The organism is Enterobacter sp. JUb54, assembly GCF_014298075.1.
GTDB lineage: Bacteria > Pseudomonadota > Gammaproteobacteria > Enterobacterales > Enterobacteriaceae > Klebsiella > Klebsiella lignicola.
In genome coordinates this window covers 3,622,315-3,737,657 of record NZ_CP060418.1, presented here as the reverse complement: position 1 = coordinate 3,737,657, position 115,343 = coordinate 3,622,315, and the positions used below count along the sequence as shown (strand labels likewise).

The window sequence follows — 115,343 nt, the reverse complement described above, 5'->3', positions numbered from 1 at the left end:
TGACGAATTCGACGCCAAGATGGGTGCGGAAGCTATCCAGGCCCTGCTGAAGAGCATGGATCTGGAGCAAGAGTGTGAAACTCTGCGCGAAGAGCTGAACGAAACCAACTCAGAAACCAAGCGTAAAAAGCTGACCAAGCGCATCAAGCTGCTGGAAGCATTCGTTCAGTCTGGCAACAAGCCGGAGTGGATGATCCTGACCGTTCTGCCGGTTCTGCCGCCAGATCTGCGTCCGCTGGTTCCGCTGGATGGTGGTCGTTTCGCGACTTCTGACCTGAACGATCTGTATCGTCGCGTCATTAACCGTAACAACCGTCTGAAACGTCTGCTGGATCTGGCTGCGCCGGATATCATCGTACGCAACGAAAAACGTATGCTGCAGGAAGCGGTTGACGCCCTGCTGGATAACGGTCGTCGCGGTCGTGCGATCACCGGTTCTAACAAACGTCCTCTGAAATCTTTGGCCGATATGATCAAAGGTAAGCAGGGTCGTTTCCGTCAGAACCTGCTCGGTAAGCGTGTTGACTACTCTGGTCGTTCTGTTATCACCGTAGGTCCATACCTGCGTCTGCATCAGTGCGGTCTGCCGAAGAAAATGGCGCTGGAGCTGTTCAAACCGTTCATTTACGGCAAGCTGGAACTGCGTGGCCTGGCCACCACCATCAAAGCCGCGAAGAAAATGGTTGAGCGTGAAGAAGCTGTCGTCTGGGATATCCTGGATGAAGTTATCCGCGAACACCCGGTACTGCTGAACCGTGCACCAACTCTGCACCGTTTGGGTATCCAGGCATTTGAGCCGGTACTGATCGAAGGTAAAGCTATCCAGCTGCACCCGCTGGTTTGTGCGGCATACAACGCCGACTTCGATGGTGACCAGATGGCTGTTCACGTACCGCTGACGCTGGAAGCCCAGCTGGAAGCGCGTGCGCTGATGATGTCTACCAACAACATCCTGTCCCCGGCGAACGGCGAACCTATCATCGTTCCGTCTCAGGACGTTGTATTGGGTCTGTACTACATGACCCGTGACTGTGTTAACGCCAAAGGCGAAGGCATGGTGCTGACTGGCCCGAAAGAAGCTGAGCGTATTTATCGCGCTGGCCTGGCCTCTCTGCATGCGCGCGTTAAAGTGCGTATCACCGAATACGAAAAAGACGAAAATGGCCAGTTTGTTGCGAAAACCAGCCTGAAAGACACGACCGTTGGCCGTGCCATTCTGTGGATGATCGTACCAAAAGGTCTGCCGTTCACTATCGTGAACCAGGCGCTGGGTAAGAAAGCCATCTCTAAGATGCTGAATACCTGCTACCGTATTCTGGGCCTGAAACCGACCGTTATTTTTGCGGACCAGACGATGTACACCGGCTTTGCTTATGCAGCGCGTTCAGGTGCATCTGTTGGTATCGATGACATGGTCATCCCGGAGAAAAAACACGAGATCATCTCTGAGGCGGAAGCCGAAGTTGCTGAGATCCAGGAACAGTTCCAGTCCGGTCTGGTTACCGCTGGCGAACGCTACAACAAAGTTATCGATATCTGGGCTGCGGCGAACGATCGTGTATCCAAAGCGATGATGGATAACCTGCAAACCGAAACCGTTATTAACCGTGACGGCGTCGAAGAGCAGCAGGTTTCCTTCAACAGCATCTACATGATGGCCGACTCCGGTGCGCGTGGTTCTGCGGCACAGATTCGTCAGCTGGCTGGTATGCGTGGTCTGATGGCGAAGCCGGATGGCTCCATCATCGAAACGCCGATCACCGCGAACTTCCGTGAAGGTCTGAACGTACTCCAGTACTTCATCTCCACCCACGGTGCTCGTAAAGGTCTGGCGGATACCGCACTGAAAACAGCGAACTCCGGTTACCTGACTCGTCGTCTGGTTGACGTTGCACAGGACCTGGTTGTTACTGAAGACGACTGTGGCACCCTGGAAGGCATCACCATGACCCCGGTTATCGAGGGTGGTGATGTTAAAGAGCCGCTGCGCGATCGCGTACTGGGTCGTGTAACTGCTGAAGACGTTCTGAAGCCGGGTACTGCGGATATTCTGGTTCCACGCAACACGCTGCTGCACGAGCACTGGTGTGACCTGCTGGAAGAGAACTCCGTTGACTCCGTCAAGGTACGTTCTGTCGTATCCTGTGACACCGACTTTGGTGTATGTGCGCACTGCTACGGTCGTGACCTGGCGCGTGGCCACATCATCAACAAAGGTGAGGCTATCGGCGTTATCGCGGCACAGTCCATCGGTGAGCCGGGTACCCAGCTGACGATGCGTACGTTCCACATCGGTGGTGCGGCATCTCGTGCGGCTGCTGAATCCAGCATCCAGGTGAAAAACAAAGGTAGCATCCGCCTTAGCAATGCTAAATCGGTTGTGAACTCTGCCGGCAAGCTGGTAGTGACCTCGCGTAACACCGAACTGAAACTGATCGACGAATTCGGCCGTACCAAAGAGAGCTATAAAGTACCTTACGGTGCTGTGATGGCGAAAGGTGATGGTGAGCAGGTTGCTGGCGGGGAAACCGTTGCAAACTGGGATCCGCACACCATGCCGGTTATCTCTGAAGTCAGTGGTTTCATTCGCTTCACCGACATGATCGACGGCCAGACCATTACCCGTCAGACCGACGAATTAACCGGCCTGTCATCCCTGGTGGTTCTGGATTCTGCAGAACGTACCGCGGGTGGTAAAGATCTGCGTCCGGCGCTGAAAATCGTTGATGCTAACGGTAACGACGTTCTGATCCCAGGCACCGATATGTCTGCTCAGTACTTCCTGCCGGGTAAAGCGATTGTGCAGCTGGAAGACGGCACTCAGATTCACTCAGGTGACGCCCTGGCGCGTATTCCTCAGGAATCCAGTGGTACCAAAGATATCACCGGTGGTCTGCCACGCGTTGCTGACCTGTTCGAAGCGCGTCGTCCGAAAGAGCCTGCGATCCTTGCTGAAATCAGCGGTATCATCTCCTTCGGTAAAGAGACCAAAGGTAAACGTCGTCTGGTTATCACTCCGTTAGACGGTAGCGATCCGTACGAAGAGATGATTCCGAAGTGGCGTCAGCTGAACGTGTTCGAAGGTGAACGTGTAGAACGTGGTGATGTGGTTTCCGACGGTCCGGAAGCACCGCACGACATTCTGCGTCTTCGTGGTGTACACGCGGTAACGCGTTATATCACCAACGAAGTACAGGACGTTTACCGTCTGCAAGGCGTTAAGATTAACGATAAGCACATCGAAGTTATCGTTCGTCAGATGCTGCGTAAAGCGACCATCGAAAGTGCTGGTAGCTCCGACTTCCTGGAAGGCGAGCAGGTTGAATACTCCCGCGTCAAGATTGCGAACCGCGATCTGGAAGCGAACGGCAAAGTGGCGGCGACCTTCTCCCGCGACCTGCTGGGTATCACCAAAGCGTCTCTGGCAACCGAGTCGTTCATCTCTGCCGCATCGTTCCAGGAGACCACGCGTGTCCTGACCGAAGCAGCCGTTGCGGGTAAACGCGACGAACTGCGTGGCCTGAAAGAGAACGTTATCGTGGGTCGTCTGATCCCGGCTGGTACCGGTTATGCGTACCATCAGGATCGTATGCGCCGTCGTGCCGCGGGCGAACAGCCGGCTGCACCGCAGGTGAGCGTTGAAGAAGCTTCTGCCAACCTGGCAGAACTGCTGAACGCAGGTCTGGGCGGTTCCGACAACGATTAATCGTTGACGCTTCGCGTAAAAAGCCAGTCAGGTCTCCTGACTGGCTTTTTTATTATCTCCGGTTGGCGTCGGGCTAATCGTTATCTTATTTCCTCCATAATAAATTACATTCCATTAATGTTTTTCCCTCAATTAATCAGCAAGCAAGCCATATAAACTACGCGCCTTCTCTTTTTCTTAATACCCATACAAATTGATGGGTAAAAATTCTACACGTATCAAAAAATCGTCAAATCAAAGGCGATATAGTCAAAAAGTCCAATTAATCATGTGATTACTTTTTTGATTCTTCAGTTTCTTGAAACCGGAGAGGGCGTCTTATATCTGCAAAACAGACCTGCGACAGGGGAATGGGCTAACAGAACGGCAGCGGTCGCGACATTTTTGAGTTTAATAGACTGAGTCTGGGGGATGCATGGAATTCGCAATACAACTCGTCATTATTTTAATATGCCTGTTTTATGGTGCCAGAAAAGGCGGTATCGCACTTGGCCTGCTGGGCGGTATCGGGCTGGTGATTTTAGTCTTTGTCTTTCATCTTCAACCGGGTAAGCCGCCGGTTGATGTGATGCTGGTGATTATTGCGGTAGTGGCCGCCTCGGCAACGCTGCAGGCATCCGGTGGGTTAGATGTGATGCTGCAGATTGCGGAAAAACTTCTGCGCCGTAACCCCAAATATGTTTCGATTGTGGCACCCTTTGTCACCTGTACCCTGACCATTCTTTGCGGCACCGGGCACGTGGTTTATACGATCCTGCCGATTATTTACGACGTCGCGATCAAGAACAACATACGCCCCGAACGGCCGATGGCGGCAAGTTCGATTGGCGCACAGATGGGGATTATCGCCAGCCCGGTGTCGGTTGCGGTGGTGTCGCTGGTGGCGATGCTGGGGAATTTCACCTTCAACGGTAAACATCTCGAATTCCTCGACCTGTTAGCGATTACCATTCCGTCGACGCTGCTGGGTATTCTGGCGATCGGTATTTTTAGCTGGTTTCGTGGTAAGGATTTGGACAAGGACGAAGAGTTTCAGGCCTTTATCTCGACGCCAGAAAACCGCCACTATGTATACGGTGACACGGCCACGCTGCTCGACCGGAAACTGCCAGCCAGCAACTGGGTTGCCATGTGGATCTTCCTGGCATCCATTGCCGTGGTGGCGGTACTGGGAGCCTTCTCTGAACTGCGCCCGGCATTCAATGGTAAGCCGCTCTCGATGGTGCTGGTGATCCAGATGTTCATGCTGCTCTCTGGCGCGCTGATCATCATTATCACCAAAACCAACCCGGCTGCGATTTCTAAGAATGAGGTTTTCCGTTCGGGGATGATCGCGATTGTGGCGGTGTACGGCATTGCCTGGATGGCAGAAACCATGTTCGGCGCGCACATGAGCGAGATTAAAGGCGTGCTGGGTGAAATGGTGCAGGAGTATCCCTGGGCTTACGCCATCGTCCTGCTGCTGGTGTCCAAATTTGTGAATTCCCAGGCCGCGGCATTGGCAGCGATTGTGCCCGTGGCGCTGGCGATTGGCGTCGACCCGGCCTATATCGTGGCCTCCGCACCCGCCTGCTATGGCTATTACATTCTGCCAACCTACCCAAGCGACCTGGCGGCGATTCAGTTCGACCGTTCGGGCACCACCCATATTGGCCGTTTCGTGATTAACCATAGCTTTATTCTGCCGGGGTTAATCGGCGTCAGCGTGTCCTGTGTGTTTGGCTGGATATTTGCCGCGCTGTACGGTTTTCTGTAATAAAAAAGCAGGTGCCTTTTCAGGCACCTGCTTTTAACAGACGTGGTTTATTTACTGTGCCGTACGGCGATACAGTTCAATCATATCGGTGGCCAGATCCTGAATGACCATCGCATTCATCAGATGATCCTGGGAGTGAACCGTAATCAGGTTGACCGGGAGTTTGCCGGTGCCTTCATCGAGGCCGATGAGCTGAGTCTGGATTTTATGCGCGTGCTTCACAAACTCATGTGATTCGGCCATCGCCTGCTCGGAGGCGGCAAAATCACCTTTGCGTGCCAGCTGCAGGGCGGTTAATGCGCAGCTGCGTGCAGAACCGGCGTTGACCAACAGCTCCATGATCGTTGTTTCTAAATCTTCCATGGTTTACTCCATCAACTTCAGGGCTTTATCAAGAACGGCATCACCTTTCATCATGCCGTAATCCATCATATCGATAACCGCGACTTTCTTGCCGAGCGGGTCGGCCATCGCCTGCAGTTTCGCCTGCTCATACTTCACCTGCGGACCCAGCAGAATGATGTCCGCTGCGGCGAGGTTATCTTTAAACTCGGCGACCGGTACGGCTTTAATCGAGACTTCAATACCTTTCTTCTTCGCAGCGTCTTGCATGCGTTGAACCAGCATGCTGGTGGACATACCGGCGGCGCAACATAACACGATATTCTTCATAATGGATGGCCCTTATGTTCCCTTGATGCATCATCTTTATCGCGGGGAGAGGGGCACGACAACCGCTTTACCGCGATAGTGTGTAAGGCATCACAAAATAATGAAACCGGTTTCAATTTTTCCCGTGAATTAATAAAAAACCCACCGAAGTGGGCTTTCTGGGGTCATCGGCGTTAAACCCGTACGATGCAGTTTTTGCCCTGCTGTTTTGCTTTATACAGCGCCTCGTCCACGGCCACGACCAGTTTATCCAGCGGTTCCATGTTCCATTCTCCCAGACCGGCGCTAAAGGTCACCCTTAACCCATCTTCACGCCAGGTCCGCTGGGCAATCTTCAGGCGCCAGCTGTCGAGCAGGGCATGGGCATTGGCGAGATGTTCCTGCGTGAAAATCACGGCAAACTCTTCTCCGCCATAGCGGTAGAGCGAAATCTGTTCGGGTTGCAGGAGCTGCAGGCCTTCGCGCGCAACGTTACGCAAAACAATGTCGCCGTTGAGGTGACCCCAGGTGTCATTAATGGATTTAAAGTTATCGATATCCACCAGAGCCAGCGCGAAGGGGTGATGATCGTTCATCAGCGCGGCGACATCGCTGTCGAAGGCGCGGCGGTTTTTACAGCCGGTCAGCGCGTCAATCGTTGCCTGACGCACATAGGTAAGCTCGCGCTGCTTATTACTTTCGATGGCTTTACTCAACATGGCTTCGAGCTGTGGTGCGCGGTTAACATCCCCGGTTTTAATCGCGTTGATGATGTTCATCAGCACCGTGCGCGAAGCGTGCCGCAGATAGAGACCGAACAGCACGATCACAATGGCAGAGAGCGCAAAGCCCCAGAGAACAATCGTGGTTTCGTGGCGCGACATATCGACCAGGGTGGCGTTGGCGACGCGGTAAATGACGAACCAGTCGGGATTCGTAAAAGAGTAATAGTAATACCAGGTGTCCGAGGCTTCGTCATAGAGCTGGCCTTCGGCGCTGGTCATTTTGTCCATCAAGGCTTCGCTGGCGTAGGGTTTAAAAAGCACGCCAGGATCGGGATGGATAACGACTTTCCCGTCACGCTGCACCACAAAAAACTCCCCCTGCATCGGGGCGGCCATCTGGCGCAGGGCGTAGCCCATTGAGGTCAGATCCAGGTGAAAAGCGAGCGTGCCTTTGAGTCGGCCTTCTGGTGAGATAACGGGTCTGTAAAGCGTGATGGTCGGGTGATGGGTAAAATAATCAAGGTATGTTGAGGTATAAAGACTGAACGTACTGGCTTCGGCCTGCTTGATAAACCACGGCCTGGACTTGGGCGTAAAGGTCCGGCTCTCTTCACTCGGTAACACCTCCGGCGCCCGCAGGTAATGACCCTGGGTATCTGCCAGCGAAATAGAAGAGACGCTGGGCATCAGTTCCTGAAGCTGCATTAAGTCCCGTAATCCTCTTTGCGGATCTACATTAACGGACTGATTTAGCTGGTCATAGTTAGCAAAGAATTTCGTGGCGCGTCCAAGAATATAATCATTTCCACGCAGCAGCGATTCCGTGTAATTCACCGCCAGGTTATAGGTGAAATTACGATTAACGGAGTGATACTCCTCAATCAAATTCTTTTTTTGCGCCAGGGTGACAAACACCGCGATCAGCAAAAAACTGAGGAGAATACCCGCGAATCCAAGCAGGATTGGCATAGTGAAAGACAGTTTTCTGTTGTGACGTGCCATGTGTCGTAAATCGTTCCTGAAGGTATAACCGTGGGTTAAAGCGCAGGTTTAGCCGTAATGCCTGGCGAGCGAATCAGATAACTCCAGGTCAATTATAACCCTGGCATCGGGGATGATGTGATTTATCTTCGGCCACAACCCCTGTGCAATGACGGCCAGCGGGGCGATGAGGCAGGGCGAAAATGAGGAAGAGAAGAGGTTCGCCCTGGTCAGCGTCCGCTGCTGACCGGACAAGAATAGGAAAACGGCCGCGCGGTGACCATCATCCATTTTTCGCATTGGATAAAGCGACGTAAAACATCTCGTCGCTTTCTTTGCTTTTCATTACGGCTGTGAGGCGCGTCCCAGCCAGCTATCCCAGTCTTTCCACACCGGCTGCAATCCGCGCGACACCAGCGCGTCGGCGACCTCTTCAGGACGGCGGCCGTCGTGAGGCGCAAATTGTTCCAGCTCCGGATGGTTGTCGGCATACCCGCCGGGCTGGGTTTTGGAAAACGCGCTGACGTTGTTAATCGCCAGCGGGATCACCTGGTCACGGAATGCCGGGGATTCGCGCGTCGAGAGCGACAGTTCGATCTCCGGTGCCAGCAGGCGGAAGGCGCAAATGGTCTGCACCAGTTGACGCTCGTCCATCAGCGATGCGGGCTCAACGCCGCCGGCACAAGGGCGTAGCCGGGGGAATGAAATCGAATAGCGGCTGCGCCAGTAGTGCTGCTGCAGCCACAGCAAATGCTCCGCCACCATATAACAATCCACGCGCCAGCTGTCTGAAAGACCAATTAACGCCCCGAGGCCGATCTTATCGATCCCCGCCTGGCCGAGCCGATCCGGCGTTTCCAGACGCCAGAAAAAGTCCTGCTTGTTGCCTTTCAGATGGTGCTGCGCGTACATGCTTTCGTGGTAGGTCTCCTGATAGACCATCACGCCGTCCAGCCCGAGCGTTTTTAGCTCCGCGTACTCTTCCATGGCCAGCGGCTGCACTTCCATCTGCAGGGAGGCGAACTGGCTGCGGATCGCCGGCAGGTGGCGACGGAAATAGTCCATACCAACTTTGCTCTGGTGCTCGCCGGTCACCAACAGCAGATGCTCAAAGCCCATCGCGCGAATGGCCGTGCATTCACGGGCGATCTCGGCCTCATCTAATGTTTTACGTTTAATGCGGTTGCTCATCGAGAAACCGCAGTAGGTACAGTCATTGGCACACAGGTTAGAGAGATACAGCGGCACGTAAAAGCTGACGGTATTGCCAAAACGCTGGCGGGTCAGCCGCTGCGCTTTCTGCGCCAGCGGCTCCAGATAACCGGCGGCGGCAGGGGAGAGCAGCGCCATCATATCGTCACGGCTGAGCTGTTTCGCGGCTATCGCGCGTTCGACATCGGCCGGTGTTTTACTGTTGATGCGCAGGCGGATGTCATCCCACTCCAGCTGTTTCCAGCGTTCGGTAAAGGTGCTCATACCAGCGTCTCCAGAAAACCGGTCAGCGGGCTGGTGGCCTGCGCCTGGGCGCTACGCGAACCCGGACCCGCCTGGCGAGCCAGCACGCCAGCCTCGACCGCCAGGCGGAAAGCCCGCGCCATGGTCACCGGATCGTCGGCCACGGCAATGGCGGTATTGACCAGCACTGCGTCCGCGCCCATTTCCAGGGCCTGCGCAGCATGGCTGGGAACGCCAATCCCGGCATCCACCACCACCGGTACCGTGGCCTGCTCGATAATAATTTCCAGCATTGCCTTGGTCTCCAGCCCCTGATTCGAGCCAATCGGCGCGCCCAGCGGCATTACCGCAGCACAGCCGGCCTCCTCCAGCCGTTTACACAGAACCGGGTCGGCGCCGCAATAAGGCAGCACCACGAAACCTTCCCGTACCAGCACTTCTGCCGCCTTCAGGGTTTCAATCGGGTCCGGCAACAGCCAGCGTGCATCCGGATGGATTTCGAGCTTCAGCCAGTGAGTGCCCAGCGCTTCCCGCGCCAGTCGGGCGGCGAAGATGGCTTCCTCCGCCGTTTTTGCCCCGGAGGTATTCGGCAACAGGCTGACGCCGGCGGCCAGTAAGGGGGCGAGAATGGCGTCATTATGCTGGCGCAGATCGACGCGCTTTAGCGCCAGCGTGACCAGCTGGCTGCCCGAGGTGCGAATCGCTTCGACCATAACTTCCGGTGCAGAGAATTTCCCGGTACCGGTAAAAAGATGAGATTCAAACGTTTTGTCCGCGATACGTAACATGTCAGCCTCCGGCGATGACCTGAAAAAGCAGGACCCGATCGCCTTCCTGCAGAAGATGATGTTCCCACCGCTCGCGCGGCAGGACCTGTTGATTGAGCGCCAGCGCGATGCCCGCCTGCTGCTGTTCTAACTGAATGAGCAGGGCGGCGACGGTGATGGCTTCGATGCACTGCATCGGCCGATCGTTAAACCAGATCTGCATGCTGCCCTCCACAGACCGGGCAACTTTGCGCGCGCTGGAGCGTCAGGTTGCGCCAGTGGCTGGTGCGGGCATCGAACAAGCGCAGGGTGTTGCGCGGCGTCGCCATACCGGAAAGCAAGGTGATGGCCTCCAGCGCCTGAAGCGTGCCCATCATGCCGACTACCGGCCCGATAATCCCCGCCGTTCGGCAGTTACGTTCGGGTTCGGTGCTGTCCGGCCACAGGCAGCGGTAGCAGCCCTGATCCCATGGCGGCGTCAGTACCATCAGTTGACCGCCCAGGCCAACGGCGCTGGCGGTGATCAGCGGAGTCGCCTGCGCGACACAGGCGGCATTGATGGCCTGGCGGGTCGCCATGTTATCGGTGCAGTCCAGTACCACATCCGCTTTGGCGACCTCCTGGCGCAAGGCTTCGCCGGCCAGGCGTTGCTGCAACGTGACGATCTCAACCTGTGGATTGAGCCGGGTCAGGCGCTGCCGGGCGGCGGTGGTTTTCGGTTGGGCAATGTCATCGCTGGTGAAGAGAATTTGCCGCTGCAGATTGCTGACGTGCACCTCATCATCGTCGGCGATAACCAACGTACCAATGCCCGCACCGGCCAGATACAGGGCGGCAGGCGAACCCAGTCCGCCGAGCCCCACAATCAGCACCCGGCTGGCCAGCAGCTTCTGTTGACCTTCGATGGCGATATCTTCCAGCATCAGCTGGCGGCTGTAGCGCATAAAATCGCTGTCATTCATCGCCTGCTCCCGCCATGTCCAGCAGCTGCGCGGTGGCCTGCTGCCAGTCCGCCGCCTGGGTAATGGCGCTGACCACCGCTATGCTGCCGACGCCGGTTTCCAGTACCTGTGGCGCCCGCGCCAGGCTAATACCGCCGATCGCGACCGTCGGGTAATCGGCCAGCCGCTGGATATGGCGGGCGAGCTGCTCCAGACCCTGCGGGGCGGAAGGCATCTGCTTGGTTTGCGTGGGGAAGACGTGACCCAGGGCGATATAGGAAGGACGAGCCGCCAGTGCAACGTCGATCTCCATATCATCATGAGTCGACACGCCGAGACGCAGGCCGGCATGACGAATGGCGTTCAGGTCCGTCGTCTCCAGGTCCTCCTGCCCTAAATGCACGCCGTAAGCCTGATGTTTAACCGCCAGCTGCCAGTAGTCGTTGATAAACAGCCGGGCGTGGTATTGACGCCCGAGCGCGATCGCGGCGATGACATCGGCTTCTACCTCGCTATCGCGCTTATCTTTGATGCGCAGCTGAAGGGTACGTACACCTGCGTGCAGCAGGCGTTCGATCCAGACCACGCTATCGACGACCGGGTAGAGGCCTAAACGGAACGGGACGGACGGAAAATCGGGTTGATACATCAGGCTTGCTCCTTACGTAAATAGATCTCACCGCCGCGAGCGCGGAAGTCCTGCGACTTATCGGCCATTCCGCTTTCGATATTCTGGCGGGCGGCATAGTCCCGCACTTCCTGGGTGATTTTCATTGAACAGAATTTGGGCCCGCACATGGAGCAGAAATGGGCGACTTTGCCGGATTCCTGCGGTAGCGTTTCGTCGTGATAAGCGCGGGCGGTGAACGGATCGAGGGCGAGGTTGAACTGGTCTTCCCAGCGGAATTCAAAACGGGCTTTGGACATGGCGTTATCACGGATCTGCGCGCCGGGATGGCCTTTCGCCAGATCCGCCGCGTGGGCCGCAATTTTGTAGGTGATCAGCCCCTGTTTCACATCTTCCTTATTCGGCAGGCCGAGGTGCTCTTTCGGCGTGACGTAGCAGAGCATCGCGCAGCCAAACCAGCCGATCATCGCCGCGCCGATGCCGGAGGTGAAGTGGTCATAGCCCGGGGCGATATCGGTGGTCAGCGGCCCCAGCGTGTAGAACGGCGCTTCGTGGCAGTGCTCGAGTTCCTCGGTCATATTGCGGCGGATCATCTGCATCGGCACATGGCCCGGGCCTTCAATCATCACCTGCACATCGTACTCCCAGGCGATTTTGGTCAGCTCGCCCAGAGTGTGCAGCTCGGCAAACTGCGCTTCATCGTTGGCGTCCTGAATCGAGCCGGGACGCAGGCCGTCGCCGAGGGAGAGGGAGACATCATAGGCGGCGCAAATCTCACAGATATCGCGGAAATGCTCGTAGAGGAAGTTTTCCTGATGATGCGAGAGGCACCATTTGGCCATGATAGAGCCGCCACGGGAGACAATGCCGGTCAGGCGTCTGGCGGTCATTGGCACGTAGCGCAGCAGGACGCCGGCATGGATGGTGAAATAGTCGACGCCCTGTTCCGCCTGCTCCAGCAAGGTGTCGCGAAAAGCTTCCCAGGTGAGGTTCTCGGCGATCCCGTTGACCTTCTCCAGCGCCTGGTAAATCGGTACGGTGCCGATGGGGACCGGGCTGTTACGTAGGATCCATTCACGGGTTTCGTGGATATACCGCCCGGTGGACAAATCCATCACCGTATCGGCGCCCCAGCGCGTTGACCACACCAGCTTTTCTACCTCTTCTTCGATGGAGGAGGTGACCGCCGAGTTGCCGATGTTGGCGTTGACCTTCACCAGAAAGTTGCGGCCGATAATCATCGGCTCAGATTCCGGGTGGTTGATGTTGGCAGGGATGATGGCCCGCCCGGCGGCGACCTCATCGCGGACGAATTCCGCGGTGATATTGTCCGGCAGCCGGGCGCCGAAACTTTCCCCCGGATGCTGGTGGCGCAATACCTCTGCGCGAATGCGCTCCCGGCCCATGTTTTCGCGGATGGCGATGAACGCCATTTCAGGCGTCACGATCCCCTGACGGGCATAGTGGAGCTGGGTGACGCATTTGCCTGGCTTCGCGCGCCGCGGCGTCAGCTGGCCACGAAAGCGCAGCGTATCAAGATCGTCATCGGCGAGACGCGCCTTGGTATACAGGGAGCTACGTTCCTGCAGCGGTTCGCTGTCATCGCGTGCATTAATCCACGGCTGGCGCAGCGTTGACAGTCCCTGGCGCACATCGATCGCCACGTCGGGGTCGCCATAAGGGCCGGAGGTGTCGTACACCGGGATCGCTTCGTTTTGTTCGTACTGCGGCTGGGCTTTATCACCGCCAATTAAGGTGGGACTGAGCTGGATTTCCCGCATCGGCACGCGGATATCCGCCTGCTGGCCCTGAATGTAGATGCGTTGGGAGCGGGGAAAGGCGGTTCCTTCCAGGGTATGGATAAAATGCTGGGCGCGTTCGCGCTGTTCCCGACGGGTGAGTTTTGGTTCAGACTTTGTTGCAGACATAGCGCATTCCAGATGAAAAAGGACATGGCTTGTCAGACGACGGATGGAGTAACAGAGGCGATCGGTCCTGGAGGGACGGTCGCATAGGACAGTTTACTCTTGTTCCCTTCGCAGGTATTAGCCTGATCAGGTTCCGCGGATCCCGAATTAACGGTCTCAGCCTTTTCCGCTTCATCCTTCGTGCTGCCTTGAGGCATCACGAATGCTGTTGTGGAAAATGGGCACTCCGACAAGATACATCCCCCTCCAGCGAGGGGGAACATATGTAAACTACTCGTTAACAGCGCACAACTCAAGCCGTCGGCGCGATATTGTCGCTGATGTTGTCTTTCAGGTTGTGCGATATCGCCAGCACGATCAGCTTGTCTTCCAGCGCGAATCGCGCTTCCAGCGCTTCGCCGATATCGGACAGCGCCTGCTGAAATTCGAGATAGTTATCGTGATCGATGGCGTTTTCAAGGCAGGAGTCGTAGCAATCCATAATCAGCTGGGTGTTGGCTTCCAGCTGCGGATAGAGTTTGGTGGCAGCCAAAAGTGGCGTATTGCCTTCCATTTCGCCAAGAATACGTTCATAAATATTAAAATGGCCGGAGGAGAGGTAATCCACCAGGCTTTGGCAAAAATTATCCAGCGCCTTTTCGTTCAGTCGCATAAAGGATTCTTTGCCGGGCTTCAGGCCAACCAGCTTGTAGTAAGCCACGAGCAAATGCTTACGTACATGTAGCCAGCGATCGACCAGTTTATTACTGCCTCCAACACGTTCCGTTAGGTTTTCCAGCTGGTTTAACATGGTTGACTCCGCAAGTTTAAGAAAATAACGTTGCTCACCAAAATGTAAATATAATGTTAAAAGTGCCAGTAAAACGAAGGTAGTGCAATAGATATGGATCGTATTATTGAAAAATTAGATCGCGGCTGGTGGATCGTCAGTCACGAACAAAAATTATGGTTACCCGGCGGGGAATTACCACATGGCGAAGCGGTAAATTTTAATCTTGTCGGCCAGCACGCGCTGCATATCGGTGAATGGCAAGGTGATGCGGTGTGGATGGTGCGCCAGGATCGTCGGCAGGATATGGGATCGTTACGCCAGGTGCTGGATAGCGATCCGGGGCTGTTTCAGCTGGCGGGGCGCGGCATCCAGCTAAGCGAGTTTTATCGCTCGCATAAATTCTGCGGCTACTGCGGCCACCCGATGCACCCGAGCAAAACCGAATGGGCGATGCTGTGCGGCCACTGCCGCGAGCGCTACTACCCGCAAATTGCCCCGTGCATGATCGTGGCGATCCGTCGGGACGATACGATCCTGCTGGCGCAGCATACCCGCCATCGTAACGGCGTACACACGGTGCTGGCCGGGTTTGTCGAAGTGGGGGAGACCCTGGAACAGGCGGTGGCCCGCGAAGTGATGGAAGAGTGCGGCCTGAAGGTGAAAAACCTGCGCTATGTGACCTCCCAGCCGTGGCCGTTCCCCCAGTCGCTGATGACCGCGTTTATGGCGGAGTATGATAGCGGCGACATTGTGATCGACAAAAAAGAGCTGCTGCAGGCAGGCTGGTATCGTTACGACGATTTACCGCTGTTGCCGCCGCCGGGTACCGTGGCGCGCCGGCTGATAGAAGATACCGTGGCACTGTGTCGGGCAGAGGCGGAGTGACGTGTTACACTGGCGTAAAATGGGATCAGGATGAATAACATGACCGAACTAAAAAACGATCGTTACCTGCGAGCGCTGCTACGCCAGCCTGTGGACGTGACCCCTGTCTGGATGATGCGCCAGGCTGGCCGCTATTTACCGGAGTACAAAGCCACTCGCGCGCAAGCGGGCGACTTTATGTCGCTATGTAAAAACGCCGAACTTGCCTGTGAAGTCACGCTGCAGCCACTGCGTCGCTACGCGCTGGATGCGGCGATCCTCTTCTCGGACATCCTGACCATCCCGGATGCGATGGGGCTTGGGCTGTACTTCGAAACTGGCGAAGGTCCACGTTTCACCTCGACCATCACCTGCAAAGCCGATGTCGATAAACTGCCGGTACCCGATCCGGAAGATGAACTCGGCTACGTCATGAATGCCGTGCGTACCATTCGTCGTGCGCTCAACGGCGATGTTCCGCTGATTGGCTTCTCCGGTAGCCCGTGGACGCTGGCGACCTATATGGTGGAAGGCGGAAGCAGCAAAGCCTTCACCGTGATCAAAAAAATGATGTATGCCGATCCGCAGGCGCTGCATGCCCTGCTCGATAAGCTGGCAAAAAGCGTCACGCTGTATCTGAACGCCCAGATTAAAGCCGGCGCGCAGTCGGTGATGATTTTCGATACCTGGGGCGGGGTGCTGACCGGTCGTGATTATCAGCAGTTCTCGCTCTACTACATGCACAAAATCGTGGATGGTCTGCTGCGTGAACATGAAGGCCGCCGCGTGCCGGTCACGCTGTTCACTAAAGGTGGCGGGCAGTGGCTGGAAGCAATGGCGGAGACCGGCTGCGATGCGCTGGGCCTCGACTGGACGACCGATATTGCCGATGCCCGGCGTCGGGTCGGCCATAAAGTGGCGCTGCAGGGCAATATGGACCCTTCTATGCTCTACGCGCCTGCGGGCCGTATTGAAGAAGAAGTCGGGTCGATTCTTGCTGGCTTTGGTCAGGGCGAAGGTCATGTCTTCAACCTCGGGCACGGCATTCATCAGGATGTGGATCCTGAGCATGCCGGCGTGTTTGTCGAGGCAGTGCACCGACTCTCGGCGCAATATCACCGCTAAGGTATGGCGATGGATCTGACGTCTCTTCGTGCCAGCCAGCAGACGCTTGCCGGTTCGGTTATCCGTGAGGATCTCTGGGATCCGGATGCTTGCGGGCTGATCGGTGGCGCGGACGTCGGTTTTGAGCAAGACGGCGCAGTGACGCGGGCGGCCATGGTGCTGCTCGCCTACCCATCGCTGGAGCTGGTGGAATATCAGGTGGCGCGGGTGGCGACCACCATGCCGTACATTCCCGGTTTTCTCTCCTTTCGTGAAACCCCCGCGCTGCTGGCGGCGTGGCAACAGCTGTCACAAAAGCCGGGTCTGTTATTTGTCGACGGTCACGGCATTTCCCATCCACGGCGGCTGGGCGTCGCCAGCCATTTTGGCCTGCTGGTGGATGTACCGACTATTGGCGTGGCGAAAAAGCGTTTGTGTGGGCAGTTTACGCTGCCCGACGACGAGGTGGGGGCGCTGGCGCCGTTGATGGACAAAAGCGAACAACTGGCGTGGGTCTGGCGCAGTAAAGCGCGCTGTAATCCACTCTTTATCAGCTCCGGCCATCGCGTCTCCCTCGATAGCGCGCTGACATGGGTTCAGCGTTGTATGCAGGGCTACCGTCTGCCAGAGCCAACGCGCTGGGCGGATGCGGTTGCTTCACGGCGTCCGGCGTTTGTGCGTTGGCAAGCAAATCACGGCTGATTCAGGTACACTGCGGCTAATTTCTGACTTCGAGAATTCATCATGTTACAAAACCCGATTCATCTGCGTCTGGAGAAGCTTGAAAGCTGGCAGCACGTCACCTTTATGGCTTGCCTGTGCGAGCGCATGTACCCCAATTACGCCATGTTCTGCCAGCAAACTGAGTTTGCCGATGGTCAGCTGTATCGCCGTATTCTCGATCTGATTTGGGAAACCCTGACGGTCAAAGATGCGAAGGTGAATTTTGACAGCCAGCTCGAAAAGCTGGAGGAAGCCATTCCGGCAGCCGACGATTACGATCTGTATGGTGTTTATCCTGCCATCGACGCCTGTGTTGCATTGAGCGAACTGATCCACTCGCGCCTGAGCGGAGAAACGCTTGAGCACGCAATTGAGGTGAGCAAGAGTTCCATCACGACAGTGGCAATGCTGGAAATGACCCAGGCTGGTCGCGAAATGACCGATGAAGAGCTCAAAGAAAACCCAGCGGTAGAGCAGGAATGGGATATTCAGTGGGAGATTTTCCGTCTGCTGGCCGAGTGTGAAGAGCGCGACATTGAACTGATCAAAGGACTGCGCGCAGACCTCCGCGAGGCCGGCGAGAGCAATATTGGTATAAATTTTAAGCAGTGAGACCAGAAAACGTGATTTACCGCCTGAATTGTCGCGTCTGAAGGCTTCCATTCCGCCCCCCGTCTGGTCTACATTTGGAGGGCGAAAAAAAGTGGCTATCGGTGCGTGTATGCAGGAGAGTGCTTTTCAGGCATTTCCGTCGCACTCGGTGCTTAGCAAGCGATAAACACATTGTAAGGATAACTTATGAACAAGACTCAACTGATTGATGTAATTGCGGACAAAGCTGACCTGTCCAAAGCACAGGCAAAAGCTGCCCTGGAATCTACCCTGGCTGCAATTACTGAGTCTCTGAAAGAAGGTGATGCTGTTCAACTGGTTGGTTTCGGTACCTTCAAAGTGAACCACCGCGCTGAGCGTACTGGCCGCAACCCGCAGACCGGTAACGAAATCAAAATTGCCGCTGCTAACGTGCCGGCGTTTGTTTCTGGTAAAGCTCTGAAAGACGCAGTCAAGTAAGACCGCGTGGCAGTGTACAGTTTTAACGAAGGGGCCTTACCGCCCCTTTTGTCTATCTGGCGCCGTGTCGCGGTGCTGGTGGGTACACTGCTGCTCTCTGCTTGTAGTAGTAATTCCTCTGTGCCGCCATTTACCGCCAGTGGCTATGCGGATAACCAGGGCGCGATGCGCATCTGGCGTCTGGATTCCAACGGCGAAGTGCATCTTCTTGCCGCCTTCAGTCCGTGGCGTCACGGCAATACCTCAACCAGCGAATACCGCTGGCAGGGTGACAAACTCAGGCTGATCGAACTCAACGTTTACGGCAAACCCTCGGAACATATTCGCGCCCGCTTTGATGACCAGGGCGAGCTGAGCTTTATGCAGCGTGAAGTGGATGGGCAGAAACAGCAGCTCTCCAGCGATCAGGTTGCGCTTTACCGCTATCGGGCGACGCAGATTCGCCAGACCAGCGATGCATTACGCCAGGGGCGTGTTGTCCTGCGTCAGGGGCGTTGGCATGCCAACCGGACGGTAACGACCTGCGAAGGGCAAACCGTGAAGCCGGAGCTGGACGCGCGGGCACTGGCCTTTATTGAACGTCGCCAGAGTCATTCTTCTGTCGAAGTGAGCGTAGCGTGGCTCGAAGCCTCGGATGGTGCTCAGCTGCTGCTGGTGGCCAACGAAGACTTCTGTACCTGGCAACCGCAGGAAAAAACCTTCTGACGCTCGTCAGAACGTATGCCAGTTATACCTTCTCAGTTCCTCTCTCTGTCTTTCCCGACACCGCCTTATCCATAACCCACGGCACGATGCCGGGCTTTCGCGTCCGTTGATGATAAAAAAACGGGCGGCTTCAATGCTGAAGCCGCCCGTCGATAAGGCGATATTGAGATGACGCTCAGGCGTTAGCGCTGCTCGCGGGCGATTGCGCGCCAGCCGATATCGTCGCGGCTGAAGCTGCCGTCCCAATGAATGCCGGTGAGGAGCTCATAAGCGCGCTGCTGTGCCTGGGCAACGGTATCACCCAGCGCCGTTACGCACAGGACGCGACCGCCCTGGGTGACAACACGCTGGTCGTCGGTCAGCTTTGTGCCGGCATGGAACACTTTGCCGTCTGCCGCATCGCTCTGCGGCAGGCCAAAGATCTCATCGCCGGTGCTGTAGTTACCCGGGTAACCGCCGGCAGCAACCACCACGCCCAGTGAGGCGCGCTCGTCCCATTCGGAGGTTTTCTCGTCCAGTTTGCCATCGCAGGCCGCAAGACACAGATCCACCAGATCGGATTTCATGCGCAGCATGATCGGCTGCGTTTCCGGATCGCCGAAGCGGCAGTTGAACTCGATAACCTTAGGATTACCCTGCTTGTCGATCATCAGACCGGCGTAGAGGAAACCGGTATAGGTATTGCCTTCCGCCGCCATCCCTTTGACCGTTGGCCAGATAATACGATCCATCGTGCGCTGATGAACGTCATCCGTCACGACCGGGGCAGGTGAGTAGGCGCCCATGCCGCCGGTGTTCGGGCCGGTATCGCCGTTGCCTACGCGCTTGTGGTCCTGGCTGGTGGCCATCGGCAGGACGTGCTCGCCGTCGACCATGACGATAAAGCTGGCTTCTTCACCATCAAGAAACTCTTCGATCACGATACGGTGGCCCGCGTCGCCGAAGGCGTTACCTGCCAGCATATCCTGAACCGCGTCTTCCGCTTCTTTGAGCGTCATCGCAACGATAACGCCTTTACCGGCAGCCAGACCGTCCGCTTTGATGACGATCGGTGCGCCTTTCTCACGCAGGTAGGCCAGCGCAGGCTCGACGTCGGTGAAGTTCTGATATTCCGCGGTTGGGATGTTATGACGCGCGAGGAAATCTTTGGTGAACGCTTTAGAGCCTTCCAGCTGGGCAGCGCCTTCGGTCGGTCCGAAGATTTTCAGGCCAGCCGCACGGAAGGCATCGACCACGCCAATCACCAGCGGCGCTTCCGGGCCGACGATGGTCAGGTCGATCTTTTCGCGCTGGGCAAAGCTCAGTAATGCCGGAATATCGGTCACGCCGATATTCACGTTCTGCAGCGCAGGCTCCAGCGCGGTACCGGCGTTACCCGGCGCGACATACACGGTGTCCACCAACGGAGACTGTGCGGCTTTCCATCCCAGCGCGTGCTCGCGCCCGCCGTTACCAATCACTAATACTTTCATGTTCTGCTCCGTGAATTAATGGCGGAAGTGACGCATGTCGGTGAAGATCATCGCGATGCCGTGTTCGTCGGCAGCGGCAATGACTTCTTCGTCGCGAATGGAGCCGCCCGGTTGAATCACGCAGGTGACGCCCACTGCGGCAGCCGCATCGATACCATCACGGAACGGGAAGAAGGCATCGGAGGCCATCGCTGAGCCTTTAACTTCCAGACCTTCGTCACCGGCTTTAATGCCAGCAATTTTAGCGGAGTAGACGCGGCTCATCTGGCCCGCGCCAATGCCGATGGTCATGTTCTCTTTGGCATACACAATGGCGTTGGATTTCACGAACTTCGCCACTTTCCAGCAGAACAGCGCATCACGCAGCTCTTGTGCGTCTGGCTGACGTTTGGTGACCACGCGCAGATCATCAGCGGTGACCATGCCCAGATCGCGATCCTGTACCAGCAGCCCACCGTTAACACGTTTGAAATCGAGGCCCGGCACGCGTGCAGCCCATTCGCCGCAGATCAGCACGCGGACGTTCTGCTTCGCTGCCGTAATTTTCAGCGCAGCTTCACTGGCAGATGGGGCGATGATCACTTCGACGAACTGGCGAGAGATGATGGCCTGTGCGGTTTCGGCATCCAGCTCGCGGTTGAAGGCGATAATGCCGCCGAAGGCTGAGGTTGGGTCAGTTTTGTAGGCGCGATCGTAAGCATCCAGAACAGTGTCGCTCACTGCGACGCCGCATGGGTTGGCGTGCTTAACGATGACGCAGGCCGGTTCACTGAACTCTTTCACGCACTCCAGTGCCGCATCGGTATCGGCAATGTTGTTATAAGAGAGGGCTTTGCCCTGCACCTGCTGCGCGGTGGCGACGGAGGCTTCTTTAATGCTTTCTTCTATATAGAAGGCTGCCTGCTGGTGGCTGTTCTCACCGTAACGCATATCCTGCTTCTTAATGAAGTTCAGATTCAGCGTGCGTGGGAAACGGCCGGATGCTTCCTGCGTCTCACCATGATAGGCCGGAACCATGCTGCCAAAGTAGTTGGCGATCATGCTGTCATAGGCGGCGGTGTGTTCGAAAGCTTTAATGGCGAGGTCGAAGCGGGTAGCCAGGGTCAGGGAGCTGTCGTTGGCGTCCATCTCTTTAATAATGGCGTCGTAGTCACTGCTCTTTACCACGATAGCGACGTCTTTATGGTTCTTGGCCGCGGAGCGCACCATGGTCGGGCCGCCGATATCGATATTTTCGACCGCATCTTCCAGCGAGCAACCTTCACGTGCGACGGTTTCCGCAAACGGGTAAAGGTTAACAACCACCATATCAATAGGAGAGATGGCGTGCTGCGCCATGATCTCATCATCCTGGCCGCGACGGCCGAGGATGCCGCCATGCACTTTTGGATGCAGGGTCTTAACACGTCCATCCATCATTTCCGGGAAACCGGTGTAGTCAGAGACTTCGGTTACCGGCAGACCTTTATCAGCCAGCAGGCGTGCGGTACCACCCGTAGACAGTAGCTCAACACCACGAGCGGAAAGCGCCTGCGCGAATTCGACGATACCGGCCTTGTCAGAAACACTGAGCAGGGCGCGGCGGACTGGACGACGTTGTTGCATGGTATTAAATCCCCAGGATTTGAACATTACAGAGAGCGTTAGGTGAGTTTTTGTCTAAAAACTCACCTAACGCACCCAACCGGGCATCCGTGTTATTGCGCGGCATTGTAACGAAAACGTTTGCGCAACGCTCGCGAATTTTGATCTTTCTCTTTTACACCGCGATCTCTTCTATATAGAAAGGCATTTTGCCGACCTTTGTCAGGGGGAGATGGCCTGTGTCTGTGGATAATTCTGTGTGTAACAGGGTATAAAGCGGGGTTTTGCTGGGGAATGCAGCAGTCAGTCATTTTTCTGCAATTTTTCTATTGCGGGCGCTCGAGAACTCCCTATAATGCGCCTCCATCGACACGGAACAACGGCAAACAAGCCGCCGGGTTGAAAGAGAAAACTTCTGAAAATGAGGTTGACTCTGAAAGAGGAAAGCGTAATATACGCCACCTCGCGACAGAGCGCTAAGCGCCGTCGCACTGCTCTTTAACAATTTATCAGACAATCTGTGTGGGCACTCAAAGTGACATGGATTCTTAACGTCCTCGGACGAAAAATGAATACCAAGTCTCAGTGAGTGAACATACGTAATTCATTACGAAGTTCTTTTCTTTAGAAATAAAGAAACACGAGCGTCAAACTTAAATTGAAGAGTTTGATCATGGCTCAGATTGAACGCTGGCGGCAGGCCTAACACATGCAAGTCGAGCGGTAGCACAGAGAGCTTGCTCTCGGGTGACGAGCGGCGGACGGGTGAGTAATGTCTGGGAAACTGCCTGATGGAGGGGGATAACTACTGGAAACGGTAGCTAATACCGCATAACGTCGCAAGACCAAAGTGGGGGACCTTCGGGCCTCATGCCATCAGATGTGCCCAGATGGGATTAGCTAGTAGGTGGGGTAATGGCTCACCTAGGCGACGATCCCTAGCTGGTCTGAGAGGATGACCAGCCACACTGGAACTGAGACACGGTCCAGACTCCTACGGGAGGCAGCAGTGGGGAATATTGCACAATGGGCGCAAGCCTGATGCAGCCATGCCGCGTGTATGAAGAAGGCCTTCGGGTTGTAAAGTACTTTCAGCGAGGAGGAAGGCATTAAGGTTAATAACCTTAGTGATTGACGTTACTCGCAGAAGAAGCACCGGCTAACTCCGTGCCAGCAGCCGCGGTAATACGGAGGGTGCAAGCGTTAATCGGAATTACTGGGCGTAAAGCGCACGCAGGCGGTCTGTTAAGTCAGATGTGAAATCCCCGGGCTCAACCTGGGAACTGCATTTGAAACTGGCAGGCTTGAGTCTTGTAGAGGGGGGTAGAATTCCAGGTGTAGCGGTGAAATGCGTAGAGATCTGGAGGAATACCGGTGGCGAAGGCGGCCCCCTGGACAAAGACTGACGCTCAGGTGCGAAAGCGTGGGGAGCAAACAGGATTAGATACCCTGGTAGTCCACGCTGTAAACGATGTCGACTTGGAGGTTGTTCCCTTGAGGAGTGGCTTCCGGAGCTAACGCGTTAAGTCGACCGCCTGGGGAGTACGGCCGCAAGGTTAAAACTCAAATGAATTGACGGGGGCCCGCACAAGCGGTGGAGCATGTGGTTTAATTCGATGCAACGCGAAGAACCTTACCTACTCTTGACATCCAGAGAACTTAGCAGAGATGCTTTGGTGCCTTCGGGAACTCTGAGACAGGTGCTGCATGGCTGTCGTCAGCTCGTGTTGTGAAATGTTGGGTTAAGTCCCGCAACGAGCGCAACCCTTATCCTTTGTTGCCAGCGGTTCGGCCGGGAACTCAAAGGAGACTGCCAGTGATAAACTGGAGGAAGGTGGGGATGACGTCAAGTCATCATGGCCCTTACGAGTAGGGCTACACACGTGCTACAATGGCATATACAAAGAGAAGCGACCTCGCGAGAGCAAGCGGACCTCATAAAGTATGTCGTAGTCCGGATTGGAGTCTGCAACTCGACTCCATGAAGTCGGAATCGCTAGTAATCGTAGATCAGAATGCTACGGTGAATACGTTCCCGGGCCTTGTACACACCGCCCGTCACACCATGGGAGTGGGTTGCAAAAGAAGTAGGTAGCTTAACCTTCGGGAGGGCGCTTACCACTTTGTGATTCATGACTGGGGTGAAGTCGTAACAAGGTAACCGTAGGGGAACCTGCGGTTGGATCACCTCCTTACCTGAAGAACCTGCCTTTGTAGTGTCCACACAGATTGTCTGATGAAAAGTAAATAGCAAGGCGTCTTGCGATTGAGACTTCAGTGTCCCCTTCGTCTAGAGGCCCAGGACACCGCCCTTTCACGGCGGTAACAGGGGTTCGAATCCCCTAGGGGACGCCACTTGCTGGTTTGTGAGTGAAAGTCGCCGACCTCAATATCTCAAAACTGGTTCTCCGGAATCACGTTTGAGATATTTGCTCTTTAAAAATCTGGATCAAGCTGAAAATTGAAACGACACACTGTTTCCTTTCTCCGTAATAAGAAAGGAAAAATGGTGTGTTCGAGTCTCTCAAATTTTCGCAATGCGGACTGTTTTACGAAACAGCTTCGGGTTGTGAGGTTAAGCGACTAAGCGTACACGGTGGATGCCCTGGCAGTCAGAGGCGATGAAGGACGTGCTAATCTGCGATAAGCGTCGGTAAGGTGATATGAACCGTTATAACCGGCGATTTCCGAATGGGGAAACCCAGTGTGTTTCGACACACTATCGTTAAGTGAATACATAGCTTAACGAAGCGAACCGGGGGAACTGAAACATCTAAGTACCCCGAGGAAAAGAAATCAACCGAGATTCCCCCAGTAGCGGCGAGCGAACGGGGAGGAGCCCAGAGTCTGAATCAGCGCGTGTGTTAGTGGAACGGTCTGGAAAGTCCGGCGGTACAGGGTGATAGCCCCGTACACTAAAATGCACACGTTGTGAACTCGAAGAGTAGGGCGGGACACGTGGTATCCTGTCTGAATATGGGGGGACCATCCTCCAAGGCTAAATACTCCTGACTGACCGATAGTGAACCAGTACCGTGAGGGAAAGGCGAAAAGAACCCCGGCGAGGGGAGTGAAAAAGAACCTGAAACCGTGTACGTACAAGCAGTGGGAGCCTACTTGTTAGGTGACTGCGTACCTTTTGTATAATGGGTCAGCGACTTATATTCTGTAGCAAGGTTAACCGTATAGGGGAGCCGCAGGGAAACCGAGTCTTAACTGGGCGTTAAGTTGCAGGGTATAGACCCGAAACCCGGTGATCTAGCCATGGGCAGGTTGAAGGTTGGGTAACACTAACTGGAGGACCGAACCGACTAATGTTGAAAAATTAGCGGATGACTTGTGGCTGGGGGTGAAAGGCCAATCAAACCGGGAGATAGCTGGTTCTCCCCGAAAGCTATTTAGGTAGCGCCTCGTGAACTCATCTTCGGGGGTAGAGCACTGTTTCGGCTAGGGGGTCATCCCGACTTACCAACCCGATGCAAACTACGAATACCGAAGAATGTTATCACGGGAGACACACGGCGGGTGCTAACGTCCGTCGTGAAGAGGGAAACAACCCAGACCGCCAGCTAAGGTCCCAAAGTCACAGTTAAGTGGGAAACGATGTGGGAAGGCACAGACAGCCAGGATGTTGGCTTAGAAGCAGCCATCATTTAAAGAAAGCGTAATAGCTCACTGGTCGAGTCGGCCTGCGCGGAAGATGTAACGGGGCTAAACTGTGCACCGAAGCTGCGGCAGCGACACTATGTGTTGTTGGGTAGGGGAGCGTTCTGTAAGCCGTTGAAGGTGGCCTGTGAGGGTTGCTGGAGGTATCAGAAGTGCGAATGCTGACATAAGTAACGATAAAGCGGGTGAAAAGCCCGCTCGCCGGAAGACCAAGGGTTCCTGTCCAACGTTAATCGGGGCAGGGTGAGTCGACCCCTAAGGCGAGGCCGAAAGGCGTAGTCGATGGGAAACAGGTTAATATTCCTGTACTCGGTGTTACTGCGAAGGGGGGACGGAGAAGGCTATGTTAGCCGGGCGACGGTTGTCCCGGTTTAAGCATGTAGGCGGGAAGTTTAGGTAAATCCGGACTTCTGTTAACGCTGAGGTGTGATGACGAGGCACTACGGTGCTGAAGTAACAAATGCCCTGCTTCCAGGAAAAGCCTCTAAGCATCAGGTAACATCAAATCGTACCCCAAACCGACACAGGTGGTCAGGTAGAGAATACCAAGGCGCTTGAGAGAACTCGGGTGAAGGAACTAGGCAAAATGGTGCCGTAACTTCGGGAGAAGGCACGCTGATGGTAAGTGAAGCGACTTGCTCGTGGAGCTGAAATCAGTCGAAGATACCAGCTGGCTGCAACTGTTTATTAAAAACACAGCACTGTGCAAACACGAAAGTGGACGTATACGGTGTGACGCCTGCCCGGTGCCGGAAGGTTAATTGATGGGGTTATCCGTAAGGAGAAGCTCTTGATCGAAGCCCCGGTAAACGGCGGCCGTAACTATAACGGTCCTAAGGTAGCGAAATTCCTTGTCGGGTAAGTTCCGACCTGCACGAATGGCGTAATGATGGCCAGGCTGTCTCCACCCGAGACTCAGTGAAATTGAACTCGCTGTGAAGATGCAGTGTACCCGCGGCAAGACGGAAAGACCCCGTGAACCTTTACTATAGCTTGACACTGAACATTGAGCCTTGATGTGTAGGATAGGTGGGAGGCTTTGAAGCGTGGACGCCAGTCTGCGTGGAGCCAACCTTGAAATACCACCCTTTAATGTTTGATGTTCTAACGTAGACCCGTGATCCGGGTTGCGGACAGTGTCTGGTGGGTAGTTTGACTGGGGCGGTCTCCTCCCAAAGAGTAACGGAGGAGCACGAAGGTTAGCTAATCCTGGTCGGACATCAGGAGGTTAGTGCAATGGCATAAGCTAGCTTGACTGCGAGCGTGACGGCGCGAGCAGGTGCGAAAGCAGGTCATAGTGATCCGGTGGTTCTGAATGGAAGGGCCATCGCTCAACGGATAAAAGGTACTCCGGGGATAACAGGCTGATACCGCCCAAGAGTTCATATCGACGGCGGTGTTTGGCACCTCGATGTCGGCTCATCACATCCTGGGGCTGAAGTAGGTCCCAAGGGTACGGCTGTTCGCCGTTTAAAGTGGTACGCGAGCTGGGTTTAGAACGTCGTGAGACAGTTCGGTCCCTATCTGCCGTGGGCGCTGGAGAATTGAGGGGGGCTGCTCCTAGTACGAGAGGACCGGAGTGGACGCATCACTGGTGTTCGGGTTGTCATGCCAATGGCATTGCCCGGTAGCTAAATGCGGAAAAGATAAGTGCTGAAAGCATCTAAGCACGAAACTTGCCCCGAGATGAGTTCTCCCTGACTCCTTGAGAGTCCTGAAGGAACGTTGAAGACTACGACGTTGATAGGTCGGGTGTGTAAGCGTAGCGATACGTTGAGCTAACCGATACTAATGAACCGTGAGGCTTAACCTTACAACGCCAAAGCTGTTTTGGTGATTAGAGAGAAGATTTTCAGCCTGATACAGATTAGTCAATATGTCTTTAAGACGTGTTGATAACAGAATTTGCCTGGCGGCGATAGCGCGGTGGTCCCACCTGACCCCATGCCGAACTCAGAAGTGAAACGCCGTAGCGCCGATGGTAGTGTGGGGTCTCCCCATGTGAGAGTAGGGAACTGCCAGGCATCAAATAAAGCAAAGGGCTCAGTCGAAAGACTGGGCCTTTTGTTTTTTCTGCGTTTTATTCCCCGTCATACTGATACATTGCCGCAGCAAAACCTCTCTCTGATCAATCAATTATTCGCCAGCATTGCTCCTTAAACGCCGAATCATCACATTCGCTATGTTTCCTTGAGATTAAGCGCTGTATTCTATCCCGGACGTGGTTGAAACTTTTTCACCTTCTACTTGCAGACTCGACATTCTCCTTATTCCTGGTTATTGTTAGCTGTCTGGATGTCTAAACGTTTATACGTATGCTATGAGGTAATAAAGTTATGCCAATTCGGGTGCAGGACGAGCTACCAGCCGTCAATTTCTTGCGTGATGAGAACGTCTTTGTGATGACGGCTTCGCGTGCGACCACTCAGGAAATTCGTCCGCTGAAGGTGCTAATCCTTAACCTGATGCCGAAAAAAATCGAGACCGAGAACCAGTTTCTGCGTCTGCTCTCGAACTCTCCGCTGCAGCTTGATATCCAGCTGCTGCGCATTGACGCGCGCGAATCCCGCAATACGCCAACCGAGCACCTCAATAATTTCTACTGTAACTTCGACGACATCTGCGACCAGAACTTTGATGGACTGATCGTCACCGGTGCCCCGTTAGGGCTGGTTGAATTTAATGACGTGGCCTACTGGCCGCAGATCAAGCAGGTGCTGGAGTGGGCGAAAGATCACGTCACCTCCACGCTTTTTGTCTGTTGGGCGGTACAGGCCGCGCTCAATATTCTGTATGGCATCCCTAAACAAACCCGTTCTGAAAAAATTTCCGGCGTCTACGAGCACCATATCCTGCATCCTCACGCCTTACTGACGCGTGGTTTTGATGACTCTTTCCTGGCGCCGCACTCACGCTACGCTGATTTCCCGGCGGCATTGATTCGTGACTACACCGATTTAGAGATCCTGGCCGAAACGGAAGAGGGCGATGCCTACCTGTTTGCCAGCAAAGACAAACGCATTGCCTTCGTGACCGGACACCCTGAATACGATGCCAATACCCTGGCCAGCGAATTTTTCCGCGATGTTGAAGCCGGTCTGAGCCCGCAAATTCCCGACAACTATTTCCCACAAAACGATCCGCAAAACAAACCGCGCGCCACCTGGCGCAGTCATGGAAATCTGCTGTTTGCGAACTGGCTTAACTATTACGTTTACCAGATCACTCCATACGATCTGCGGAATATGAATCCGACTTTAGACTAATCATCCAGACAACGCGATCCTTAAGCGTTTCAGCATTTTGCCTCTGGCACCTTCGGGTGCCTTTTTTGTTTCCGAAATTCACTTCACGATTGTAATTAACTTTAATCTTAATGTTATCAATATGTTGTGATGATATTAAATTAAAAATGGAAATTGTTTTTGATTTTGGAATTTTATTGAGTAGTCTTAGTTGTGTTGAGCGAAAAGCAGACAACGATCGTTCACTCGCGCCAGCGGGATCAACCAACAGGAGCTACACCATGACGCAACAGGCGACAATGACTGATGAACTGGCCTTTAGCCGGCCATATGGCGAGCAGGAAACGCAGATTTTAACGCCTGAGGCGGTAGAATTTCTGACGGAACTGGTGAGCCGCTTTACGCCTGAGCGCAATAAACTGCTGGCGGCACGCCTGCAGCAACAGCAGGCGATTGATAACGGAACGCTGCCTGATTTTATTTCGGAAACGGCTTCCATTAGAAATGGTAACTGGACGATCCGCGGTATTCCCGCTGATTTGCAGGATCGCCGGGTGGAAATCACCGGCCCCGTTGAGCGCAAAATGGTGATTAACGCCCTCAATGCCAACGTAAAAGTCTTTATGGCGGACTTCGAAGATTCGCTGGCGCCGGACTGGGACAAAGTGATTGATGGGCAGGTTAACCTGCGCGATGCGGTGAACGGTACCATCAGCTACACCAACGAAACCGGTAAAATTTATCAGCTCAAGCCCGACCCGGCAGTGCTGGTGTGCCGCGTACGTGGCCTGCATCTGCCAGAAAAACATGTGACATGGCGCGGTGAGTCGATCCCCGGCAGCCTGTTTGATTTCGCCCTCTATTTTTTCCACAACCACCAGAACCTGCTGGCGAAAGGTAGCGGCCCTTACTTCTATCTGCCGAAAACCCAGGCCTGGCAGGAAGCGGCATGGTGGAGTGAAGTCTTTAGCTTCACTGAAGACCGGTTCAGTCTGCCGCGCGGCACCATCAAGGCCACGCTGTTAATCGAAACGCTGCCGGCGGTATTCCAGATGGATGAAATCCTGCATGCGCTGCGGGAGCACATCGTCGGTCTGAACTGTGGCCGTTGGGATTACATTTTCAGCTACATCAAAACGTTAAAAAACCATGGTGACCGCGTATTACCAGATCGCCAGGTGGTCACCATGGATAAGCCTTTCCTCAGCGCTTATTCACGTTTGCTGATTAAAACCTGCCACCGGCGTGGTGCGTTTGCGATGGGCGGCATGGCGGCATTCATCCCCAGCAAAGATGCCGACCGTAACCGCCAGGTGCTCGGCAAAGTGACCGCCGATAAAGAACTGGAAGCCAACAATGGCCACGACGGTACCTGGATCGCGCACCCAGGGCTGGCGGATACGGCGATGGCGGTTTTCAATCGCGTTCTGGGTGAACGCCCCAACCAACTGTCCGTCAGCCGGGAAGAGGATGCGCCGATCGACGCTGAACAACTGCTGGCGCCCTGTGAGGGCGAGCGCACCGAAGTGGGGATGCGCGCCAATATCCGTGTCGCGGTGCAGTACATCGAAGCCTGGATCTCCGGTAATGGCTGCGTACCGATTTACGGTCTGATGGAAGATGCGGCGACCGCCGAAATCTCGCGAACCTCCATCTGGCAATGGATCCACCACCAGAAAACCCTCAGTGACGGCACGCCGGTCACCAAAGCCCTGTTCCGCCAGTGGCTGGCTGAAGAGCTGATGGTCATTCAGGAGGAGCTGGGCGAACACCGCTACAGCAGCGGGCGCTTCGATGATGCCGCGCGCCTGATGGAACAGATCACCACCTCTGATGAGCTAATCGACTTCCTGACGCTGCCGGGCTACCGCCTGCTGGCATAAGCATCAGCTGAATGTGTTTGTCCGTGGCCACACTGCCTTCACCGATAAAGCCTGGGAAGCCAGGAATAAAATAATGGAGCATCTGCACATGAAAACCCGTACCCAACAAATCGAAGCATTAAACAAAGAATGGACACAACCGCGTTGGGAAGGCATTACCCGCCCCTATAGCGCTGAAGATGTTGTGAAATTGCGCGGTTCCGTCAATCCGGAATGCACGCTGGCGCAGTTGGGCGCGGCCAAAATGTGGCGACTGCTGCATGGCGAAGCGAAAAAAGGGTACATCAACAGCCTCGGTGCGTTAACCGGCGGGCAGGCGTTGCAGCAGGCGAAGGCCGGCATCGAGGCGATTTACCTCTCCGGCTGGCAGGTGGCGGCGGATGCCAACCTTGCCTCCAGCATGTACCCGGATCAATCACTGTACCCGGCGAACTCCGTCCCGGCGGTGGTCGATCGGATCAACAATACCTTCCGTCGCGCGGATCAGATCCAGTGGTCGACCGGTATTGAACCGGGGGATCCGCGTTACACCGATTACTTCCTGCCGATCGTTGCCGATGCCGAAGCGGGATTTGGCGGCGTACTGAACGCCTTTGAGCTGATGAAATCGATGATTGAAGCCGGTGCAGCGGCCGTTCACTTCGAAGATCAGCTGGCGTCGGTGAAGAAGTGCGGGCATATGGGCGGAAAAGTGCTGGTACCGACCCAGGAGGCGATCCAGAAGCTGGTCGCGGCACGCCTGGCGGCGGATGTCATGGGCGTCCCTACGCTGGTGATCGCCCGAACGGATGCCGATGCCGCCGATTTGATCACCTCCGACTGCGATCCGTACGATCGTGAGTTTGTCACCGGCGATCGCACCAGCGAAGGCTTTTTCCGGACACATGCCGGCATTGAGCAGGCGATCAGCCGCGGGCTGGCCTACGCGCCCTATGCCGATCTGGTGTGGTGTGAAACCTCGAAACCGGACCTTGAGCAGGCTCGTCGCTTTGCCGAGGCCATTCACGCCCGCTTCCCAGGCAAATTGCTGGCCTATAACTGCTCGCCGTCGTTCAACTGGAAGAAAAATCTGGATGACAGCACCATCGCCCGTTTCCAGCAGGCGCTGTCCGACATGGGTTACAAATACCAGTTCATCACGCTGGCGGGCATCCACAGCATGTGGTTCAACATGTTCGACCTGGCCCATGCCTATGCGCAGGGTGAGGGGATGAAGCATTACGTCGAGAAGGTGCAGCAGCCTGAATTTGCTGCTGCTTCGCAAGGCTACACCTTCGTTTCTCACCAGCAGGAGGTGGGGACCGGCTACTTCGATAAGGTCACGACCATCATCCAGGGCGGGGCCTCCTCCGTCACGGCGCTGACCGGTTCCACGGAAGAAGAGCAGTTCTGATCGTGTTCCCCCTCTCCCTGTGGGGGAGAGGGTTTGGGGTGAGGGGGAAGCTATGACGCGTGGCCTGGAATTACTGATTGCACAAACGATTTTGCAAGGTTTTGACGCGCAGTACGGGCGTTTCCTGGAAGTCACTTCTGGCGCGCAGCAGCGCTTTGAGGATGCTGACTGGCATGCGGTTCAGCAGGCCATGAAGCAACGTATTCACCTTTACGATCATCACGTTGGCCTGGTGGTGGAGCAGCTGCGCTGTATCACCGAAGGCAAAAGCACCGATGTGGATTTTTTGCTGCGGGTGAAAGAGCAGTACACCCGTTTGCTGCCGGACTACCCGCGTTTTGAAATTGCCGAAAGCTTTTTTAATTCTGTCCATTGTCGACTGTTCGACCACCGCTCGCTGACCCCCGAGCGGCTGTTTATTTTCAGTTCGCAGCCTGCGCGCAGCGGTCGGGCGCTTCCCCGTCCGCTGGCAAAAAGTTTTTCCCCCGATCGCGGCTGGGAGACGCTGCTCAACAAAGTTCTCACCGACCTGCCTCTGCGTTTACCGTGGCAAAACAAGGCGCGCGACATCGGCTACATTAGCGCGTCTTTGCAGGAGGCGCTGGGCAGTGAGATGCTCTCCCGCAGCCATCTGCAGGTGGCGAACGAGCTTTTTTATCGTAATAAAGCGGCCTGGCTGGTTGGGAAGCTGATCACCCCGGTCGCAACCTTGCCCTTTTTGTTGCCTGTCCATCGCAGCGATGAAGGTGAACTGTTTATTGATACCTGTCTGACTACCCACGCCGAAGCCAGTATTGTCTTTGGCTTCGCCCGCTCCTATTTCATGGTCTACGCCCCGCTGCCCGGAGCGCTGGTCGAGTGGTTGCGCGATATTCTGCCCGGTAAAACGACCGCTGAGCTGTATATGGCCATTGGCTGCCAGAAGCATGCGAAGACCGAAAGCTATCGGGAATATCTCTACTACATCGGCCGCAGCAATGAGCAGTTTATTGAGGCGCCGGGGATCCGTGGGATGGTGATGCTGGTGTTTACCCTGCCGGGCTTCGATCGGGTTTTTAAAGTCATTAAAGACCGCTTTGCGCCGCAAAAGGAGATGACCGCCGCCCACGTGCGCGCCTGCTATCAGTTGGTGAAAGAGCATGACCGCGTCGGACGTATGGCCGATACCCAGGAGTTTGAAAACTTCGTGCTGGAAAAACGGCAAATTGCTCCAGCGCTGATGGCGTTATTGCAGGCCGAAGCCGGGGCGAAAATCACCGATCTTGGCGACCGGATTGCCATCAGCCATCTCTATATTGAACGCCGCATGGTGCCGCTGAACATCTGGCTGGAGCAGGTGAGCGGCCAGGCGCTGCGCGATGCGGTGGAGGAGTATGGCAACGCGATCCGCCAGCTTGCCGCGGCGAATATTTTTCCCGGCGATATGCTGTTTAAAAACTTCGGCGTGACCCGCCATGGGCGGGTGGTGTTTTACGATTACGATGAAATTTGCTACATGACCGAGGTGAATTTCCGCGAAATACCGCCGCCGCGCTACCCGGAAGACGAGCTGGCGAGCGAACCGTGGTACAGCGTTTCTGCCGGGGATGTTTTTCCGGAAGAGTTTCGCCACTGGCTGTGCGCGGACCCGCGTATCGGACCGTTGCTGGAAGAAATGCACGCCGACCTGCTGCGGGCGGATTACTGGCGGGCGCTGCAGACGCGCATTCGCAACGGCCATGTGGAAGATGTCTATGCCTATCGCCGCCGTCAGCGCTTTTGCGTGCGCTACGGCGCGATGCAGCAGGCGGGATAAAAACGTTATCGGAAGCCGCGGGTTCGCGGCTCAGGACAAGCGCACGTCGGCAACCTCGATCAGCGCGAACTCTTCATAAATCAGCTCCATCTCCGGTGACCAGGTCCCTTCACGCTCGAAGAACGCCTGATGGCCCTGCTGCCAGTAGGCCAGACTCAAATCGCCTTCACCTTCCCGCGCGGCGAGCTCCGCCGTCATCTCATTAAAGCGAATGATTCGGAGGACCAGAGTACGGATGACGCAGGCCGGTTCGCCGGCTCCGTTGAGCACAATGTGGTAGGCGCCAGGGGTGACGGGCGGGTTCTCCTGACGATAGCTGGCAAGAGAGCCGCAGGTGCCGCGTTTTTTCCCGGCGATAACCAGAGCCACCAGCTCATCGGCCAGCGCGGGGGAGTCGCCGAATGACCAGCAAAATGCATCGGGATACCGCTGTTGCCAGAGGGATTTCAGATCGTTCATGTTAGCGAACCCCACCATATGCCAGCGTCACCTCTTTGGCCGCTTTAATCACCAGCGCACCCAGTTCGGTGACCCGATCGTCAGTCATACGGGAAATCGGGCCGGAGATAGAGATGGCGGCAAACGGCTCCCGGTGTTCGTCATAAATACAGGAGGCGACGCAGCGTAAACCGAGGGCATGCTCTTCATCATCAAACGAATAGCCGCGCTTGCGCGTCTGGGCCAGATCCTCTTTCAGATGGACCGGCGAAACCAGCGTCGCGTGGGTATAGGCGTGCAGGCCTTTGCGGTGTAGCAGGCCGGTGACCTGCTCTTCGCTGAGCTGGGACAAAAACGCTTTCCCCGCCCCGGAGGCGTGCATCGGTAGCTTTCCGCCAATCGGCGCGGACATTCGCATCAGCTGCGTACACTGAACCTGGTCGATAATAATCGCCTGGTGGTCGCTTTGATCCAGGACGGCCAGGTTGACCGTTTCACCGGAATCTTCCATCAGCTGGCGCAGAATCGGGTGGACGATCGCCAGCAGGTTGCGGCTTTGCAGAAAGCTGCTGCCGACGATAAAGGCATGCGCGCCCACCGACCAGTGGCCCAGGTCACCGACCTGGCGCACGAAGCCCAGCTGCTGCATGGTCGTCAACAGGCGATGGGTCGTGGAGTTGGGCAGACCGGCCTGCTGGGCCAGCTCGGTCAATGCGACGCTGCTGTGTGATTCAGCAATCCACTCGAGGAGTTTTAATCCGCGAGTAAGCGATTGAACCTGGCCGCCAGCCTGTGGGGCGGCGGGCGTCGCGGGTTTTCTGCCGCGCTTAGCGGGAACGGGAGTAGCCATCGCTGAATCCTTTTTTCTGTATCGTGGAAATAGTTTTCATTTTATTTGCGCAATTTGCAATCACAACCAGACTGATCGGATGAGTGAAGCTGAACATGTCTCATATTGCCCGTCGCTCTCTTTTCCACATTGGTGGTTTATGCCAGTATGGTTTGTTGGCCTTTTGGCCTGGGTGAGCGTTGTCGGGAGCGAGTGTGAGCAGCAAAGTTGAACAACTGCATCAGCAGTTAAAAAAACGTATTTTGGTTCTGGATGGCGGCATGGGCACCATGATCCAGGGCTATCGTCTGAGTGAAGAAGATTTCCGTGGCGCACGCTTTGCCGACTGGCCCTGCGACCTGAAAGGCAATAACGACCTGCTGGTACTCAGCAAGCCGGAGGTGATTACCGATATCCACGACGCCTACTTTGAGGCCGGGGCGGATATCATTGAAACCAACACCTTTAACTCGACCACTATCGCGATGGCGGATTACCAGATGGAATCCCTGTCGGCGGAAATCAACTTTGCCGCAGCACAGCTGGCGCGCGCCAGCGCCGATGCGTGGACGGCCCGGACGCCGGAAAAACCGCGTTACGTCGCTGGTGTCCTCGGCCCGACCAACCGCACCGCCTCCATCTCCCCGGACGTTAACGACCCGGCCTACCGCAATATCACCTTTGATGGGCTGGTAGAAGCATACCGTGAATCCACCAAAGCGCTGGTGGAAGGCGGCGTGGACCTGATCATGATTGAGACGGTGTTCGATACCCTGAACGCCAAAGCGGCGATCTTTGCGGTGAAAGAAGAGTTCGAGGCGCTGGGGGTGGATCTGCCCATTATGATCTCCGGCACCATCACCGATGCCTCCGGGCGTACGCTCTCCGGGCAAACCACCGAAGCTTTTTATAACTCGCTGCGGCACGCCGACGCGCTGACCTTTGGTCTGAACTGCGCGCTGGGGCCGGACGAACTGCGCCAGTATGTGCAGGAACTGTCGCGCATTGCCGAATGCTACGTTACCGCGCACCCGAACGCCGGGCTGCCAAACGCCTTTGGGGAATACGATCTCGACGCCGACACCATGGCGGCCCAGATCCGCGAATGGGCGGAAGCGGGCTTCCTGAACATCGTCGGCGGCTGCTGCGGCACCACGCCGGAGCATATCGCCGCCATGTCACGCGCCGTGACGGGCCTGGCGCCGCGCGCGCTGCCGGAGATCCCGGTAGCCTGTCGCCTGGCAGGCCTGGAACCGCTCAATATCGGCGATGACAGCCTGTTTGTGAACGTCGGCGAACGTACCAACGTCACCGGTTCTGCCAAGTTCAAACGCCTGATTAAAGAAGAAAAATATAACGAAGCGCTGGACGTTGCCCGCCAGCAGGTGGAAAGCGGCGCGCAGATTATCGATATCAACATGGATGAGGGGATGCTCGACGCCGAAGCGGCGATGGTGCGTTTCCTCAACCTGATTGCCGGCGAGCCTGATATTGCCCGGGTGCCGATTATGATCGACTCCTCGAAATGGGACGTCATCGAAAAGGGCCTGAAGTGTATTCAGGGGAAAGGCATCGTCAACTCTATCTCGATGAAAGAGGGGGTTGAGGCCTTCGTCGCGCATGCGAAAAAGGTCCGTCGCTACGGCGCAGCCGTCGTGGTAATGGCCTTTGACGAAGTCGGCCAGGCCGACACCCGCGCGCGCAAAATTGAAATTTGCCGCCGGGCGTACAACATTCTGACCAAAGAGGTGGGCTTCCCACCGGAAGATATTATTTTTGACCCCAATATCTTCGCCGTCGCCACCGGTATTGAAGAGCACAACAACTACGCCCAGGACTTTATCGGTGCCTGCGAAGACATTAAACGCGAGCTGCCGCACGCGCTGATTTCTGGCGGCGTCTCTAACGTCTCGTTCTCATTCCGTGGCAACGATCCGGTGCGCGAAGCGATTCACGCGGTGTTCCTCTACTACGCCATTCGCAACGGCATGGATATGGGGATTGTTAACGCCGGGCAGCTGGCGATTTATGACGATCTCCCGGCCGAGCTGCGCGATGCCGTAGAAGACGTGATCCTCAATCGTCACGCCGAGGGCACCGATCGCCTGCTGGAGCTGGCGGAAAAATACCGCGGCAGTAAAACCGATGACTCTGCCAACGCCCAACAGGCGGAATGGCGCAGCTGGGACGTGAAAAAGCGCCTTGAATACTCGCTGGTGAAAGGGATTACCGAGTTTATCGAACTGGACACCGAAGAGGCGCGTCAGCAGTCTGCTCGCCCGATTGAGGTGATTGAAGGCCCGCTGATGGACGGCATGAACGTGGTCGGCGACCTGTTCGGCGAGGGCAAAATGTTCCTGCCGCAGGTGGTGAAATCGGCCCGCGTCATGAAACAGGCGGTCGCCTATCTGGAGCCGTATATCGAAGCCAGCAAGGAAAAAGGCTCCAGCAACGGCAAGATGGTGATTGCCACCGTCAAAGGCGACGTCCATGACATCGGTAAAAATATCGTTGGCGTGGTGCTGCAGTGTAATAACTACGAAATTATCGATCTTGGCGTGATGGTGCCGGCGGATAAAATCCTCAAAACCGCCCGCGAAGTGAATGCCGACCTGATTGGCCTCTCGGGGCTGATTACCCCGTCGCTGGATGAAATGGTCAACGTGGCGAAAGAGATGGAACGCCAGGGCTTTACCATTCCACTGCTGATTGGTGGCGCCACGACCTCGAAAGCGCATACGGCGGTCAAAATCGAGCAGAACTACAGCGGCCCGACGGTGTACGTGCAGAACGCCTCGCGCACCGTGGGGGTGGTGGCTTCGCTGCTCTCGGAGACCCAACACGATGAGTTCGTCGCGCGCACCCGTAAAGAATACGACACCGTGCGTATTCAACACGCCCGTAAAAAACCGCGCACGCCGCCGGTGACGCTGGCTGTTGCCCGGGATAACGATCTGGCCTTTGACTGGGAAAACTATACGCCGCCGGTGGTTCACCGTCTGGGCGTGCAGAGCGTAGAAGCCAGCATCGAAACCCTGCGTAACTACATCGACTGGACGCCGTTCTTTATGACCTGGTCGCTGGCCGGGAAATATCCGCGCATCCTTGAAGATGACGTGGTGGGCGAAGAGGCGCAGCGGCTGTTCAACGATGCCAACGAGATGCTGGATATGCTGAGCGCCGGGAAGCAGCTTAACCCGCGTGGCGTAGTGGGACTATTCCCGGCCAACCGCGTGGGCGACGATATCGAAATCTATCGCGATGAAACCCGCACCCACGTCCTGACGGTCAGCCACCATCTGCGTCAGCAGACGGAAAAAGTGGGCTTTGCCAACTACTGCCTCGCCGACTTTGTCGCCCCGAAACTGAGCGGTAAAGCGGACTACATCGGCGCCTTTGCGGTCACCGGCGGGCTGGAAGAAGACGCGCTGGCGGAAGCGTTTGATGCGCAGCACGATGATTACAACAAGATCATGGTGAAAGCCATTGCCGACCGTCTGGCGGAAGCCTTTGCGGAATATCTGCATGAGCGGGTGCGTAAAGTCTACTGGGGCTATGCGGCGAATGAGAACCTCAGCAATGAGGAGCTGATCCGCGAAAACTACCAGGGGATTCGCCCGGCACCGGGTTATCCGGCCTGCCCGGAACACACCGAAAAAGCCGTTATCTGGGAACTGCTGGATGTTGAAGCCCAGACCGGCATGAAGCTTACCGAGTCATTTGCCATGTGGCCAGGTGCCTCGGTTTCCGGCTGGTATTTCAGTCATCCGGACAGCAAGTACTATGCGGTGGCGCAAATTCAGCGCGATCAGGTGGAGGATTATGCCCGGCGTAAAGGGATGACCCCGGCCGAAGTTGAGCGCTGGCTGGCGCCAAACCTCGGGTACGACGCGGACTAGATCGCGGCCGGTCACAAATCTGTCATCTCACCTTACAACTTACAGGGCGCGTCAATCGCGCCCTGTCTCTTTATTGCTGCTAAACCCTTATACTGGGTATTGGTTCAGCACCTGCCGTCATCAACGGTAAGCGTTCTGGACGATATAGCCCGGTTGAGTACTGCCGGGGGAATTCCTGGCGGGCTAGCGGTATTTATCCGTCGGGTAAGTAAGGAGAATAAGAATCCGTGTTAACTCTGCTGCACCTGCTGTCTGCCGTCGCCCTACTGGTTTGGGGGACGCATATCGTTCGTACCGGCGTGATGCGCGTATTTGGTGCGCGCCTGCGCTCCGTGCTGAGTAGCAGCGTCGAGAAAAAGCCGCTCGCCTTCTGTGCGGGTATTGGCGTCACGGCGCTGGTACAGAGCAGTAACGCCACCACTATGCTGGTGACCTCGTTCGTGGCCCAGGATCTGGTGGCGCTGACGCCGGCGCTGGTGATTGTCCTCGGGGCCGATGTCGGTACCGCGCTGATGGCGAGGGTGCTGACCTTCGACCTCTCCTGGCTGTCACCGCTGCTGATTTTTATCGGGGTGATTTTCTTTCTTGGCCGCAAACAAACCCGCGCCGGGCAGCTCGGGCGAGTGGGTATCGGTCTGGGGCTGATTTTATTAGCGCTGGAACTGATCGTGCAGGCGGTTCACCCCATTACGCAGGCCAACGGCGTACAGGTGATTTTCGCCTCATTGACCGGCGATATCATGCTGGATGCGCTGATCGGCGCGATGTTTGCCATTATCAGTTACTCCAGCCTGGCGGCGGTGCTGTTAACGGCTACCCTGACCTCAACCGGCGTGATTTCGTTCCCGGTGGCGCTGTGTCTGGTGATTGGCGCCAACCTCGGTTCGGGGATTCTGGCGATGATCAACAACAGCGCCGCCAATGCCTCCGCGCGGCGCGTGGCGCTCGGTAGCCTGTTGTTTAAGCTGGTGGGCAGCCTGATTATCCTGCCGTTTGTCCATGTGCTGGCCGATGTGATGCACCGGATGCCGCTGCCGGAAGCGGAGCTGGTTATCTACTTCCACGTCTTCTACAACCTGATCCGCTGCGTGGCGATGGTACCGTTTGCTGAACCGATGGCCCGGCTGTGTAAGCGCCTGATCCACGAAGACCCTGAGCTTGACCCGCATCTTAAACCGAAGCACCTGGATACCTCGGCGCTGGATACGCCGACGCTGGCGTTAGCCAATGCCGCGCGTGAGACCCTGCGTATTGGTGATGCCATGGAGCAGATGCTGGAGGGGTTGCACAAGGTGATGCACGGTGAACCGCGAGAGGAGAAGGAGCTGCGTCGTCTGGCTGATGACATCAACGTGCTCTATACCGCGATCAAGCTGTATCTGGCGCGGATGCCGAAAGATGAGCTGGCGGAAGAGGAATCCCGGCGCTGGGCGGAAATCATCGAAATGGCGCTGAACCTCGAGCAGGCCTCCGATATCGTCGAACGCATGGGCAGCGAAATCGCCGATAAATCTCTGGCGGCGCGGCGCGCTTTTTCCGTCGAAGGGCTGAAAGAGCTGGACGGCCTGTACGATCAGCTGCTCAGCAACTTACAGCTGGCGATGTCGGTCTTTTTCTCCAGCGACGTGCCGAGCGCCCGCCGTCTGCGCCGCAACAAGCACCGTTTCCGGATCCTCAACCGCCGTTACTCGCATGCGCACGTCGATCGTCTGCACCAGCAGAACGTGCAGAGCATTGAGACCAGTTCGCTGCATTTGGGCTTACTGGGCGATATGAAACGTCTGAACTCGTTGTTCTGTTCCGTGGCGTATAGCGTGATGGAACAGCCGGATGAAGACGATGAGCGGGATGAGTATTAAGCCCGGGTTAGCGGCGGGCCTGTAGCCCGGCTGACGTGCATACGCCAGCCGGGAACCGGTCTTAAAAGCGGTGACCTGCCTCGAGCGTCACCGCCTCTTCACCGGCCCTGAACACCAGCGTAGGGTTCGGGCCGCCGAGGGTGGCGTGTCCTTGCGTCACCTGAATCCAGTTGCCTTCCGGCAAGCCGATCACCGTCAGCTCCGGCGCCACGACCAGCAGCTCACGGATCCGCTGTTCACGGGTTTCACCTTTATGGCCTTCCGGCAGCGCATTGGTAAAGTGCGGGTTAATTTGCAGCGGGAACAGCCCCAGCGCAGCAAAACCTTGCGGGTCAACGATCGGCATATCGTTGGTGGTGCGGATGGTCGGACAGGCGAGATTCGCGCCGGCGCTCCAGCCGATATACAGCGCGCCGCGCGTCACCACATCAACAATAGGGGCCAGAAGCCCGCGTTCACGGCACTCCTTCAGCAGCTGAAAGGTATTGCCGCCGCCGACAATCACCAGTTCGGCAGCGTTGATGGCGGCCACCGGGTCGGCGACGCTATGAATGCCGGTGACTTTGATACCGAGCGGGGCGAGTACCGCGGCGGTTTTGGCCGTATAGTCATCCCAGGTTTGCGTCACCCCGGCGAAGGGGATAAACACCGCCGAACGGCGTCCATTGAGCTGGCCGCTAATCACGGGCAGCGCGTGTTCCAGCCATGCTTTACCAGGTAGCGACGAGTTACTTAATAACAGCAGTTCCATCTTTTCTCCATGTAGCCAGGTGATAGCATTGGCTGCGGATCCTACCACCGCTTGCCCGTTCGCTCGCTGATATGGCTCACGATGTTGCAAGGTCGCGACAGGAATTGCGCCCTCCCTGGCGCGTCGCGTTGTTACTCCGCCCGGGCGAATGCCGCGGCTTCTCTGACGAGGTCAGCATCCGGGCGCACGCCGGTATACAGCGCAAACTGCTCCACCGCCTGCAGTGCGATCACTTCCGCTCCGCTGATGATGTGTTTATCCAGCTGCTGCGCCAGGCGAATCAGCGGCGTTTCTACGGGCAGGGCCACCACATCAAACACCACGCTGGCCTGGGCGACCATCGTCCGGCTGAACGCCAGGGCGTCGCTGTGCGCCCCGCCCGCCATGCCGAGCGGCGTGACGTTGACCAGGATATCGGTGGCGATCCCTTCCGGTTGGGGCTGCCACTGAAAACCGTACTGTCTGGCGAGCGCCAGGCCGTTGTCACGGTTGCGAGCGGCGATCACCACGTTGCGAAAACCGGCATCGCGGAAGGCGGCGATCACCGCTTTCCCCATGCCGCCGCTGCCCTGAATCATCACGGCGGCGGCGTTATCCAGCTGGTGGCTGTCGATCAGGCTTTTCACCGCAATATAGTCGGTATTAAGGCCGGTCAGCCTGCCGTTGTCGTTGACGATGGTGTTCACCGAATCAATGACCGCGGCGGAAGGATCGATGGCGTCGAGAAAGGGCATGCAGCTCTCTTTAAACGGCATCGATACCGCGCAGCCGCGAATGCCCAGCGCCCGCACGCCGGCCACCGCGGCGGCAATATCCTGCGTCGTAAAGGCCTTGTAGAGATAGTTCAGACCCAGTTTTTGATACAGATAGTTGTGAAAGCGCGTGCCGAAATTACCCGGGCGACCGGCCAGCGACATACAGAGTTGGGTATCACGATTAATCATGAGCAATGTCCGGTGCGTGGGCTAACAGGTACTGTTCCGCTTCCGCAGACCAGATCCCATGGTGGCGCTCCATAATGGCCGCCAGTTGCGGATCGGCAATCTGGCCAAGGGGCGTCAGAGGCAGCGATTTTTCGGTGTACACCAGCTTTTTACCGCCGCCGACGGCGGGTAAATCGAGGGTCGTATCACCCGCTGCATTAAGCCCAAGAATATGGGTCACCACTTTGGCGGCCTGGACTTTTTTCGCCTGCATCAGGGCGACGGCGGCCCGCATATCATCGGTATTCCCGCCGGAGGTGCCGACATAATGGGTGAAGGCGTAGTGCACATCGTAAAAGTTGATCGGCGCGCTGAACTGCTTATCCTGCGGACCGGCAAAGAAGTTCAGGCAGCCGTCAGGGGCCAGCAGCGAAGAGGCCATGGTAATCAGCTGCTCGTTGGGCACGAACACGAAAATATCGTCAAAGCCATGGCCGCCGGTCAGCGCCATCAGCGTCTCACGCCCGGCATCGTGCCCGTCAAGGTAGTGGATCAGCGTTTGCGGCTCCGACGGATAGTGCTGGCGGGCATAGCTCAGCTTCGGCTTATTGGTATCGGTCACCACCAGCAGCGACGGGTTCACCGGCCCGTGCAGTGCATAGTCGATCGCCAGCAGCCCCATTGGACCGGTACCGCCGAGGATCAGCGTGCGCCCCTGCGGCCGGATCCCCATGGTGTGGTTATAGGTGCCTTCCTGCAGATGATAGTTGGCATTGAACGCGCCGATCACGCAGGAGAGCGGCTCGACCAGCGAGCCTTCAAACCAGCTATCGCCCTCCCAGGTGAGCAGGCAATCTTGCGTCATCACCTCGTCAGGGATCACCACGTGCGTGGCTTCACCACCGATCCACGGGAAAGAGTAGCCGGGGCAATCGGGGCGATCCGGCAGCTGCAGATTGGCCTGAATCACGTAGCGCTGACCGGCCTGAAACTTGTGCTGCCATTTTTTGCCGACCGCGAGAATTTCGCCGCAGAACTCATGACCGATGATGATGGGATTGACCGCCACATCGTCCGGGACTTTCTTATGGTTTTCCCCCTGATTGGCCTCTTTCCAGGAAGAAAGGCACAGGCTGTCGGTTACCACCCGGGCGAGGATTTCGTCGTCCTGCATGGCCGGGAGTTCGAAGGTTTCCAGGCGCAGGTCGCGCTTGCCGTACAGTCGAAGAGCTGTTGTTTGCATAAACCACCTCATAGTTAGCACAGTGGCCCCGCCGTGGCCGGGGCAGAAAAATCAGGACAAGAAGCCCAGCGCGTTGCCGACAATTCCCAGCCCGAACAGGGCGAAGATCAGCCATACCGGATTCACTTTTTTGTTGAGCAGGCGCACCATCAGCAGCGTCAGACCCAGCGCCAGCAGGCCAGGGCAGAGCTGATCGAGGATGTTCTGCACGGTCATGGTGACGGTGGTGCCGTCGGCGCCCGGCGTTTTCGATACCACCAACGGCACGTTGATGGTGGTCCATTTCGTGACCAGCACCCCCATGACGAACAGGCCCAGAATCGACGCCCCTTCGGTCAGTTTTTGCAGCAGGTTACCGCCCATATCGCTGACGATATTGACCCCTTTACGGAAGCCGAGCTGCAGGCCATACCATTTCATAGCCAGGCGTACTGCGTTGAAAATAAAGAAGAACAGCAAAGGTCCCAGCAGGTTGCCGGAGAGCGCCAGCGATGCGCCGAGCGCCGCGGTAATCGGGCGTAGCGTCCCCCAGACCAGCGGATCGCCGACCCCGGCCAGCGGCCCCATCAGGCCAACTTTGATGCCGTTAATGGCCCCATCGTCGATGGCCGCCCCGTTGGCGCGTGCTTCCTCCATGGCCGCCGTCACGCCCAGCACCGGGCCACAGACGGCGGGAGTGGTGTTGAAGAACACCAGATGACGTTTCAGCGCCGCCACCTGATCCTCTTTTAGCGGATACAGGCGTTTGATCGCCGGGATCATGTCGTAGCAGAACCCGAGGCCATGAATACGTTCGAAGTTGAAGGAGGCCTGCTGCAGGTTGGAGCGCAGAAATATGCTCACCAGGTCGCCTTGTGTCAGTTTTTTCGGTTCCATTGTGGGCTCCATCAATCGTCAAGTTGGTCAAGGGCGGTGGAAGAGGTGGCAGCCTGTTGCGGCTCGGCCTTGCGCCATTGCGGGTTCAGCTGGATGTAAATCAGCGCGATGATGACCCCCACGCCGCCAAAGGCCAGCAGGCTGAAGTTGAGGTAACCTCCCGCCAGGAAACCGAGGAAAAAGAAAGGCATCAGATACTTCACGCCCATCATGCGCAGGACCATGGCGTAGCCCACCACCACAATAAAACCGCCGGCGATTTGCAGACCGCGGGTGACAAATTCCGGGATGGCGTTAAGCATGTTGCTGACCATGTCGGCGCTGACAAACATCGAGACCACCAGCGCCGGGATAGCGACGCGCAGCGCCTGTACGCCCAGCGCCGAGACGTGCAACATATCAATGGTGCGAAAGCGGGCTTCTTCTGCCGCTTTGTCCGCCGCATGCTGAAAGACGACGGTGATGGTGCGGGCGAAAACGGTTAATACCTGGCCTGCCGCCGCAACCGGCAGCGCGATGGCGATACCGGTGGCAATGCTTTGATGACCGACGATAACCAGAATGGCGGAGATAATGCTGGCCAGCGCGGAGTCCGGCGATTGTGCGGCGCCGACGTTCATCCAGCCGAGGGCGATCAGCTCCAGCGTGCCGCCGAGCATAATCCCGGTTTTTAAATCACCGAGAATTAACCCGATAACGGTACAGGCAATTAACGGGCGGTGAGTCTGGAATTCATCCAGTACGCTGCCCATGCCGGCAATACAGGAAAAAATAAATATGGCGATTATTTGTAGGGTACTAATTTCCATTATATGTCACCTTGCGGGTATATTAATCCCTGCCTGTTACGGCATTAATATGGCATCGTGCGAACGATGGTATTAATACAGGCGCTTTTTTATTCTGTAATGGACTGCTCAGTTATTTTGTCGAGAATATTGACGGATGGATCCGATGCCACCACGCGTAAATCCAGTTTAACGCCCAGTTTATCCAGTTCACGAAACGCAGTAATATCACTTTGGTCTAATGATACCGCTTTGGTTAATTGTGTTTTACCCGGCCGCCAGGCCATTCCGCCAATATTCAGGGTGGCAATATTCACGCCTTGCCTGACCATCGTTAATGCATCCTGCGGATTGGTAAAGAGATAAAAAACGGTCTCGTTTTGATATTGCGGGTTGTGATAGACGGCGACCGCCTTTTCCAGGTTCACGACGTTGACCTTCATTCCCGGCGGGGCGGCCTGGCGCAGTAAAGTGCGCCGCACTTCATCGTTATACACCTCGTCGTTGCAGATAATAATGCGCTGGGCGTTAGCCACTTTAGACCAGACGGTGGTCACCTGACCGTGGATCAGGCGGTCATCGATGCGGGCGAGCGTAATATTCATCAAAAATCCTCCTCAATGGTTTCCGGCTGCCGCCAGACCACGCAGCACTGGCTGGCGATGGCGGTCAGGTGGTCGCATAATGCTTCTGCGCTCATGCTGTGCTGGTTATCCACCAGTTCCAGCGCCAGCGGTAACGAAAGGCCGCTGATGACCCGCAGTCGCGGGTTGCTCATTGCCAGTCCGGCGGCGGCATTCCACGGGCTGCCGCACTGCAAATCAACGGCAATCAGCCACTCGCTATCGTTGTGAGTGCTCACTAACTTTTCCAGCTTTGCGGCGATATCCCCGGCGTTTTCTCCCGGGACAAATTCCACGGCGCTGACCTCAACGTCGCCATAGACCATACGGACCGAATCGAGCATGGCGCCGGCCAGCTGACCATGTGCGCAGAAAATAACATTCACCATTTCGACTCCTTAACCGCGGGTTTTTCCGCCAGCAATGTTAGTGGTTACTCCGGTGATATAGCTTGCCCGCTCTGACAGCAGATAGCAGACGTAGTCGGCAACCTCGCTCAGACGACCGGAGCGGCCAATGGGAATCGCATTCTTGCTGTAGCCCGCCCGCAGTTGCTCGACGGTGATGTTGCGCGTCCAGGCCAGCGCTTCTTCGTACTCCGGCGTGCGCAGCCCGGTCTTTTCAAGGATCCCCGGCGCCACGCCGACCACGCGGATGCCGTGTTTGCCCAGCTCTTTGGACCATGAACGGGTGAAGCTATTCAGCGCCGCTTTGGTCGCGGCATAACAGCTCTGGCCCTCCGAGCCTTCCAGCCCGCTTTCCGAAGAGACGTTAACAATCACGCCTTCACGCTGCTTCACCATCTGCCGCGCCACCGCCTGCGACATCAGAAAGACCCCTTTCTGGTTGATGTTGACCATTTTCTCAAAGGCGCTTTCGTTTAACTCATAGCGGCCTTCCGGCGCTTTTTCATCGACCAGCAGGCGCGGGAAGTTCACCCCGGCATTATTCACCAGACCATCGATGCGTCCGTATTGCTGGATAATTTGCGCGACGCTGTGGTTGACTTCGCTGGCGCTGGAAATATCCGTTGGCCAGAATGTGTAACGATCGCTGTTTTGATATTTGTCACCGCCGTGAATATCGGTCATCTGGACATTGGCGCCGAGATTTAATAATTCTTCAACGATCGCCAGGCCAATGCCTGAGGCGCCACCGGTCACAATAATGATTTTATCTTTCAGATTTAGCCAGGTTTGCATAATAGTCATCTCATTTTTCAGGTAAAGGGAACCCACGCAGCGTCAGCTGCGTTAACAGAAAACGGCTTTTTATTTCAGTAATTGCTCTGCAGTTTCTCGATTAGTCACCAGACAGTTAATATAGCCACCGCGTAATGCACCAATAATACCCGTGTATTTTTCTTCTCCGATGGCAATACCTACGGAATAACGTACCTGTTTTAATCGGGCAATATCGATGGATAACGTTTTTTCATTCATCGTGGTCTCAACGGCGTTGCCGTTGATATCGTAAAAGCGCGAACAAATATCGCCGGCGACCTGGCGCGCGTTAAGGTCATCGCTCTCTTCGCTGCCGTAAAAGGCGTGCCAGTTGGCGCCATCGCGGATCGCCGGGGAACCAATCCCGACCAGGGCCACGTCGAGGTTCTCCCAGTAGGATGAAATCGTTTTAAAGTGCTGAGACTGCATAATGCCGTTGCGGATCAGGGTGTTCTCCAGCAGCGCCGGGAAGTCAGCCAGGTGCGATTCGGCTTTCAGCCGGGCGGCGGCGCCATAGGTCAGCGTGTTCACATGGTACTGGCTTTCCAGTTTTCCCGAAGGGCCGCCGATGATCGGCACGCAGATAACCTGCCGCGACTGGCTTGCCTGAGGCAAGGTTTCCACCAGCGCCCGTACCGCTCGTCCCCAGGAAAAACCGATGATATCGCCGGGTTCAAGCAGGCGATCCACCAGCTGTGCGCCGTGCTGGCCGATGGTGCTGAGCTGGTCCTCTTCCTGTAACGAGCTGCATGAGGCTACCACGGCTTCTTTAAGACCGAATTTCTGCTTCAGCTGCTGCTCTAACCACAGGTTTTCGTTGTAGTCGTAGTTGATGGCGATGGTGACAATACCCTGCTCGCGACCACGCTTCAGCAGGCGGCTGATGGTGGTGCGGTAAATCCCCAGCTCGCGGGCAATCTGCGCCTGGGTCATGTCCTGCTCGTAATAGAGTTGGGCAACTTTTACTATTAAGCGGATATCATCGCTGTTTTCGATCGCCATCTTTGGGCTCCTGCACATTTGTGCAAACGACATTCTTGCTCTCTTGATCTGATATAACCCCATCACAGGCCGACTACAAAGAAATTTTCCACCATTTCATTAGGATGAGGCGGTGGTTTGTTTTGCACATTTGATCGTCAGCCCCTAAGGAGATGGCACGTTTGTGCGTGATGCGCTAATGGATTGATTCTGCTTATATTCACCAGGCAAAGTTGCACGGTCTGTGAATGGACACTTTTGTGTAGAAAGAGGTGGGAGATCACATTTATCGCTGCCCGATGCGGACGTGACTGTTTTTGATTGTCCGCAGGTTGAGGTATATTCCACGTTTTATACCCGCCATACTTTAAGTTGCATGTGTGTTGGCTGTCCCTACGGGGCCAGCGCAAGCGTTGTGGTCCTGCAACTCGAATTATTTAGGGTATATACATCAAAGCATTCAAGTTTTATCAAGGCGGCAAGAGAGCGCACTCCGGCAGCATAGTAATCTATGTGGAATGAGTGGGCGGAGCCAACACAGTGACAACTTGAAGGATAAAGTGTCTCAGGAGACGTTATGCTGCCCGACTCATCAACCCGACTTAATAAATACATCAGTGAAAGCGGCATCTGCTCGCGCCGTGAGGCGGATCGCTACATTGAGCAAGGCAATGTTTTCATCAATGGCAAGCGAGCGACCATCGGCGATCAGGTCAATCCTGGCGACGTCGTGAAGGTCAACGGTCAACTGATCGAACCGCGCGAGGCCGAAGATCTGGTGTTCATCGCCTTAAATAAGCCGATCGGTATTGTCAGCACGACGGAAGACAGCGAGCGCGACAACATCGTCGACTTCGTCAATCACAGCAAGCGCGTCTTTCCTATCGGCCGCCTGGACAAAGACTCCCAGGGGCTGATCTTCCTCACCAACCACGGCGATCTGGTGAATAAGATCCTGCGTGCCGGTAACGATCATGAAAAAGAGTACCTGGTAACGGTCGATAAGCCGGTCACCGACGACTTTATTCGCGGCATGGGGGCCGGCGTGCCGATCCTCGGGACGGTGACGAAGAAGTGTAAAGTCAAAAAGGAAGCGCCGTTCGTGTTCCGCATTACCCTGGTGCAGGGGCTGAACCGTCAGATTCGTCGGATGTGCGAGCACTTTGGCTATGAAGTCACGAAACTTGAGCGTACGCGCATTATGAATATCGGGCTGTCGGGACTGCCGCTGGGTGAGTGGCGTGATCTGACGGATGATGAGCTGGTGGCGCTGTTTAAGCTGATTGAGAACTCATCGTCCGAGGCGCAACCAAAGGCGAAGCCGAAAGCCAAACCGAAAACGGCCGGGATCAAACGTCCGGTGGTCAAGGCGGAGAAAAGTAACGAGAAAGGGCGCCCGGCATCAAACGGTAAACGTTTTACTCAGCCGGGGCGTAAGAAGAAAGGGCGTTAACGTCTGCCGCGGGTCGGCGTGTTCGCCGACCACGAGAACGAGGCATCGCTATCGGGTTTGTAGGCCTGCTTTTTCTTCAACTGGCGGGCCTTTTTCGCTTCAGCTTCACGCAGCACCATCAGCTTATCGATGTACTCTTTTTTGACGGCGTTGGTTTCCGCGTTAGTCAGCAGGCGACCGTGCGCAATTCTCGCCCGGTCCAGCAGCGTTTTTAGCTCACGCTGCTCGCGTTCGGTCATATCTTGTTGCGTAATGCGGGGAAGTGCCATAGTAGAACCCTCAGTCAGCCGATAATTCAGTGTACGGCAATCGCGGGCCGACGGACAGCGCGTTGATCCGTCTCCCGCGTCACCGCGACTTAGCGTTTACGCTCTGATTTAGCGGTGGGTTTTCCGGACCAGTAGCCCGCCAGCAGGGAACCGGACAGATTGTGCCAGACCGAGAACAGCGCCCCAGGCAGTGCGGCAAGCGGGCCGAAGTAGATTTTGCCCAGCGCGGCAGCCAGACCGGAGTTCTGCATCCCCACTTCAATCGCCAGCGTGCGGCAGGTTGACTCGTCAAAGCCAAACAGCCGTCCACCCCAGTAGCCGCCAAGCAGGCCGATGGCGTTATGCAGGATCACCGCCACAATCACCACCAGACCGACAGAGGCGATATGGGAAGCGGAACCGGCAACCACGGCGCTGATAATCGCCAGAATGCAGACCATCGAGAAGGCGGGCAGGAAAGGCTCAACCGCACGCACCACTTTTGGCAGCGTATGGTGAATGACCAGCCCCAGCGCAATCGGGATCACCACGATTTGCAGAATGCTCAACAGCATCCCCATCACATCCACCTGAATATGGGCATCCACGTACAGCCGCGTTAACAGCGGAGTGGCAACCACCCCGACCAGCGTCGAGACGGACGAGATGGTGACCGACAGCGCCACATCACCTTTTGCCAGGTAGATCATCACGTTCGAAGCCGTCCCGCTGGCGACGCTGCCGACCAGCACCATGCCAGCAGAGAGTTCCGGCGGCATATGGAACAGCAGCGCCAGAGCCCAGGCCGCGAGCGGCATCACCAGATAATGCAGAAAGATCCCGGCGGCAACCGGCGCCGGACGTGACAGCACGCGCTTAAAGTCGTCGAGCTTCAGGTGTACCCCCATCCCGAACATAATGAGCATCAGCAGCGTCGTCACCCAGGGACCGATGGGCGTAAAGGTTGATGGGGTGTAATAGGCCAGAACGGAGAGCAGCAGCGCCCAGAGCGGGAACAGCCTCGTCAGAATAGCGAGCATGTTGTTTTCCTTGCGATTGACTCCTCATGCCAGGCGCGCGTCTGTGGTGCCTGCGTGGGCGCCACGTCGGCCAGCAGCCTGAACGATGAGGGATGTTGTGTTGATATAGTTATAAAAAAGCCGGGTGCGAGCCCGGCTATAGGTAATATTTATCGTGCTAAGGAATATTATTCAAACAAATTATGATGCAGCTTCTGCACGACTTTCTCGGCATCGGCGCCAGGGACCAGGAAGCAGAGGTTATGGCTGGATGCGCCGTAGCAAATCATACGGATATTGAACGGCTCGAGCACGCCAAAGACCTCTTTGCCCACGCCGCAGGCACGGGAAAGATCGTTGCCGATCAACGCCACCAGCGCCAGATCCTGCTCGACTTCCACCCGGCACAGGGAGGAGAGTTCGGTCAGCAGCGCCTGGGTTAACAGGGTATCGGTAGCGGACGTTGAGCCGGTGGTATCCATGGTCAGCGCAATGCTCACTTCAGACGTGGTGATCAGATCCACGGAGATGTTGTGGCGCGCGAGGATCCCGAACACTTCCGCGAGGAAGCCGCGAGAGTGCAGCATATTCAGGCTGTGCAGCGTCAGCAGCGTCTGGCGACGACGCAGGGCCAGCGCCCGGAACAGCGGCGGGTTTTCGGTTTTATTGCACACTAGCGTACCGCCGGCGGTGGGCTCTTTGCTGGAGCCGACAAAGACCGGAATATCGCTGCGTACCGCAGGCAACAGCGTGGCAGGGTGGAGTACTTTTGCGCCGAAGGTGGCCATCTCGGCCGCTTCGGCAAAGGCGATAACGTCAATCCGTTTGGCTGCTGGCGCAACGCGCGGGTCGGTGGTGTAGATGCCCGGGACATCGGTCCAGATATCAACGCGGCTGGCGTTCAGCGCTTCGCCCAGCAGGGCGGCGGTATAGTCGCTGCCACCGCGGCCCAGCGTCGTGGTCCGGCCTTTCGCTTCGCTCCCGATAAAGCCCTGGGTGACCACCAGGCCTTCTGCCAGACGCGGAGTCAGCTGCAGCTGGGTCAGTTCGGCGAGGGCGGCAATATCCGGCTCGGCGCGACCAAAGCGATCGTTGGTACGCATAATTTTACGCACGTCGAACCACTGCGCGGCAATTCCACGCTCGCGGAGGATTTCGACAAACAGCAGGGTAGACATCAGTTCGCCATGGCTCACCAGCTCATCGGTCAGAGCGGTGGAACTTGCCAGCGCGGCGGCTTCCGCCAGGCTGGTGATATTTTCCAGCAGGCGCTCAATCTCTTCGCGAATCACATTGGGATAGCGTAGGCGTTCCAGAATGTTGGATTGGATCTGGCGCAGGGAATCGAGCTTTTCAAAACGCGCGGTGGGTTCCAGCCCTTCAGCCAACGCTACCAGGAGATTAGTCACGCCCGCAGAGGCAGACAACACCACTACGCCCGTGTTTTCATCGAGTCGCGCAACGTCAACGCTGCGATTCATAGCATCGAAATCGGCAACGCTGGTGCCGCCGAATTTGGCTACAACTAAATCTGTCATAACAACCTCGTGTCAGGGGGCCTGACTTATTAAAACGATTCCTGAGTGGGTTTGGGCTGGACTCAAACTTACAGTAATAAAATGTCTTAATAAGCCAGGCCAAATTATTCAGCCATGGCACAAGGGAAGAGCGATAAACAGGGTGGGCGCAGAGCAAAAGACAGCTACGATGTCACCCAGAAGTGCTCCACCTTGTAGACCCGTTCCCCAACGCGTTGCGTTAGTTCCTGAGTATGAAACGCCCGACTGCGAACGTTTCTGGTGACAACCCAGGGGATTCAGCCCCTGTGGCCGGCGAGCAGCGTACCAGACGCTTTTTCACCTCGGCGTTGCTCCCCCTCACGTATTTTCCCCGGACTGGTTCCTCCAATACGGTTACCTGGGCAACGCACCTCTTCTGGCAATTACCGACGTCTTTCACTTTGCCGGGAACGCCAGTGATGGCTCCCCCCGCAATACCCTTTCGCTGTAGCGTGAAATGCGCGAGCAATACATACCTGCAATGATGCAGGCTGTGCAGCTATATAAAGGCTTCAGAGCAGGTATGTCAACGTTGTGGTTATGCGGATTTTTCATGCACCGGTGATTAACAGAAAAAAGCCTTATGATGGCTATACCCAAAATAATTCGAGTTGCTTGTAGGCGGCAAGGCCGTAAATCCCCAGGAGCTTACTCAAGTAAGTGACTGGGGTGAACGGATGCAGCCAACACCCAGGCAACTTGAAGTATGACGGGTATATACTGGTAGAGGCTTTTTACCGCAATTTAACCCTGTTCATGGCGCAGATCATCGGCATAACACAAAAATCATCACAATTTTTTGCCGCCGGCGCTACAATCGATCGCAGTCAAAATTCTCAAATCAGAAGAGTATTGCTAATGAAAAACATCAACCCAACGCAGACCGCTGCCTGGCAGGCATTACAGACCCATTTTGATGCAATGAAAGACGTCACTATCAGCGAGCTTTTCGCCCAGGATAGCGATCGTTTCTCTAAGTTTTCCGCGACGTTCGACGATTTGATGCTGGTGGATTTTTCCAAAAACCGCATCACCGAAGAGACGCTGGCGAAGCTGCAGGATCTGGCCAAAGAGACCGATCTGGCGGGCGCCATCAAATCCATGTTCTCTGGCGAGAAAATCAACCGTACTGAAGACCGTGCGGTGCTGCACGTCGCGCTGCGTAACCGTAGCAATACTCCGATCATTGTTGATGGCAAAGATGTGATGCCGGAAGTGAACGCGGTGCTGGAGAAGATGAAAACCTTCTCCGAAGCCATTATCTCCGGCAGCTGGAAAGGCTATACCGGTAAAGCGATCACCGACGTCGTGAACATCGGCATCGGCGGCTCCGACCTCGGCCCGTTCATGGTGACCGAAGCGCTGCGTCCGTACAAAAACCACCTGAACATGCACTTTGTGTCCAACGTCGATGGCACCCACATTGCGGAAGTGCTGAAAGGCGTGAACCCGGAAACCACGCTGTTCCTGGTGGCTTCTAAAACCTTCACCACCCAGGAAACCATGACCAATGCCCACAGCGCGCGCGACTGGTTCCTGAGCACTGCCGGTGATGAAAAACACGTGGCGAAACACTTCGCGGCGCTGTCGACTAACGGCAAAGCGGTAGGCGAGTTCGGGATCGACACCGCCAACATGTTTGAATTCTGGGATTGGGTTGGCGGTCGCTACTCACTGTGGTCAGCGATTGGTCTGTCCATCATCCTTTCCGTGGGCTTCGATAACTTCGTTGAGCTGCTGTCCGGTGCGCACGCCATGGATAAGCACTTCTCCACCACGGCTCCAGAGAAAAACCTGCCGGTGCTGCTGGCGCTGATCGGTATCTGGTACAACAACTTCTTCGGTGCAGAGACCGAAGCGATTCTGCCGTATGACCAGTATATGCACCGCTTTGCCGCCTACTTCCAGCAGGGCAACATGGAATCCAACGGCAAATACGTTGACCGTAACGGCAACGCCGTGGATTACCAGACTGGCCCGATTATCTGGGGTGAGCCGGGTACCAACGGCCAGCACGCGTTCTACCAGCTGATCCACCAGGGCACCAAAATGGTACCGTGCGATTTCATCGCCCCGGCCATTACCCACAACCCGCTTTCCGATCATCATCCGAAGCTGCTGTCTAACTTCTTCGCGCAGACCGAAGCGCTGGCGTTCGGTAAATCCCGTGAGGTGGTTGAGCAGGAATACCGCGACCAGGGTAAAGATCCGGCGACCCTCGATCACGTGGTGCCGTTCAAAGTGTTTGAAGGCAACCGCCCGACGAACTCCATCCTGCTGCGTGAAATCACGCCGTTCAGCCTGGGCGCGTTGATTGCGCTGTATGAGCACAAGATCTTCACTCAGGGTGCGATTCTGAACATCTTCACCTTTGACCAGTGGGGCGTTGAGCTGGGTAAACAGCTGGCTAACCGTATCCTGCCAGAGCTGAAAGCAGATGACGCAATCAGCAGCCACGACAGCTCCACCAATGGCCTGATCAACCGTTACAAATCCTGGCGCGCCTAATAGCGACAACGGATCTCCATGCCGGCCCACGTGGCCGGCATTTTTGTTATAGCTTCCGCAGCAGCTTTGCCGGATTACCCGCCCACACCCCTTTTTCGGTGATGGATTTTGTCACCACGCTCCCCGCACCTATCACCGCTCCGTCACAAATACTGACCGCCAGAATCGCCGCGCCGCTGCCGATAGCGACATCGTTGCCGATGGTAATACGCCCCCAATTTTCCCGGTTAGCGTCGGGATGCCCGTCGCGAAACATATCGTTGGCAAACATCACGCCGTGGCCGATAAAGCACCGTTCACCGATCGTCACGTACTCGCAGATAAAGGTATGGGACTGGATTTTGCTGTCGGCGCCGATGCGCGTATGGCCCTGAATTTCGACGAACGGGCCGACAAAGACGTTGTCGCCCAGTTCGCAGTCATAGAGGTTGGCGGGCTGGTAGATAGTCACGTTCTCGCCGCTGGTGACGTTGCGGATGCCGGTTTCACGAAGGGTGTGCATAGCGCCTCTCAGAGTGGTTTAGCCAGAAGATGTCAGTGCTCTGCTGGAGGGAATCGATTGTCAGCATGGTCGCGTTCCTGTGTTAACCCGCCAGTGTGACAAGTGATTGTTACATCTGAGATAACTGAGGCAAAAACTTCACGAATAATGTCGATCTCGATCACGCTTTTAAGCTATACAGGTACATAACGTTCCTGAGTAAGAGGTGTGAATATGCCGTCGGTCTATCGTCCGTTGGTGAGCTTTATTGCCACTGCCATGCAGGCGGTGCTGAATCTGGCGCTGCTGTGTCTGGGCGTCATCCTGGTGGTGTTTCTGGGGAAAGAGACCTTTCATCTGGCGCACGTGCTGTTTACCCCGGAGCCGGTCAGCAAGTACAAGCTGGTTGAAGGGCTGGTGGTCTATTTTCTCTATTTCGAGTTTATCGCGCTGATTGTGAAGTACTTTGAATCAGGCTTTCACTTTCCGCTGCGCTACTTCGTCTATATCGGCATCACCGCGATTGTGCGTTTGATTATTGTCGACCATGAGTCGCCGATGGCGGTGCTGATCTATTCCGGCGCGATCCTGATACTGGTGGTTACGCTGTGGTTGTGTAACTCCAACCGGCTGAAACGCGAATAAAAAAAAGCGGCCTCCAGGGCCGCTGACCGACAGTCACAAAATTGAATTTATGTAGGGTCCAGTTGAGGATTGCAGTGGCATTTGCCTTACTTTTTCAGGGGGAGATGGACTGCTGCACCCGGTTGGGGTCGTGTACCGCAGTCCATCCCCTCTGGGGGTAGACAGGCCATGTTTCAGGATAAATAGACCAAGGCAACATACTTCCACGCAATCAGGCAAATTCTTCAGCACTTAAATAGATACAATCAGGATCTTACAGTTCTGTAGGTTGACACGGCAGACCTGAAGCCCAAGCATGAACAGTGTTAGGGAGATCTGTTCAAGGATCAGACTAATATCATGATCACTTGCGACAAAATCAGGAGGTGCAGCCGCAATATTTTTCATAACTTGCCCCAGAGACTGAGTCATAATCCATCTTGAGGCTGCCAGAATGGGATCAACAGGCCGCACACAGGTTCAGCTCTATGGCCCGGCCAGGGATCTTGGTCAGGGTGCCGTCGTCCGCCAGGGCATACAGCGGCTGGGTACCGGAGAACTGACGCAGGGAACTCATGATCACTTTGCTGTCGTCTGGCAGCACGGCGGTCAGCTGGTTCAGGGCGGTACGGTTTTGCGTAATCACACGCAGCGTCGCACGCTCGCCTTCCGGCAGGGCATCAGCCTCTTTTAGGGCCAGTTTCTGCTCGCCGCCGAATTTAAAGGCGTCGGACAGATAGTTTTTGCCACTTTCACCGTCGGTCAGCGCCAGTTTCCACTCATCTCCCGCCGGGTAAAGCGCGAAGTTGTAGGACTTACCGGCCTGGAAGGAGCGGTCCATCAGCACCTGCTGGGCACGTTCAAAGGTCAGTTGGTTGGTGCTGCTGTAGTTGGTGAAAGCGATAGCAATGGTGCAAATCAGTGGGAACAGGACGAACAGCCCCATTCCGGCAAGGCCAGGGTAGACATAACGCCAGGCGTAGGCCTTACGGTTGGTGAAAATATACAGGCCAGCAGAGCTTAAAATCAGCGTCAGTATGGCAAACAGGTACTCCCCCTGGGCATACATCAAAACGATAAGGTAACCCACCAGCAGGCACAGCAAGCCAATCACAGACCATGTCAGCTGCGGGCTTTGCCACCAGTGTTTCTTTTTCACGACATCCATGGGGATCATCCTCTTTACACTTTATCCTTCGCGCTACCTCGTTGTTGGCTGCGGATGCGCTCCCCAGTCACTTACTCATGTAAGCTCCTGGGGATTTGCATCCTTACCGCCGCGATGTAGCGCGAAGGGTTTCGTGTAACAACGTATTCAATAAACCGTATTTCCTAAGAAATAAGGGAAACCGTATTACTTGGTGATACGAGACTGTGCATCTTTCAGCGCGGCATCGACAGTCTGACGACCGCTAGCTGCGTTGATAACGGCAGTGCGTACGGCATACCAGAAGGCGGACATCTGCGGGATGTTCGGCATGATTTCGCCTTTCTGGGCGTTCGCCATGGTGGCAGCGATACGCGGATCTTTTTCCAGTTTTTCCTGGAAGGATTTCAGTGCTACTGCGCCCAGCGGTTTGTCCTTGTTCACTTCATCCAGACCCTGGTCGGTCAGCAGGTAGTTTTCGAGGAATTCTTTCGCCAGCTCTTTGTTCGGGCTAGCGGCGTTGATACCGGCGCTCAGTACGCCAACGAACGGTTTAGACGGTTTGCCTTTGAAGGTTGGCAGCAGAGTGACGCCGTAGTTAACCTTGCTCTTATCGATGTTCGACCACGCCCACGGACCGTTGATGGTCATCGCGGTATCGCCTTTGTTAAAGGCCGCTTCAGCGATGGAGTAATCGGTATCGGCGTTCATGTGTTTGTTCTTGATGAGGTCAACCAGGAAGGTCAGACCGGCTTTCGCACCTGCGCTGTCCACGCCGACGTTTTTGACGTCATATTTGCCGTTTTCAAATTTGAACGCATAACCACCGTCAGCAGCAATCAGCGGCCAGGTGAAGTACGGTTCTTGCAGGTTGAACATCAGCGCGCTCTTACCTTTCGCTTTCAGTTCTTTATCAAGAGCCGGAATTTCTTCCCAGGTTTTCGGTGGGTTCGGGACCAGATCTTTGTTGTAAATCAGCGACAGCGCTTCAACCGCGATTGGGTAAGCGATCAGTTTGCCGTTATAGCGAACGGCGTCCCAGGTGAACGGATAGAGTTTGTCCTGGAAAGCTTTGTCCGGGGAGATCTCAGCCAGCAGGCCGGATTGTGCATAGCCACCGAAGCGGTCGTGTGCCCAGAAGATGATATCCGGGCCGTCACCGGTCGCGGCAACCTGCGGGAATTTCTCTTCCAGCTTATCCGGGTGTTCGATGGAAACCTTGATGCCGGTGTCTTTCTCAAACTTCTTACCCACTTCGGCGAGACCGTTATAGCCTTTATCGCCGTTAATCCAGATAACCAGCTTACCTTCTTCAATTTTGGCGAGGGCAGAGGCGGAAAACATCATCGTCGTCAATGCAGACAATGCGAGGATGCGAGCGCCGGTTTTGATTTTCATATACCAGTCCTTTTTGGTGATGTGCTCGTGGATACACTTAGGTGGCTTAACGGTGATGAGTTTCCTTTTTTAACAACCCCTTTCCATCCTCCCTATGTCTACGCCCCACCCGCGGTTTGTGTGATCTGGCTTGCAGAAATGCCAGTAATGGGTCCTGGAGCACATAAAAACACGGCCATTTTTGCAACCTTCATCACGAAAATGACTTTGCCCGGCCCACCCTTGCCGTGAGGGGTAATCTCTCATCCTCCCGCCTCCTCCCCCATAAAAAAGGCAGGGGTGGAGGATTCACCCAATTAATGAATGCCGCATAGTCAACCCATCTTGAATATGTCGTTTAGTGACAGGTTGTAACGAAGGGAGATGGGGATGGCGAGCGTACAGCTGCGAAATATAACGAAAGCCTGGGGTGACGTGGTGGTGTCGAAAGATATCAATCTCGACATCCAGGAAGGGGAGTTCGTGGTGTTTGTCGGGCCATCGGGCTGCGGCAAATCCACTCTGCTGCGTATGATTGCCGGGCTGGAAACCATAACCAGCGGTGATTTGTTTATCGGCGATACGCGAATGAACGACATCCCGCCCGCTGAACGCGGTATCGGAATGGTGTTCCAGTCCTATGCGCTTTACCCCCATCTTTCCGTCGCGGAAAACATGTCTTTCGGCCTGAAGCTGGCCGGTGCCAAAAAAGATCTGATTAATCAACGAGTGACTCAGGTGGCGGAAGTGCTGCAGCTGGCGCATCTGCTGGAGCGTAAGCCAAAAGCGTTATCCGGTGGCCAGCGTCAGCGTGTGGCGATCGGCCGTACCCTGGTCGCCGAGCCGCGCGTATTCCTGCTCGACGAACCGCTCTCTAACCTTGATGCCGCACTGCGTGTGCAGATGCGTATCGAAATTTCCCGTCTGCACAAGCGCCTTGAGCGCACGATGATTTACGTTACCCACGATCAGGTCGAAGCGATGACCCTCGCCGACAAGATTGTGGTGCTGGATGCCGGTCGCGTCGCCCAGGTCGGGAAACCGCTGGAGCTGTATCACTACCCGGCCGATCGCTTTGTTGCGGGCTTTATTGGTTCGCCAAAGATGAACTTCCTGCCGGTGAAAGTCACCGCCACCGCCATTGAACAGGTTCAGGTAGAACTGCCGAACCGCCAGCAAGTCTGGTTACCGGTGGACAGCGCCCACGTACAGGTTGGCGCGAATATGTCCTTGGGTATCCGTCCGGAACATCTGTTGCCCAGCGATATCGCCGACGTGACCCTCGAAGGGGTGGTCCAGGTGGTTGAGCAGCTTGGTCACGAAACACAAATTCATATCCAGATCCCCGCCATCCGTCAGAACCTGGTGTACCGCCAGAATGACGTGGTGTTGGTAAAAGAGGGAGCCACATTCGCTATCGGTTTGCCACCAGAGCGCTGCCATTTATTCCGTGAGGATGGTACGGCGTGTCGTCGGTTGCATAAAGAGCCGGGCGTGTAAGGCTTCCCATTAAAAAAAAGCACGAACCCAGAACGTTGCCACCAGGCGGCATCACGATGGGCAAAGTGTTCAAAGAAAAGCAATGATCTCAGGAGATAGAATGATGATTACTCTGCGCAAACTTCCACTGGCGGTAGCCGTCGCAGCAGGCGTTATGTCTGCTCAGGCGCTGGCTGTCGATTTCCACGGTTATGCTCGTTCTGGTATCGGCTGGACCGGTAGCGGCGGCGAACAGCAGTGCTTCCAGGCAACCGGTGCTCAAAGTAAATACCGTCTGGGTAACGAATGTGAAACCTATGCGGAATTAAAACTGGGCCAGGAAGTATGGAAAGAAGGTGATAAGAGCTTCTACTTCGATACTAACGTTGCCTACTCCGTATCGCAGCAAAACGACTGGGAATCCACCAGCCCGGCATTCCGTGAAGCCAACGTGCAGGGTAAAAACCTGATCGAATGGCTGCCAGGTTCCACCATCTGGGCCGGTAAGCGCTTCTACCAGCGTCATGACGTTCACATGATCGACTTCTACTACTGGGATATCTCTGGTCCTGGTGCGGGTATCGAAAACATCGATCTGGGCTTCGGTAAACTCTCTCTGGCAGCAACCCGTTCTTCTGAATCCGGTGGCTCCGCGACCTTCGCTGACCGTGACGCGCAGGGTAACCGTATTTACGACAATATCGTCCCGAACGACGTCTTCGACGTCCGTTTAGCCGGTATGGAAATCAACCCAGGCGGTACTCTGGAGCTGGGTGTTGACTACGGTCACACCAACATTCCAGACGACTACTACCTGCAGCCGGACGCCTCGAAAGATGGCTGGATGCTGACTGCTGAACACACGCAGAGCATGCTGAAAGGCTACAACAAGTTTGTACTGCAGTACGCAACTGACGCCATGACCTCCAACGGTAAAGGCATTCCGCAGGGCGGCAGCATCGATAACGATGGCTCCATGTGGCGTGTGCTGGACCACGGTGCGATCTCCCTGGCTGACGATTGGGATCTGATGTACGTCGGTATGTATCAGGATATCGACCGCGACAACAACAACGGTACCCAGTGGTGGACCGTCGGCGTACGTCCTATGTACAAATGGACACCGATCATGAGCACCCTGATGGAAGTCGGCTACGACAACGTTAAATCTCAGCGTACCGGCGATCGTAACAGCCAGTACAAAATTACCCTGGCGCAACAGTGGCAGGCAGGCGACAGCATCTGGTCCCGTCCGGCTATCCGTCTGTTCGCAACCTACGCTAAGTGGGATGAGAAATGGGGTTATGACAACGGTGTAGCGTACAACGACACCAGCGCCAAAACCTTCAGCCGTGGCGACAGCGACGAGTGGACCTTCGGTGCCCAGATGGAAATCTGGTGGTAATCGAAACCAACCTGTAGTGACCAAAAGAGGGGCGTAAGCCCCTCTGTTTTCGGCCCAGCGGGCTATTGCCTGGCTACCGCTCGGCCATCGGAATTGAGGTGATAACAATGAAAATGAAGAAAAGTCTCGTTGCCCTCTGCCTGTCCGCCGGCCTGCTTGCCAGCGTACCCGCAGTCAGTTTTGCTGATGTCAATTTCGTGCCGCAGAACACCTCTGCAGCGCCGTCGATCCCGGCCTCCGCGTTACAGCAGTTAACCTGGACCCCGGTCGATCAATCTAAAACACAAACCACCAAGCTCGCCATTGCCGGCCAGCCGCTGAATGTCCCTGGTATTTCCGGCCCGGTTGCTGCCTATAGCGTTCCGGCGAATATCGGTGAACTGAATATTACGTTAACCAGCGAAGTGAATAAGCAAACCAGCGTGTTTGCACCGAACGTCCTGATTCTTGACCAGAATTTAACCCCATCGGCATTCTTTCCCAGCAGCTACTTCACCTATCTTGAACCGGGTGTCATGAGCTCCGACCGTCTGGAAGGCGTGATGCGCCTGACGCCGGCGCTGGGACAACAGAAAATTTATGTGCTGGTCTTTACCACCCCGCAGGACCTGCAGCAAACCACCAAATTAATCGATCCGGCGAAAGCCTACGCTAAAGGTACCGGCAATGCGGTACCGGATATTCCGGATCCGATCGCCAGACACGTCACTGACGGTACCGTCAGCCTGAAGGTGAAAACCTCCTCTGGCTCCAGCGTGCTGGTTGGGCCGCTGTTTGGTTCCTCTGGCCCAGGCCCGGTGACCGTAGGAAATACGGCGGCGCCGGTCTATAGCGCTCCGGCAGCCGCACCAGCGGTAGCGCCGGTGGTTGCGCCAGTTGCTGCACCAGCCGCGAAGAGCGAACCGATGCTGGACGACACCGAAACTTACTTTAACAACGGCATCAAACAGGCTGTTGCGAAAGGTGATATCGATAAAGCCCTCAAATTGATGAACGAAGCCGAGCGTCTTGGCTCGAAATCAGCGCGTTCCACCTTTATCAGCAGTGTAAAAGGCAAGGGGTGATCGTCTCCCCACAATGCTGATGTTTAGGCACAGCCTTTAGGTGCGCCCGCCTGGGCGCACCTTTTTTTATCGCGTAGTGGCTGCTGTTGCATGGCTGTTACGCCGATGATCGTATCTTGACGCTTTGCCCGCCCCGAATGCCCTATTCTGCGATACAATGCGGCTACGTTCTGTAACGGAGAATCAGGCATGTCACATCCTGCGCTTACGCAATTGCGTGCGTTGCGCTATTTTGCCGCTATGCCCCCGCTGGAACCGCACCTGCGCGACTGGCTGCTGCTGGAAGACTCAATGACCAAACGTTTTGAGCAGCAGGGGAAAAAAGTCAGCGTGAGCATGGTGAACGAAGGTTTCGTCGGGCGTGAGGCGCTGGTGGGTGAAGAGACGCTGCTGCCCGATGAGGCGCGCTACTGGCTGCGGGAAATTATCCTTTGTGCCGATGGCGAACCCTGGCTTGCCGGGCGGACCATTGTGCCCGAGTCGACGCTGTGCGGCCCCGAGCTGGCCTTACAGCAACTCGGCCAGACGCCGCTGGGGCGTTATTTGTTCACATCATCGACATTAACTCGTGATTTTATTGAAATTGGGCGTTATGCAGAGCTATGGGGGCGTCGTTCCCGCCTGCGTCTGAGCGGCAAACCGCTGCTGCTGACCGAGCTTTTTCTGCCGGCGTCGCCGTTGTATTAAGAGGAAGAGAAAATGGAGAGGAGTCTGACGCAGAACAAGCTGTTGGCGTTTCATCGCCTGATGCGTACTGACAAACCGATTGGCGCGCTGCTGCTGCTGTGGCCGACGCTGTGGGCCCTGTGGGTCGCCACGCCGGGGATCCCGCCCTTATGGATCCTGGCCGTTTTTGTTGCCGGCGTCTGGCTGATGCGCGCCGCTGGCTGCGTGGTAAACGACTATGCCGACCGCAAATTTGATGGCCACGTAAAGCGCACCGCCCACCGCCCGCTGCCCAGCGGCGATGTCTCGGAAAAAGAGGCCCGGATACTGTTTGCGGTGCTGGTGCTGCTGTCATTTCTGCTGGTACTGACCTTAAACACCATGACCATTCTGCTGTCGGTGGCTGGGCTGGCGCTGGCGTGGGTATATCCGTTTATGAAACGCTACACCCATCTGCCGCAGGTGGTGCTGGGGGCGGCGTTCGGCTGGTCCATTCCGATGGCCTTCTCGGCGGTCAGCGAGGCGTTGCCGCTGAGCTGCTGGCTGATGTTCCTCGCCAATATCCTGTGGGCCGTGGCTTATGACACCCAGTACGCGATGGTCGACAGGGACGATGACCTCAAAATCGGCATCAAATCGACGGCGATTCTGTTTGGTGAACATGACCGCCTGATTATCGGTATTTTGCAGATTGGCGTGCTGGTATTGATGGCCGCTGTCGGCTGGCTGAACGGGCTGCAGTGGGAGTTTTACTGGTCGCTGTTTATCGCAGCAGGGCTGTTTTTCTGGCAGCAGAAGCTGATTGCCCGGCGCGAACGCGACGGCTGCTTCAAAGCGTTTCTGAACAATAACTATGTTGGGCTGGTGCTGTTTCTTGGGCTGGCGATGAGCTATCTGGCATAGGCTGGCATAGGATATTCCCGGCTGGTGCGACGCGGTAGCGCCAGCCGGGAAGAGAACATCCACGCTTAATCGTTACGCATCATCCTGGGTAACGCTTTCAATCGTCAAACGCACGTCCGACGTGATCAGCGCTGCCAGCATCTGGTAGACCTTCAGCGTTTCTTCCGGCTCGGCATCGCCGGTATCACTGATATAGCCTTCGTCACGCAGCGTCAGCACGAGCGTGCTGAATACCGCTTTATCGAAGAACTCCGGTGCGTTGATACCGTGCAGAACCGACAGACGTTGCGCTACGGTCCGGCTCTCTTTCTCCAGCGAACTGCGGTTGATCGACGGGTTCGCGCTCAGCAGCCAGAAGGTAATGGCATAACGCTGGAGCGTTTCACGCGCGCCTGCGGCCAGCAGCTGCAGGGAACGAGAATGAGACGGGTTGATACTGATCTCATCGTCTTTCAGGACAATCAGCCCCTGACGCTGCATTTCCGCCGTCAGCGCATCAAGCACGCCCGCCAGCTCGGATTTCTCCCAGCGCAGGAACAGCTCGGCCTTCAGCAGCGGATAGAACATCTCAACATGACGCAGCACTTCCGCACGGCTAATACGACGATGCTGAGTGATAATCGCCGCCAGCAGCGACGGCAGCATCAGCATATGCGCGATGTTGTTGCGGTAGTAAGTCATCAGCACCGCCTGCTCGCGCGGCAGAATGATGATGTCGCCGATGGTGTCTTTCTCGACTTCGAACTTGTTCATTTTCAGCGCGTGGTCGATAAGCTCGCTGGCGGTAGCCGCCGGCGTGGTCGCGTCCGGGGAGTACGGGACGTTACGCAGCAGATCGAGGTAGCATTCCAGCTGTTGCGTCAGCTGTTCGCGGGTCAGTGAACGCTGACGAGAGGCCAGCAACGCGGTGCAGCACAGGTTCATGGCGTTCGCCGCGCCGGCGTTGTTGATGCGTACCATCAGATCGGAGGCAATGTTGTTCACCGTCGGCGTCAGCCACGATGGGCGTACCGCCTCAATCGGGTCGATGGATTCGCGCCATTCCGGAACGTGCTGGTTCAGGTAGGTCATCAGCGGCAGCGGTTCACCGAAGTTCACATAGCCCTGACCGAGGTTACGCAGCTTGCTCAGACCACGGAGCATCTGTGGCAGACTCTCTTTTTCTTTGGTCGCGCCGCGCAGCTCTTTGGCGTAGGTTCCCACTTCCATGACGTGCTCGTAGCCGATGTAGATCGGTACCAGCGTAATCGGACGAGTCCCACCGCGCAGCATCGCCTGGATGGTCATCGACAGGGTGCCGGTTTTCGGATCCAGCAGACGGCCGGTACGGGAACGCCCGCCCTCCACGAAGTACTCAACCGAGTAACCACGGCTGAACAGCTCGCCGAGATATTCGCGGAACACCGTGGAATAGAGCTTATTGCCCTTAAAGGTACGGCGAATAAAGAAAGCGCCACCACGACGGAAAATCGGGCCTGCTGGCCAGAAGTTCAGGTTGATACCGGCGGCGATGTGCGGCGGAACCAGACCCTGGTGATACAGCACGTAGGAGAGCAGCAGGTAGTCCATATGGCTACGGTGGCACGGCACGTAGACAATTTCGTGACCTTCATGCGCCAGCTGACGCACGCGCTCGGCGTTATGGACATTGATCCCCTGATACAGGCGGTTCCAGGTAAACCCGAGCACGCGGTCGGTCAGGCGAATCATCTCGTAGGAGAAGTTAGCCGCGATCTCTTCCATCAGCGCGACGGCGTTCTGCTGCGCTTTCTCGTGGGAGATTTTCTTGCTGCGGGCTTCATCTTCCACCGCGCGGGCGATGGCTTTTGAGGCCAGCAGCTTGTTGAACAGGTCCTGACGCGCGGGCAGGCGCGGGCCGACGGCCGCCAGACGCTGACGGGCGAAGTGCATACGCGCGACACGTGCCAGTTTCTGGGCGATAATTTTATCGGTACCGTGCTCGGTAGCCATTCTGCGCAGCGACACCGGCGGGGAGAAGCGGACAAAGCTGTCACGTCCCAGCCACAGCACGGCGAAGAACTTCTGAATGCCGTTGAGCATGCGCAGCGGCGGGTTCACTTCGCCTTTCTCACGTCCTGGCGCGCGGCCGAACATCACCGACACCGGCACCATTTGCACGTCCAGGTCAGGATGGTTACGGTGCAGATCCAGGTAGTCGTGGAACAGCTTGATGGACTCTTCTTTCGGCGTGTAATAGGTGAATACACGCGGGCCGCCGTGGATGAAGACGTAGCGCGGCAGCAGAGCGCCGTCGATTTCCAGCGGTTCGAGCGGGTCAGGTAAATCATGCTCGAGGCACTGGGCACGCAGCGTCAGCAGGTCTGCCTTCGAGTTATAAGGCAGGACATACATAATAGGACGCGAGGTATCCAGCCCTAATTCCTGAGCAGGTTCTGCGGGAATAGACTTGCTTTTTACCAGCACCCGTAATGGTAAATTCAGTAATTTATAGTAAATTCGTTGCCAGCCGGACATAAACGATGTGAAGCCTCTGGTTAATCATGCAAATGCGCGGCAAGAATAACAGAAAGCGCGCAAAATTTCCGTTGCCACACGGCAAACGCGTACACTCATTGACGTCATTTACATAAAAAGGTTCTTTTGATGGCCAATAATACCACTGGGTTAACCCGAATTATTAAAGCGGCAGGTTATTCCTGGAAAGGGTTCCGTGCGGCATGGATAAATGAGGCCGCCTTTCGTCAGGAAGGCGTCGCCGCGATTATTGCCGTGGCGATCGCCTGCTGGCTGGACGTTGACGCTATCACCCGTGTGCTGCTGATAGGCTCGGTCCTGTTAGTGATGATAGTCGAAATTATTAATAGCGCGATTGAGGCGGTGGTGGACCGTATTGGCCCGGAACACCATGAACTGTCAGGGCGCGCGAAAGATATGGGGTCCGCCGCGGTACTGTTGGCTATCGCGATCGCGCTGATCACCTGGGGGCTTTTGCTGTGGGCGCATTACCATTAATTCGTCGCCAGGCGTGATGGGCGATCGGCTGCGCAAAAATGGAAAGTATCTCCTGATTTTTGTGTGAAATTTGATTCCAAAATCACCGTTAACTGTATATACTCACAGCATAACTGTATATACACCCAGGGGGCGGGATGAAAGCGTTAACGACCAGGCAGCAAGAGGTGTTTGATCTCATTCGGGATCATATCAGCCAGACGGGCATGCCGCCGACGCGTGCGGAAATTGCTCAGCGCTTGGGGTTCCGTTCTCCAAACGCGGCGGAAGAGCACCTGAAAGCGCTGGCCCGTAAAGGCGCAATCGAGATTATCTCTGGTGCCTCCCGCGGTATTCGTCTGCTGACGGAAGAAGAACCCGGTCTGCCGCTGATCGGCCGCGTGGCTGCCGGTGAGCCGCTGCTGGCTCAGCAGCATATCGAAGGCCATTTCCAGGTCGACCCGGCGATGTTCAAGCCGAATGCCGATTTCCTGCTGCGCGTTAGCGGTATGTCGATGAAAGACATCGGTATCCTCGACGGCGATCTGCTGGCAGTGCATAAAACGCAGGATGTGCGTAACGGCCAGGTTGTCGTGGCGCGTATCGACGAAGAAGTGACGGTTAAACGCCTTAAAAAACAGGGCAACATCGTCGAACTTCTGCCAGAAAACAGCGAGTTTTCACCGATCGTGGTGAACCTGCGCGAACAAAATTTCACTATTGAAGGGCTGGCCGTTGGCGTGATCCGCAACGGAGAGTGGCTGTAACACCTTCACCACGCAGCATCGTCTGATGGATGATGCTGCGCTGTCTTCTCTCAGTCAGGCTCTTTCTTATGCTCTTTCACGCCGCTGATAAAGCCCTGTGGCGCCTGGCGCTACCCATGATTTTCTCCAATATCACCGTCCCGCTGCTGGGGCTGGTTGATACCGCCGTTATCGGCCACCTCGACAGCCCGGTTTATCTCGGCGGCGTCGCGGTGGGTGCCACGGCCACCAGTTTCCTTTTCATGCTGCTGCTTTTCCTGCGGATGAGCACCACCGGGCTGACGGCTCAGGCCTTTGGCGCAAAAGACCCCCTCCGTCTGGCGCGGGCGCTGGTGCAGCCATTGGGGCTGGCCTTAGGGGCCGGCCTGCTGATCGTCCTGTTCCGGGCACCGCTGATCGACCTGGCGTTGCATATCGTGGGCGGCAATCAGGCGGTGCTGGAACAGGCACAGCGCTTTCTGGATATTCGCTGGCTGAGCGCGCCGGCCTCGCTGGCAAACCTGGTGCTGCTTGGCTGGCTGCTGGGCGTGCAGTATGCCCGTGCGCCGGTGATCCTGCTGGTGGTCGGCAACCTGCTGAATATTGTCCTTGACCTGTGGCTGGTGATGGGCCTGCACATGAACGTGCAGGGGGCCGCGCTGGCGACGGTGGTCGCCGAATACGCCACCTTTATCATCGGGCTATTGATGGCAAGGCACGTGCTGGTGCTGCGTGGCGTGTCCTTCAGCATACTGAAGAACGCCTGGCGCGGGGATGTACGACGGCTGCTGGCATTAAACCGCGATATCATGCTGCGCTCCTTACTGCTGCAGCTGTGCTTCGGGGCGGTGACCGTTTTCGGGGCTCGTCTCGGGGGCGATATCGTCGCCGTTAACGCCCTCCTGATGACCATGCTGACCTTCACCGCCTATGCGCTGGATGGGTTTGCCTACGCCGTCGAAGCCCATTCCGGGCAGGCCTATGGCGCGCGCGATGGCAGCCAGCTGCTTGAGGTCTGGCGGGCAGCCTGCCGTCAGTCGGGGATGGTGGCGCTGATATTTGCGGCGATCTACGCCGTGGCGGGGCCGTACATTATCGCGCTGTTAACCTCGATCCCCTCGCTGCAGCAGCTGGCCGACCGCTATCTGATCTGGCAGGTAATTCTGCCGGTAATTGGCGTGTGGTGCTATTTGCTGGATGGCATGTTTATCGGGGCGACCCGGGGAGCTGAGATGCGTAACAGCATGGCGGTGGCGGCGGCAGGGTTTGCCCTGACGCTGTTGACGCTACCGGTTCTCGGTAACCACGGACTGTGGCTGGCGCTGGCGGTCTTCCTTGCGCTGCGCGGCCTGTCGTTGGCGCTGATCTGGCGGCGACACTGGCAGCGCGGCACCTGGTTTTCATAATGGTTTTGTCGCGGTTTTTGTCGTGTAGATGGTTAAAGATTCCGAATAATAAATTAAACCCAGAATTCTTAACTATAGTTAACATTATGTCCGGCACGCAGCGGGCTGTTAACCCACCGAACGATGAGGACTGAATGATGAACAAAGACGAAATCGGCGGTAACTGGAAACAGTTGAAAGGTAAAGCGAAAGAACAATGGGGTAAGCTCACCGATGATGACATGACGGTCATTGAAGGTAAGCGTGACCAGCTGGTAGGTAAAATCCAGGAACGTTACGGATTTGCCAAAGATCAGGCCGAGAAAGAAGTGTCTGACTGGGAACGTAAAAACGGCCACCGCTGGTAGCGGGGCGCATCAGTGTTCTGACCCTTTGTTATTGCCTGCCCGTGCGGTACACGGAGGTACCGACAACCCTGATTCCCGCTCTGGCGCAAGCCTCAGCGGGCTTTCTTTTTAATCAGAATCGTGTGGTCATGCTGGCAGTGCCCCGGCGTACTACAGGCTTCGACTTCGACGCAGCCGGCACACAGACCATGTGCTTCAATCACGTTATGACGCAGCGCGAAGCCCATTCTGGCAGCCAGGGTATGCATAATATCTTCCAGCCCTTCGGCACACTCTTCTTTCACCACGCCGCAGCGATCGCAGATAAACATCGCGGAGGTATGGGTCGGCTGATCGATCAGATGGCACAGCACGTAACTGTTGGTTGATTCCACCTTATGCACGAATCCCTGCTCAAGCAGAAACTCCAGCGCACGATATACCGTAGGCGGTTTAGCCTGCGGCTCTTTATCGCGGAGCAGGTCGAGCAGATCGTAGGCGCTAATCGCCCCTTGCTGCAGGCTCATCAGGCGCAATACTTCCAGGCGCTGGGGAGTCAGGCGCACGCCGCGCTGTGCACAGAGCTTTTCAGCATGCGCTAACAATTCTTGCGAAGTGGTCTTATTCATGAGCATCCTCTGGCCGCCCGAGTGTGAAGTTGTTACTTTATCACGATCCAGGCAAAACGCCGAGAACCGGTAGCTTGTGCTATACCTGATGCATCTCATTTTCGGGAGAAAACGATGAAACGACCTGATTGCATTCGACATTGGCATGAACTCGAAGGGCCCGATGACGCCACTTATCCCAATAACCCAGAACGCTTTTCCATTGGTGCGCCGCTGGCGCGTGGGTTACGGCTGAACCGGCTGGGGATCCATCATGAGCGTTTACCGCCAGGCCGTCGGACTTCTTATCCCCACGCAGAAAGTGATGAAGAAGAGTTTATCTACGTGCTGGAGGGATATCCTGAAGTCTGGATTAACGGCTATCTGTGGAAGCTGGAGCCTGGGGACAGTGTCGGGTTTCCTGCCGGCACCGGCGTATGCCATACCTTCCTGAATAACACCGAACAGGAGGTACGCCTGTTGGTGGTGGGCGAGGCGAACAAAAAATTCAATCGCATCTATTACCCGCTTAACCCGGAGTATGCCGCGACGCGTCAGGATCGTTGGGTCGATCATCCGCCGCAATTTTTCGGCCCTCACGACGGCAAACCGCGCAGGAGATAGCCCGTGTCTCAGGTGCAAAGCGCCCGCGGTGGCGCTATGCGCCTGTGCTGTATCTTTGTGCTATAGTAGCGCCCCTTTTTACCCGGATGCCTGTTTATTCGCCATGATGCCAGAATCAACTTCTCACGTTTTTGCCGCCCACCGTTTTTCCATTGCGCCGATGCTCGACTGGACAGACAGGCACTGCCGTTACTTCCTGCGTCTGCTGTCGCGGCAAACGCTGCTGTATACCGAAATGGTCACCACCGGGGCGATTATTCACGGCAAAGGCGACTATCTGGCCTATAGCGAAGAAGAGCATCCACTGGCACTGCAGCTGGGCGGTAGCGATCCGGCGGCGCTGGCGCAGTGCGCAAAACTGGCACAAGCCCGCGGCTACGATGAGATCAACCTGAACGTTGGCTGCCCGTCCGACCGCGTGCAGAACGGCATGTTTGGCGCCTGCCTGATGGGTAATGCCCAACTGGTAGCCGACTGTATTAAAGCGATGCGCGATGTGGTGTCGATTCCGGTGACGGTAAAAACCCGTATCGGCATCGATGACCAGGACAGCTATGAATTCCTGTGTGATTTCATCGATACCGTCTCCGGGAAGGGCGAGTGCGAGATGTTCATCATCCACGCTCGTAAAGCCTGGCTCTCTGGCCTGAGCCCGAAAGAAAACCGTGAGATCCCACCGCTGGATTACCCGCGCGTGTATCAGCTGAAGCGCGACTTCCCGCATCTGACCATGGCGATCAACGGTGGTATTAAATCGCTGGAAGAGGCGAAACTGCACCTGGCGCATATGGATGGCGTGATGGTGGGGCGTGAGGCTTATCAGAACCCGGGGATCCTGGCGTCAGTCGATCGCGAAATCTTTGGCGGTGATGGCGCCGATGCCGATCCGGTCGCGGTGGTGCGCGCGATGTACCCGTACATCGAACGTGAGCTGAGCAACGGGACCTACCTGGGCCATATTACCCGCCATATGCTGGGCCTGTTCCAGGGGATCCCGGGTGCACGCCAGTGGCGTCGCTACCTGAGCGAGAATGCGCACAAAGCCGGTGCCGATATCAATGTGCTGGAACACGCGCTGAAACTGGTTGCCGATAAGCGTTAAGTTTTCACTAAAACCTGGTCAAATTCACCATGCCCTGCATAAATCATGCGGGGCATTTTTCTTTAAATTCAATGTGTTATGTTTGGCATGATTTTTGTAATACCCAAAGAAGTTGCATAGACATTTCTTTGGGGAGAAGACGATGCTGGAACTCTTATTCGTTATAGGCTTTTTTGTCATGTTGTTGGTCACCGGCGTGTCGTTACTGGGGATTATCGCCGCCATCGTGGTCGCGACCGCGCTGATGTTCGTGGGTGGGCTGTTTGCATTAATGATTAAACTGCTGCCGTGGCTACTGCTGGCGGTTGTCGTGGTATGGGTGATTCGGGCGATAAAATCGCCTGCTGACAACCGTTATCGCGGGAATAACCGTTGGCGTTACTAAGGTATTGAGCGGTGTATCACAACCTGAAGATTTTTGCATAAAACAGCGTAGGCTTTGCCTATTAAATCTGTCACTATTAGCGCGTTAATGAATTCATCGCGCTGTACCCTACATACAGCCGAACAAAAAAAAGTAAGGGCTTCCCAGGTGGAAGCCCTAAACTTTTGTCCCTCTCCCGTCATACTTCAGACTACAGGGGCGTTGGCTGCCTCGTTATTCGGCTCATCCATGAGCCTCACCCTTATCAGGGCCGCTGCTCGCAGCGTTCAAATCTGTTCCAGACAGATTTGTCACCCCAGTCGCTGACTGTTGTCAGCTCCCGGGGATTCGTTCTCTTGCCGCCTGCCTGTAGCCCGAATGATTTAGGGAGAGTCTCCCGTCGTTCGCCTTCAAACGACAAACTACTGAAGTGAAGGACTTACGGCAGCAGCAGGCTTGAGCCTTCGGTCACTCGGCTTTCCAGCACCTCATGCGCGCGTCGGGCATCGGTCAGGGCATATTTCTGGCTGTCCGCCACGTCAACGTTAATCGCGCCGCTGGCAATCAGTGAAAACAGCTCGCGGCTGGCTTGCTCCAGCTCTTCACGATTGGTGATATAGCCTTGCAGAGAAGGGCGGGTTACGAACAGCGAACCTTTCTGGTTGAGGATCCCCAGGTTTACCCCGGTGACCGGGCCAGAGGAGTTGCCAAAGCTGACCATCAGCCCCCGGCGCTGCAGACAATCAAGAGACGCTTCCCAGGTATCTTTGCCCACGGAATCGTAGACCACATGGACTTTTTTCCCTTCGGTTATCTCCTTCAGGCGCTCAACGATATTCTCTTCACGATAGTTAATCACCTGCCAGGCCCCGGCCTGCTTCGCCCGCTGCGCTTTTTGCGCGCTGCCGACGGTACCAATCAGTTTTGCGCCCAGCGCCTTCGCCCACTGGCAGGCAATCAGCCCGACGCCGCCGGCGGCAGCGTGGAACAGGAACGGCTCTCCGGGTTTGATATCGTAGGTTTTACGCAGCAGATAATAGACGGTCAGCCCTTTCAAAAACGAGGCGGCGGCCTGCTCAAAGGAGATCGCGTCCGGTAACAGGGCCGCTTTGTCCGCCGGGACGTTATGCACGGAACTGTAGGCGCCGAGGGCCGATTGCGCGTAGACCACGCGGTCGCCCTGCCGGATATGGGTCACGGCGCGGCCCACTTTGGTCACCACGCCTGCGGCTTCGGTGCCCAGTCCGCTCGGCAGGGACGGCGGCGGATAGAGACCGCTGCGAATATAGGTGTCGATATAGTTAATACCGATGGCTTTGTTTTCTACCTGGATTTCGTTTTCACCAGGCTCTGCGGGGGTAAACTCCACCGCGTTAAGCACTTCCGGGCCACCATGTTTGTGGAATTCAATGCGCGTTGCCATGCTCCCTCCGTAAGAAAAATATGGTAATCTTTCGACCCACTCTTTATCTCGGTAACTCCATTCACTATGGCAGGAAATAAACCCTTCAACAAACCACAGACTGAACCCCGTGAGCGCGATTATCAGGTCGCCGGGTTGAAAGTACCACCGCACTCGATTGAAGCGGAACAGTCGGTGTTGGGCGGTTTAATGCTGGACAACGAGCGCTGGGACGACGTTGCCGAGCGTGTGGTGGCGGAAGATTTCTACACCCGTCCGCACCGCCATATCTTTATTGAGATGGCGCGCCTGCAGGAAACGGGCAGCCCGATTGACCTGATTACGCTGGCGGAATCGCTGGAGCGTCAGGGTCAACTGGACAGCGTCGGGGGCTTTGCCTATCTGGCTGAGCTGTCGAAAAACACGCCAAGTGCGGCGAACATCAGCGCTTATGCGGATATCGTACGCGAACGTGCAGTTGTCCGTGAGATGATCTCGGTCGCCAATGAAATCGCTGAAGCGGGCTTCGATCCGCAGGGCCGCACCAGTGAAGACCTGCTCGACCTGGCGGAGTCCCGGGTATTCAAAATTGCGGAAAGCCGCGCCAACAAAGACGAAGGCCCGAAAAATATCGCCGATGTCCTTGATGCGACCGTAGCGCGTATCGAGCAGCTGTTCCAGCAGCCGCATGACGGCGTCACCGGGGTGAATACCGGCTATGACGATCTGAACAAAAAGACCGCCGGCCTGCAGCCGTCGGATCTGATTATCGTCGCTGCCCGTCCTTCAATGGGTAAGACGACATTTGCGATGAACCTCGTTGAAAATGCGGCGATGTTGCAGGATAAACCGGTACTCATTTTCAGTCTTGAGATGCCATCAGAGCAGATCATGATGCGTTCTCTGGCGTCGCTGTCGCGGGTCGATCAGACCCGTATTCGTACCGGCCAGCTGGATGATGAAGACTGGGCACGTATCTCCGGCACGCTGGGCATTCTGCTGGAAAAACGCAATATCTATATCGATGACTCCTCCGGCCTGACGCCGACGGAAGTGCGCTCCCGTGCGCGACGTATCGCCCGTGAACACGGCGGTATTGGGCTTATCATGATCGACTACCTGCAGCTGATGCGCGTGCCGTCGCTCTCCGATAACCGTACCCTGGAAATCGCGGAAATTTCCCGTTCACTGAAGGCGCTGGCGAAAGAGCTTCAGGTGCCGGTGGTGGCGCTGTCGCAGCTTAACCGATCGCTGGAGCAACGTGCTGATAAACGCCCGGTAAACTCCGATTTGCGTGAATCAGGTTCCATCGAGCAGGATGCCGACTTAATCATGTTTATCTACCGTGATGAGGTCTATCACGAGAACAGCGACTTGAAAGGCATCGCGGAAATTATTATTGGTAAACAGCGTAACGGCCCCATCGGGACAGTACGTCTGACGTTTAATGGTCAGTGGTCGCGCTTCGACAACTATGCTGGGCCACAATACGACGACGAATAAATCTCCGTCATCCTTCATGCCGCAGATGCGTTGACTACGCCTGTTCACCCCGGTCACCTAGTTTACTAAGCTCCCGGGAATTCTCAGGCTTGTCGCCTTCCTGCAACACGAATGATTTAGGAGATTCTTTTATTAAGGAATTCAAATGCAAGCGGCAACTGTAGTCATTAACCGCCGCGCTCTGCGACACAACCTGCAACGTCTACGTGAGCTGGCGCCCGCCAGCAAGCTGGTTGCAGTCGTGAAAGCGAACGCTTACGGACACGGTCTTCTTGAGACCGCGCGAACGCTCCCTGATGCCGATGCTTTTGGCGTCGCCCGTCTCGAAGAGGCTCTGCGCCTGCGCGCCGGTGGCATCACCCAGCCGGTCCTGCTGCTGGAAGGTTTTTTTGATGCCGCCGATCTGCCGGTGATTTCCGCACAACAGCTACAAACCGCAGTACACAGCCTGGAACAACTGGAAGCGCTGGAGCAGGCCGAACTGCCTGAGCCGGTCACCGTCTGGATGAAGCTGGATACCGGGATGCATCGCCTGGGCGTATTGCCGGAACAAGCACAAGCGTTCTGGCAGCGTCTGAGCCAATGCAAAAACGTGCGCCAGCCGGTCAATGTGGTCAGCCACTTTGCGCGCGCCGACGAACCTGAGTGCGGCGCCACCGAACGGCAGCTGGATATTTTCACCACCTTCACCGAAGGCAAGCCTGGCCTGCGCTCCATTGCGGCGTCGGGCGGGATCCTGCTGTGGCCGCAGTCGCATTTCGACTGGGTGCGCCCGGGCATTATTTTATACGGCGTCTCGCCGCTGGATAGCCCGTCTACCGGCGCGGATTTTGGCTGTCAGCCGGTGATGTCGCTGACATCAAGCCTGATTGCCGTGCGCGACCATAAAGCGGGTGAGCCGGTAGGTTACGGCGGCACCTGGGTCAGCGAACGTGACACGCGTCTTGGCGTGGTGGCTATGGGTTACGGCGACGGTTACCCGCGGGCGGCGGCCTCCGGCACACCGGTGCTGGTAAACGGTCGCGAAGTGCCGATTGTCGGGCGTGTAGCGATGGACATGATTTGCGTCGACCTGGGCCCAGAGGCACAGGACAAATCCGGCGATCCGGTGGTGCTGTGGGGCGAAGGCCTGCCGGTTGAACGCATCGCCGCGCTTACGAAAGTGAGTGCTTACGAACTTATTACGCGCCTGACCTCCAGAGTCTCGATGAAGTTCGTAGATTAATTAGGGATTAATGACCCCAAGGTGGGCGATCCGCTAGCCCGGCTCAGGCGTTGACGCCGCAAGCCGGGGAAACTGACCGCCCGCACCGCGCTCGCACACGCTCGTCGTCGACTATCGACCAACATCCTCTCGATCTTCTGTTGCTTCCGGTTTATTGTGTTATTTCCTGCCTCTCGTAAACCCGGAGAAACATCGCGTGTTTCAACAAGTTGACGCCTACGCTGGCGACCCTATTCTCTCCTTAATGGAGCGTTTCAAAGAAGATCCACGTAGTGACAAAGTAAACCTGAGCATCGGCCTGTATTACAACGAAGACGGGATTATCCCGCAGCTCCAGGCGGTTGCTGAAGCGGAAGCGCGCCTTAACGCACAGCCGCACGGCGCCTCGTTGTACCTGCCGATGGAAGGGCTGAATGCCTATCGCAATGCCATCGCTCCGCTGCTGTTTGGCGCGGAACATCCGGTACTGCAACAGCAGCGCGTCGCTGCCATCCAGACGCTGGGCGGCTCCGGCGCATTGAAAGTCGGCGCCGATTTCCTGAAACGCTACTTCCCGGGCTCCCGCGTATGGGTCAGTGACCCGACCTGGGAAAACCACATTGCCATATTTGAAGGGGCTGGCTTCGAAGTAAGTACTTACCCTTGGTTTGATAGCGAAACCAACGGCGTGCGTTTTGACGCGCTGCTGGAAAAACTGCAAACGTTGCCAGAACGTGACATCGTGCTGCTGCATCCGTGCTGTCATAACCCGACCGGCGCCGATTTGAACCATGCTCAGTGGGATCAGATCGCGGACGTACTGAAAGCGCGCAACCTGATTCCGTTCCTCGATATCGCCTATCAGGGCTTTGGCGCCGGCATGGACGATGATGCCTACGCGATCCGCACGATTGCCAGCACCGGCATGCCGATGCTGGTCAGCAACTCCTTCTCGAAAATTTTCTCGCTGTACGGCGAGCGCGTTGGCGGGCTGTCGGTGGTCTGCGAAGACTCAGATACCGCTAACCGCGTGCTGGGGCAGCTGAAGGCGACCGTGCGTCGCAACTACTCCAGCCCGCCGAACTTTGGCGCCCAGGTGGTTGCGATGGTGCTGAATGACGCCGAGCTGAAAGCCAGCTGGCTGGCCGAAGTCGAAGCGATGCGTACCCGTATTCTGGCGATGCGTCAGGAGCTGGTGAACGTCCTGAAAGAGGCGGTGCCGGATGTGAGTTTCGACTACCTGCTGAAGCAGCGCGGCATGTTCAGCTATACCGGCCTGAGCGCAGCACAGGTTGACCGTCTGCGCGAAGAGTTTGGCGTGTATCTGATTTCCAGCGGCCGCATGTGCGTCGCGGGTCTCAATTCACGCAACGTGCAGCGCGTGGCGAAAGCGTTCTCCGCCGTGATTTAACGCCCCGCCAGTTCATTGCCCTTTCCGGCCTGATGGAAGGGGCAATGCCCTTCATGAAGTGTGATCATTCTCTTTTTCTATGACATATAAGCAGATAATCCTTTGCATCAATAGATGTCGGGGTTAAGGTCATAGCATATTGCTAAGCAGCCACATGATTGAAAACTATAACGATTAGGTTGTTTTGACACACACAATCATTCAAGTCATGCCGTAATGCGAGCCCGGTGAACTGCGTGGCAGTCGCTTGAAGGATGACGCCTGAAGGGATAATAAATATGCGCAAGATGACGCTGGCCTTGTCGGCCATTTGCTTACTGTTCACGCTAAACGGCAGCGTTATGGCTCAAGCCTCAACGCCCCAGCCGCTGTCAACCGGCACTAACGTCGCTAAACTCGCTGAACAAGCCCCCATCCACTGGGTCTCCGTGGCGCAAATTGAAAACAGCCTGTTAGGCCGTGAGCCGTTTGCCGTCGGGTTTGATATTGACGATACCGTCCTCTTTTCCAGTCCGGGCTTCTGGCGCGGGCAGAAAACCTTTTCCCCCGGTAGCGATGATTACCTGAAAAACCCTGAATTCTGGGAAAAAATGAACAATGGCTGGGATGAGTTCAGTATGCCGAAAGAAGTGGCGCGCCATCTCATTGCCATGCATGTGAAACGTGGCGATCGCATTTACTTCGTCACCGGACGCAGCCAGACCAAAACCGAAACCGTCTCAAAAACGCTGCAGGATGATTTCCTGATCCCGGCGGCCAACATGAACCCGGTGATCTTTGCCGGCGACAAGCCGGGCCAGAATACCAAAACGCAATGGCTGAAAGAGAAGAACATCAAGGTCTTCTACGGCGATTCCGATAATGATATCTCCGCCGCGCGTGAGGCGGGTGCCCGCGGCATTCGCGTACTGCGCGCGTCAAACTCTTCGTATAAACCGTTGCCGATGGCCGGGGCGCTGGGCGAAGAAGTGGTGGTCAATTCCGAGTACTGACGGTCGGATTCGGTAACAGCAGATAGCACAGAATACGGCAGCGCATAAGCTGCCGTTTTTTTGTACAAAAAAGCGGGTGGGGAGGTTTTACCTTTTCGCTTATTGCTGCACACTTAGAAGGACTCATTCGCGACAGGAATCATTGGGGTCGCATCCGTCAATGCTGACGTCAGGCTCAACATCTCCACGCGTCACCTGACACACTGCCTCTGCTGCGCCAGCACGCCATTGCCAGACCAGGGGAACATCGTATTCACGGCGCTTAGCGGCAGAATGTCGCGACGCCAACGGGGGAATCACAGATGACAATTTCGGATTTATTGCTGTACTGCATGGCGAAACCGGGCGCGGAGCAAAGCGTGCACAGCGACTGGAAGGCCACGCAGATTAAGGTGTCGGACGTGCTGTTTGCGCTGGTGAAAGAGGTGGAAGATAAGCGACCGGCGGTCTCGCTGAAAGCCAGCCCTGAACTTGCCGAACTGTTGCGGGAGCAGCACGTTGATATCCGCCCCAGCAGACATCTGAATAAAGCCCACTGGAGTACGGTATTTCTCGACGGCGCGCTGCCGGACTCACAAATCTACTATCTGGTCGATGCCTCATATCAGCAGGCAGTCCGGCTGCTGTCGGAACCGACCCGACAGCAGCTTTCACGCTGATTAACCCAGTAAAGGTTTAAGGAAGCGCGCCGTGTGTGATGTCTCGCACCCGGCCACGGTCTCTGGCGTGCCGGAGACGAGGATTTCACCGCCGCCGCTACCACCTTCGGGACCGAGGTCAACGATCCAGTCAGCGGTTTTGATGACATCCAGGTTGTGCTCAATCACCACGATGGTGTTGCCCTGATCGCGCAGCTGATGCAGTACGTCCAGCAGCTGTTGGATATCCGCAAAGTGCAGGCCGGTGGTGGGCTCATCGAGAATATACAGCGTCTGACCCGTACCGCGTTTGGACAGCTCGCGCGCCAGCTTCACACGCTGGGCTTCGCCACCGGAGAGCGTGGTGGCCGACTGGCCTAGGCGGATATAGGTCAGGCCGACGTCCATCAGCGTTTGCAGCTTACGCGCCAGCGCCGGTACGGCATCGAAGAACTCGCGTGCTTCTTCAATGGTCATATCCAGCACTTCATGGATGGTCTTGCCTTTGTATTTAATCTCCAGCGTTTCACGGTTATAGCGTTTGCCTTTGCACTGGTCGCACGGCACGTAAATGTCCGGCAGGAAGTGCATTTCGACTTTAATCACGCCATCGCCCTGGCAGGCTTCGCAGCGCCCGCCGCGAACGTTAAAGCTGAAGCGCCCAGGCGTGTAGCCACGTGAACGTGATTCCGGCACGCCGGCAAACAGCTCACGAACCGGCGTGAAGACCCCGGTGTAGGTGGCCGGGTTCGAACGCGGCGTCCGGCCAATCGGGCTTTGGTCGATATCGATAACTTTATCGAAGTGTTCCAGGCCCTGCACATCGCGATAGGGCGCAGGTTCAACGATGGTCGCGCCGTTAAGCTGGCGCTGGGCAATCGGGAACAGGGTGTCGTTGATCAGCGTCGATTTACCCGAGCCGGAGACCCCGGTAATACAGGTAAACAGCCCTACCGGCAGCGTCAGGGTCACGTCTTTCAGGTTGTTGCCGCGGGCGCCGGTGAGTTTCAGCACTTTTTCCGGGTCGGCCGGCACGCGCTGCTTCGGCACTTCAATTTTGCGTTTGCCGCTCATGTACTGGCCGGTCAGGGATTCCGGGACCGCCATGATCGCCTCCAGCGTCCCTTCCGCCACCACCTGACCGCCGTGAACCCCGGCGCCAGGGCCGATATCGATCACGTGGTCCGCGGCGCGGATGGCGTCTTCGTCATGCTCGACGACAATCACCGTATTCCCGAGATTACGCAGATGAACCAGCGTCCCGAGCAGGCGCTCGTTATCACGCTGATGCAGGCCGATGGAGGGCTCATCCAGTACGTACATCACCCCCACCAGACCGGCGCCAATCTGGCTGGCCAGGCGAATACGCTGGGCTTCACCGCCGGAGAGCGTTTCAGCCGAACGGGAGAGCGTCAGGTAGTTCAGGCCGACGTTGACGAGGAACTTCAGGCGGTCGCCGATCTCTTTCAGCACTTTTTCGGCGATTTGCGCCCGCTGGCCGGAGAGCTTCAGGTTAGTGAAGAAATCCATCGCATGACCAATGCTCATATCGGAAATGGTCGGCAGCGGCGTGTTTTCGACGAACACATGACGGGCTTCGCGACGCAGACGGGTACCGTTACAGCTGGTGCACGGACGATTGCTGATAAACTTCGCCAGCTCTTCACGCACCGCGCTGGATTCCGTCTCTTTGTAGCGGCGCTCCATATTATGCAGCACGCCTTCGAACGGATGGCGGCGTACCGAGGTGTCGCCCCGGTCGTTCATGTATTTAAACTCGATATTCTCTTTGCCTGAGCCATACAAAATGACTTTTTGCACGTCGGCACCGAGGGTTCCCCAGGGGGCTTCGATATCGAATTTATAGTGTTCTGCCAGCGATTTCAGCATCTGGAAGTAGTAAAAGTTACGCCGATCCCAGCCGCGGATCGCGCCGCCGGCCAGCGACAGTTCGACGTTCTGAATTACGCGCTCAGGATCGAAGTACTGCTGGACGCCCAGGCCGTCGCAGGTCGGGCAGGCCCCCGCCGGGTTGTTGAATGAAAACAGGCGCGGTTCCAGTTCACGCATGCTGTAGCCGCAAATCGGACAGGCGAAGTTGGCGGAAAACAGCAGCTCTTCCGCTTTGGCGTCGTCCATATTGGCGACAATCGCGGTGCCGCCGGAGAGATCGAGGGCGGTTTCGAAAGATTCGGCCAGACGTTGCGAAAGGTCGTCACGCACTTTAAAGCGGTCGATAACCACTTCGATGGTGTGTTTCTTTTGCAGCTCCAGCTTAGGCGGATCCGAGAGATCGCAGACTTCGCCGTCGATCCTCGCTCGGATATAGCCCTGACTGGCGAGGTTTTCCAGCGTTTTGGTGTGCTCACCTTTACGCTCTTTAATAATCGGCGCCAGCAGCATCAGGCGTTGGCCTTCCGGCTGAGAGAGCACGTTATCGACCATCTGGCTGACGGTTTGCGCCGCCAGAGGGACATCGTGATCCGGGCAGCGCGGCTCACCGACGCGCGCGTAAAGCAGACGCAGATAGTCGTGAATTTCGGTGATGGTGCCGACCGTGGAGCGCGGGTTATGGGACGTTGATTTCTGTTCGATGGAAATCGCAGGCGACAGCCCTTCAATATGATCGACGTCCGGTTTCTCCATCAGCGACAGAAACTGGCGCGCATAGGCAGAAAGCGATTCAACGTAACGGCGCTGTCCTTCGGCATACAGCGTGTCGAAAGCCAGTGATGATTTGCCTGATCCTGACAGCCCGGTAACGACAATCAGCTTGTCGCGTGGGATGACGAGGTTGATGTTTTTGAGATTATGGGTGCGGGCGCCCCGAACTTCGATCTTATCCATTCACCTTTCCCGGTAGGTAGATACACGGACTGCCTGGTTTGCATAAAGAACAAACGGCGGAAACGGCTAATTATGGCACAATCAGACCTGTTTTAATATACAGTATTGGAACGGTAGTTGGTCTACGCAATGAAAAATTGCAGGTCGATGAGATGTTTAGTGGATTCCGCCGCGCAGCTATCAAAATGCCCCTTTGTAGTGTTAGAATTACCGGTTTACACTTATTAAGAAACAACCCATTCAGGAGATTCGATCATGGCCAGCAGAGGCGTAAACAAGGTGATTCTCGTCGGTAATCTGGGGCAGGACCCGGAAGTACGCTACATGCCAAGTGGCGGCGCAGTCGCCAACGTCACGCTGGCGACTTCCGAATCCTGGCGCGATAAGCAGACCGGTGAAATGAAAGAGCAGACTGAATGGCACCGTGTGGTGCTGTTCGGCAAACTGGCTGAAGTCGCTGGTGAATACCTGCGTAAAGGCTCGCAGGTTTACATTGAAGGTCAGCTGCGTACCCGTAAATGGACCGATCAGTCCGGTGCAGAGAAGTACACCACAGAGGTTGTGGTCAACGTCGGTGGCACCATGCAGATGCTGGGCGGCCGTCAGGGCGGTGGCGCTCCGGCAGCGGGTGGCCAGCAGCAGGGCGGTTGGGGTCAGCCTCAGCAGCCGCAGGGTGGCAGCAACCAGTTCAGCGGCGGCGCGCAGTCTCGTCCGCAGCAGCAGGCTCCGGCCGCACCGTCTAACGAACCGCCGATGGATTTCGATGACGACATCCCGTTCTGAGGCCAGCCTTAGTCGCGGTTGTTAGCAAATGATAAAAAGCCCCGTTTTTCGGGGCTTTTTTATGCCTGTCGATCGCTCATCTGTCCCGACTTACTGCGTGGCAGGCGTGGCAGGCGTGGCAGGCGTGGCAGGCGTGGCAGGCGTGGCCTTGGCCTTCGCGTCTGCGTCCACAGGGCTGGCTTTCGCGGTGGCCTGCTGCTTACGTGCCATCTCATCGATGATCAGCCGGTAGGCAATGTAGTACTTATAGATATTGCTGACGTAGGTCACGGTCTCGGAACCGATCTTTTCCGCGGCCAGATACTCGACGTTGCCAAACCAGATATTAGGGTCAAAACCGCGTTTTTGGGTCTCGGTTCGTAAGCGGGCGATCCGCGCCGGGCCGGCGTTATAAGAGGCGAACGAAAAGAGCGCCTTATCGAGTTTTGTCATCGGCTCGTCGCCATAATAACGATCGATCATCCAGCGCATATATTTCACCCCGGCATGGATATTGGGATCCAGCTTATTGATATCCCCGACCTTGAGCTCTTTGCCGGTCCGCGGCATCACCTGCATCACTCCGATGGCGCCGACGTGGCTGCGCACCGACTGATTCAGGCGTGACTCCTGATAGCCCTGTGCCGCCATCAACAGCCAGTCAACGTCATACTCATCGCCATATTTACGGAAGATCTCCACCATGGCTAAAAATTTACGTCGCTCCTTCTGGGCGGCGGCGTTTTTGACATATTTCGCGTCTTTCAGGTAGCGCAGCAAAATGGTATTGCCCAGCCTGCTGCCCTGACCGTTCGCTTTGATAAAGCTATTCAGCGAGGCGAGAAGCTGCGGGCTGTTCTTACGTACCGCCCAACCGATATTGGCATTGTCGCGCAGCACAATATCCTTGTGGACCTGAATGTTGGGGAAAACCTGCTGCCAGAACAACGCGATATGGCGGTCAACGACGGTCAGCGGAATCAGGCCGGCGTTGAGCATTTCAATCAGATCCTCATCCTCGAGCGATTCCGGAACGGTTTCGATAATCACCGAAGGCTGCGAAGCTTTGGCAAAGCGCGCGTTGAGGGCCACCAGACTCTGGTAATAGCTGGAGGACTGGCGCACATAGACCTTCTTACCGGAAAGCTGATCGAGGCTACTCACCGCCGGGGTTCCCGGGGCGCTCAGCAGCAGCTCCTGGACGTTGGCGTAAACCGGCGCGGTGAAGTCCGCCAGCTGTTTGCGCTCATCGGTCATGGTGAGATTGGTGGCGATAATATCGCCCTTGCCGGCTTCGAGCTCGCTGAAAAGCCGGTCACGGGCCACGGGAACAAAGACAATGCGCACTTTCAGATGGCGATGCTTGAGCTTCTGCTCTTTCATCAATTGTTGATTAAGGCTGCGCTCGTACTCGATAAAAATATCGTGCGTTGCCCCGCGCTGGGTGCCTTTGTCGATAAAGAAAAAGGTTTTGCTGTAGGTGGTTAATACCCGGATCACCCGCCGGTCGAGCATGCCGGGTAAATCGCCTTTCCAGGGCTTCAGCATCTCTTCCGTATGGACTTCCAGCGTCTCTCGTTCCTCATCGGAAGGCGGTTTCTTTTCCGCAGGCGCCGCATAAACCACGGCGGTGAACAGCAGGGTCGCAAGGCAGGTAAAGCAGACGCTAGCGTATCGGGAAAACGAGAGGATGTTCATGGAGTGACGCTCCGCAGATGCATCCTTTTATTTTAGCCAACTCTGCGCCGTTAGCCTGTTCCTTTACCAGATAAAACGTAGGGGATCTGCGTACTGTCCCTGACATATATCCCGCTGCGCTGGGATATATTTTCGACCAACAATATACGATGCTTATGGTGATTAAATAAGGGATAAGCGCATTAGGAGCTATTAATCATTGTGAAGACAATATGAGTAAATAATGTTGATATTGTGATGGTGTTATTCATTTTATTAATTTAACAACTCTGTGGGTTATTTTTATCATTTTCTATCCTGTTGTTTTACAGCATTAATCTAAAAATGGCAGGGTTATTTAATATTATCAACTTGATAATGAATCTCATTTCTAATAACGTGGTAAAGCACAATAATCATATTCAGGGCTGATCGGTAAACGCTATCTAAGAATAGTGCGGAACGCGTATTTCTTCATTTTTGATAAGGCGAAAATTTATATTCTGGCCGCAGGCTATTGCTATCCCGTTCATTGACCGGGAGGGGCTTCGCTACGCCGGAACCAGGCAGTCAGTGCTACGCATGGAAATGATGACCGTTGTTTATCTGAATGATGGAAGTGCCGCGCCCCGGCAGCAACAAAGAAAACAGGGCATATTTCATGAAACAATACTCAAACTACTCGTTGGCCGTGCTCATTCACGCGGCTATCTGGGGAGTGGTGTTACCTGCGCAGGCCGCCGATAGCAGCACCTCAAAAGAGACGAAGACCGCCAGTACCTCCACCGCTGCGCCAGAGAACGAAGAGACCATGGTGGTCACCGCCGCCAAACAGACCTTACAGGCTCCTGGCGTATCAACGCTGACCGCCGATGAGATCCGTAAACACCCGCCAGCCCGCGATATTTCAGAACTTATTCGCACCCAGCCAGGGGTGAACCTCACCGGTAACTCAACCAGCGGCCAGCGTGGCAACAACCGACAAATCGATATTCGCGGCATGGGGCCTGAAAATACCTTAATCCTGATCGACGGTAAGCCGGTCACCAGCCGCAACTCGGTGCGCTATGGCTGGCGTGGCGATCGGGATACTCGCGGCGATACCGGCTGGGTGCCGGCGGAGATGATCGATCACATTGACGTGGTGCGCGGCCCTGCGGCGGCACGCTATGGCAACGGCGCCATGGGGGGGGTAGTGAATATCATCACCAAACCGGTGAATAACGAATGGCATGGTTCCTGGAACACCTACATGAATGCGCCTCAGCATCGCAAAGAGGGGTCGACCAAACGCACCAACTTCAGCCTTGAAGGACCGATGTCGGACAGCGTCAGTTTTAATTTATGGGGCAACCTGAGTAAGACTCAGGCCGACGCCCAGGACATTAACTCGGGTCATGAGGCCGATCGTACCGGCACCTACGCCGGCTCTTACCCGGCCGGGCGCGAAGGGGTGGTTAATAAGGATATCCACGGCAAGGTGCGCTGGGAGTTTGCGCCGATGCAGGCGCTGGAGTTCGAAACCGGCTACAGCCGTCAGGGCAACCTCTATGCGGGGGATACGCAGAACACCAACACCAGTACGCTGGTGAAAAGCATGTACGGCAAAGAGACCAACCGGATTTACCGGCAGACCTACGGCATCACCTGGACCGGCGGCTGGGATAACGGCGTGACCAGTAACAGCTATGCGCAGTACGAACATACGCGCAACTCGCGGATGAATGAAGGGCTGGCGGGGGGCACCGAAGGGATCTTCTCCAGCAACGAATTCTCGGATATCGATCTCGCGGATGTGTTGTTGCACAGCGAGGTCAACATACCGTTTACGCTGGGGTTCGAGCAGAACCTGACGCTGGGCACCGAATGGAACCAGCAGCGGATGAAAGATGGCACCTCGACGTCGCAGTCGCTCTCTTACGGTTCAATCGACGGCATTTCGACGTCCGGGCGTACGCCTTACAGCAGCGCTGAAATTTTCTCGCTGTTTACCGAAGACAATATCGCGCTGACCGACAGCACCATGCTGACGCCGGCCCTGCGCTTCGACCACCACAGCATCGTCGGGAATAACTGGAGCCCATCGCTGAACTTGTCCCAGGGGCTGAGCGATGACTGGACTCTGAAACTCGGCATTGCACGCGCCTATAAAGCGCCGAACCTCTATCAGCTCAACCCCAACTACATTCTGTACAGCAACGGCCAGGGGTGCTACGCCAGCAGCTCTGCCTGCTATCTGATGGGTAACAGCGACCTGAAGGCCGAGACCAGCGTCAACAAAGAGATTGGCATTGAGTACAAGCACGAAGGCTATCAGGCCGGGATCACCTGGTTCCGTAACGACTACCACAATAAAATTGAGTCCGGGTATTCGGCCGTCGGCACGGCCAGCAACGGGACCACCAATATCTACCAGTGGGAGAACGTTCCTAAAGCGCTGGTAGAGGGGCTGGAAGGGTCGTTAAATGTGCCGGTAGGCGACACGGTCAACTGGAGCAACAACCTGACCTGGATGCTGCAAAGCAAGAACAAAACCACCGGTGACCGACTGTCGGTGATCCCGGAGTTTACCCTTAACTCGACGCTGAGCTGGCAGGTTCGCGAGGACTTCTCGCTGCAAAGCACCTTTACCTGGTACGGACGCCAGAAACCAAAACGCTTCAATTACAAAGGCGAGCCGGTGTCGGGTAGCGAGCTGAACGAGCTGAGCCCGTACAGCATCGTCGGGATGAGCGCGACCTGGGATGTGAACAAAAACCTCAGCCTGACCAGCGGCATCGATAACCTCTTTGATATTCGCCACTATCGTGCCGGGAATGCGCAAACCACCGGGAACGCCACCACCGGAGCCTATTTATACGGTGCCGGGGCTGAAACCTATAATGAGTCCGGACGGACGTTCTATGTCAGCGTAAATACCCATTTCTAATCGTTGACCGCCAGGCCGGGAAGGTGACAGCTCCCGGCCTGTTATTTCCATCCCCGAACGTGTCATCTGCAGATGACATCAGGATTGCAAACAAATATGCCGGCGAAATTGTGTCGGGGTCACCGAATAATATTTCTTAAATGTCCGGTTAAATGCACTGAGGTCTTCGTATCCGGCCATAATGCAAATATCCACAATGCGAAATTCGGGTTGTCTTTGTAATAAATCACGGCATAACAACATCCGCTGCTGTCGAATATACTCCATCGGTGACATGTTAAAATGATGGCGAAACAGACGGAAAAGGTGCCACTCTGAGTACCCGGAAAATACGCTTAGCGCGTTCACGGTGAGTTTTTTCTCGAGGTTGTTTTTTATCCAGCGCACCAGCTCGTTCAGGACGGACTGCTGGATCTCATTTTTACGCATGATGCATGCTCATTCGGGACTGCGGCCCCTGCGCCACAGGGTAAGCGGCGGCGGGTAGCCTGGTAAATGCCTCACCTTCCATGGTAAGGCGCCACTACTTTTCTATTAGATACAACAATTGGCTTGCTGTGATGCTCCCATTAGCCTCTGACACTTTATTCTGTGAATTTGAGGAAAATATGAAGGATTCATACAAATTATCTCTTTGATATAGTGTGGGAATGACCGTGACTTCTGCATAATTTATTCAAGATCTCTTCATTTTAATTTCGGTTTTTCAGGGTAAATTGCCCCTGTTCCTGGTTTATTCCAGAGGGCATCATTCCTAACAAGATCATTTCCCCCTTTCATCCCATTTAGAAAGGGGGCTTTTTGTTTTATAAATTACAAAAGTCATAGTGATATTTATTCTGTCCGTAAGGTGTTGCTCTGACTGCGGCGGCAGAACGAAGTTCCGTTAATTTTTTATTTTTTCACCATTCTCTAACATCCATTTTTTCTCCATTGTTTCACCATAATGACGTGTAATTCTGCGCCGTACTTACGCAAATCCCAGCAGAATTCTGCTATCGCCAAATATCTCTTAGACAAAACGTCCATGCTAAAGAAAACTAATATTATTGTCGGGCTATTACTTTCGCCATTTACGCTTTACGCATCAACCACCTATACCGTTGATGATATTCGTTTTGAGGGGTTGCAGCGCGTTACCGTCGGGGCAGCGCTCTTAAGCATGCCGATCCATACCGGAGAACCGGTTTCTAATGATGATATTAGCGAATCGGTGCGTGCGTTATATGCCAGCGGTAACTTTGAGAATGTGCAGATCCTGCGCGATGGCAGCACGCTGGTGGTGCAGGTGAAGGAGCGGCCGACGATTGCGAAGCTCAGCTTTTCAGGCAACAAATCAGTTAAGGATGATGCCCTGAAAGATAACCTGGCAGCCAGCGGGATCACCGAGGGAAGCGCGCTGGACCGCAACGCGATCAGTGAGATAGAAAAAGGGCTGCAGGATTTCTACTACAGCGTCGGGAAATACAGTGCCCAGGTTCATGCGGTCGTCACGCCGCTGCCGCGTAATCGCGTCGATTTAAAATTTGTGTTTCAGGAAGGGATCTCCGCAACGATTGCCCAGATTAATATCATTGGCAACCACGCGTTTTCTGAGGAGACGCTGCTGGACCAGCTGCAGTTGCGGGACCATATTCCGTGGTGGAACGTGGTCGGCGACAAAAAATACCAGAAGCAAAAAATGGAAGCCGACCTTGAGGCTCTGCGCAGCTATTATCTCGATCGTGGCTATGCACGCTTTACCATTAATTCCAGCCAGGTCAGCATCACCCCGGATAAAAAATCACTGTACCTCACGGTCAATATTTCCGAAGGCGAACGCTATAAGGTCACTCGTACCATCGTCAGTGGTGAAATGGCCACCCATGGCCAGGAAATAGAAGCGTTAGCGCAGCCTTTGTCCGGCACATGGTATAGCGGGGCAGGTATTACCGGCGTTGAAAATAGTATCAAAAAGCGCTTTGGCAAATACGGCTATGCCTGGCCACAGGTGACGACGAGTCCGGAAATCGATGATGCCCAAAAGAGCGTGATCCTGCACATTAACGTTGATGCCGGGCGTCGTTATTCCGTACGCCAGATCCGTTTCACCGGGAATGACACCTCGCGTGATGCCGTCCTGCGTCGTGAGATGCGGCAAATGGAAGGCGCGTGGCTCAACGACGAGAAAGTCCAGCAGGGCAAAGAGCGGCTGGATCGCACCGGTTATTTTGAGACGGTGGATAAAAGTATCGTACCGGTATCCGGCAGTCCGGATCAGGTCGATGTAGTCTATAAAGTGAAGGAGCGTAATACCGGGTCGTTTAACGTCGGTCTGGGTTACGGTACCGACAGCGGTATCAGCTATCAGCTTGGCGTGACTCAGGATAACTGGTTGGGCACCGGCAACAGCGTCACGTTTAACGGGACGCGCAGCAGCTATCAGTCCTACCTTGAGCTGGGCATGACCGACCCCTATTTTACCGTGGATGGCGTAAGCCTCGGCGGCAAAATTTTCTATAACAGCTATGACGCCTCCGACGCGGATACCGGGAGTTATAACCAGCAAAGCTACGGGCTGGGCAGCAGCCTTGGTTTCCCCATTAGCGAAAATAACTCGCTGAGCCTCGGCCTGGATTATGTCCATAACAAGCTGACTAATATGGAACCGGAGCTGACAACGTGGAATTACCTGAATTCACGCGGTATTTATCCGAATGTGGTCACAGAAGACGGCAACAGCGGGGCTGAATTTAGCGCCAACGACTTCTTTGTCAGTCTGGGGTGGGGCTACAATAACCTCGACCGTGGGTTTTTCCCCCGCGCCGGGAATAAAAGCAGCCTGAGCGGAAAAGTCACCGTACCGGGTTCCGATAACAGCTATTACAAAATCACTCTCGATACCACGCAGTATGTACCGCTTGATGAGGGGAAAAACTGGGTCTGGATGGAGCATCTGAAAGCGGGCTATGCCGGCGGCCTGAACGGCAATACGGTACCGTTTTACGACAGCTTCTACGCCGGAGGCTCAACTTCGGTGCGTGGCTTCTCTTCCAACACCATTGGCCCGAAAGCGGCTTATTATAACTGCAGTGGCTCTGAAAGCAGCTATAGCAGCTGCCCGTTGGACAGCTCTACCGATGCAGTGGGCGGCAATGCCGTGGTCGTACTCAACAGTGAATTCATTATTCCGACACCGTTTATCAACGATAAATATGCCGACAGTTTACGCACTTCGCTGTTTGTCGATGCGGGCACGGTCTGGAGTACGACCTGGAAAAATACCGCCCAGACAGAGGCGGCCGGGCTCCTGGATTATAGCGATCCGATGCATATCCGGATGTCGGCGGGGATTGCGGTACAGTGGATGTCACCATTAGGCCCGCTGGTATTCTCGTGGGCTGAACCCTTCAAAAAATACAGCGGTGATGAGACCGAGCAATTCCAGTTTAATATCGGGAAAACCTGGTAAAGGGCTACCGGCGACACGGTGGGCCAGGGAAGGCCCGTCGTCTACGCTCATGAGCACCGGGTGCTGACAGGATCTTATTTGTAAATATATACCTGGCACTTTTTCTTATTATGTCTATATCCCTTTCACCTCTACGTATTTTATATTAGAACGCTTACCCCGCATTGAGTAGGTTAGTTTTATGGTCACTTGTCCTGCATCACAATAATGCTCCGTGAACTTGCGGTTAAATATCATGTTTGCTATCACTATGGTGATGCTGTTTAAAATGGCAACCAAAGGATGCAATATGAAATGGACGGTTCAGAACACCATCATCTGCCCACATTCAGGGGTGGCATTTTCGAGTATCTCTGGCTTACGTTTTTTAAAATTCATCATATGGTATGAGGCTGATATTTTATTGCTGCCGGGTGAATCCATGAAACTGTATTCATCGAAGGTATTAGTTAATGATAAATATCACTATATTAACATTTATAATATCTCAACCTATAGCCATACGCAGTGGGAGACGTTGCGAGAGCGGCCATCTTGCCCCTATGAATTTGGGGCGACGATGCGTGATGGGTGTTGCTATCAGCCACATTGTGCGGTCAAACGATGCCCTGGCAGTTTACACTATCAGCCCCAGAGCTAACGGCAAAAGCATTAGCTGTTCGGGGTCTCACAGATAAAGTAGGGCGTATTGGTTGACATAAACAGCCATGATCCATGTTTTATTTTAATAATCCGGATGATAAACGCATCTTCATTTTTCATTCCGGTAAAGAACGGCGGCAAGATCTCATCGAATTTATGATCGGTTAAGGGTATTTGCGAACGGATATCTTCACCACTATTTTTAAAAATGTAGATATCATTTTTATCCTTGGTGTAAGAGATATGCTTCCTGATGCTGATGTTATCTACGACATCACCATTTTTCCCGGTGAAGGTCATCAGGCCATCTCCCTTGCTGGCAAAGAAGGTGACCGAGAAAGCGTATTTCTCATTGCCATTGATAATGGACAGCGCCGATGTACAGTTAATGGTGTCATCATCATCGGGCGAGTACAGATAATAGCAGGCAATACTTATTGCCACGATGAGAACGCTGCTACTGATAATTTTTATTATTTTTCGTGTTTTCATAGTCTGTTATTTTAAGTAGTAGTCAGAGATACAGTACGATTTTTTATTAGATGCGATGGGGTATCGACAGGAGATCACCGAGGTCCTGCTCGAAGGATAGTGATTGGTCATATAAAAAACCCGGCCATCTGAGCACGTAATGTGATGTGCTTTAAGAAAATCGAGATAGAACGTATCAAACCGCAAATCTTCATTGCGGTAGATTTTACAGTTATTCGCCGCGCTGATCAGGGTATACGCGGTGAAAGGCGCATCGCCGGTGGTGTGTTGATCGAAGTCGATATGTAATAGCACAATCAGCAACGATATTATCCCAGCCAGGGCCCAGCGAGCTTTTTTATTCATCAGCGATGTGTTGAGAACCGCGAGCATCGCGACAGGTTTGACATTGTCATTCGCGGGCGCTGGCGCTGGCGCAGGAGTGGATGCTGGCGCGATCTCTTCGTGACTATTGTGTACGGTTATCAGCGCCTGCGTGTCCTGCGATGTATCGCTATCAGTTTCACCACTACTTACTTCTTGCTGAATCAAAATACTGGTCTCATCAGCAATCATAAATCCCCGCTTGGGAATGGTTTGAATCAGCGTGCCATTCACCTCCAGGCGATTTAACGATTTACGCAGCAAAGAGATATTTTGATGTAGGGTATTTGGTGTGACGTTCATCCCCCTTTCTCCCCAGGCATTTTGTAGTAGCTCGGCCTGAGTGACAATTCTACCCTTGTTTTTAATTAATAAATAAAAGCAAAGGCTTGCAGGTATTGCCAGAGTGATATTTTTATCGGTCTTTATCGCGTGAAGAGTATGTGTTGCTGGATTGAATTTCAGCACGTTGTCGATAACGTAGATAGTATCCATATATATTTTCTTATTGTGAGAATAGTTACCACTGTGTCATTTATCTGGTGTTTGATGCCAGCGATACTAGCACCAAAGCGTAGATCTGACATTCGTCCATGACTAAGAATAATCTTAATCCAGCAATAGGTATGTTATAAAGATGCTTTTAAATGTTAAATTTCATGGTATTTATTCAGTATAATCAATTTGTTATGATTTTACAAAAATCCAACAGATGTGAATTTTATGCACTTCATGATTTTATGAGTAATAAAAATTAAGCGTTGCGTTTACTATTTGTGTATCAGAACTAACGGCCTTACCGTACCAAAAATAACGGTGATGTTTTGTCACTGTTTATAAAAGAAAAGTAAAAATACTGGCATGAGCATTTGCTCTCTTGGGTGAATGGTTCTCAGACGAATTGTTCAACGGATTATTTACTGTACTCGAAGGAATAGAGGCACTGTCATCATGGCTGCATTGATCGTAACCGATAACTATTTCTATTTACAGGGACTGTTGAATATTGCCAATGATGACTATTTTGTTGACTGGATCGACAATGTTGATAGCGAGTTTGCACGCTTCCAGTGTAAAAGACTGAGTGCGGAAGACTATGTGATTATCCATTTTTCGCAGATAGATAAAATGCTCTGTGCGTATCGCTTCTATTTATCGAATAGCCCGGCGAAGGTCATCGTGGCACCCGATGCGAAATTTGTCAGTGATGTTTCTGACATCAATAATATCTGTTTTTTATCGGCAAATGCGAGCGTTAAAACGGTTGAGAGCATCCTTAATCTTAATAAGTTTAAAGTCAGGAAACGGAATCTCACCGAGCGTGAAGAAAAAATAATGGCACTGATGCTCACCGGAAATGTGACTCATGACGTTTCTGAAATCCTCGGGCTGAGTATCAAAACGGTGAGCTTACATAAAAGTAATACCAGTAATAAGGTCGGGTTGTTAAATAATAACACAGTGACGATATTGAAATTAATGCGTTTTATATTGCCAGCATCAGGGCGCAACATCGCTTTTATTTGAATGTCACCAGGCGGATGCTGAGGTTATTGTATTTTCTGCCCGCCGGCCAACGCATATTTAGAATTAATTGAACCTCTGTACTTAAAAACCTCCGGTTTTTAAGCGGACATACTCCATAAAGTGCTATGGAACAGTACGGGCGATAAAACGCCTTTTATTATTATCAGGTGATGAATATGAAATTGAAAATGTTAGCAGCAGCGCTGGTTACTACTTTTTGTGTGGGCGCGGTTCAGGCAGCAGATGTGACGGCTCAGGCCATGGCAACCTGGTCGGCAACGGCGAAGAAAGATACCACCAGCAAGCTGGTTGTCACTCCTCTTGGCAGCCTGGCTTTCCAGTATGCCGAAGGGATCAAAGGCTTTAACTCGCAGAAAGGGCTGTTTGATGTCGCAATCGAAGGCGATGCCACAGCGACGGCATTTAAACTGACTTCTCGTCTGATTACCAACACCCTGACCCAGCTGGATACCTCCGGTTCTACGCTGAACGTCGGCGTTGATTACAACGGTACTGCCGTTGAGAAATCTGGCGATACCATCATGATTGACACCGCCAACGGTGTACTGGGTGGCAACCTCAGCGCGCTGGCTAACGGTTACAACCAGGCTGGCCGTGCGACTGCTCAGGATGGTTTTAACTTCTCCATCATCAGCGGCACCACCGATGGTACCACTGCCGTCACCGATTACAGCACGCTGCCGGAAGGGATCTGGAGCGGGGACGTCAGCGTTCAGTTCGACGCGACCTGGACCAGCTGATTCCTCTGTCACACCGGGCAGGGGGTTTTCCCCCTGCTTATTTCACGGACTGAATTCCTATGAAAAACCGCATTCTGGCTATCAGCCTCTATTTTTGCGCCATCATGCCGGCTCTGGCGCTGGATGTCGGCGATATCTCCTCCTTTATGAACAGCGGCAGCAGTGTCCTCAGCAAAGAGATCAAAAACACCACCGAGAGCGGGCGTCTCATCAATATTCATATCGAACGTCTCTCCTCGCCGCTTGAAGGGGCCAGCGTGATCCCGATGGAGGTGCAGGGTGAAGTGTTGCTCACCCCGGCCAGCCTGCTGTTACCCGCACAGAGCAGCGATGCCATCCGCTTTTTCTACAAGGGACCGGCAGACGATAAAGAGCGCTACTACCGCATCGTCTGGTTCGATCAGGCGTTAAGCGATGCGCAGCGTGACAGTACGACCCGCAGCGCGGTTGCCACGGCTTCAGCGCGTATCGGGACCATCCTGGTCGTCGCGCCGCGAAAAGTGAATTTTCAACATCAGTATGCCAATGGAAAGCTGGTGAACACCGGCAATGCCACGCTGCGCATCCTGGCGTATGGCCCCTGCCTGAAGCCGGCAGATGGCAAAGAATGCAAAGAAAACTATTTCCTCATGCCCGGTAAAGAGCGCCGTTTCACCCGCGTGAATGTTGCCGATAAAAAAGGACGGATTGCACTCTGGCAGGGCGAGCAGTTTGTTCCTGTAAAATAACAATTGTGCTGGCGGGATAAGGTTATGCCTTTACGACGGATTTCCCCTGAGCTGAAAATGCTCGTTGCCTATGGTATGGCCATTCTTGTTGTTCCGTTTAGCGTGAATGCTGCCCCTCAGCAGGTGCAGCAAATCGGTGGCGTGGTGATCCCACAGGCATTCCGTCAGGCGTTACAGGACGGGATGAGCATCCCGCTGTTTCTGCACCTGGAAGGCAGTCAGGGGAACCAGAACGATCAGCGGCTCGGTAGCGCGTTTATCTGGCTGGACAACGGCGCGCTGCGCATTCGCCATATTCAGCTGGAAGAGCGCGAAGACAACGCCAGCGTCAACGAATCCACCCGGAAAATGTTGACCACCCTGGCGAATGAATCCTTCGACGGCGACCTGCATATTACGCTTACGGCAGATGCTCAGCTGCAGCTCAGCCTGCGCCAGCTGCTGCTGCAACTGGTGGTGAAACGCGCCGCGCTGGGAACCGTACTCCAGTCGCGTAGCGAAGACATCGGCCAGTCCAGCGTCAACCATATCAGCAGCAGCCTGACCTATAACCTCGGCGTCTATAACAATCAGATGCGCAACGGCGACAACAGCACCTCCAGCTATCTGTCATTGAATAACGTGAGCTCACTGCGCGAACACCATATCGTGCTGGATGGCTCGCTGTACGGCGCCGGCACCAGCAGTCAGGATAGCGAAATTTATAAAGCCATGTATGAGCGCGATTTCGCCGGGCATCGTTTTGCCGGCGGGATGCTGGATACGTGGAATTTACAATCCCTGGGGCCGATGACCGCCATTTCCGCCGGCAAAATCTATGGTGCCTCGTGGGGAAACCAGGCCAGCTCCACGGTGTTTGATAACTCCCAGTCGGCCACGCCGATCGTCGCGTTCTTACCGGCGGCGGGTGAAGTGCATTTGTCGCGCGAAGGGCGCCTGTTGAGCGTGCAGAACTTTATGATGGGCAACCACGAAGTGGATACCCGGGGACTGCCCTACGGCATTTATGATGTTGACGTTGAAGTGATCGTCAATGGCCGGGTGGTAGGGAAACGCACGCAGCGGGTGAACAAGTTATTTAGCCGCGGACGCGGGGCGGGAGCCCCTCTGGCCTGGCAGCTGTGGGGCGGCAGTTTTCATATGGATCGCTGGTCAGAGAGCGGGAAAAAGACCAAACCCGCGAAAGAGAGCTGGCTGGCGGGGGCGTCCACTTCCGGTGCTGTCGGGACCTTCAGCTGGGCGGCAACCGGCTACGGCTACGATAACAACGCGGTCGCCGAGACGCGCCTGACGATGCCGCTGACGGAATCGATCAACGTTAACCTGCAAAATATGCTGGCCAGCGATAGCTCCTGGAGCAGCATCGGTAGCATCAGCGCCTCGTTGCCCGGTGGATTTAGCACGATCTGGGTGAACCAGGAAAAGACCGTTATCGGCGATAAACTGCGCCGCAGCGATGCCGATAACCGGGCCATTGGCGGGACGCTTAACCTGAACCCGCTATGGTCGAAACTGGGGACGTTTAGCCTCAGCTACAACGACGACCGCCGCTACCGCAGCCATTACTACACCGCCGATTATTACCAGACCCTCTTTAGCGGTGCTTTCGGCTCGCTGGGCCTGCGTGCGGGTATTCAGCGCTTTAACAACGGTAACAGCAGTAGCAGTACCGGAAAATATGTCGCGCTCGATTTCTCACTGCCGCTGGGCAACTGGTTCAGCGCCGGCATGACTCACCAGAACGGCTACACCATGGCCAACCTCGCCGCGCGAAAACAGTTTGATGAGGGGGTTGTGCGCACCCTCGGCGCCAATATTTCCCGGGCGATTTCCGGTGATACCGGCGATGACAAAACCTTGAGCGGCGGCGCCTATGCCCAGTTTGATACGCGCTATGCCAACGGTACGCTGAATATTAACAGCGGTGCCGACGGTTATGTAAACACCAACCTTACCGCCAACGGCAGCGTCGGCTGGCAGGGGCGCAATATCGCCGCCAGCGGGCGTACCGACGGCAACGCGGGGGTAATTTTCAACACCGGCCTTGATGACGACGGCAAGCTGAGCGCGAAGGTCAACGGGCGGGTTTATCAGCTGAGCGGCAAGCGCAACTATCTGCCGCTTTCCCCTTACAGCCGCTACGACGTTGAACTGCAGAACAGTAAAAACTCGCTCGACAGCTACGACATCGTCAGCAACCGCAAGAGCCGCCTGACGCTCTATCCGGGCAACGTGGCGGTGATCGAGCCGGAAGTGAAGCAGATGGTGACCGTTTCCGGACGCATTCGCGCCGAAGACGGCACGCTGCTGGCGAATGCGCATATCAATAACCACATTGGCCGTACGCGCACCGATAGCAGCGGCGGATTTGTAATGGATGTGGATAAAAAATTTCCGACGATAGATTTCACCTACGGCAACAACCAGAGCTGTGAAGTCGGACTGAACATCAGCCAGGCGCGCGGTGCGGTTTGGGTTGGCGATGTGGTGTGCGCTGGCCTGAAAACTTACGCCAGCACGCAGCAGGCAGGAGAAGGACATGAAAGTTAAAGGATTTGCGTTGATAGGCCTGGGGCTGGTGGCGCTATATGCCTCGCGAGCCGGGGCTGCAGTAACGAAAACAACCTGGGCGGATGCAGCGGCAGTGCAGTATGTGTTCGTAGAAAATAACTCGGATGATAACTTTTTCGTCACGCCGGGCGGCGTGCTGGACCCGCGTATGACCGGTGCCAGCCGCTGGACCGGGCTGAAATATACCGGCAGCGGCACCATCTATCAGCAGAGCCTGGGCTATATCGACAATGGCTATAATACCGGCCTTGTCGCCAACTGGCAGTTCGATATGTGGCTGGAAAACGCCCCGGTATCGTATCCCCTGAGCGGACTGCGCTGTATTAACTGGTATGCCGGCTGCGATATGGGTACCAGCCTGATTTTGCCGCAGGTCACCGATGCTAACGGTTTTTATGGCGCGAAAGTCACCTCCGGCGGGCAAAAATGGATGCACGGCATGATGTCGGACTCGTTCTATCAGTATCTCCAGCAGATGCCGGTGGGCGGTAGCATGTCGATGACCATCAATGCCTGTCAGACCTCCGTCGCCTACGATGCCACCAGCGGCGCACGTTGTAAGGACCAGGCATCCGGTGCCTGGTATGTGCGTAAAGTCACCCACACCAAAGCGGCAAGCTTAAAGCTCATCAATACGCACTCCTTGACCGAAGTGTTTATCAACAGCGATGGGATCCCGACGCTGGGGGAAGGAAATAGTAACTGTCAGGAGCAGACCATTGGCACCCGCAGCGGACTGAGCTGCAAGATGGTCGACTACGCGTTGCAGCATAACGGGCTGAGCAATACCTCGATCCATATCTTCCCGGCAATTAGCAACTCCTCGCTGGCCTCGGCGGTGGGTAGTTACGATATGCAGTTCAGCCTCAACGGCAACAGCTGGAAGCCGGTCAGCGGCACCGCTTACTACTATACCTTTAACGAAATGAAAGCCTCGGATTCGGTCTACATCTTCTTTTCCAGCAACTTCTTTAAGCAGATGGTGGCGCAGGGGATCAGCGATATCAACACCCAGGATCTGTTTAACTTTCGTTTCCAGAACACCACCTCGCCGGAGTCCGGCTGGTATGAGTTTTCCACCTCTAACTCGCTGATTATCAAGCCGCGTGATTTCAGCATCAGCATTATTTCGGATGAGTACACCAGTTCGCCATCGCGAGAAGGCAATGTCGGGGCCGGGGAGCCAGCGCTTGATTTTGGCTACATTGTGACCACCAGTGGCAGGACCGCCGCCGATGAGGTCCTGATTAAAGTGGACGGCCCGACGCAGTCCATTGCCGGTCGTTCGTACTGTCTTTTTAGCTCGGCAGATGGCACGGCAAAGGTGCCTTTCCCGGCGCAGCTCTCGCTGACCACCCAAAGTGGCGCGATCAAAACCTACGATGCCGGCTGCGATAGTCACTGGAACGATATGACGGATGCGCTGTGGCTGACGACGCCGTGGACCGATGCGTCCGGCGATGTTGGCGTGATGAATAAGACAACGGTTAAATTTTCCATCCCGATGAATGATGCGATCTCATTAAGAACCATTAATGACGAGGGCTGGTTTGGCGAAGTAAGTGCTTCAGGAGAGATTCATGTTCAGGCGACGTGGCGCAATATTAATTAAGCGGTTCAGAGTCGCCGGGTGGTTACTGCTGCTGGGGCTGCCGATGGTGAGCCAGGCGATTTCCGTCGGCAATCTGACCTTTTCGCTGGGGGCTGAGGCGCAATTTGTTGCTAAACGAGTCCTGAATAACAATAAGAGCGCGCGGCTGTATCAGGTCTCCGTGGTTGGTATCGACCGTCCTGGCGGCAATGAAGTGCGCTCCCGTCCTGCGGATGGCGAACTGCTGTTTGCCCCGCGCCAGCTGACGTTACAGGCCGGGCAGGGCGAGTATTTTAAATTTTATTATCATGGCCCACAGGATAACCGCGAACGTTATTACCGGGTGTCGTTTCGTGAAATCCCAACGCGCAATCGCGTCGCGCGTAATGCGGCGGGAGGAATGGTCGGTATCGACCCGGTCGTGGTGATGGAGACGATCCTGGTGGTGCGTCCGCGGCAGGTGCAGTTTCGCTGGGCCTTCGATCCCAAAGCGGGGAGTCTCAGCAACAGCGGCAATACCTGGTTTAAGCTGTTGATTAAACCCGGGTGCGACTCAACGGAAGAAGAGGGAGAGGCCTGGTATTTGCGGCCTGGAGATGTGCTTCGCCAGGCGGCACTGCGCCAGCCTGGCAATAAATATATTATCTACAACGATAAATTTATTAAGATATCAAAGGATTGCGAATAGACGACGTCAGCGCTTTTCGCTAGATGGTCTGGCAATCAGGTCATGACCATCGGCCATTGCGGCGGCGTCTGACTCATGACGTCAATCATCACGTCTTTGATATTGCCCCAGATTTTAGCGACGTCCAGCAGTGTGATACCCAGCAGGCCGGTGGCGAACCAGCAGGCCGCAGCCAGGCCAAGACAGCTGCAAATGACCGCTAAACCGGCATAGTCACTTTTACGTAGCTGAATGTTCATCGAGCTGGCCAAAAACATCAAAACCGCGCTCACTAGCGGCCAGCGCAACAGTATGACACTGGTAGTAATGGAAGCCATCAACCTCATCCTCAAAAAGATCGGGTGCCTTTGACAACCTGGCGAGACTGACGATGACGTGGCGCTCTGGCTATCTTTAGGCAATCAGGGGAGTAATGAAACAGTGTTCTTGTTTCACTAAGTTGTGTGAACTATATCACATTTGCTGTTTTATTCACCAGTCCAAAATGCGCGTTTTTTTATCTGTTTTTAAACCATATTATTGATATGGTTATTGGCGCGGTATCTGACTTATTATTTATGAACGTTATCTGCGGTTTTAATGATTTATTCTCGGCAATGATACGGATAAACCGAATTACTGAGTGGTCGGGTTCGCATAATGCCGAGAAAGTTTCTCGATTGCCCGCGAACTTAGTATTATTCATCATTATTGACGATGGGGTTTTTACACCAACTGGCTGATTGCTAAAAATAGTCACTGCTGTAAACAATGGGTGTGATCTTTTACCGTGATTAAGGCATATCGCATGGATAAACAACGGAAATGAATCGTCGCACGCTGCGCAAGCCCTTGCGTATATTGGGCCTTGCCCTGGTGGTCTTACTGCCCATCGTTCTGGCGCTGTGGTTTGCCCAGCTGAGAGCGAAAGCGGAAACCGGCGATCGCCTCCGTTCGTTCTCGCAGCTGGCGTTGCAAAAAACGGAGCTGGTGGTTGATGAGGTCGAGCTGGCACGTAAAAAGGCCTTGCAATATAAAGGGGTTATCTGTTCTCCCGAGCACCAGCAATATATGCTGGGGATCGTGCGCAGTCTGCTTTACGTCGATGATTTAATTTACGCTGACGGGACGCAGTTTGATTGTTCCACCTCGGTTCACCCGAAGACCCCGTGGCGAACGCCGGCGGCAAATTATACAAAAGCGCCCGATGTCGCTATTTACTATTATCGGGATACGCCTTTCTATCCTGGTTTTGCCATGACCTATATGCAAAAAGGGCACTACGTCGCGGTTATTAATCCTCTGTCCTACAGCTCCTTAATATCCAGCGATAAAGATTTAGCCTATGGCTTGTTCGATACCAAAACTAACCTCTTTTTCTCTACCAGCAAAAATGCTGATGCTGGGTTGCTGCACAGCCTGGTAGGACATGACAGCGCCTTATTCCGCCAGGATAACCGGGTCTATACCGTGGCTCGCTCCACCATTCGCCCCATCGCGGTGATCATGTCCACGTCGTACGCCAGCTATTATCAGGTCTTTTTCGATCAGCTCACCGTCACGCTGCCGCTGGGCTTTATTTGCAGCCTCCTGATTTTACTGGTCTGGTCGCGAACCCGTAAGCAATACGATTCCCCGCGCAATATGCTGCAGCGGGCGCTAAACCACCGCCAGTTGCGCCTGCACTACCAGCCCATTATCGATATTCAGCATAACCGCTGCGTGGGGGCCGAAGCGCTGCTGCGCTGGCCGGGATGTGAGGGGCCGGTGATGAGCCCGGCGGAGTTTATTCCGCTGGCGGAAAGCGAAGGGATGATCGCCCAGATTACCGACTATGTGGTGGATGAATTGTTTGCTGAACTGGGGGAGTTTCTCTCCCGCCATCCTCATCTGTATATCGCCATTAACCTGTCGGCCACGGATTTTTACTCATCAAGGCTGATCGCCAGAATCAGTGAAAAGGCCAGCAGCTACGCGGTAAGTATCGACCAGATTAAAATTGAAGTGACCGAGCGCGGGTTTATCGACGTGCACAAATCCATGCCGGTGATCCAGGCCTTCCGTGAAGCCGGGTATGAAATTGCCATTGATGATTTTGGCACCGGCTATTCAAACCTGCACAATCTCCACCTGCTGAACGTGGATATCCTCAAGATCGATAAGTCGTTTATCGATACGCTGACGACCAACAGCACCAGCTACATGATCGTCGAGCATATTATTGAAATGGCGCGCAGCCTGCATTTAAAGACCGTTGCCGAAGGGGTGGAAACGATAGAGCAGGTGAACTGGCTACAACAGCGTGGCGTGCAGTATTGCCAGGGCTGGCACTTTGCCAAAGCGATGCCGCCGCAGGAGTTCAGGCTGTGGCTGGCGAACGCGCCCAGGCTGCTCAGCCCCAGCGCCTGAAAGGTCAGGCAGAAATCTGATGGCGGTAGTCGCTAGGGGTACGATCGAACTCCCGGCGGAACACCCGTGAGAAGGTCTGCTGCGACACGTACCCCAGATCCATCGCAATATCAAAGATCGGTCGCTGCGTCGTTCTGAGCGCTTCCGCGGCCATCAGCAGCCGGCGCTGGCGGATGTAATCACCCAGCGTTTGATGCATCACGGCACGGAACATCCGCTGAAGATACCATTTCGAGTAACCCGATTTTCTGGCGACTACATCAATGTTAAGTGGTTGATCGATATGTTCATCAATCCATTCAATAAGCGTTTGGATAATATCCTGATGGGACATAAAGCGGCCTCTCTCAATTCTCGATTCGTCGTTTTGTCTGTGGGCGAGTATAATTCCTCAAGTTAACTTGAGGTAAAGCGCTTTATGGAAAAGAAATCGACCCGCATTAAAATGCTGCTGACCCCAGGCGAGGTGGCAAAACGTACCGGTGTTGCCGTCTCGGCTCTGCATTTCTACGAGAGCAAAGGGCTGATTCACAGCCAGCGCAATACCGGCAATCAGCGGCGCTATCGACGTGACGTGCTGCGCGCGGTGGCGATTATTAAAATTGCCCAGCGTATCGGTATCCCGCTGGCGACCATCGGCGATGCGTTTGGCGTATTGCCGGAGGGGCATAACCTGAGCGCCAAAGAGTGGAAGCAGCTCTCGTCGCAGTGGCGGGAAGAGCTGGACCGCCGCATCCATACCCTCACCGCGCTGCGCGATCAACTGGACGGCTGTATTGGTTGCGGTTGCCTGTCACGGCGCGACTGCCCGTTGCGTAACCCGGGAGATAAACTGGGCGAAGAGGGGACAGGGGCGCGACTGCTGGAAGATGACGTATAAAAACTAAAGCGCCACAACAGGGCGCTTTAGTTGTTTTCCGGTCTTTGTCTTTTACTCTATCCTACTGGTTCGCAGGAGGGTTTCCCCCGACGTCGACTCCCCTCAGTATTGCGCAAGATGTTGATGGAGGTTCCGGATTGCGTCGACAATTTAATTGTGGCACAGCCCCGTCATTTCACCGGTTTATTTCGCCGAAATTTTTCCGCCAATCGCCGTCAGTTCCTATAGTTAATTCGAACAACTGACGGGAGAATCTCCATGCTGACGGTGCATCACCTCAATCAATCGCGATCGCAGCGCGTGCTGTGGGCGCTTGAAGAACTCCAGCTGCCCTATCGCGTGGTCAGCTACCCGCGGCAAAAGAACATGCTGGCGCCCCCGGAACTGAAAAAGATCCATCCGCTTGGCAAATCGCCGGTGGTGGAAGATAACGGATACGTGCTGGCGGAGTCGGGCGCGATTCTGGAGTATTTGCAGGAAACCTACGATAGCGAACAGCAGTTCAGGCCGCAGGGGACCGCCGACAAGCTGCAATATCGCTTCTGGCTGCATTATGCCGAGGGGTCGCTGATGCCGCTGCTGTTGATGAAGCTGGTTTTTTCCAGCCTCGGCAAACCGCCGATCCCTCTCGGCATGCGAACGCTGGGTAACGTGCTGGGCAAGGGCGTGCAGAAAGCCTGGCTGGATCGACAAATTGCCACTCACGCCCACTATATAGAAGAGCATCTTGCCAGCCAGCCGTGGTTTGCGGGTGCCACGCTGAGCATGGCCGATATCCAGCTCAGTTTTCCGGTGATGGCGCTGCTGGCGCGCGGCGGTATTGCCGATTTGCCGCACATCCGGCGCTGGGTGCAGCAGGTGGAACAGCGTCCGGCCTGGCAACGAGCGATTGAACGCGGCGGTCCATTCACCCTGCCGGAGTGAAGTAGTGATTTTTGTGATGACCGCCAGGAATTGCTATCAGCGCAATGCAAAAATGTTACCGGATTGCGCATGGACGACAACGTTTGCGCATCGGCTGGTTATTTCGTGAGCGTCATAAGCAAAATTTAGCGAATTAGCGTAAACATCAGTTGAAAAGGCCCATCTAAAGGCTGGATAATCGTTTGCTTTTTTATTTTGCTCGCTATTTATCCCAGAAATAATTCGAGTTGCAGGACAACAATGCGCAGGCAACTTGAAGGATGACGGGTATATCCTCCTTTGCGGGGAGGTGGGTAAATTTATTCTGACCACCGTATTGTATGCGTGGAGTTAAACGTTTGCTTTTTGCAGCCCCCCTGGCGTTGCAAGCAGCACAAGGAGATCGCGTTTAACTGGCAGTGGATGGTCCATCACGTATGCAGACAAACGATAAAAATTTTCAGGGGACGTTTTCTATGTCTACGCCTTCAGCGCGTACCGGCGGTTCACTAGACGCCTGGTTTAAAATTTCAGCTCGTGGCAGCTCCGTTCGTCAGGAGATTGTCGCCGGTTTAACCACTTTTCTGGCGATGGTGTACTCGGTCATTGTTGTCCCAGGCATGCTGGGGAAAGCCGGGTTCCCTCCGGCCGCGGTGTTTGTTTCCACCTGTCTGGTCGCAGGCGTCGGCTCTCTGGTGATGGGCCTGTGGGCGAACCTGCCGCTGGCGATCGGTTGTGCTATCTCGCTGACCGCGTTTACCGCCTTCAGCCTGGTTCTGGGGCAGCACATCAGTATCCCGGTAGCGCTGGGTGCTGTATTCCTGATGGGTGTGCTGTTTACGGTGATCTCTGCCACCGGCATTCGTAGCTGGATCCTGCGCAATTTACCGCAGGGCGTTGCGCACGGTACCGGGATTGGTATCGGCCTGTTTCTGCTGCTGATCGCCGCTAACGGCGTGGGCCTGGTCATTAAAAACCCGCTGGACGGCCTGCCGGTCGCGCTGGGTAACTTCGACAGCTTCCCGGTGATCATGTCCCTGATTGGCCTGGCGGTGATTATTGGCCTGGAAAAAATGAAAGTCCCGGGCGGTATTCTGCTGACGATTATCGGCGTTTCTATTGTCGGCCTGATTTTTGACCCGAACGTCCACTTCTCCGGCATTTTCGCAATGCCTTCGCTGAGCGATGACAAAGGCAACTCGTTGATTGGCAGCCTGGACATTATGGGTGCGCTGAATCCGGTGGTACTGCCTAGCGTACTGGCGTTGGTGATGACCGCGGTGTTTGATGCGACCGGCACCATTCGTGCGGTGGCGGGTCAGGCCAACCTGCTGGATAAAGACGGGCAGATTATTAACGGCGGCAAAGCGCTGACCACCGACTCCCTGAGCAGCGTCTTCTCCGGCGTGGTTGGGGCAGCACCGGCGGCCGTATATATCGAATCAGCGGCAGGTACTGCGGCAGGCGGCAAAACCGGCCTTACCGCGGTGACCGTTGGCGTGCTGTTCCTGCTGATCCTGTTCCTCTCTCCGCTCTCTTATCTGGTCCCGGCGTATGCCACGGCTCCGGCGCTGATGTATGTCGGCCTGCTGATGCTGAGCAACGTTGCCAAAATCGACTTTAATGATTTCGTCGATGCGATGGCGGGTCTGATCACCGCGGTCTTTATCGTGCTGACCTGTAACATCGTGACCGGCATTATGATCGGTTTTGCCACCCTGGTGATTGGTCGTCTGGTCTCTGGTGAATGGCGTAAGCTGAACCTGGGCACCGTCATCATCGCCGCGGCGCTGGTGATCTTCTACGCCGGCGGGTGGGCTATTTAAGCTTTTCTTGCGGTCAACGGGCGGCTCAGGCCGCCTGTTTTATTTTTAAGCCACATCCGGTTTCCTTTTGCGTTAATCTGAGTAGCGTATCATCCAAAGACATGACGTCTCAGGTGTATATCCGTCATACTTCAAGTTGCATGAGCGTTGGCTGGTCCCGTTATTCGGCTCATCCATGAGCCTCACCCTTATCAGGGCCGCTGCTCGCAGCGTTCAAATCTGTTCCAGACAGATTTGTCACCCCAGTCACTTACTTCAGTAAGCTCCTGGGGATCCCCTGCGTCGCCGCCTGCCTGCAACTCGAATTATTTAGGGTATAAAATAATAAAATGTAGCGAACAGGGAACACATGGAAATATTCTTCACCATACTTATCATGACCCTCGTGGTCTCACTTTCCGGGGTGGTTACACGCGTACTGCCCTTCCAGGTTCCACTCCCATTAATGCAAATCGCCATTGGTGCGATGCTGGCGTGGCCGACCTTTGGTCTGCACGTTGAATTTGACCCCGAGCTCTTCCTGGTTCTGTTTATCCCGCCGCTGCTGTTTGCCGACGGCTGGAAGACGCCGACCCGCGAGTTTATTGAGCACGGCCGGGAAATCCTCGGGCTGGCGCTGGCGCTGGTGCTGGTAACAGTGGTGGGCATCGGCTTCCTGATTTACTGGATCGTTCCAGGTATTCCGCTGATTCCGGCATTTGCGCTGGCGGCGGTGCTGTCGCCGACCGATGCCGTTGCGCTGTCGGGCATCGTGGGTGAGGGACGCATCCCGAAAAAAATTATGGGGATCTTGCAGGGCGAGGCGTTGATGAACGATGCCTCCGGCCTGGTCTCGCTGAAATTTGCCGTCGCCGTGGCGATGGGGACGATGGTCTTTACCGTCGGCGGCGCGACAGTCGAATTCCTCAAGGTGGCGATCGGCGGCATCCTGGCCGGTTTTGTGGTCAGCTGGCTGTACGGGCGCTCGATGCGTTTCCTCAGCCGCTGGGGCGGCGACGAACCTGCCACGCAGATTGTCCTGCTGTTCCTGCTGCCGTTTGCCTCCTACCTGATCGCCGAACATATTGGCGTCTCCGGGATCCTGGCGGCGGTCGCGGCGGGGATGACCATTACCCGTTCCGGGGTGATGCGCACGGCACCGCTGGCGATGCGCCTGCGTGCGAACAGCACCTGGGCGATGCTGGAGTTCGTGTTTAACGGCATGGTGTTCCTGCTGTTGGGCCTGCAGCTGCCGGATATTCTGTCGACCTCGCTGGTGGCGGCCGAAGCTGACCCTAACGTTGAAACCTGGATGCTGTTTACCGACATTATCCTGATCTACGCGGCGCTGATGCTGGTGCGTTTTGGCTGGCTGTGGACGATGCGTAAATTAAGCCAACGCTTCCTGAAAAAGAAACCGATGGAGTTTGGTTCATGGACTACCCGTGAGCTGCTGATCTCCTCCGTCGCCGGGGTGCGCGGGGCGATTACGCTGGCCGGTGTCCTGTCGATTCCGCTGCTGTTGCCGGACGGCAACGTCTTCCCGGCACGTTATGAGCTGGTCTTTTTGGCGGCAGGGGTGATCCTGTTTTCGCTGTTTGTCGGCGTGATTGCGCTGCCGATTTTGCTGCGCCATATCGAGTCAAGCGACCACGTCCAGCAGCGTAAAGAGGAGCGACTGGCCCGCGCGGCGACCGCCGATGTTGCCATTGTCGCGATTCAGAAAATGGAGGAGCGACTGGCGGCGGATACCAAAGAGAATATCGATAACCAGCTGCTGACCGAAGTCAGCTCCAGGGTGATCGGCAACCTGCGCCGCCGCGTTGACGGGCGCAACGACGTCGAAACCTCAATCCTCGAAGAGCAGCTTGAACGGCGGTTCCGTCTGGCGGCGCTGCGTTCGGAACGCGGGGAGCTGTATCACCTGCGTGCGACCCGGCAGATCAGCAACGAGACGCTGCAGAAGCTGCTGCACGATCTGGACCTGCTGGAAGCGCTGTTAATCGAAGATCAGTAACGTTGTACCTGTTCCCCGGCGGCGCTGCGCTGACCGGGCTACAGGACGGTGCGGGTGGGGCGTCTGATGGTGCGCCCACCCATCCCGGTGGCGCTGCGCTGACCGGGCTACGGGTCTGTGCGGGTGGGGCGTCTGATGGTGCGCCCACCCATCCCGGTGGCGCTGCGCTGACCGGGCTACAGGGCGGTGCGGGTGGGGTGTCTGATGGTGCACCCCCCCATCCCGGTGGCGCTGCGCTGACCGGGCTACAGGACGGTGCGGGTGGGGGGCCTGATGGTGCGCCCACCCATCCCGGTGGCGCTGCGCTGACCGGGCTACGGGTCTGTGCGGGTGGGGCGTCTGATGGTGCAGCCACCCATCCCGGTGGCGCTGCGCTGACCGGGCTACAGGACGGTGCGGGTGGGGTGTCTGATGGTGCACCCATCCATCCCGGCGGCGCTGCGCTGACCGGGCTACGGGTCTGTTCACCTGCCCCGGTGGTGCTACGGGGCGGTTGATTGGGTAGCCCGGACAGGCGCAACGCGCCGCCTCCGGGGCCTTATTCCAGCCAGAAGGCCTTACTACATTCCAGCCACGCCTGGGCGCTGTGCGACAGATAAACCCCTTCCCGCCAGATCATCCCCAGCTCCCAGTGCAGCTCACTCTGCAACGGTATCCAGCAAAAATCCTGCGCATCGAGGCGTTCACAGATTGGCTGCGGCAGGATCGCCACGCCGATGCCCGCCTGCACCATCGCCGCCAGGAAATCCCACTGGCCGCTGCGCACCGCGATACGGGGCTTCACATCATGGTAGGTAAACAGCGCCATCAGCTGGCGGCTGAGGGCGAAATCTTCGTTATAAATCACCAGCGGATGGGCCGCGAGCGCCTCCGGTGACAGCGATTTAACCTGCGCCCATTGCTCTGTCCTTGGGGTCAGCACGCACAGCGGGTGGTTGAACAGCGGCAGGGTGCTCAGGCCGCTGTTCTCATCAACCGGCAGCGCCGTCATCGCAAGGTCCAGCTCACCGTTGCTCACCGCCTGCTGCACCGTCAGGCCGCCAAACTCCGAAATCTTCAGCTCGACGCCCGGGTAGCGCTGGCGAAACTGGCTGATAGGCTCGGCCATCAGCATCCCCACCATCGGTGGGATCCCCAGTCTCAGGATGCCTTTGTGGAGATGGTTAATATCGCTCAGCTCCGATTCCAGCTGATGAAACTCACCCAGAATCGCCTGTCCGCGTTCGAAAACCACCCGGCCGGTGTCGGTCAGCAGGAGCTTACGGCCATCGCGAATCAACAGGGTGCAGTTCAGCTCATCTTCCAGATTTTTGAGCATCTTGCTGATCGTGGGTTGCGTCACAAACAGTTTTTCCGCAGCGCGCGTAAAACTCTGCTGGCGCACCACCTCGACAAAATAGCGCAGCGTTCGGATATCCATAATTATTCCCAGAGACTATACCTGTGATGATTTTAATTCATTTCTGTCCGTTCCGGCGGCTCTCTATACTGCACACCTCGCTTCTTTTTCAGGAATTTCGCTCATGGCCTTCGCGCCAGCTCGTGTGACCCCCCTCGTTGTACAACGCCTTCAGGTACCCGTTCAGGTGCTTATTTATGCCGGATTGTTTGTCTGCGCTGACTATCTGGTGAACTGGCTGCATCTGCCCCTGCCGGCGAATCTGGTCGGCATGTTGCTGCTGCTGGCGTTAATCGTCTGCCGGGTGATCCCGTTAAACTGGGTGCGGGCAGGCTCCCGCTGGCTGCTGGCCGAGATGCTGCTGTTCTTTGTTCCGGCGGTGGTGGCGGTGGTGAATTACAGCCAGTTGCTGATGGTGGACGGCTGGCGAATCTTCCTGGTGATTGCCCTGAGTACCATGATGGTGCTGGGGGCCACCGCATGGGTGGTGGATAAGGTCTATCGCTATGAAATCAGCAGGATGAAGCATGAGTAATTTTCAACTGAGCCTGCTGTGTCTGATCGTTACGCTGGTACTCTATTTCGCCAATAAGCGCCTGTATCGCCGTTTTCACAAGCTGCCGCTGATGCCGCTGGTGTTTACCCCGTTGCTGCTGGTGCTGATCCTGGTCTTTGGCCACATTTCCTATCAAAACTACATGGGCGAAGCCCACTGGCTGTTATGGCTGCTGGGGCCGGCGACCATCGCGTTTGCGGTCCCGGTGTATGACAACCTGGCGGTGATTAAACGTCACTGGATGTCGCTGAGCGCCGGGGTGACCACCGCGGTGGTCGTGGCGGTAACCAGCTCGGTCTGGCTGGCCCGGCTGTTAACCCTGCCGGACGAGATCCAGCGCAGCCTGGCGGTGCGGTCGATCACCACGCCGTTTGCACTGGCGGCAGCCAAACCGATCGGCGGCCAGCCGGAGCTGGTGGCGCTGTTTGTGGTGATTACCGGCGTGTTTGGCATGGCGGTGGGGGATGTGCTGTTTATGCGGCTCGCCATTCGCGGCGGGATGGCAAAAGGGGCCGGTTTTGGCGCCGCATCTCACGGCGCGGGTACCGCGCGTTCGTATGAGCTAGGGCCACAGGAAGGGGTCGTCGCCAGCCTGGTGATGATGTTGTCCGGCGTGGTGACGGTGCTGGCAGCACCGTTGGTCGGCTGGTTGATGTTCTGAGTGGCCGATCGGGTCTACAGCGGTTACGGCGCTGCAGGCCCGATCAGAATTAACGATTCAGACGGCGAACAATACGTTCAACCTGCTGGCGAAAATCGCTGACAACCTGGGCTACCGGCTGGCCCTGATCGAGCTTTTCGCGGGCGGACATAAACTGGTCGATCACCTGCAAATCTTCAATGTATGGCGTCGCGACAGCGGTGGTCGGCAGCGATTGTGCTTGCCTCAAACCGGCGACGACCGGATCGTTCGGGTCAATTACCCCTTTCTCCGTTAACAGCGTCTCGGCGGTTTTACTCAAGGGAATGCCGCGCTCAAGGCCAAGCGCCTCAATGGCCCGCGGGTCGTTGAGCAGGAAATTGACCAGCATCGCCGCTTCTTTAGGATGTCGGGTCGACTTCGCCACGGAGAACATCTGCGCGGTCTTGAAGTACACGCCTGACTCGGTCACGCCGGGCTGCATCACGTAATCGCCCAGCACCAGTTTGGCCGGTGGCGTGAGGTTGTTGATATACATGCGAATCGAAATATTCCAGGTAAAGGTCCCGCCCCATTCGCCATTGATCCACGGCTTCATTTCGTACAAATTGCCTTTGCCGTAAGAGGAGAGCGTTTTCGGCGACGGTACCACGTGGTCATCGCTGAGACGCTTCACAAAGCTGAACGCCTCCTCCCACTGCGCATCGCTCCAGGTAAATTTGCCGCGACTATCGAACATTGGCTTCTGGTATTTCTGCATCATGTAGGTGTTGAGCAGCAGGATGACGTCCTGATCGACCATGCTGTAGGGATAATAGTGATTGCCCAGCTTCTGCTGGAAACTTTTCCCGGCGGCAAAAAGCGCGTCCCAGGTTTTCGGGTAGGTCAGTCCGGCCTTGTTCCAGGTGACGTCGTTGTAGTAGAACACGGGCGCGTTGACCGAGATTGGCAGGCCGTTGAGCTTGCCTTTGATGGTGGTGGACTGCAAATCTTTGGCCTGATACTGGTCCAGATTCAGCGCATTTTTGAGCGTGTTCAGATCGTAATACCCCTCGCCATTTTTGGAAAAAATAATCAGCCACGGCCAGTTGGTTTGCATCACGTCCGGCTCGGTGCCGCTGGCCATCTGGGTTGTCAGACGCGAAAGATGCCCGTCCCAGCCGGTATATTCAGCCTTCACTTTGATCTCGGGGTTCGCTTTCTCAAAGGCTTCAAGCGCCTTCAGGGTCGCCTGGTGGCGGCTGTTGCCTCCCCACCATGACATACGTAATTCAACGGGCTGCTGTGCCCAGGCAGAGGTACAGGACAGTAACAGCGATGCGATAACACCTGACGCAAGTTTATTCATTACTTGTCTCCGGGAAGAGGCAAAAATATTGTTATTAAACAGGTGAGTAACAACTTAATACTGACTATTATTTCCGGCGCAGCTTCCTGCCGCGCCGAAAAGCGGGGCTTAGCGTTTCGCCAGGCGGGAAACCAGTTCGAACTCCTTAAAATTCACCGGGCGCTGTTGCTGCATAGAGATATTGCCCGCAATGCCGGTGAGAATAGACATCGCGCCTGCGCGGTGGTCGGCGGCACGCTGCAAGGGATCGTGGCCCGGCTCGCCGAACAGATCCGCCAGCATGGCGTTGTCGCCGCCGCCATGGCCGCCTTCACCGAGGGTGAAGTGTGCTTTCCACGGTTCGGCAAACATCGGGAAGACGGTGATGTCGCATTGCTCCAGGCTGCCCTCATTTTCGCGTTTCCCGCCGGCGTTGACGTAGGACTTCTCGACGATTTTCATCTCCAGACGGCCTTCGGTGCCGTTAAACACCACGTTCAATCCTTCCCACGGCAGATAGGCATTAAGCGAGTAGGTGAGCTGGACCTGGTTTTGGTACTTCACCAGCACCGACATGGTGTCTTCGATGGTGATACCGTCGCTAAACACGCTCTGATCGCGGAAATAGTTGTCCTCATGCTCGGCGTCGAGGTACAGCGCTTTTAGCTGTTCGTTGTCCGCCATATTCAGCGCGAACGGGTCGTCTTTGGCTTCGGCAAAACCGTGGGTGCGCGGGTAGAACTGCGAGACTCCGCGTTGTTCTGCATTCTCTTTGCCGTAGAACTGCAGGCTGCCCTCGGCGTAAACGCGCTCCGGATAGCTGGCCAGCCAGAAGTTCATCAGGTCGAAGTGGTGAGTGGATTTGTGCACCAGCAGGCCGCCGCTGTTGCGTTTTTCACGGTGCCAGCGGCGGAAGTAATCTGCGCCGTGCTCGGTGTTGAGCAGCCACTCAAAGTGGACGGAGGTCACGTTGCCAATCACGCCCTGCATCAGCAGCTCACGCACTTTGCTGTGATGCGGCGCGTAGCGATAGTTAAAGGCCACGCGCACGGTATGGCCGGTTGCTTCAATGGCGTCGAGAATACGCAGCGCGCGTTTTTCGTCGATGGTCATCGGTTTTTCAGTGATGACGTCGCAGCCCGCATGCAGCGCCCGGACGATATAGTCATCGTGGGTGCGATCCATGGTGGTGACGATGATGATATCCGGGCGCGTTTCACGGATCATCTCTTCGAACTGCGCCGCTTTCCAGGTCGATACCGGCTCTGCGCCTTCGTGCTGCAGCAGTTTATTGGCATAGTTCATGCGGGTCTGGTTGGTATCGCAGAAAGCGACCATTCTGGCATTATCCCGCCAGCTTCCAGCAATGGCGGAAATATATAAACCGGCACGACCTCCAGTACCGACCAGAGCATATGTTTTCATGGCATCCTCGCTTAAAATAAAAATTTGAATGTCAGCAAGGCGACGCCATGAAACGTATTCCGCATCAATTGATGGAGCTGAACAGCACTTTTATTTGGCACTGGCCCTGGTTTGTTCAGGGCGTTAAAAGCGCGAAACAGCACGGTTTCACCGGCATCATCCTGCACCAACAGGAACTGCTTTCTTTTCTTGCGACGCCCTCGCCGTTGAGTCAAAAGCTCAATGTCGAGAACCTGATTCATCAACAAAATTACGCGCTGCAATATTTAAAACGCGTCGACCAATATCTGGCGGAAAATAATTTATCCTTTTGGTTGCAGGGTGAAGCCGCGCCAAACGACGATATTATTAAGCGTAAATTTCCCGAACTGACTTTCGACGAAAAAAGCGCGCCGGATTTCTGGCAGCATTTCTATGCGGCGATATTGCATCCGCTACTTCACACTCTGCCGCATCTCAGCGGGCTGATTCTGAGCCTGACCACGCCGGACTTTCAGACCGCCCGTTGGCAACAAAGCCTGCGCGATGTCTGGAGCCTGCTGCGCGCCCAGGGCAAAAAACTGGTGCTGCGCGACTATATCGATGACAGCTGGCCCCGGCAGCAGCTCGCCAACATGCTGGCGACGCTTCCCGACGACGTTCGCGCCTCGGTCAAAGCCACGGAGCTGGACTATCACCCCGGTTTTGCTAACCACCCGCACATTGCCACGCTGCCGGGGCATAAAAAGTGGATCGAATACGATCTCTTTGGCACCGGCTACGGCTGGACCGCGCTGCCGTGCTATCTGGCCGATGAGATCAGCGGCCGTTTAAGCTGGGCGCTGAGCGCCGCCGAAAACGAAATTGAAGCCATCACGTCACGCGTCAGCTGGCAATGGTTGCCCGACAGCCGGGTGATGGACTCCGCCAACGCGGTGAATCTGTTTGGCCTTTCGGCGGCTAACCAGACCGCAGATGCGTCCCAGCCCTCTGCGTTTGAGCGCTGGGCCGATCATCAACAGCTCGGCTTTCGCTCAATGCAGGACAAATGCCAGCTGGCGGCCATCGTTCACGCCAGCTACGACTGGCTGTGTAAAACGCCGAACTTCCTGGGCCGCCGCCTGCACTACCAAAGCCAGATCCCGGAAAGCGTGGCGCAGGCACAACAGCTTTTGCACATGGACACCCGCAGCGCTAACTGGATGCATGCCTGGCAACCGCTGATGCCCACCGACGCCCCGGGACTCGCTAAAGAGCAGCGCGAGCTGGTGGCGCTGGAAAAAGAGGCCGCCTGCTTTTTGGCCTCGCGCACGGTACAAAACCTGCGTGAGCTGATGCCGCGTATTACCTGCCCAAACGATTCGCTGGAGATCCTGCTGGCCGCCTGGTGCAGCGCGGAAATCTACAGCCAGATGTTCTCCCGCGTGGCCGCCGCGATGACCGATGTCCTGTGGATCGATCGCTACGGTCAGCAAAGCCTGCCGGCGGATGTCCTACCAAAGCACCAGCAACGGC

General features: G+C 55.5%; 95 protein-coding genes, 1 tRNA gene, 3 rRNA genes, 1 pseudogene and 2 riboswitches (2 of these 102 only partly in view). Of the genes and pseudogenes, 57 read left to right on the top strand and 43 right to left on the bottom strand.

Annotated features, from left to right (window positions below):
• Both rpoC and dcuB read left to right on the top strand, forming a co-directional pair.
• A protein-coding gene (gene rpoC, locus HF679_RS17200; protein WP_123758151.1) for a DNA-directed RNA polymerase subunit beta' crosses the window boundary here: on the top strand, positions 1 to 3,706 show its 3' portion. 518 nt of this gene lie to the left of the window's left edge; only the last 3,706 of its 4,224 coding nucleotides appear in the window; its start codon lies off the left edge, out of view; it ends in the stop codon at positions 3,704 to 3,706.
• Positions 3,707 to 4,121: 415 nt separating this feature from the next.
• Entirely contained in the window at positions 4,122 to 5,462 is a 1,341-nt protein-coding gene (dcuB, locus tag HF679_RS17195; RefSeq protein ID WP_123758152.1) for an anaerobic C4-dicarboxylate transporter DcuB, read from the top strand.
• A gap of 51 nt (positions 5,463 to 5,513) precedes the next feature.
• Here dcuB and HF679_RS17190 read toward each other — a convergent pair whose 3' ends face one another.
• The 10 genes from HF679_RS17190 to rsd all read right to left on the bottom strand — a co-directional run bounded on the left by HF679_RS17190 (position 5,514) and on the right by rsd (position 14,328).
• A complete protein-coding gene (locus HF679_RS17190) occupies positions 5,514 to 5,825 on the bottom strand; it encodes a PTS lactose/cellobiose transporter subunit IIA (protein ID WP_123758153.1) in 312 nt (103 codons plus the stop codon).
• Between the two features lie 3 nt (positions 5,826 to 5,828).
• On the bottom strand, positions 5,829 to 6,134 hold the full coding sequence (locus HF679_RS17185; protein ID WP_123758154.1) for a PTS sugar transporter subunit IIB: 306 nt from the start codon (positions 6,132 to 6,134) through the stop codon (positions 5,829 to 5,831).
• A 173-nt stretch (positions 6,135 to 6,307) separates the two neighbouring features.
• Positions 6,308 to 7,840, bottom strand: coding sequence for a sensor domain-containing diguanylate cyclase (locus HF679_RS17180; protein ID WP_123758155.1), 1,533 nt, complete (start codon positions 7,838 to 7,840; stop codon positions 6,308 to 6,310).
• Positions 7,841 to 8,164: 324 nt separating this feature from the next.
• Positions 8,165 to 9,295 (bottom strand): 2-iminoacetate synthase ThiH, encoded by a 1,131-nt coding sequence (thiH, locus tag HF679_RS17175; RefSeq protein WP_123758157.1) that lies wholly within the window; start codon positions 9,293 to 9,295, stop codon positions 8,165 to 8,167.
• Positions 9,292 to 10,062 (bottom strand): thiazole synthase, encoded by a 771-nt coding sequence (thiG, locus tag HF679_RS17170; protein WP_123758158.1) that lies wholly within the window; start codon positions 10,060 to 10,062, stop codon positions 9,292 to 9,294. Before thiG ends, thiH begins: the two co-directional genes overlap by 4 nt.
• A gap of 1 nt (position 10,063) precedes the next feature.
• Positions 10,064 to 10,264 carry a sulfur carrier protein ThiS gene (gene thiS / locus HF679_RS17165; protein WP_123758159.1) on the bottom strand — a complete coding sequence of 67 codons (201 nt, stop codon included), beginning with the start codon at positions 10,262 to 10,264 and terminating at the stop codon, positions 10,064 to 10,066.
• Positions 10,248 to 11,003, bottom strand: a complete 756-nt coding sequence (locus tag HF679_RS17160) for a HesA/MoeB/ThiF family protein (protein ID WP_123758160.1) — start codon at positions 11,001 to 11,003, stop codon at positions 10,248 to 10,250. The genes thiS and HF679_RS17160 overlap by 17 nt, the downstream gene beginning before the upstream one ends.
• A complete protein-coding gene (thiE, locus tag HF679_RS17155; RefSeq protein ID WP_123758161.1) occupies positions 10,996 to 11,631 on the bottom strand; it encodes a thiamine phosphate synthase in 636 nt (211 codons plus the stop codon). The genes HF679_RS17160 and thiE overlap by 8 nt, the downstream gene beginning before the upstream one ends.
• Positions 11,631 to 13,538, bottom strand: coding sequence for a phosphomethylpyrimidine synthase ThiC (thiC, locus tag HF679_RS17150; protein WP_154145313.1), 1,908 nt, complete (start codon positions 13,536 to 13,538; stop codon positions 11,631 to 11,633). The genes thiE and thiC overlap by 1 nt, the downstream gene beginning before the upstream one ends.
• 86 nt (positions 13,539 to 13,624) lie before the next feature.
• Positions 13,625 to 13,777, bottom strand: a riboswitch (TPP riboswitch).
• 53 nt (positions 13,778 to 13,830) lie between these two features.
• Positions 13,831 to 14,328, bottom strand: a complete 498-nt coding sequence (gene rsd / locus HF679_RS17145) for a sigma D regulator (RefSeq protein WP_123758163.1) — start codon at positions 14,326 to 14,328, stop codon at positions 13,831 to 13,833.
• A 93-nt stretch (positions 14,329 to 14,421) separates the two neighbouring features.
• Here rsd and nudC point away from each other — a divergent pair, with 93 nt between their 5' ends.
• The 6 genes from nudC (at position 14,422) to HF679_RS17115 (ending at position 18,777) form a co-directional block, all read left to right on the top strand.
• Entirely contained in the window at positions 14,422 to 15,195 is a 774-nt protein-coding gene (nudC, locus tag HF679_RS17140; RefSeq protein ID WP_123758164.1) for an NAD(+) diphosphatase, read from the top strand.
• A 39-nt stretch (positions 15,196 to 15,234) separates the two neighbouring features.
• Positions 15,235 to 16,299, top strand: coding sequence for a uroporphyrinogen decarboxylase (hemE, locus tag HF679_RS17135; RefSeq protein ID WP_123758165.1), 1,065 nt, complete (start codon positions 15,235 to 15,237; stop codon positions 16,297 to 16,299).
• A gap of 9 nt (positions 16,300 to 16,308) precedes the next feature.
• Positions 16,309 to 16,980 (top strand): deoxyribonuclease V, encoded by a 672-nt coding sequence (gene nfi / locus HF679_RS17130; RefSeq protein WP_187042248.1) that lies wholly within the window; start codon positions 16,309 to 16,311, stop codon positions 16,978 to 16,980.
• 42 nt (positions 16,981 to 17,022) lie between these two features.
• A complete protein-coding gene (locus HF679_RS17125; RefSeq protein ID WP_123758167.1) occupies positions 17,023 to 17,613 on the top strand; it encodes a YjaG family protein in 591 nt (196 codons plus the stop codon).
• A 186-nt stretch (positions 17,614 to 17,799) separates the two neighbouring features.
• The gene (gene hupA, locus HF679_RS17120; protein ID WP_004097675.1) at positions 17,800 to 18,072 is read left to right on the top strand and encodes a nucleoid-associated protein HU-alpha; all 273 of its coding nucleotides are present in this window, start codon (positions 17,800 to 17,802) and stop codon (positions 18,070 to 18,072) included.
• A 12-nt stretch (positions 18,073 to 18,084) separates the two neighbouring features.
• Positions 18,085 to 18,777 (top strand): DUF1481 domain-containing protein, encoded by a 693-nt coding sequence (locus HF679_RS17115; protein ID WP_174510499.1) that lies wholly within the window; start codon positions 18,085 to 18,087, stop codon positions 18,775 to 18,777.
• Positions 18,778 to 18,959: 182 nt separating this feature from the next.
• Here HF679_RS17115 and purD read toward each other — a convergent pair whose 3' ends face one another.
• The gene (gene purD, locus HF679_RS17110) at positions 18,960 to 20,249 is read right to left on the bottom strand and encodes a phosphoribosylamine--glycine ligase (RefSeq protein ID WP_187042247.1); all 1,290 of its coding nucleotides are present in this window, start codon (positions 20,247 to 20,249) and stop codon (positions 18,960 to 18,962) included.
• 15 nt (positions 20,250 to 20,264) lie between these two features.
• A complete protein-coding gene (gene purH, locus HF679_RS17105) occupies positions 20,265 to 21,854 on the bottom strand; it encodes a bifunctional phosphoribosylaminoimidazolecarboxamide formyltransferase/IMP cyclohydrolase (protein WP_123758170.1) in 1,590 nt (529 codons plus the stop codon).
• A gap of 634 nt (positions 21,855 to 22,488) precedes the next feature.
• On the opposite strand from purH, the gene HF679_RS17100 reads away from it, so the two are divergent.
• The 8 genes from HF679_RS17100 to aceK all read left to right on the top strand — a co-directional run bounded on the left by HF679_RS17100 (position 22,489) and on the right by aceK (position 33,815).
• Positions 22,489 to 24,028: ribosomal RNA gene (locus tag HF679_RS17100) — 16S ribosomal RNA — on the top strand.
• Between the two features lie 84 nt (positions 24,029 to 24,112).
• A tRNA-Glu gene (locus tag HF679_RS17095) sits at positions 24,113 to 24,188 on the top strand.
• A gap of 218 nt (positions 24,189 to 24,406) precedes the next feature.
• A 23S ribosomal RNA gene (locus HF679_RS17090) occupies positions 24,407 to 27,312 on the top strand.
• A gap of 95 nt (positions 27,313 to 27,407) precedes the next feature.
• Positions 27,408 to 27,523, top strand: a 5S ribosomal RNA gene (gene rrf / locus HF679_RS17085).
• The 16S, 23S and 5S rRNA genes sit together here with 1 tRNA gene alongside, the layout of an rRNA operon.
• Positions 27,524 to 27,835: 312 nt before the next feature.
• Entirely contained in the window at positions 27,836 to 28,765 is a 930-nt protein-coding gene (metA, locus tag HF679_RS17080) for a homoserine O-succinyltransferase (RefSeq protein WP_123757709.1), read from the top strand.
• 260 nt (positions 28,766 to 29,025) lie between these two features.
• The gene (gene aceB / locus HF679_RS17075; protein WP_187042246.1) at positions 29,026 to 30,627 is read left to right on the top strand and encodes a malate synthase A; all 1,602 of its coding nucleotides are present in this window, start codon (positions 29,026 to 29,028) and stop codon (positions 30,625 to 30,627) included.
• Between the two features lie 88 nt (positions 30,628 to 30,715).
• Complete coding sequence (gene aceA, locus HF679_RS17070) at positions 30,716 to 32,020, top strand: isocitrate lyase (RefSeq protein ID WP_123757965.1); 1,305 nt, start codon at positions 30,716 to 30,718, stop codon at positions 32,018 to 32,020.
• 52 nt (positions 32,021 to 32,072) lie between these two features.
• Positions 32,073 to 33,815, top strand: a complete 1,743-nt coding sequence (gene aceK / locus HF679_RS17065) for a bifunctional isocitrate dehydrogenase kinase/phosphatase (protein ID WP_187042245.1) — start codon at positions 32,073 to 32,075, stop codon at positions 33,813 to 33,815.
• Between the two features lie 30 nt (positions 33,816 to 33,845).
• Here the strand turns inward: aceK and HF679_RS17060 are convergent, their stop codons facing one another.
• Positions 33,846 to 34,265: an ASCH domain-containing protein gene (locus tag HF679_RS17060; RefSeq protein ID WP_123757966.1), complete on the bottom strand. Its 420-nt coding sequence runs from the start codon at positions 34,263 to 34,265 to the stop codon at positions 33,846 to 33,848.
• Between the two features lie 10 nt (positions 34,266 to 34,275).
• A complete protein-coding gene (iclR, locus tag HF679_RS17055; protein WP_123757712.1) occupies positions 34,276 to 35,103 on the bottom strand; it encodes a glyoxylate bypass operon transcriptional repressor IclR in 828 nt (275 codons plus the stop codon).
• A gap of 194 nt (positions 35,104 to 35,297) precedes the next feature.
• Between iclR and metH the strand changes: the two genes are divergently transcribed.
• Together metH and HF679_RS17045 are read left to right on the top strand one after the other, a co-directional pair.
• Entirely contained in the window at positions 35,298 to 38,981 is a 3,684-nt protein-coding gene (gene metH / locus HF679_RS17050; protein WP_123757713.1) for a methionine synthase, read from the top strand.
• 227 nt (positions 38,982 to 39,208) lie between these two features.
• Complete coding sequence (locus HF679_RS17045) at positions 39,209 to 40,840, top strand: Na/Pi cotransporter family protein (RefSeq protein WP_123757714.1); 1,632 nt, start codon at positions 39,209 to 39,211, stop codon at positions 40,838 to 40,840.
• Between the two features lie 61 nt (positions 40,841 to 40,901).
• Here HF679_RS17045 and pepE read toward each other — a convergent pair whose 3' ends face one another.
• From pepE to HF679_RS17000, 9 genes are all read right to left on the bottom strand, one after another.
• A complete protein-coding gene (gene pepE, locus HF679_RS17040; RefSeq protein WP_123757715.1) occupies positions 40,902 to 41,591 on the bottom strand; it encodes a dipeptidase PepE in 690 nt (229 codons plus the stop codon).
• Positions 41,592 to 41,722: 131 nt separating this feature from the next.
• Positions 41,723 to 42,535: a shikimate 5-dehydrogenase gene (locus HF679_RS17035; protein WP_154145168.1), complete on the bottom strand. Its 813-nt coding sequence runs from the start codon at positions 42,533 to 42,535 to the stop codon at positions 41,723 to 41,725.
• Positions 42,528 to 43,757 (bottom strand): L-sorbose 1-phosphate reductase, encoded by a 1,230-nt coding sequence (gene sorE, locus HF679_RS17030; RefSeq protein WP_123757717.1) that lies wholly within the window; start codon positions 43,755 to 43,757, stop codon positions 42,528 to 42,530. The genes HF679_RS17035 and sorE overlap by 8 nt, the downstream gene beginning before the upstream one ends.
• Before the next feature lie 51 nt (positions 43,758 to 43,808).
• On the bottom strand, positions 43,809 to 44,633 hold the full coding sequence (locus HF679_RS17025; protein WP_123757718.1) for a PTS system mannose/fructose/sorbose family transporter subunit IID: 825 nt from the start codon (positions 44,631 to 44,633) through the stop codon (positions 43,809 to 43,811).
• 11 nt (positions 44,634 to 44,644) lie between these two features.
• Complete coding sequence (locus HF679_RS17020) at positions 44,645 to 45,442, bottom strand: PTS mannose/fructose/sorbose transporter subunit IIC (protein WP_123757719.1); 798 nt, start codon at positions 45,440 to 45,442, stop codon at positions 44,645 to 44,647.
• 89 nt (positions 45,443 to 45,531) lie between these two features.
• Positions 45,532 to 46,026, bottom strand: coding sequence for a mannose/fructose/sorbose PTS transporter subunit IIB (locus tag HF679_RS17015; protein WP_123757720.1), 495 nt, complete (start codon positions 46,024 to 46,026; stop codon positions 45,532 to 45,534).
• Positions 46,026 to 46,433: a mannose/fructose/sorbose PTS transporter subunit IIA gene (locus HF679_RS17010; RefSeq protein ID WP_187042244.1), complete on the bottom strand. Its 408-nt coding sequence runs from the start codon at positions 46,431 to 46,433 to the stop codon at positions 46,026 to 46,028. The genes HF679_RS17015 and HF679_RS17010 overlap by 1 nt, the downstream gene beginning before the upstream one ends.
• A 9-nt stretch (positions 46,434 to 46,442) precedes the next feature.
• On the bottom strand, positions 46,443 to 47,246 hold the full coding sequence (locus tag HF679_RS17005) for an SDR family oxidoreductase (RefSeq protein ID WP_123757967.1): 804 nt from the start codon (positions 47,244 to 47,246) through the stop codon (positions 46,443 to 46,445).
• 69 nt (positions 47,247 to 47,315) lie between these two features.
• Positions 47,316 to 48,269, bottom strand: a complete 954-nt coding sequence (locus HF679_RS17000; RefSeq protein WP_154145171.1) for a sugar-binding transcriptional regulator — start codon at positions 48,267 to 48,269, stop codon at positions 47,316 to 47,318.
• A gap of 556 nt (positions 48,270 to 48,825) precedes the next feature.
• Between HF679_RS17000 and rluF the strand changes: the two genes are divergently transcribed.
• A complete protein-coding gene (rluF, locus tag HF679_RS16995) occupies positions 48,826 to 49,701 on the top strand; it encodes a 23S rRNA pseudouridine(2604) synthase RluF (RefSeq protein WP_123757722.1) in 876 nt (291 codons plus the stop codon).
• Here rluF and HF679_RS16990 read toward each other — a convergent pair.
• The 3 genes from HF679_RS16990 to lysC form a co-directional block, all read right to left on the bottom strand.
• Positions 49,698 to 49,970, bottom strand: a complete 273-nt coding sequence (locus tag HF679_RS16990; RefSeq protein ID WP_123757723.1) for a DUF3811 domain-containing protein — start codon at positions 49,968 to 49,970, stop codon at positions 49,698 to 49,700. The two genes, rluF and HF679_RS16990, sit on opposite strands and share 4 nt — an antisense overlap.
• Positions 49,971 to 50,059: 89 nt before the next feature.
• Positions 50,060 to 50,989, bottom strand: coding sequence for a ketopantoate/pantoate/pantothenate transporter PanS (panS, locus tag HF679_RS16985; protein WP_123757724.1), 930 nt, complete (start codon positions 50,987 to 50,989; stop codon positions 50,060 to 50,062).
• A gap of 167 nt (positions 50,990 to 51,156) precedes the next feature.
• Entirely contained in the window at positions 51,157 to 52,506 is a 1,350-nt protein-coding gene (gene lysC, locus HF679_RS16980; RefSeq protein ID WP_123757725.1) for a lysine-sensitive aspartokinase 3, read from the bottom strand.
• A 172-nt stretch (positions 52,507 to 52,678) separates the two neighbouring features.
• Positions 52,679 to 52,911, bottom strand: a riboswitch (Lysine riboswitch).
• A 474-nt stretch (positions 52,912 to 53,385) separates the two neighbouring features.
• Here lysC and pgi point away from each other — a divergent pair.
• Complete coding sequence (gene pgi, locus HF679_RS16975) at positions 53,386 to 55,035, top strand: glucose-6-phosphate isomerase (RefSeq protein ID WP_123757726.1); 1,650 nt, start codon at positions 53,386 to 53,388, stop codon at positions 55,033 to 55,035.
• Positions 55,036 to 55,081: 46 nt separating this feature from the next.
• Here pgi and HF679_RS16970 read toward each other — a convergent pair whose 3' ends face one another.
• On the bottom strand, positions 55,082 to 55,537 hold the full coding sequence (locus tag HF679_RS16970; RefSeq protein ID WP_123757727.1) for an acyltransferase: 456 nt from the start codon (positions 55,535 to 55,537) through the stop codon (positions 55,082 to 55,084).
• Between the two features lie 213 nt (positions 55,538 to 55,750).
• Between HF679_RS16970 and psiE the strand changes: the two genes are divergently transcribed.
• Positions 55,751 to 56,161, top strand: coding sequence for a phosphate-starvation-inducible protein PsiE (gene psiE, locus HF679_RS16965; RefSeq protein ID WP_123757728.1), 411 nt, complete (start codon positions 55,751 to 55,753; stop codon positions 56,159 to 56,161).
• Positions 56,162 to 56,392: 231 nt separating this feature from the next.
• Here psiE and HF679_RS16960 read toward each other — a convergent pair whose 3' ends face one another.
• From HF679_RS16960 to malE, 3 genes and pseudogenes are all read right to left on the bottom strand, one after another.
• Positions 56,393 to 56,548: a hypothetical protein gene (locus HF679_RS16960; RefSeq protein ID WP_187042243.1), complete on the bottom strand. Its 156-nt coding sequence runs from the start codon at positions 56,546 to 56,548 to the stop codon at positions 56,393 to 56,395.
• A 100-nt stretch (positions 56,549 to 56,648) separates the two neighbouring features.
• Positions 56,649 to 57,308 (bottom strand): annotated as a pseudogene (gene malF / locus HF679_RS16955) (maltose ABC transporter permease MalF); the annotation flags it as partial.
• A 186-nt stretch (positions 57,309 to 57,494) separates the two neighbouring features.
• The gene (malE, locus tag HF679_RS16950; protein ID WP_123757731.1) at positions 57,495 to 58,685 is read right to left on the bottom strand and encodes a maltose/maltodextrin ABC transporter substrate-binding protein MalE; all 1,191 of its coding nucleotides are present in this window, start codon (positions 58,683 to 58,685) and stop codon (positions 57,495 to 57,497) included.
• 369 nt (positions 58,686 to 59,054) lie between these two features.
• Between malE and malK the strand changes: the two genes are divergently transcribed.
• From malK to ubiA, 5 genes are all read left to right on the top strand, one after another.
• Positions 59,055 to 60,164 carry a maltose/maltodextrin ABC transporter ATP-binding protein MalK gene (gene malK / locus HF679_RS16945; RefSeq protein WP_123757732.1) on the top strand — a complete coding sequence of 370 codons (1,110 nt, stop codon included), beginning with the start codon at positions 59,055 to 59,057 and terminating at the stop codon, positions 60,162 to 60,164.
• Positions 60,165 to 60,264: 100 nt separating this feature from the next.
• A complete protein-coding gene (locus HF679_RS16940) occupies positions 60,265 to 61,548 on the top strand; it encodes a maltoporin (protein WP_123757733.1) in 1,284 nt (427 codons plus the stop codon).
• A gap of 107 nt (positions 61,549 to 61,655) precedes the next feature.
• Positions 61,656 to 62,612: a maltose operon protein MalM gene (malM, locus tag HF679_RS16935; protein ID WP_123757734.1), complete on the top strand. Its 957-nt coding sequence runs from the start codon at positions 61,656 to 61,658 to the stop codon at positions 62,610 to 62,612.
• A gap of 189 nt (positions 62,613 to 62,801) precedes the next feature.
• The gene (ubiC, locus tag HF679_RS16930; protein ID WP_123757735.1) at positions 62,802 to 63,299 is read left to right on the top strand and encodes a chorismate lyase; all 498 of its coding nucleotides are present in this window, start codon (positions 62,802 to 62,804) and stop codon (positions 63,297 to 63,299) included.
• Between the two features lie 12 nt (positions 63,300 to 63,311).
• A complete protein-coding gene (gene ubiA, locus HF679_RS16925; protein WP_123757736.1) occupies positions 63,312 to 64,181 on the top strand; it encodes a 4-hydroxybenzoate octaprenyltransferase in 870 nt (289 codons plus the stop codon).
• Positions 64,182 to 64,253: 72 nt separating this feature from the next.
• Here the strand turns inward: ubiA and plsB are convergent, their stop codons facing one another.
• The gene (gene plsB, locus HF679_RS16920; RefSeq protein ID WP_123757737.1) at positions 64,254 to 66,677 is read right to left on the bottom strand and encodes a glycerol-3-phosphate 1-O-acyltransferase PlsB; all 2,424 of its coding nucleotides are present in this window, start codon (positions 66,675 to 66,677) and stop codon (positions 64,254 to 64,256) included.
• Positions 66,678 to 66,806: 129 nt separating this feature from the next.
• On the opposite strand from plsB, the gene HF679_RS16915 reads away from it, so the two are divergent.
• The 4 genes from HF679_RS16915 (at position 66,807) to HF679_RS16900 (ending at position 69,653) form a co-directional block, all read left to right on the top strand.
• Entirely contained in the window at positions 66,807 to 67,175 is a 369-nt protein-coding gene (locus tag HF679_RS16915) for a diacylglycerol kinase (protein WP_123757738.1), read from the top strand.
• Positions 67,176 to 67,312: 137 nt separating this feature from the next.
• Positions 67,313 to 67,921: a transcriptional repressor LexA gene (lexA, locus tag HF679_RS16910; RefSeq protein WP_004856448.1), complete on the top strand. Its 609-nt coding sequence runs from the start codon at positions 67,313 to 67,315 to the stop codon at positions 67,919 to 67,921.
• A 68-nt stretch (positions 67,922 to 67,989) separates the two neighbouring features.
• Positions 67,990 to 69,306: an MATE family efflux transporter DinF gene (gene dinF, locus HF679_RS16905; RefSeq protein ID WP_123757739.1), complete on the top strand. Its 1,317-nt coding sequence runs from the start codon at positions 67,990 to 67,992 to the stop codon at positions 69,304 to 69,306.
• Between the two features lie 137 nt (positions 69,307 to 69,443).
• A complete protein-coding gene (locus HF679_RS16900) occupies positions 69,444 to 69,653 on the top strand; it encodes a CsbD family protein (RefSeq protein ID WP_123757969.1) in 210 nt (69 codons plus the stop codon).
• 92 nt (positions 69,654 to 69,745) lie between these two features.
• On the opposite strand, the gene zur is transcribed toward HF679_RS16900, so the two are convergent.
• Positions 69,746 to 70,261 (bottom strand): zinc uptake transcriptional repressor Zur, encoded by a 516-nt coding sequence (gene zur, locus HF679_RS16895; RefSeq protein WP_123757740.1) that lies wholly within the window; start codon positions 70,259 to 70,261, stop codon positions 69,746 to 69,748.
• Positions 70,262 to 70,375: 114 nt separating this feature from the next.
• Between zur and HF679_RS16890 the strand changes: the two genes are divergently transcribed.
• The 3 genes from HF679_RS16890 to pspG all read left to right on the top strand — a co-directional run bounded on the left by HF679_RS16890 (position 70,376) and on the right by pspG (position 72,351).
• Entirely contained in the window at positions 70,376 to 70,864 is a 489-nt protein-coding gene (locus HF679_RS16890; RefSeq protein WP_123757741.1) for a cupin domain-containing protein, read from the top strand.
• 103 nt (positions 70,865 to 70,967) lie between these two features.
• Positions 70,968 to 71,966: a tRNA dihydrouridine(20/20a) synthase DusA gene (gene dusA, locus HF679_RS16885; protein WP_174510240.1), complete on the top strand. Its 999-nt coding sequence runs from the start codon at positions 70,968 to 70,970 to the stop codon at positions 71,964 to 71,966.
• A gap of 142 nt (positions 71,967 to 72,108) precedes the next feature.
• Entirely contained in the window at positions 72,109 to 72,351 is a 243-nt protein-coding gene (gene pspG, locus HF679_RS16880) for an envelope stress response protein PspG (protein WP_123757743.1), read from the top strand.
• Between the two features lie 418 nt (positions 72,352 to 72,769).
• On the opposite strand, the gene HF679_RS16875 is transcribed toward pspG, so the two are convergent.
• Entirely contained in the window at positions 72,770 to 73,753 is a 984-nt protein-coding gene (locus HF679_RS16875; protein WP_123757745.1) for a quinone oxidoreductase, read from the bottom strand.
• Positions 73,754 to 73,819: 66 nt separating this feature from the next.
• Between HF679_RS16875 and dnaB the strand changes: the two genes are divergently transcribed.
• From dnaB to HF679_RS16850, 5 genes are all read left to right on the top strand, one after another.
• Positions 73,820 to 75,235 carry a replicative DNA helicase gene (gene dnaB, locus HF679_RS16870; protein ID WP_123757746.1) on the top strand — a complete coding sequence of 472 codons (1,416 nt, stop codon included), beginning with the start codon at positions 73,820 to 73,822 and terminating at the stop codon, positions 75,233 to 75,235.
• 145 nt (positions 75,236 to 75,380) lie between these two features.
• Complete coding sequence (gene alr / locus HF679_RS16865; protein ID WP_123757747.1) at positions 75,381 to 76,460, top strand: alanine racemase; 1,080 nt, start codon at positions 75,381 to 75,383, stop codon at positions 76,458 to 76,460.
• A 196-nt stretch (positions 76,461 to 76,656) separates the two neighbouring features.
• Complete coding sequence (tyrB, locus tag HF679_RS16860; protein ID WP_123757748.1) at positions 76,657 to 77,850, top strand: aromatic amino acid transaminase; 1,194 nt, start codon at positions 76,657 to 76,659, stop codon at positions 77,848 to 77,850.
• 278 nt (positions 77,851 to 78,128) lie between these two features.
• On the top strand, positions 78,129 to 78,842 hold the full coding sequence (aphA, locus tag HF679_RS16855; RefSeq protein ID WP_154145175.1) for an acid phosphatase AphA: 714 nt from the start codon (positions 78,129 to 78,131) through the stop codon (positions 78,840 to 78,842).
• Positions 78,843 to 79,144: 302 nt separating this feature from the next.
• On the top strand, positions 79,145 to 79,501 hold the full coding sequence (locus tag HF679_RS16850) for an MmcQ/YjbR family DNA-binding protein (RefSeq protein ID WP_123757750.1): 357 nt from the start codon (positions 79,145 to 79,147) through the stop codon (positions 79,499 to 79,501).
• Here the strand turns inward: HF679_RS16850 and uvrA are convergent, their stop codons facing one another.
• The gene (gene uvrA, locus HF679_RS16845) at positions 79,502 to 82,327 is read right to left on the bottom strand and encodes an excinuclease ABC subunit UvrA (protein WP_123757751.1); all 2,826 of its coding nucleotides are present in this window, start codon (positions 82,325 to 82,327) and stop codon (positions 79,502 to 79,504) included.
• Between the two features lie 255 nt (positions 82,328 to 82,582).
• Between uvrA and ssb1 the strand changes: the two genes are divergently transcribed.
• Positions 82,583 to 83,110, top strand: coding sequence for a single-stranded DNA-binding protein SSB1 (gene ssb1 / locus HF679_RS16840; protein ID WP_123757752.1), 528 nt, complete (start codon positions 82,583 to 82,585; stop codon positions 83,108 to 83,110).
• Positions 83,111 to 83,200: 90 nt separating this feature from the next.
• Here ssb1 and HF679_RS16835 read toward each other — a convergent pair whose 3' ends face one another.
• Positions 83,201 to 84,787, bottom strand: coding sequence for a lytic transglycosylase F (locus tag HF679_RS16835; protein WP_187042242.1), 1,587 nt, complete (start codon positions 84,785 to 84,787; stop codon positions 83,201 to 83,203).
• 640 nt (positions 84,788 to 85,427) lie between these two features.
• Between HF679_RS16835 and HF679_RS16830 the strand changes: the two genes are divergently transcribed.
• Entirely contained in the window at positions 85,428 to 87,695 is a 2,268-nt protein-coding gene (locus HF679_RS16830) for a TonB-dependent siderophore receptor (protein WP_154145177.1), read from the top strand.
• A 78-nt stretch (positions 87,696 to 87,773) separates the two neighbouring features.
• Here the strand turns inward: HF679_RS16830 and HF679_RS16825 are convergent, their stop codons facing one another.
• A complete protein-coding gene (locus tag HF679_RS16825; RefSeq protein ID WP_123757754.1) occupies positions 87,774 to 88,124 on the bottom strand; it encodes a helix-turn-helix transcriptional regulator in 351 nt (116 codons plus the stop codon).
• 598 nt (positions 88,125 to 88,722) lie between these two features.
• On the opposite strand from HF679_RS16825, the gene bamA reads away from it, so the two are divergent.
• Positions 88,723 to 91,146, top strand: coding sequence for an outer membrane protein assembly factor BamA (bamA, locus tag HF679_RS16820; RefSeq protein ID WP_123757971.1), 2,424 nt, complete (start codon positions 88,723 to 88,725; stop codon positions 91,144 to 91,146).
• 289 nt (positions 91,147 to 91,435) lie between these two features.
• Positions 91,436 to 91,786 (top strand): anti-adapter protein IraM, encoded by a 351-nt coding sequence (gene iraM / locus HF679_RS16815; RefSeq protein ID WP_154145178.1) that lies wholly within the window; start codon positions 91,436 to 91,438, stop codon positions 91,784 to 91,786.
• A gap of 11 nt (positions 91,787 to 91,797) precedes the next feature.
• Here iraM and HF679_RS24905 read toward each other — a convergent pair whose 3' ends face one another.
• Together HF679_RS24905 and HF679_RS16805 are read right to left on the bottom strand one after the other, a co-directional pair.
• Complete coding sequence (locus HF679_RS24905; protein ID WP_227540163.1) at positions 91,798 to 92,280, bottom strand: hypothetical protein; 483 nt, start codon at positions 92,278 to 92,280, stop codon at positions 91,798 to 91,800.
• 6 nt (positions 92,281 to 92,286) lie between these two features.
• Positions 92,287 to 93,138, bottom strand: a complete 852-nt coding sequence (locus HF679_RS16805; protein ID WP_123757755.1) for a transcriptional regulator — start codon at positions 93,136 to 93,138, stop codon at positions 92,287 to 92,289.
• Between the two features lie 456 nt (positions 93,139 to 93,594).
• On the opposite strand from HF679_RS16805, the gene HF679_RS16800 reads away from it, so the two are divergent.
• The 6 genes from HF679_RS16800 (at position 93,595) to HF679_RS16775 (ending at position 100,509) form a co-directional block, all read left to right on the top strand.
• A complete protein-coding gene (locus HF679_RS16800; protein WP_187042241.1) occupies positions 93,595 to 94,170 on the top strand; it encodes a LuxR C-terminal-related transcriptional regulator in 576 nt (191 codons plus the stop codon).
• A 176-nt stretch (positions 94,171 to 94,346) separates the two neighbouring features.
• Positions 94,347 to 94,931 (top strand): common pilus major fimbrillin subunit EcpA, encoded by a 585-nt coding sequence (locus HF679_RS16795; protein ID WP_123757757.1) that lies wholly within the window; start codon positions 94,347 to 94,349, stop codon positions 94,929 to 94,931.
• A gap of 59 nt (positions 94,932 to 94,990) precedes the next feature.
• Complete coding sequence (locus HF679_RS16790; protein WP_187042240.1) at positions 94,991 to 95,659, top strand: hypothetical protein; 669 nt, start codon at positions 94,991 to 94,993, stop codon at positions 95,657 to 95,659.
• A gap of 24 nt (positions 95,660 to 95,683) precedes the next feature.
• The gene (locus HF679_RS16785; protein ID WP_187042239.1) at positions 95,684 to 98,209 is read left to right on the top strand and encodes a fimbrial biogenesis outer membrane usher protein; all 2,526 of its coding nucleotides are present in this window, start codon (positions 95,684 to 95,686) and stop codon (positions 98,207 to 98,209) included.
• Positions 98,199 to 99,842: a hypothetical protein gene (locus HF679_RS16780; RefSeq protein WP_123757760.1), complete on the top strand. Its 1,644-nt coding sequence runs from the start codon at positions 98,199 to 98,201 to the stop codon at positions 99,840 to 99,842. Before HF679_RS16785 ends, HF679_RS16780 begins: the two co-directional genes overlap by 11 nt.
• Positions 99,811 to 100,509 (top strand): fimbria/pilus periplasmic chaperone, encoded by a 699-nt coding sequence (locus HF679_RS16775; RefSeq protein ID WP_154145181.1) that lies wholly within the window; start codon positions 99,811 to 99,813, stop codon positions 100,507 to 100,509. The genes HF679_RS16780 and HF679_RS16775 overlap by 32 nt, the downstream gene beginning before the upstream one ends.
• A 35-nt stretch (positions 100,510 to 100,544) precedes the next feature.
• Here HF679_RS16775 and HF679_RS16770 read toward each other — a convergent pair whose 3' ends face one another.
• On the bottom strand, positions 100,545 to 100,826 hold the full coding sequence (locus HF679_RS16770) for a YjcB family protein (protein ID WP_123757762.1): 282 nt from the start codon (positions 100,824 to 100,826) through the stop codon (positions 100,545 to 100,547).
• Between the two features lie 487 nt (positions 100,827 to 101,313).
• Between HF679_RS16770 and HF679_RS16765 the strand changes: the two genes are divergently transcribed.
• Positions 101,314 to 102,897, top strand: coding sequence for an EAL domain-containing protein (locus HF679_RS16765; RefSeq protein ID WP_187042238.1), 1,584 nt, complete (start codon positions 101,314 to 101,316; stop codon positions 102,895 to 102,897).
• 4 nt (positions 102,898 to 102,901) lie between these two features.
• Here HF679_RS16765 and soxS read toward each other — a convergent pair whose 3' ends face one another.
• A complete protein-coding gene (soxS, locus tag HF679_RS16760; RefSeq protein ID WP_123757764.1) occupies positions 102,902 to 103,231 on the bottom strand; it encodes a superoxide response transcriptional regulator SoxS in 330 nt (109 codons plus the stop codon).
• 84 nt (positions 103,232 to 103,315) lie between these two features.
• Here soxS and soxR point away from each other — a divergent pair, with 84 nt between their 5' ends.
• From soxR to HF679_RS16735, 5 genes are all read left to right on the top strand, one after another.
• Positions 103,316 to 103,777: a redox-sensitive transcriptional activator SoxR gene (soxR, locus tag HF679_RS16755; protein ID WP_123757765.1), complete on the top strand. Its 462-nt coding sequence runs from the start codon at positions 103,316 to 103,318 to the stop codon at positions 103,775 to 103,777.
• Positions 103,778 to 104,035: 258 nt separating this feature from the next.
• A complete protein-coding gene (locus tag HF679_RS16750; protein ID WP_123757766.1) occupies positions 104,036 to 104,701 on the top strand; it encodes a glutathione S-transferase family protein in 666 nt (221 codons plus the stop codon).
• A 455-nt stretch (positions 104,702 to 105,156) separates the two neighbouring features.
• Complete coding sequence (locus HF679_RS16745) at positions 105,157 to 106,506, top strand: NCS2 family permease (protein ID WP_123757975.1); 1,350 nt, start codon at positions 105,157 to 105,159, stop codon at positions 106,504 to 106,506.
• Positions 106,507 to 106,855: 349 nt separating this feature from the next.
• Positions 106,856 to 108,502 carry a Na+/H+ antiporter gene (locus HF679_RS16740; protein ID WP_123757767.1) on the top strand — a complete coding sequence of 549 codons (1,647 nt, stop codon included), beginning with the start codon at positions 106,856 to 106,858 and terminating at the stop codon, positions 108,500 to 108,502.
• A 2-nt stretch (positions 108,503 to 108,504) separates the two neighbouring features.
• The gene (locus HF679_RS16735; RefSeq protein WP_123757768.1) at positions 108,505 to 108,999 is read left to right on the top strand and encodes a hypothetical protein; all 495 of its coding nucleotides are present in this window, start codon (positions 108,505 to 108,507) and stop codon (positions 108,997 to 108,999) included.
• Positions 109,000 to 109,040: 41 nt separating this feature from the next.
• Here the strand turns inward: HF679_RS16735 and HF679_RS16730 are convergent, their stop codons facing one another.
• The gene (locus HF679_RS16730; RefSeq protein ID WP_123757769.1) at positions 109,041 to 109,922 is read right to left on the bottom strand and encodes a LysR family transcriptional regulator; all 882 of its coding nucleotides are present in this window, start codon (positions 109,920 to 109,922) and stop codon (positions 109,041 to 109,043) included.
• A gap of 103 nt (positions 109,923 to 110,025) precedes the next feature.
• On the opposite strand from HF679_RS16730, the gene HF679_RS16725 reads away from it, so the two are divergent.
• Positions 110,026 to 110,436, top strand: a complete 411-nt coding sequence (locus tag HF679_RS16725; RefSeq protein ID WP_123757770.1) for a CidA/LrgA family protein — start codon at positions 110,026 to 110,028, stop codon at positions 110,434 to 110,436.
• A complete protein-coding gene (locus tag HF679_RS16720) occupies positions 110,429 to 111,118 on the top strand; it encodes an LrgB family protein (protein ID WP_123757771.1) in 690 nt (229 codons plus the stop codon). The genes HF679_RS16725 and HF679_RS16720 overlap by 8 nt, the downstream gene beginning before the upstream one ends.
• Positions 111,119 to 111,167: 49 nt before the next feature.
• Here the strand turns inward: HF679_RS16720 and HF679_RS16715 are convergent, their stop codons facing one another.
• Positions 111,168 to 112,445: an ABC transporter substrate-binding protein gene (locus HF679_RS16715; protein ID WP_123757772.1), complete on the bottom strand. Its 1,278-nt coding sequence runs from the start codon at positions 112,443 to 112,445 to the stop codon at positions 111,168 to 111,170.
• Between the two features lie 108 nt (positions 112,446 to 112,553).
• Positions 112,554 to 113,849, bottom strand: coding sequence for a Gfo/Idh/MocA family protein (locus tag HF679_RS16710; protein WP_154145183.1), 1,296 nt, complete (start codon positions 113,847 to 113,849; stop codon positions 112,554 to 112,556).
• A 47-nt stretch (positions 113,850 to 113,896) separates the two neighbouring features.
• Here HF679_RS16710 and HF679_RS16705 point away from each other — a divergent pair, with 47 nt between their 5' ends.
• Positions 113,897 to 115,343 carry the 5' portion of a hypothetical protein gene (locus tag HF679_RS16705; protein ID WP_123757774.1) on the top strand. 131 nt of this gene lie beyond the right edge of the window, so 1,447 of the gene's 1,578 nt are visible here — the first part of the coding sequence; it begins with the start codon at positions 113,897 to 113,899; the stop codon falls past the right edge of the window.

Coding starts and splice junctions, on each gene's coding strand:
- hupA (WP_004097675.1), top strand. CDS start 17,800: ATGAACAAGACTCAACTGATTGATGTAATTGCGGACAAAGCTGACCTG.
- purH (WP_123758170.1), bottom strand. CDS start 21,854: ATGCAACAACGTCGTCCAGTCCGCCGCGCCCTGCTCAGTGTTTCTGAC.
- HF679_RS16805 (WP_123757755.1), bottom strand. CDS start 93,138: ATGGATACTATCTACGTTATCGACAACGTGCTGAAATTCAATCCAGCA.
- HF679_RS16770 (WP_123757762.1), bottom strand. CDS start 100,826: ATGGCTTCCATTACTACCAGTGTCATACTGTTGCGCTGGCCGCTAGTG.
- HF679_RS16750 (WP_123757766.1), top strand. CDS start 104,036: ATGCTGACGGTGCATCACCTCAATCAATCGCGATCGCAGCGCGTGCTG.
- HF679_RS16850 (WP_123757750.1), top strand. CDS start 79,145: ATGACAATTTCGGATTTATTGCTGTACTGCATGGCGAAACCGGGCGCG.
- malE (WP_123757731.1), bottom strand. CDS start 58,685: ATGAAAATCAAAACCGGCGCTCGCATCCTCGCATTGTCTGCATTGACG.
- dinF (WP_123757739.1), top strand. CDS start 67,990: ATGCTCTTTCACGCCGCTGATAAAGCCCTGTGGCGCCTGGCGCTACCC.
- nudC (WP_123758164.1), top strand. CDS start 14,422: ATGGATCGTATTATTGAAAAATTAGATCGCGGCTGGTGGATCGTCAGT.
- pepE (WP_123757715.1), bottom strand. CDS start 41,591: ATGGAACTGCTGTTATTAAGTAACTCGTCGCTACCTGGTAAAGCATGG.
- hemE (WP_123758165.1), top strand. CDS start 15,235: ATGACCGAACTAAAAAACGATCGTTACCTGCGAGCGCTGCTACGCCAG.
- HF679_RS17180 (WP_123758155.1), bottom strand. CDS start 7,840: ATGGCACGTCACAACAGAAAACTGTCTTTCACTATGCCAATCCTGCTT.
- HF679_RS16940 (WP_123757733.1), top strand. CDS start 60,265: ATGATGATTACTCTGCGCAAACTTCCACTGGCGGTAGCCGTCGCAGCA.
- HF679_RS16780 (WP_123757760.1), top strand. CDS start 98,199: ATGAAAGTTAAAGGATTTGCGTTGATAGGCCTGGGGCTGGTGGCGCTA.
- HF679_RS17185 (WP_123758154.1), bottom strand. CDS start 6,134: ATGAAGAATATCGTGTTATGTTGCGCCGCCGGTATGTCCACCAGCATG.
- panS (WP_123757724.1), bottom strand. CDS start 50,989: ATGCTCGCTATTCTGACGAGGCTGTTCCCGCTCTGGGCGCTGCTGCTC.
- HF679_RS16830 (WP_154145177.1), top strand. CDS start 85,428: ATGAAACAATACTCAAACTACTCGTTGGCCGTGCTCATTCACGCGGCT.
- purD (WP_187042247.1), bottom strand. CDS start 20,249: ATGAAAGTATTAGTGATTGGTAACGGCGGGCGCGAGCACGCGCTGGGA.
- HF679_RS16720 (WP_123757771.1), top strand. CDS start 110,429: ATGAGTAATTTTCAACTGAGCCTGCTGTGTCTGATCGTTACGCTGGTA.
- malK (WP_123757732.1), top strand. CDS start 59,055: ATGGCGAGCGTACAGCTGCGAAATATAACGAAAGCCTGGGGTGACGTG.
- pgi (WP_123757726.1), top strand. CDS start 53,386: ATGAAAAACATCAACCCAACGCAGACCGCTGCCTGGCAGGCATTACAG.
- rsd (WP_123758163.1), bottom strand. CDS start 14,328: ATGTTAAACCAGCTGGAAAACCTAACGGAACGTGTTGGAGGCAGTAAT.
- malM (WP_123757734.1), top strand. CDS start 61,656: ATGAAAATGAAGAAAAGTCTCGTTGCCCTCTGCCTGTCCGCCGGCCTG.
- HF679_RS16970 (WP_123757727.1), bottom strand. CDS start 55,537: ATGCACACCCTTCGTGAAACCGGCATCCGCAACGTCACCAGCGGCGAG.
- HF679_RS16875 (WP_123757745.1), bottom strand. CDS start 73,753: ATGGCAACGCGCATTGAATTCCACAAACATGGTGGCCCGGAAGTGCTT.
- HF679_RS17035 (WP_154145168.1), bottom strand. CDS start 42,535: ATGATTAATCGTGATACCCAACTCTGTATGTCGCTGGCCGGTCGCCCG.
- HF679_RS16765 (WP_187042238.1), top strand. CDS start 101,314: ATGAATCGTCGCACGCTGCGCAAGCCCTTGCGTATATTGGGCCTTGCC.
- HF679_RS16745 (WP_123757975.1), top strand. CDS start 105,157: ATGTCTACGCCTTCAGCGCGTACCGGCGGTTCACTAGACGCCTGGTTT.
- plsB (WP_123757737.1), bottom strand. CDS start 66,677: ATGTCCGGCTGGCAACGAATTTACTATAAATTACTGAATTTACCATTA.
- HF679_RS17005 (WP_123757967.1), bottom strand. CDS start 47,246: ATGCAAACCTGGCTAAATCTGAAAGATAAAATCATTATTGTGACCGGT.
- HF679_RS17025 (WP_123757718.1), bottom strand. CDS start 44,633: ATGGAACCGAAAAAACTGACACAAGGCGACCTGGTGAGCATATTTCTG.
- HF679_RS16730 (WP_123757769.1), bottom strand. CDS start 109,922: ATGGATATCCGAACGCTGCGCTATTTTGTCGAGGTGGTGCGCCAGCAG.
- HF679_RS17000 (WP_154145171.1), bottom strand. CDS start 48,269: ATGGCGATCGAAAACAGCGATGATATCCGCTTAATAGTAAAAGTTGCC.
- HF679_RS16960 (WP_187042243.1), bottom strand. CDS start 56,548: ATGAAAAATATTGCGGCTGCACCTCCTGATTTTGTCGCAAGTGATCAT.
- dnaB (WP_123757746.1), top strand. CDS start 73,820: ATGGCAGGAAATAAACCCTTCAACAAACCACAGACTGAACCCCGTGAG.
- aceK (WP_187042245.1), top strand. CDS start 32,073: ATGACGCGTGGCCTGGAATTACTGATTGCACAAACGATTTTGCAAGGT.
- HF679_RS17020 (WP_123757719.1), bottom strand. CDS start 45,442: ATGGAAATTAGTACCCTACAAATAATCGCCATATTTATTTTTTCCTGT.
- HF679_RS16890 (WP_123757741.1), top strand. CDS start 70,376: ATGAAACGACCTGATTGCATTCGACATTGGCATGAACTCGAAGGGCCC.
- aphA (WP_154145175.1), top strand. CDS start 78,129: ATGCGCAAGATGACGCTGGCCTTGTCGGCCATTTGCTTACTGTTCACG.
- HF679_RS16790 (WP_187042240.1), top strand. CDS start 94,991: ATGAAAAACCGCATTCTGGCTATCAGCCTCTATTTTTGCGCCATCATG.
- lexA (WP_004856448.1), top strand. CDS start 67,313: ATGAAAGCGTTAACGACCAGGCAGCAAGAGGTGTTTGATCTCATTCGG.
- ssb1 (WP_123757752.1), top strand. CDS start 82,583: ATGGCCAGCAGAGGCGTAAACAAGGTGATTCTCGTCGGTAATCTGGGG.
- ubiA (WP_123757736.1), top strand. CDS start 63,312: ATGGAGAGGAGTCTGACGCAGAACAAGCTGTTGGCGTTTCATCGCCTG.
- alr (WP_123757747.1), top strand. CDS start 75,381: ATGCAAGCGGCAACTGTAGTCATTAACCGCCGCGCTCTGCGACACAAC.
- HF679_RS17010 (WP_187042244.1), bottom strand. CDS start 46,433: ATGGTGAATGTTATTTTCTGCGCACATGGTCAGCTGGCCGGCGCCATG.
- HF679_RS16800 (WP_187042241.1), top strand. CDS start 93,595: ATGGCTGCATTGATCGTAACCGATAACTATTTCTATTTACAGGGACTG.
- aceB (WP_187042246.1), top strand. CDS start 29,026: ATGACGCAACAGGCGACAATGACTGATGAACTGGCCTTTAGCCGGCCA.
- psiE (WP_123757728.1), top strand. CDS start 55,751: ATGCCGTCGGTCTATCGTCCGTTGGTGAGCTTTATTGCCACTGCCATG.
- uvrA (WP_123757751.1), bottom strand. CDS start 82,327: ATGGATAAGATCGAAGTTCGGGGCGCCCGCACCCATAATCTCAAAAAC.
- iraM (WP_154145178.1), top strand. CDS start 91,436: ATGAAATGGACGGTTCAGAACACCATCATCTGCCCACATTCAGGGGTG.
- thiG (WP_123758158.1), bottom strand. CDS start 10,062: ATGTTACGTATCGCGGACAAAACGTTTGAATCTCATCTTTTTACCGGT.
- HF679_RS16710 (WP_154145183.1), bottom strand. CDS start 113,849: ATGAAAACATATGCTCTGGTCGGTACTGGAGGTCGTGCCGGTTTATAT.
- bamA (WP_123757971.1), top strand. CDS start 88,723: ATGCTAAAGAAAACTAATATTATTGTCGGGCTATTACTTTCGCCATTT.
- HF679_RS17015 (WP_123757720.1), bottom strand. CDS start 46,026: ATGAATATTACGCTCGCCCGCATCGATGACCGCCTGATCCACGGTCAG.
- zur (WP_123757740.1), bottom strand. CDS start 70,261: ATGAATAAGACCACTTCGCAAGAATTGTTAGCGCATGCTGAAAAGCTC.
- HF679_RS16785 (WP_187042239.1), top strand. CDS start 95,684: ATGCCTTTACGACGGATTTCCCCTGAGCTGAAAATGCTCGTTGCCTAT.
- iclR (WP_123757712.1), bottom strand. CDS start 35,103: ATGGCTACTCCCGTTCCCGCTAAGCGCGGCAGAAAACCCGCGACGCCC.
- thiH (WP_123758157.1), bottom strand. CDS start 9,295: ATGAGCACCTTTACCGAACGCTGGAAACAGCTGGAGTGGGATGACATC.
- pspG (WP_123757743.1), top strand. CDS start 72,109: ATGCTGGAACTCTTATTCGTTATAGGCTTTTTTGTCATGTTGTTGGTC.
- nfi (WP_187042248.1), top strand. CDS start 16,309: ATGGATCTGACGTCTCTTCGTGCCAGCCAGCAGACGCTTGCCGGTTCG.
- HF679_RS16715 (WP_123757772.1), bottom strand. CDS start 112,445: ATGAATAAACTTGCGTCAGGTGTTATCGCATCGCTGTTACTGTCCTGT.
- HF679_RS16915 (WP_123757738.1), top strand. CDS start 66,807: ATGGCCAATAATACCACTGGGTTAACCCGAATTATTAAAGCGGCAGGT.
- ubiC (WP_123757735.1), top strand. CDS start 62,802: ATGTCACATCCTGCGCTTACGCAATTGCGTGCGTTGCGCTATTTTGCC.
- lysC (WP_123757725.1), bottom strand. CDS start 52,506: ATGACAGATTTAGTTGTAGCCAAATTCGGCGGCACCAGCGTTGCCGAT.
- metA (WP_123757709.1), top strand. CDS start 27,836: ATGCCAATTCGGGTGCAGGACGAGCTACCAGCCGTCAATTTCTTGCGT.
- HF679_RS16725 (WP_123757770.1), top strand. CDS start 110,026: ATGGCCTTCGCGCCAGCTCGTGTGACCCCCCTCGTTGTACAACGCCTT.
- HF679_RS24905 (WP_227540163.1), bottom strand. CDS start 92,280: ATGAAAACACGAAAAATAATAAAAATTATCAGTAGCAGCGTTCTCATC.
- thiC (WP_154145313.1), bottom strand. CDS start 13,538: ATGTCTGCAACAAAGTCTGAACCAAAACTCACCCGTCGGGAACAGCGC.
- HF679_RS16835 (WP_187042242.1), bottom strand. CDS start 84,787: ATGAACATCCTCTCGTTTTCCCGATACGCTAGCGTCTGCTTTACCTGC.
- HF679_RS16740 (WP_123757767.1), top strand. CDS start 106,856: ATGGAAATATTCTTCACCATACTTATCATGACCCTCGTGGTCTCACTT.
- soxS (WP_123757764.1), bottom strand. CDS start 103,231: ATGTCCCATCAGGATATTATCCAAACGCTTATTGAATGGATTGATGAA.
- dusA (WP_174510240.1), top strand. CDS start 70,968: ATGATGCCAGAATCAACTTCTCACGTTTTTGCCGCCCACCGTTTTTCC.
- HF679_RS16775 (WP_154145181.1), top strand. CDS start 99,811: ATGTTCAGGCGACGTGGCGCAATATTAATTAAGCGGTTCAGAGTCGCC.
- HF679_RS16795 (WP_123757757.1), top strand. CDS start 94,347: ATGAAATTGAAAATGTTAGCAGCAGCGCTGGTTACTACTTTTTGTGTG.
- thiS (WP_123758159.1), bottom strand. CDS start 10,264: ATGCAGATCTGGTTTAACGATCGGCCGATGCAGTGCATCGAAGCCATC.
- HF679_RS16990 (WP_123757723.1), bottom strand. CDS start 49,970: ATGGCACTTCCCCGCATTACGCAACAAGATATGACCGAACGCGAGCAG.
- HF679_RS17125 (WP_123758167.1), top strand. CDS start 17,023: ATGTTACAAAACCCGATTCATCTGCGTCTGGAGAAGCTTGAAAGCTGG.
- aceA (WP_123757965.1), top strand. CDS start 30,716: ATGAAAACCCGTACCCAACAAATCGAAGCATTAAACAAAGAATGGACA.
- rluF (WP_123757722.1), top strand. CDS start 48,826: ATGCTGCCCGACTCATCAACCCGACTTAATAAATACATCAGTGAAAGC.
- soxR (WP_123757765.1), top strand. CDS start 103,316: ATGGAAAAGAAATCGACCCGCATTAAAATGCTGCTGACCCCAGGCGAG.
- sorE (WP_123757717.1), bottom strand. CDS start 43,757: ATGCAAACAACAGCTCTTCGACTGTACGGCAAGCGCGACCTGCGCCTG.
- HF679_RS16825 (WP_123757754.1), bottom strand. CDS start 88,124: ATGCGTAAAAATGAGATCCAGCAGTCCGTCCTGAACGAGCTGGTGCGC.
- HF679_RS16900 (WP_123757969.1), top strand. CDS start 69,444: ATGAACAAAGACGAAATCGGCGGTAACTGGAAACAGTTGAAAGGTAAA.
- HF679_RS17190 (WP_123758153.1), bottom strand. CDS start 5,825: ATGGAAGATTTAGAAACAACGATCATGGAGCTGTTGGTCAACGCCGGT.
- HF679_RS17160 (WP_123758160.1), bottom strand. CDS start 11,003: ATGAATGACAGCGATTTTATGCGCTACAGCCGCCAGCTGATGCTGGAA.
- dcuB (WP_123758152.1), top strand. CDS start 4,122: ATGGAATTCGCAATACAACTCGTCATTATTTTAATATGCCTGTTTTAT.
- thiE (WP_123758161.1), bottom strand. CDS start 11,631: ATGTATCAACCCGATTTTCCGTCCGTCCCGTTCCGTTTAGGCCTCTAC.